Consider the following 115,343-nt stretch of genomic DNA (forward strand, 5'->3'; position numbering starts at 1 on the left):
CACCGGCGGGGGCGAGCTGATGGGCTCGCACAGGAGGGGGACGCCGGCTCAGGCTGTGACTGCTACCGCTACCGCTACCGCTACCGCTACCGCTGTGGGCAATCCACAGCCGGCGGTGCCGGACACCGAAGCGGCCAAGGCCCAGGTGCGGGACCGTTACTTCGACACCCTCCGCGCACTCGCCCTGATCCGAGTCGTCACCTACCACACCTTCGGCTGGCCCTGGGCCGGCATGGTCTTCCCCTCCATGGGCATCATGTTCGCCCTCGCCGGCACCCTCATGGCGAAGTCCCTGGACCGCCCCGCATCCGAGGTCATCAGGAGTCGCTTCCGGCGGCTCCTGCTCCCCTTCTGGTTCTGGGGCCTCTTCGTGGTCGTCGCCATGCTGGTCCACGGCTGGATGCCCGGCCGGCAGATCGTCTTCTGGGTCGTCCCCCTGGGCGACCCTCCGGGCAACGCCTGGGGCGAACAGGCCTGGGAGATCCTCTGGTACCTGCGCACCTACCTCTGGTTCGTCCTGCTCTCCCCGCTCCTGCTGAAGCTGTTCCGGCTGGCCCCGGTCCCGGTCCTCCTGTTGTCCCTGTCGCCGATCCTGGTGTTCCACTTCTTCCGGGAACCCCCGGACGACCGCCTCGGCAGCGCCCTGACCGACCTGGCCACCTTCCTCTTCTGCTGGATGCTGGGCTTCGCCCACCGCGACGGCGTCCTGGCGCGGCTGAAGCCGTTCGCGGTCACGGTCCTCTCCCTCGCCGCCCTCGGCCTCGGCGCCTGGTACGCCTTCACCCACCAGGAGGAGACCGGCTCGTACGACCTCGACGACATCCCCCTCGCCCAGGCGTTCTACTCCGCCGGCTTCGTGACGCTCCTGCTGTACGCGAAGGCGTACTTCAAGGTCGACCTCGCCGGACTGACCTGCTTCCCCCGCCTCGACCGGATCGTCACGATCTTCAACTCCCGCGCGGTGACGATCTACCTGTGGCACGAGATCGCCCTGATCCTCGCCGTCCCGCTGATCGACCGGTTCTGGAACGTCCCCGCGTTCGAGAAGTACCTGCCGCTGGAGAGCCAGTGGTTCATGTTCGGCATCGGTTGGCTGCTGATCGGCGCGTTCGTCCTGCTCTGCGGCTGGGTGGAGGACGTGGCGGCGAGGAAGAAGCCGAAACTGCTGCCGTGACCCGGTGCGGGCCGGGCGCCGCGTGGGCGTCCGGTCCGTACTGCCACAATGGGTCGGTGACCCGCGCATCCCTGGACAAGCAGCCGCACGAAGTCGCTTCGATGTTCGACCGAGTGGCGAAACGGTACGACCTGACCAACGACGTGCTGTCCCTCGGACAGGACCGGCGCTGGCGCAAGGAGGTCGCGCAGGCGGTGGACGCCCGGCCCGCGCAGAAGATCCTCGACCTCGCGGCCGGCACGGGCACCTCGTCGTTGCCCTTCGCGCAGACCGGTGCGTACGTCGTGCCGTGCGACTTCTCCCTCGGCATGCTCCGGGTCGGCAAGGAGCGCACCGCCTGGCTGCCGTTCACCGCGGGCGACGCCACGAAGCTGCCGTTCAAGGACGACACCTTCGACGCGGTGACCATCTCCTTCGGCCTGCGGAACGTGCAGGACACCGACACCGCGCTGCACGAGCTGTACCGGGTGACCAAGCCCGGCGGCCGTGTCGTGATCTGCGAGTTCTCCCACCCGACGTGGACGCCGCTGCGGACCGTCTACACCGAGTACCTGATGCGCGCGCTGCCGCCGGTCGCCCGCGCCCTGTCGTCCAACCCGGACGCGTACGTCTACCTCGCCGAGTCCATCCGTGCCTGGCCCGACCAGGCGGGTCTCGCCGAGCGGCTCCGGAAGGCCGGCTGGGACAAGGTGGCGTGGCGGAACCACTCGGGCGGGATCGTCGCCCTGCACCGGGGGTTCAAGGCCGACTCGTAGCGCTCAAGGCCGCCCGCAGGGCCCTGGGTTCACCCGTACGAGCGATACCCGCGAGGGAATCCGGTTGACGGGAACCGGTCAACAGAAACTACCGTCCGTTGATACGTCGGTACGCGCCGGTGATGTCTCGCGACACACCGGCGCGCATCTGACCACGTCGCATCACGGCACGAGTTCTCTGAATGACGGAGCGTTCCATGACGTCCTACTGCCCCCACTGCGGAACACCCGGCCCCGACGAGGCGCGCTTCTGCATGAAGTGCGGGCGGGAGCGCCTGCCGGTTCCGGCGGCCGAGACCGACACGGGGGCCGGGGCGACTCCGGCCCCACCGACGGCGCCACCGGCGTCCTGGCCCGCCACGTTTCCCGGAACCCCCCTGACGACGCCGCCTCCCGGGGTGCCGGGCATGGCGCCACCAGGTATGGCTCCACCGACCGTGGCCCCGTCGGCCCCGCCGGGTGCACCACCCCTCGGTCCGCCGCCGCCCCCTCCCCAGTACGCCCCCGTCCCCGCCCGCCCCTCACCCGTCGGCGCCTTCTTCGGCCGGGCCTTCCGGGGCGACTGGGGCGGCTCGGCGCTGGCCGCGCTCTGGCCGGTCGGGCTCCTCTTCGCCGCGGCCGTGGCCCTGGCCCTTCCGTCGTACGGCCAGGGCGGCCCGGACGAGGAGGAATTCGTAGGCTTCGGCGACCGTCTGGGCCTCGCCCTCGCCGCCCTCCTCCAGGGCCTCGGCGGCGGCTTCACGGTCTCCGAGAGGGGCGGCGGCGACTACACGGGCGACTTCCGGTCCACCGAGGGCGCCCTCACCGTGACCCTGGTCCCGCTCACGGTGACCGCCCTGTTCGTCGGGGCGCTCCTCATCGGCGTAAGACTGCTCCGTACGCGGCTGGTGATGCGCGGCGCGTACGGGAGCGCGTACGGCGGTGGGCCGGGCGGCGCGTACGGCGGTGGGTACGCCGGTGGGTACGGCGGCTCGTACACCGGTGCCGGCGTCGGCGGGCCCGGGGCGATGCCCGGTGGCAGCCGTACCGCCGGGCTCGAAGCGGCTGTGCGGGTCACGCTGCTGGTGACGGTCGCCGTCCTGGTGCTCGGGCTGTTCGCGCAGCCCGAGATCGCGGTCGCCGAGGTCTCCACGTCCGCCTGGCGCGCGGCACTGGGCGCGCTGCTGCTCACCGCCGCCGTCTCGGCCGGCCTGCTGCAACGCGACGATCTGGCCGCCTGGCTGGCCGTCCGCCCCGGGCCCCGGGCCCTGTTCCGGGCGACCGGTACGGCCGTGCGGGCCATGGCGGGCGTTCTCGCCCTCTGCTCGCTCGTCGCGTTCGTCGTCCTCGCGGCGAACGACGAGTGGCAGGCCGAATGGGACGAGGACCTCAGCCCGCTCCTCCTGGTGCTGCTCGTCCTCCCCAACCTCGCCGTCAACCTCCTCGGTCTCTCCTGGGGCGCGTCCGTCGAGGGCGAGGCGGGCCGTACGGGCTACGGGGACGACTCGTCGTTCCGCAGCGACTCGTCCGGCGACTACGGGCTCGTCGAGTCCGGCCCGTACGGCGGCGGCTACGAGCGTGAGGCGTTCGGGCTCTCCGAACTGGGCGACGCCGTCAACTCCTGGGCGGTCGTGGGCGCGTTGACGCTCGGAGCGGTCTGCGCCCTGATCCTCGGGGTCCTCGCGGCCCGCCGCTCCTCGGGCCGCGGCGAACAACTCCTCGCCGCCGGTGTCTTCTTCGGCCTCTTCCTCCTCCTCGCCGGCATCAGCGGCTTCGGGATGGAGGCCTCCGGCTCCGCCACGAGCGAGTTCAGCAGCGAGTTCTCTGCCGCGGGCCAGGTGGACGCCGGTCTCGACATCCCCGAGGTGCTTCTCTTCGGCCTTCTCTGGATCTTCGGCGCGGCCTTCCTCGCGCCCTACCTGGTCCAGATGACAGGCGCGCGCACGGCGGTCATCGCACCCCCGGTCCCGGCGATGCCGAGCAGCGGCCCGGCGGGCCACGGGGTCCCGCAGCAGCCTTCGGCCCCGGCCCCGTACGAGCCCCCGCTCGTCGAACTGGGCCACCATCACCTGCCACCCGCAGCACCGGCCGGGCCCCGCAACCGAACCCTCATCTGGACCATCACGATCACGGCGGCCTTCGTGATCGGCGGGGGAGGGGCGGCGGCGATCCTGCTCTGGCAGAAGTAGTGGACACGTGACGGGAAGGGGCCGCGCCCCGTCTTCGAGGGGCGCGGGGAACCGCGCGATCGACCACGGACAACCTGCGGCCCGCGATGCACCGAAGCCCCCGCCCTGCAAGCCCCTCCTGAAAGCCTCCGTCCCGAAAGCCCCAGCCCCGAACCCGGAACCCTCCGTGCTCCTACCGGAGAACCGGAAACGGATCCCCGGGCCCCGGCTCGTCCAACGCCCTGCGCAACCCCGGCGGCGGCCCCCCGCTGCGCGGCTCCCGCACACCCCCGCCGTCGTCCCCCACCTCGAACCACACGGTCACGGCGGCCCCACGCGGCACCTTCACCCCGGGCGGCGGGTACTGCCGTACGACGTAGTCCACGACGGCGAGTTGGAAGTCGGGCCGGTCGGGCGCGACGAGGGTCACCCCGTCCGCCTCGGCCGTCTCGCGCGCGTCCACGGCCATCAGACCGACGAACCGTGGCACACGCACTTCGAATGACTTGGGTGTTATGCGCACAGATGTTCACCCCCAGCGGTACCGGCAGGGTAACCGCCGAGCACCTCCGGCCGGAAGCACTGAGTTGCAGTCTGCGCCAAATTGCCACTCTGCGTGACGAGTTGCCGATATCGCGAACGAGTGGCCGCCTCGCCGGAGCACCTGTGCGGGGAGGCGGGGGCCCGCTCCCCGACCGGCGTCAGAGCGTCACAACGTCAGCCGATAGCAGCGCCCCGCCTGCAGAGAGACCGGCGTCGTGTACTCCTCCGCCGGTTCCATGCCCAGCCGCCGGGCGACGGCGATGGACCGTTCGTTGCGGGTGTTGACCATGGCGACGACGCCGGCGACGCCGGCCGCCCGCACCCGCTCCAGGGTCTGCGTCGCGGCAGCGGTCACGTACCCCTTGCCCCAGTGGTCGCGGGCGAGCCGCCAGCCGATCTCGATCTCGCCGGTCGGACCCCACTCCCGGGGCCATGGCTGGGCGCCGGTGAAGCCGATGGCCCGGCCCTCCTCGTCGAGCATGGTCCACAGGCAGAACCCGTGCTCGGCGTCGTGGCGGCGCTGGCGCGCGGTGAGCTCCTCGTAGACGGACAGCTCGGCGGACCGGCCGCCGTGGAACTCCATGACGTCGGGATCGTCGAAGATCCGGTGCCAGGCGAAGGCGTCCTCGTCGGTGGGGACGCGCAGCCGTACGTCGGGCAGAGCTCTGTTCACAGGGGCAGCCCTTCAGCCGATGATCGGTACCGCTGAATAGACTGCCCATGTCCGACGCCCGTCGGCACATGTTTTCTGGCCGTCCGTTCTTCGGACTTCCAGCAGTTTTGCTTCGATCCGTCTACTTCTTGGGGAGAACCCGTCGTGACCGAGCCCCAGCCCCTTACCGAACACACCGCCGATGTGATCGTCGTCGGGGCCGGGCCAGCCGGTTCCACCACCGCGTACTACCTGGCGAAGGCCGGGCTGGACGTGCTGCTCCTGGAGAAGACCAGCTTCCCCAGGGAGAAGGTCTGCGGCGACGGCCTCACACCGCGTGCCACCAAGCAGCTCGTGTCGATGGGCATCGATATCTCCGAGGAGGCCGGCTGGCTCCGCAACAAGGGCCTGCGGATCATCGGCGGCGGCGTCCGCCTCCAGCTCGACTGGCCGGATCTCGCCTCCTACCCGGACTACGGACTCGTCCGGAAACGGGACGACTTCGACGAGCAGCTCGCCCGCCAGGCCCAGAAGGCGGGTGCCCGGCTGCACGAGCGCTGCAACGTGGGCGCGCCGATCATCGACGACCGCACGGGCCGAATCACCGGGGTGCACGCCAAACTCGGCGACGAGAAGCGGGAAGTCACCTTCCACGCGCCGCTGGTGGTGGCGGCCGACGGCAACTCCACCCGCCTCTCCCTCGCGATGGGCCTGCACCGCCGAGAGGACCGCCCGATGGGCGTCGCGGTCCGTACGTACTTCACCTCCCCGCGCCACGACGACGACTACCTGGAGTCCTGGCTGGAACTCTGGGACAAGCGCGGACCGGGCGAGGACCGTCTCCTGCCGGGCTACGGCTGGATCTTCGGCATGGGCGACGGCACGTCCAACGTCGGTCTGGGTGTCCTCAACACCTCCGCCGCCTTCAAGGAGCTGGACTGGCGCGACGTCCTGAAGGCCTGGTGCGCGTCCATGCCCGAGGAGTGGGGCTACACCCCCGAGAACATGACCGGGCCCATCCGCGGCGCCGCCCTTCCGATGGCCTTCAACCGCCAACCCCACTACACCAAGGGCCTGCTGCTGGTCGGCGACGCCGGCGGCATGGTGAACCCCTTCAACGGCGAGGGCATCGCCTACGCCATGGAGTCCGGGCAGATCGCCGCCGACGTCATCGTCCAGGCCCACGCCCGCGCCACCCCCGGGCAGCGCGAACTCGCCCTCCAGCGCTACCCGCAGGTCCTCAAGGACACCTTCGGCGGCTACTACACGATGGGCCGCGCCTTCGTGAAGCTCATCGGCAACCCGAAGATCATGAAGCTCGCCACGCAGCGGGGCCTCACCCACCCGCTGCTGATGAAGTTCACCCTGAAGATGCTGGCCAACCTCACCGACCCGACCGGCGGCGACGCGATGGACCGCATCATCAACGGCCTGAGCAAGGTGGCCCCGAAGGCGTGAGGGGGACGGGGCGCGGTGACCGGGGCGACCCTGGCGTGAGCGGGCGGGGTCGCCGTGTGAGGAACGGGTTGCTCGGGGTGCTCGAGGCGATCGGGTTGACCGGGGTGTGAGGATGCCGCGGACGCCGGGACGCCGGGACGCCGGCTTCCCCGGTGATGGCGGGACGCGGCGTGCTCCTCACCCGCATCCGCGACGGGGCCCGTTCCATGGGCACGCCTTATGCGACGGGGCCCGTCCCATAGGCAGGCTCTACGACCGCCCCGACGGCAACGCGCTGCTCGAAGCGGGCGATTCGGACGCCGAGCGCGGTGGGATCCGCACGCCGTACCGGCCCCCGGCGACGGAACCCCTGAAACGCGCTGACGAGGCCTGTCAGCGGCTGGGCAGGCCTGCATCCCCCGATCCGGGGCGGGAGCGCCCTGTGGGGCCCTTGTGGCCCTTTCTGAGGGCAGCCCGGAGGGCCGCTGTCCCCACCGGGAGAGCGGCCCTCTCGAAAAGCGCCTGGGCGACCGCGAGAGCGCGCGGCCTCAGAGCACGCGCACCGCACCCGTCGCCGGGTAGCCGGAGAGATCCTGGATGACGACACCCTTGGAGGGGTTCGCCGCGTCGAGGTACTGGCCGTTCCCGACGTAGACACCCACGTGGTACGCGGAGCCCTTGGCACCCCAGTACAGGATGTCGCCGACCTGCAGGTTGGACAGCGAGACCTCGGTGCCCTGCATCGACTGGTCCTGCGAGACCCGGGGGAGGTCCACACCGACCTGCTTGAACGCGGCCTGCACGAGCGAGGAGCAGTCCCACGCGTTGGGGCCGGTGGCGCCCATGACGTAGGCGTCGCCCAGCTGGGCCTTGAGGAAGTCGATGACCGTGCCGACGCTGCCGGTGGCGGGCGCCGTCGTGGTGGTCGTGGTGGTCGACGAGTTGGTCGTGAGGGTGGTCCGCTCGCTGTCGCGTGCGGCACGCTCCGCCTCGGCCTTGCGCTCGGCCTCGGCTGCGGCCTTCTTGCGGGCCTCTTCCTTCTTGGCCTTGACCAGGTCCTTCTCGGCCTGCTTGGCAGCCTGTTCGGCGGCCGTGTCACGCTCGGCCTGCAGCTGGTAGTCGGCCGCCATCGCCTGCGTGGCGTCCGCGGACTGCGCGGCCTGCGTGGCCAGGTCGGCCGTGAGGGTGGGCAGTTCGAGCGTCTGCGTCACCGGCTCCGCGGCGAAAGCCGACGTGGACGCGCCGGCCACTGCCACGGTGCTGAGAACGCCACCGGCGACTCCGGCGCGCATCGCGATCGAGGACGCGTTGCGGCGGGGTTTCCGGTGGCTGCGTATGTGAGCGGTGTGGGACATGGGTACAAGCGGTACCAGCGACTCCTCCATACCTTCAAGAAACGTGTGGTGCGCCACAGTTGTTCAACGGAAGCCGTAAATTCCCTGTGCGTCACTCTTTATTGACGCCGTAACGGGCATAGCGGACACGGTCGGTCAAGCCTGTGATCATGCGCTTTCGTGAATACGTCCGAATTGCCCTGTGCTTACCATCGATTGCAGCGAGTGGCCAAGGTCGGCTGATTTGATCTTTCTGTGATGTGACACAGGTCACAGAGTGATCACCCGTCACCATGGCGTCCCGCACGGAGCCGCCCGCCCTCGGCGCTCGTGAACGCGTGCACGCGTTCACATCGGCCGTCGGGCCTCCCTCCGGGGTGTGAACGCCGCGCACTATCAACCGGTCCCGTCCAGCACCAATTTGCATGCAGCGGAATCCTCTTGATATGGAGACGACCCGCGTGACCAGCGGTAACGAGCGAAAATGTCACTTCTGGTGATCAGTCTGGCGCTTCGTGTATGAAGATCAACGCTCATCCGACTTCATGATCCTTCGTCAGGTGGTGGAGATCACAAACTCGGTGCCGTACCCCGTGTCGCAGATCACAGACCGGCAGGCATAGGATGCGGGGCAGTTGGGCTTGTGACCTGCTTCACATGTTCGCGATCTTCGTCGGGACGGGCGGAGTTCGTGAAACGCGTGGGGCGGGGGAGCAGGGCCCACGCCATCCGCCAGCAGTCAGTGCCGACTGAGAGGAGCGAGGAGCGGTGAACGCCTATGCGCCCATCCTCGTACTGGGAGCCCTCGGGGCAGGCTTTGCGATCTTCTCCGTGATCATGGCCTCGCTGATCGGCCCGAAGCGCTACAACCGGGCCAAGCTCGAGGCTTACGAGTGCGGGATCGAGCCCACCCCCACGCCGGCCGGCGGCGGGCGATTCCCCATCAAGTACTACCTGACGGCGATGCTCTTCATCGTCTTCGACATCGAGATCGTCTTCCTCTACCCCTGGGCCGTCACCTTCGACGCCCTGGGTGTTTTCGGGCTCGTGGAGATGCTGCTCTTCGTGCTCACCGTCTTCGTCGCCTACGCGTACGTCTGGCGGCGCGGCGGCCTGGAATGGGACTGAGGGGCCTTTAACCATGGGACTCGAAGAGAAACTGCCGAGCGGTTTCCTGCTGACCACCGTCGAGCAGGCCGCGGGCTGGGTACGCAAGGCATCCGTCTTCCCCGCCACCTTCGGCCTCGCCTGTTGTGCCATCGAGATGATGACCACGGGCGCGGGGCGCTACGACCTGGCGCGCTTCGGCATGGAGGTGTTCCGGGGCTCGCCGCGTCAGGCGGACCTGATGATCGTGGCCGGCCGGGTCAGCCAGAAGATGGCGCCGGTGCTGCGGCAGGTCTACGACCAGATGCCCAATCCCAAGTGGGTGATCTCCATGGGGGTCTGCGCGTCGTCCGGCGGCATGTTCAACAACTACGCGATCGTCCAGGGCGTCGACCACATCGTCCCCGTCGACATCTATCTCCCGGGCTGCCCGCCGCGGCCCGAGATGCTGATGGACGCGATCCTCAAGCTCCACCAGAAGATCCAGACGACCAAGCTCGGCGTGAACGCCGAGGACGCGGCCCGCGAGGCGGAGGAAGCGGCACTCAAGGCGCTCCCCCTCATCGAGATGAAGGGGCTGCTGCGATGAGCGACGCGAACGGCAAGAACGACGCGGACGGATCGAACGGGGTGAACCCCGAGAAGGATCTCGCCGCGTCCAACCTCCCCGGCCAGCGCGGCGACGGCGGTGAGGAGATCCGGGTCCAGCGGGGCATGTTCGGCGCCGACAACGGCGGCGACACCTCCGGCTACGGCGGCCTGGTCCGCTCCATCCGGCTCCCCGGTGCGACCGGCCGCCCCTACGGCGGCTGGTTCGACGAGGTCGCCGACGAGCTGGAGGGCGCCCTGGAGGAACAGGGCCTCGTCCCCGAGAACGTGATCGACAAGACGGTCGTCGACCGGGGCGAGATCACCTTCCACATCGAGCGCGAGCACCTGCCGCGCGTCGCCCGGACCCTCCGCGACGACCCGGCCCTCCGCTTCGAACTGTGCACCGGCGTCTCCGGCGTCCACTACCCCGGTGACAAGGGCCGTGAGCTGCACGCCGTCTACCACCTGCGCTCGATCACCCACAACCGGCTGATCCGCCTGGAGGTGTCCGCCCCGGACGCCGACCCGCACATCCCGTCGCTCGTCCCCGTCTATCCGACCAACGACTGGCACGAGCGCGAGGCGTACGACTTCTTCGGCATCGTCTTCGACGGCCACCCCGCGCTGACGCGGATCATGATGCCGGACGACTGGCAGGGCTTCCCGCAGCGCAAGGACTATCCCCTCGGCGGCATCCCCGTCGAGTACAAGGGCGCCCAGATCCCGGCTCCGGACCAGCGGAGGTCGTACTCATGAGCGCCCGCCCGTCGCCCGACCACCACCCCTCAACGACTCCCTTCGGGAGGCTGTGATGACTGCATCCGCCGAATCCGCCGCCTCGGCGCGCGAGACCACCGAGGGCACCGTCTACACGGTCACCGGCGGGGACTGGGACGAGGTCGCCGAGACCGCCGCCCGGTCCGACGACGAGCGCATCATCGTCAACATGGGCCCCCAGCACCCGTCCACGCACGGTGTGCTCCGGCTCATCCTGGAGATCGACGGCGAGACCGTCACCGAGGCCCGCTGCGGCATCGGCTATCTCCACACCGGCATCGAGAAGAACCTCGAGTACCGCACGTGGACGCAGGGCACCACGTTCGTGACGCGCATGGACTACCTGACGCCGTTCTTCAACGAGACGGCGTACTGCCTCGCCGTGGAGAAGCTCCTCGGCATCGAGGAGCAGATCCCGGACCGCGCCACGATCATCCGCGTGCTCCTGATGGAGCTGAACCGGCTCTCCTCCCACCTGGTGTGCATCGCCACCGGCGGCATGGAGCTGGGCGCCACCACGATCATGATCTACGGCTTCCGTGATCGTGAACTCATTCTCGACATCTACGAGCTGATCACCGGCCTGCGCATGAACCACGCGTACATCCGGCCCGGCGGACTCGCCCAGGACCTGCCGCCCGGAGCGGTGGACCAGATCCGCGAGTTCGTGAAGAAGATGGAGAAGAACCTTCCCGAGTACGACAAGCTCGCCACCGGGAACCCCATCTTCAAGGCCCGTATGCAGGACGTCGGCCACCTCGACCTGTCCGGCTGCATGGCCCTCGGCGCCACCGGCCCGATCCTCCGCTCCGCCGGCCTCCCGCACGACCTGCGCAAGGCGCAGCCGTACTGCGGGTACGAGACGTACGACTTCGACGTCCCGACCGCCGACACCTGCGACTCCTACGGCCGCTTCCTGATCCGCCTCGAAGAGATGCGCCAGTCCCTGCGGATCGTCGAGCAGTGCCTGGACCGGCTGCAGCCCGGCCCGGTCATGGTCACCGACAAGAAGATCGCCTGGCCCGCCCAGCTCGCCCTGGGACCGGACGGACTCGGCAACTCCCTGGACCACATCAAGAAGATCATGGGCACCTCCATGGAGGCCCTGATCCACCACTTCAAGCTGGTGACCGAGGGCTTCCGCGTCCCGCCGGGACAGGCGTACGCGGCGGTCGAGTCGCCCAAGGGCGAACTCGGGGTGCACGTCGTCTCCGACGGAGGCACCCGCCCCTTCCGGGTCCACTTCCGTGACCCGTCCTTCACCAACCTGCAGGCCATGGCGGCGATGTGCGAGGGCGGCCAGGTCGCCGACGTCATCGTCGCCGTCGCGTCCATCGACCCCGTGATGGGAGGCGTCGACCGGTGACCACCACCCCCGAGGGCGTCAGCCTGGGCATGCCCCAACTGCCCGCGCCCGACTACCCGGACGACGTTCGAGCCCGGCTGGAGCGGGACGCCGCCGAGGTCGTCGCCCGCTACCCGGACTCCCGGTCCGCTCTCCTGCCGTTGCTGCATCTCGTGCAGTCGGAGGAGGGCCATGTCACCCGCACCGGCATGCGGTTCTGCGCCGAGGTGCTCGGCCTGACCACGGCCGAGGTCACCGCGGTCGCCACCTTCTACACCATGTACCGGCGCAAGCCCTCCGGTGACTACCAGGTGGGCGTCTGCACCAACACCCTGTGCGCGGTGATGGGCGGTGACGCGATCTTCGAGGCGCTGCAGGACCACCTGAGTGTCGGCAACGGTGAGACCACCGACGACGGCAAGGTCACCCTGGAGCACATCGAGTGCAACGCGGCCTGCGACTTCGCGCCGGTCGTGATGGTCAACTGGGAGTTCTTCGACAACCAGACCGTCGACAGCGCCAAGCGCCTCGTCGACGACCTGCGCGCGGGCACCGAGGTCCGGCCCACGCGCGGGGCACCGCTGTGCACCTTCAAGGACACCGCGCGGATCCTCGCCGGCTTCCCCGACGAGCGGCCGGGGGCCGTCGAGGCGAGCGGCGGAGCGGGACCCGCCTCGCTGGTCGGCCTCCGCCTCGCCAGGGGAGAGGCCGGACCCGCGCGCGTGGTCCATCCGCGGGACGGCGGACCGCACGACGAGCCGCGCGACAAGGTGCACGAGCCGTCACCCACCGAGCACCTCAGCTCGCACGACGCGCCGCAGGACACGTCGGCCTCGGACCCGGCCCACCCGGCGGGGCCCGCAGCCGAGGAGGGGGAGTGATGACGTTGGCACCCGAGATCAAGGGCACCAGCCCGGAGAAACTGCTCGCACCCGTGCTGTCGGCCTTCTGGGACGAGGACCGGGCATGGTCGCTCGACGTCTACCGAAGGCACGACGGGTACGAGGGGCTGCGCAAGGCGCTGGCCATGTCACCGGACGACGTCATCGCGTACGTCAAGGAGTCCGGGCTGCGCGGCCGCGGCGGCGCGGGATTCCCGACCGGAATGAAATGGCAGTTCATTCCGCAGGGCGATGGCAAACCGCATTATCTGGTTGTCAACGCCGACGAGTCGGAGCCCGGAACGTGCAAGGACATTCCGCTCCTCTTCGCGAACCCGCACAGCCTCATCGAGGGCATTGTCATCGCCTGTTATGCCATCAGGTCCTCGCATGCCTTCATCTATCTGCGTGGTGAGGTCGTTCCCGTCCTGCGGCGGTTGCACGAGGCCGTACGCGAGGCCTACGCGGAGGGCTTCCTCGGCGAGAACATCCTGGGCAGCGGACTCGACCTCGAACTCACCGTGCACGCGGGCGCGGGCGCGTACATCTGCGGTGAGGAGACCGCGCTGCTCGACTCGCTCGAAGGCCGCCGTGGTCAACCGCGGCTCCGTCCCCCCTTCCCTGCCGTCGAGGGCCTCTACGCGTGCCCGACTGTCGTGAACAACGTCGAGTCGATCGCGTCGGTTCCCGCGATCATGCACAGGGGCAAGGAATGGTTCAGGTCGATGGGCAGCGAGAAGTCTCCCGGCTTCACGCTCTACTCGCTCAGCGGCCATGTCACGAGCCCCGGCCAGTACGAGGCGCCGCTCGGCATCACGCTCCGTCAGCTCCTGGAGATGAGCGGCGGAATGCGACCCGGGCATCGCCTCAAGTTCTGGACGCCGGGCGGGTCCTCGACCCCGATGTTCACCGACGAGCACCTAGACGTCCCTCTTGACTACGAAGGAGTGGGCGCCGCGGGTTCCATGCTCGGCACGAAAGCACTCCAGTGCTTCGACGAGACGACCTGCGTCGTGCGTGCCGTCACCCGCTGGACCGAGTTCTACGCCCACGAGTCCTGCGGCAAGTGCACCCCCTGCCGCGAAGGCACCTACTGGCTGGTGCAGTTGCTGCGCGACATCGAGGCCGGCAAGGGCGTCATGAGCGACCTCGACAAGCTGAACGACATCGCCGACAACATCAACGGCAAGTCCTTCTGCGCCCTCGGCGACGGCGCCGCCTCGCCGATCTTCTCCTCCCTCAAGTACTTCCGCGCGGAGTACGAGGACCACATCACGGGCCGGGGCTGCCCCTTCGACCCCGCCAAGTCGACCGTCTGGGCCGACAAGGACAAGCACGCGGAGGTGAACGCATGACAGTGACCACCAGCGCTCCCTCCGGAGGGGGAGAGGCGGCGGTCCCGCCGGAAGATCTCGTCTCGCTGACCATCGACGGAGTCGACATCAGCGTGCCCAAGGGCACCCTGGTCATCCGGGCCGCCGAACAGATCGGTGTCGAGATCCCCCGCTTCTGCGACCACCCCCTCCTCGACCCGGTCGGCGCCTGCCGCCAGTGCATCGTCGAGGTCGAGGGCCAGCGCAAGCCCATGGCGTCCTGCACGATCACCTGCACGGACGGGATGGTCGTCAAGACCCACCTCACCTCCCCGGTCGCGGAGAAGGCCCAGAAGGGGGTGATGGAGCTCCTGCTCATCAACCACCCGCTGGACTGCCCCGTCTGCGACAAGGGCGGCGAGTGCCCGCTGCAGAACCAGGCCATGTCGCACGGCCACTCCGAGTCCCGCTTCGAGGGCAGGAAGCGCACCTACGAGAAGCCCGTGCCGATCTCCACGCAGGTGCTGCTCGACCGTGAGCGGTGCGTGCTGTGCGCCCGCTGCACCCGCTTCTCCAACCAGGTCGCCGGCGACCCGATGATCGAGCTGGTCGAGCGGGGCGCACTCCAGCAGGTCGGCACCGGAGAGGGCGACCCCTTCGAGTCGTACTTCTCCGGCAACACCATCCAGATCTGCCCGGTGGGCGCGCTGACCTCGGCGGCGTACCGATTCCGCTCCCGCCCCTTCGACCTCGTCTCCTCGCCGTCCGTCTGCGAGCACTGCTCCGGCGGCTGCGCGACCCGCACCGACCACCGGCGCGGCAAGGTCATGCGGCGCCTCGCGGCCAACGACCCCGAGGTCAACGAGGAGTGGATCTGCGACAAGGGGCGGTTCGCGTTCCGGTACGCGCAGCGCCCGGACCGGCTGACCACCCCCCTCGTCCGCAACGCCGAGGGCGTCCTGGAACCGGCGTCCTGGCCTGAGGCCCTGGAGGCCGCCGCCCGGGGGCTGCTCGCCGCGCGCGGCCGGGCCGGTGTCCTGACCGGCGGCAGGCTCACCGTCGAGGACGCCTACGCGTACAGCAAGTTCGCGCGCGTGGCCCTCGACAGCAACGACATCGACTTCCGCGCACGCGTGCACAGCGGCGAGGAGGCCGACTTCCTGGCGGCCCGGGTCGCCGGACGCGGCCGTGACCTCGACGGTACGGGCGTCACGTACGCCTTCCTGGAGAAGGCGCCCGCGGTCCTGCTGGTCGGGTTCGAGGCGGAGGAGGAGGCGCCCGGTGTCTTCCTGAGGCTGCGCAAGGCCTGGCGCAAGCACAAGCAGCAGGTGTTCTCGCTGGCCACGCACGCCACCCGGGGCCTTGCGAAGGCCGGCGGCACGCTGCTGCCCGCCGCGCCCGGCACCGAGACCGAGTGGCTGGACGCCCTCGCGAGCGGCTTCGGACTGGACGACGACGGCACCAAGGCCGCCGAGGCGCTGCGTACCGAGGGCGCGGTCATCGTCGTCGGGGAGCGGTTCGCGGCCGTGGCGGGCGGGCTCACCGCCGCAGTACGGGCCGCGTCCCTGACCGGCGCGAAGCTGGTGTGGATCCCGCGCCGGGCCGGGGAGCGCGCCGCCGTCGAGGCGGGCGCGCTGCCCTCGGTGCTGCCGGGCGGCCGCCCGGCGACCGACCCGCGCGCCCGCGCGGAGGTCGCCGCCGCCTGGGGCGTCGCCGAACTCCCCTCGCGGTACGGCCGGGACACCGGGCAGATCGTCGAGGCCGCCGCCACCGGAGAGCTCGGGGCCCTGGTGGTGGCGGGTGTGGAACTCGCCGATCTGCCCGATCCGGCACGCGCGCGTGAGGCACTCTCCGCGGTGGGCTTCCTGGTCTCACTGGAGCTGCGGCCCAGCGAGGTCACCGAACGGGCCGACATCGTCCTTCCGGTCGCCGCCGTCGCCGAGAAGGCGGGCACCTTCGTCAACTGGGAGGGCCGCGTGCGGATGTTCGAAGCCGCGCTGAAGCCCGACCAGATGACCCGCCGGGTGGCACCCGCCGACGGCCGTGTCCTGCAGATGCTGGCCGACGCCATGGACGTCCACCTGGGGCTGCCCGATCTGCGCACCACGCGCGCGGAGCTGGACCGCCTCGGGGCGTGGGACGGCGCGAGGGCCAACGAGCCGGTGGAGGTCGCGGCCGGACTGCCGCGCCCGGCCGCCGGGGAGGCCGTACTCGCCGGGCACCGGCTGCTCCTCGACCAGGGCCGCCTCCAGGACGGCGACGACGCGCTCGCCGGCACGCGGCACGCCGCACACGCGCGTGTGTCCGCCGCCACGGCCGCCGAGGCGGGCGTCAAGAACGGCGACGTCCTCGCGGTCAGCGGCCCCGCCGGGGTCGTCGAACTGCCGCTGCTGATCACCGAGATGCCCGACCGCGTCGTCTGGCTCCCGCTGAACTCCACCGGTACGGGCGTCGCCTCCGACACCGGGGCGCTGCCCGGCGCACTGGTCCGTATCGGCCCCGCGACGCTCGCCGCCGAGGCCCCCGAGGAGGTGGAGGCATGAGCTTGTACCTCGCCGCTGAAGACCTCTCGATGTTCGGCCGCGACCCCTGGTGGCTGGTCGTCGTCAAGGCGGTGTTCTGCTTCGCCTTCCTGATGATCACCGTGCTGTTCTCCATCGTGTGGGAGCGCAAGGTCGTCGCCTGGATGCAGCTGCGCATCGGCCCCAACCGGCACGGCCCCTGGGGCATGCTCCAGTCGCTCGCCGACGGCATCAAGCTGATGCTCAAGGAAGACGTCATCGTCAAACGCGCGGACAAGGTCGTCTACGTCCTCGCGCCGATCGTCGCGGCCATCCCGGCCTTCATGGCGATCGCGGTGATCCCCTTCGGCCCGGCCGGCAACGAGATCTCGATCTTCGGCCAGCGCACCACGATGCAGCTCACCGACCTGCCGATCGCGATGCTCTACATCCTCGCGGTCGCCTCCGTCGGCATCTACGGCATCGTGCTGGCGGGCTGGAGCTCCGGCTCCACCTATCCGCTGCTCGGCGGCCTGCGCTCCGCGGCGCAGATGATCTCCTACGAGATCGCCATGGGCGCCGCGTTCGCCTCGGTCTTCCTCTACTCGGGGTCGATGTCGACGTCGGCGATCGTGGAGGCGCAGCAGGACCGCTGGTACATCGTGCTGCTGCCGGTCTCCTTCGTCATCTACATCATCACGATGGTCGGTGAGACCAACCGCGCCCCCTTCGACATGCCGGAGTCCGAGGGCGACCTGGTCGGCGGCTTCAACACCGAGTACTCGTCGATCAAGTTCGCGATGTTCATGCTCGCCGAGTACGTCAACATGGTGACCGTCTCCGCCGTGTCGGTGACGCTCTTCCTCGGCGGCTGGCGGGCCCCCTGGCCCATCAGCACCTTCTGGGAGGGCGCCAACCACGGCTGGTGGCCGATGCTCTGGTTCGTGGTGAAGGTGCAGCTGTTGCTGTTCTTCTTCATCTGGCTGCGCGGCACCCTCCCGCGCGTCCGCTACGACCAGCTGATGAAGCTCGGCTGGAAGGTCCTCCTCCCGGTCTCCGTGGTCTGGCTGATGCTCGTCGCGACGGTACGGACCCTCAGGAACGAGAACTACGACTTCGCCGAGATCGCCCTGTACGTCGCGGGCGCCGTCATCGTGCTGTTCCTGCTCTCCGTCGTCGCCGACATGTTCCGCGACCGGCGCGAGGCACAGGACCAGCCCGCCGAACCGGCCGCCTTCGACCCGATGGCCGGCGGGTTCCCCGTACCGCCCCTGCCCGGACAGACCCTCCCGCCGGTGCCGCGCAGGCGTCCGCGACGGGAGCGGGAGCTGGTTGTCAGTGGTGGGTCCGATACTGACAGTGACGGATCTTCGAATGGGAAGGAGGCGTCCGATGGCTGAGGAGCCGAAGGAGACCAAGCCCGGTTTCCAGAACCCCGTCGCCGGCTTCGGCGTGACCTTCAAGGCCATGTTCAAGAAGCGGCTGACCGAGCAGTATCCCGAGCAGCCCAAGACCACGGCCCCACGGTTCCACGGCCGGCACCAGCTCAACCGCCATCCGGACGGCCTGGAGAAGTGCATCGGCTGCGAGCTGTGCGCCTGGGCGTGTCCCGCCGACGCCATCTACGTGGAGGGCGCCGACAACACGGACGAGGAGCGCTACTCGCCGGGCGAGCGGTACGGCCGCGTCTACCAGATCAACTACGCCCGCTGCATCCTGTGCGGCCTGTGCATCGAGGCGTGCCCCACGCGCGCGCTCACGATGACCAACGAGTTCGAGCTGGCGGACAGCAGCCGCGCCAACCTCATCTACACCAAGGAGCAACTGCTCGCCGGGCTGGAGGAGGGCATGGTCGACTCGCCCCACTCGATCTTCCCGGGCACCGACGAGCAGGACTACTACCGGGGGCTGGTCACCGAGGCCGCGCCCGGCACGGTGCGTCAGGTGGCCACCTCCAAGGGCGAGAAGCCGGAAGAAGAGGAGGCACAGGCATGAGCGCGCAACTCGCCGCCTACACCACCTCCACGGGTGAGGCCTTCCAGTTCTGGGTGCTCGGCACGGTCGCCGTGATCGGCGCCCTGTGCACCGTCTTCATGAAGAGGGCCGTGCACAGCGCGCTCTGCCTCGCCGCCACCATGATCATTTTGGCGGTGTTCTACCTCGCCAACGGCGCCTACTTCCTGGGCATCGTGCAGATCGTCGTCTACACCGGCGCGATCATGATGCTGTTCCTGTTCGTGGTGATGCTCGTCGGCGTCACCGCGGCGGACTCCCTGAAGGAGACCATCAAGGGCCAACGCTGGCTGGCCCTCCTCTGCGGCCTCGGCTTCGGCATCCTGCTGACCGCGGGCATCGGCAACGCCTCACTGACGGAGTTCAACGGCCTCGGCACGGCGAACGCGGGCGGGAACGTGGAGGGCCTCGCGGCCCTGATCTTCACCGACTACGTGTTCGCCTTCGAGCTCACCGGCGCCCTCCTCATCACGGCCGCCGTCGGCGCCATGGTCCTCACCCACCGTGAGCGCACCGAGCGCCCCAAGACCCAGCGGGAACTGGCCGAAGAGCGTGTACGCGAGGGCAAGCACCTCCCGCCGCTGCCGGCCCCGGGCGTCTACGCCCGGCACAACGCGGTCGACATCCCGGGCCTGCTGCCCGACGGCACGCCGTCCGAGCTGACCGTCAGCAAGACGCTGCGGGACCGGGGTCAGGTCCGCGACGTGTCGACGGAGGCCCTCAACGACCTCAAGGCCCTGGAGCAGCGCGCCGAGGACCGCCTGGAGCGCACCCACAGCGGGAACGGCGGCAAGCGCGGGGAGGCATCGAAGTGAATCCCGTCAACTACCTGTATCTCGCCGCCCTGCTGTTCACGATCGGCGCCACCGGCGTCCTGATCAGGCGGAACGCGATCGTGGTGTTCATGTGCGTCGAGCTGATGCTCAACGCCTGCAATCTCACGCTGGTCGCCTTCTCCCGGATGCACGGCAATCTCGACGGCCAGATCATCGCCTTCTTCACGATGGTCGTCGCCGCCGCGGAGGTCGTGGTCGGACTCGCGATCATCGTGTCGCTCTTCCGGTCCCGCCACTCGGCCTCGGTCGACGACGCCAGCCTGATGAAGCTGTAAGGGGTCGGAAGAATCGTGGAGAACCTGATTGCGCTGCTGGTCGCGGCGCCCCTGCTAGGAGCGGCCGTCCTGCTGTGCGGCGGCCGGCGCCTCGACGCCGTCGGCCACTGGATCGGCACGGCCCTGGCCGCCGCCTCCTTCGTCATCGGTGTCGTCCTCTTCGCCGACATGCTCGGCAAGGACGCCGAACACCGGGAGATGGGCCAGTACCTGTTCAGCTGGATCCCCGTCGAGGGCTTCCAGGCGGACGTCGCCTTCCAGCTCGACCAGCTGTCGATGACGTTCGTCCTGCTGATCACCGGAGTCGGCTCGCTCATCCACGTGTACTCCATCGGGTACATGGAGCACGACGAGCGCCGGCGCCGCTTCTTCGGCTATCTGAACCTGTTCCTCGCGGCGATGCTGCTGCTCGTCCTCGCCGACAACTACCTGCTGCTGTACGTCGGCTGGGAGGGCGTGGGCCTCGCCTCGTACCTGCTGATCGGCTTCTGGCAGCACAAGCCCAGCGCCGCCACCGCCGCGAAGAAGGCCTTCCTGGTCAACCGCGTCGGCGACGTGGGCCTGTCCATCGCCATCATGCTGATGTTCACCACCTTCGGGACGTTCGCCTTCGGGCCGGTCCTGGAGGCCACCGGTGAGACCAGCGAGGGCAAGCTGACCGCCATCGCCCTGATGCTGCTGCTTGCCGCCTGCGGCAAGTCCGCCCAGGTGCCGCTGCAGTCCTGGCTCGGGGACGCCATGGAGGGCCCGACCCCCGTCTCGGCCCTCATCCACGCCGCGACCATGGTCACCGCGGGCGTCTACCTGATCGTCCGCTCCGCCAACATCTTCGACGGCGCCCCGGACGCCCAGCTCGTCACCACCGTCGTCGGCGCGGTCACGCTCCTCTTCGGTGCGATCGTCGGTTGTGCGAAGGACGACATCAAGAAGGCCCTCGCAGGCTCGACGATGTCGCAGATCGGCTACATGGTGCTCGCCGCGGGCCTCGGCCCCATCGGCTACGTCTTCGCGATCATGCACCTGGTGACGCACGGCTTCTTCAAGGCCGGGCTGTTCCTCGGCGCCGGCTCGGTCATGCACGGCATGAACGACGAGGTCGACATGCGCAAGTACGGCGGCCTGCGGACGTACATGCCGGTCACCTTCGTCACCTTCGGCCTCGGCTACCTCGCCATCATCGGTTTCCCCGGTCTGTCCGGCTTCTTCTCCAAGGACATGATCATCGAGGCGGCGTTCGCCAAGGGCGGCACCGAGGGCTGGATCCTCGGCAGTGTGGCCCTGCTGGGCGCGGCCATCACCGCGTTCTACATGACGCGCGTGATGCTGATGACGTTCTTCGGCGAGAAGCGCTGGCAGCCCGACGAGCACGGCCACGAACCACACCCGCACGAGTCGCCCAAGGTCATGACGATCCCCATGATCGTGCTGGCCGTCGGATCGGTCTTCGGCGGCGCGTACTTCAGCATCGGCGACCGGTTCGTCCACTGGCTGGAGCCCGTCACCGGCCACAAGCACGGCACCCCCCCGATCAGTGCCCTGACGGTGACGATCTCCACGGTCGCCGTGATGGTCATCGGCGTCGGCCTCGCCTGGCTCCAGTACGGGCGCAAGCCCGTCCCCGTCGTCGCCCCGCGCGGATCGCTCCTCACCCGGGCCGCTCGGCGCGACCTCCTCCAGGACGACTTCAACCACGTCGTCCTCGTACGCGGCGGAGAGCACCTCACACGCTCCCTCGTCTACGTCGACCACACCCTGGTCGACGGCGTCGTCAACGGCACGGCGGCCTCGATGGGCGGCCTCTCCGGGCGGCTGCGCCGGATCCAGAACGGCTATGCCCGGTCGTACGCGGTCTCGATGTTCGGCGGTGCTGCGATCCTCATCGCCGCGACCCTGCTGATGAGGGCGGTCTGATACCGATGTCCTTTCCTCTGCTGACAGCGGCGGCGGCGCTCCCGGCCCTCGGGGCGATCGCCACGGCCGCCGTACCGGCCGCGCGGCGCACCGCCGCGAAATGGCTGGCGCTGATCGTCTCGCTGGCCACGCTCGTACTCGCCGTGATCATCCTGGTCCGCTTCGACCCGGACGGCGACCGCTACCAGCTCACCGAGTCCCACGCCTGGATCGCGGACTTCGGGGTGCGGTACGAACTGGGCGTGGACGGCATCGCGGTGGCGCTCATCGCGCTCACCGCTCTGCTGATCCCGTTCATCATCCTCGCGGGCTGGCACGACGCCGACCCCCTGGAGACCGGCAACACACGGTGGCGGCCCACGCAGGGCTTCTTCGCCCTGATCCTGGCCGTCGAGGCGATGGTGATCATCTCCTTCGAGGCCACCGACGTCTTCCTCTTCTACATCTTCTTCGAAGCCATGCTCATCCCGATGTACTTCCTCATCGGCGGCTTCGGGGACCGGGCCCACGAGCACGGCGAGGAGACGGCGGCCACGCAACGGTCGTACGCCGCCGTGAAGTTCCTCCTCTACAACCTGGTCGGCGGCCTGATCATGCTGGCCGCGGTGATCGGCCTGTACGTGGTCGCCGGGAACTTCTCGCTCCCGGAGATCGCCGAGGCCCGCGCCAACGGCACGCTGGAGATGGCGACCAGCACCGAGCGGTGGCTGTTCCTGGGCTTCTTCTTCGCCTTCGCGGTGAAGGCCCCGCTGTGGCCGCTGCACACCTGGCTGCCCAACGCCATGCAGGAGTCCACCACGCCGGTCGCCGTCCTCATCACGGCGGTCGTCGACAAGGTCGGCACCTTCGCGATGCTCCGCTTCTGCCTCGGACTGTTCCCGGAGGCCAGCGAGTGGGCGACGCCCGCGATCCTCGTCCTGGCGCTGATCAGCATCATCTACGGGGCGTTGCTCGCGGTCGGCCAGCGGGACATCAAGCGGCTGGTGGCGTACGCGTCGATCTCGCACTTCGGGTTCATCATCCTGGGCATCTTCGCGATGACCAGCCAGGGCCAGTCGGGCGCGACGCTCTACATGGTCAACCACGGGATCTCGACCGCCGCCCTCATGCTGGTGGCGGGCTTCCTGATCTCCCGGCGCGGGTCCCGGCTCATCGCCGACTACGGGGGCGTGCAGAAGGTCGCGCCGGTGCTCGCCGGCACCTTCCTGATCGGCGGCCTCGCGACGCTGTCGCTGCCCGGCCTCGCCCCGTTCGTCAGCGAGTTCCTTGTCCTGGTCGGCACGTTCGCGCGCTACCCGGTGATCGGGATCATCGCCACCCTCGGCATCGTCCTCGCCGCGCTCTACGTCCTCGTCCTCTACCAGCGGACGATGACCGGCCCGGTGAAGGCCGAGGTCGAGGGGATGCCCGACCTGAGGGTGCGGGAGCTCGTGGTGGTCACCCCGCTGATCGTCCTGCTGCTCTTCCTCGGCGTCTACCCGAAGCCGCTCACCGACATCGTCAACCCGGCGGTCGAGCACACCATGTCCGACGTCCAGAAGAAGGACCCCCAGCCCGAGGTGGAGGCCGCCAAGTGAGCGCAACCGCCGTCCACAGCCTGTGGACAACCGCGGCCGACCCGATCACGAAGATCGACGCGCCGAAGATCGAATACGGGCAGTTGTCGCCCACCCTGATCGTCCTCGGGGCGGCGATCATCGGGGTCTTGATCGAGGCCTTCGTGCCACGCAAGTCCCGTTACTACACCCAGGTGTTCGTCTCCGTCGTCGCCCTCGCGGCGTCCTTCGCCGCGGTCGTCGCGCTCGCGGCGGGCGGATACGGCACTACGAAGGCCGGCATCGCCGCCATGGGCGCCGTCGCCGTGGACGGACCGGCCCTGTTCCTGCAGGGCACGATCCTCCTGGCCGGCATCCTCGGCGTCTTCACCTTCGCCGAGCGGCGCCTCGACCCCGAGGCGCACGGCAACAAGGTCGACTCCTTCGCCGCGCAGGCCGCCTCCGTGCCCGGCAGCGACAGCGAGAGGGCGGCCGTGAAGGCCGGGTTCACCACCACCGAGGTGTTCCCGCTGCTGCTGTTCGCGATCGCCGGCATGCTGATCTTCCCGGCGGCCAACGACCTGCTGACCCTGTTCATCGCCCTGGAGGTCTTCTCCCTCCCGCTCTACCTGCTGTGCGCCGTGGCCCGCCGCAAGCGGCTCATGTCGCAGGAGGCCTCGGTCAAGTACTTCCTGCTCGGCGCCTTCGCCTCCGCCTTCACCCTCTTCGGCATCGCACTGCTGTACGGCTACGCGGGCTCGGTGAAGTACGCGACGATCGCCCAGGTCGTCGACGGCACGATCGGCGAGATCAACCCCGCCCTCGCCGACACCATGGGCAACGACGCCCTGCTGCTCATCGGCGTCGCCATGATCGTCATGGGCCTGCTGTTCAAGGTCGGCGCGGTGCCGTTCCACATGTGGACGCCCGACGTGTACCAGGGCGCGCCCACACCGGTCACGGGCTTCATGGCGGCGGCGACCAAGGTGGCCGCCTTCGGCGCGCTGCTCAGGCTCCTGTACGTCGTCCTGCCCGGCCTGCGCTGGGACTGGCGGCCGGTGATGTGGGCCGTCGCCATCGTCACCATGCTGGGCGGCGCGATCGTCGCCATCACCCAGACCGACATCAAGAGACTGCTCGCCTACTCGTCGATCGCCCACGCCGGCTTCATCCTCGCCGGTGTCATCGCGGCCTCGCCCGACGGCGTCTCGTCCGTGCTGTTCTATCTGGGCGCCTACTCGTTCGTGACGATCGGCGCGTTCGCCGTGGTGACGCTGGTGCGGGACGCGGGCGGCGAGGCGACCCATCTGTCCAAGTGGGCCGGCCTCGGACGCAGATCGCCCCTGGTGGCGGCCGTGTTCGCGGTTTTCCTGCTGGCCTTCGCGGGCATTCCGCTGACCTCCGGGTTCGCCGGGAAGTTCGCCGTGTTCAAGGCTGCTGCGGAGGGCGGCGCGGGCGCGATCGTCGTGGTCGGTGTGATCTCCTCGGCCATCGCCGCGTTCTTCTACATCCGCGTCATCGTGCTCATGTTCTTCAGCGAGCCGCGCCCCGAGGGGCCGACGGTCGCCGTGCCGTCGCCGCTGACCATGACCGCGATCGCGGTCGGTGTCGCCGTCACGCTGGTGCTGGGCATCGCGCCGCAGTACTTCCTGGACCTGGCGGGACAGGCGGGCGTGTTCGTGCGGTAGCGCTCCGCTCGGTCGTTCGGATGCGGCGGGACCCGGCTCCTTCAGGGGCCGGGTCCCGCCGTCCGTACCGGGCCGGGACCGCCCCGCACGGGTGGAGCCTGTGGATAACTCTGAGGCTGTCGGTGCGGGCGCCTATGGTGGCAGGGCTGGAGGACGTACGGGCGGCGCGGGACGCAAGGGCGCGGGGGACGGGCGATGATCGGGACGGGCGGGACGAGTGTGATGGCGGACGAGGACAGGACGACCGGAGCGGACAGCGAGGCGCTGGCCGTGCTCCACCGGGTCTTCGGGTACGACGCCTTCCGGGGCGAACAGGCAGCCGTCATCGAGCATGTGGTCGCGGGCGGCGACGCCGTCGTACTCATGCCGACCGGCGGCGGCAAGTCCCTCTGCTACCAGATTCCGTCCCTGGTCAGACCCGGTACGGGCATTGTGGTCTCCCCGCTGATCGCGCTGATGCAGGACCAGGTGGACGCGCTGCGGGCGCTGGGCGTACGCGCCGGGTTCATCAACTCCACGCAGGACTTCGGCGAGCGGCGCGTGGTCGAGGCGGAGTTCCTGGCCGGGGAGCTGGATCTTCTCTACCTCGCCCCCGAGCGGCTGCGCCTGGACGCCACGCTGGATCTGCTCGGACGCGGCAAGATCGCGGTGTTCGCGATCGACGAGGCGCACTGCGTCTCCCAGTGGGGACATGACTTCCGGCCCGACTACCTGTCCCTCTCGCTGCTGGGCGAGCGCTGGCCGGACGTGCCGCGCATCGCGCTCACCGCCACCGCCACCCACGCGACGCACCGGGAGATCACCGAGCGGCTGGCCATGCCCCGGGCCCGCCACTTCGAGGCCAGCTTCGACCGGCCCAACATCCAGTACCGGATCGTGCCCAAGGCCGACCCGAAGAAGCAGCTCCTGTCCTTCCTGCGCCAGGAACACGCGGGCGACGCGGGCATCGTCTACTGCCTGTCCAGGAACTCCGTCGAGCGGACGGCGGAGTTCCTGAGCAAGAACGGCGTCGAGGCGGTGCCGTACCACGCAGGGCTCGACGCCGGCACCCGCGCGGCCCACCAGTCGCGGTTCCTGCGCGAGGAAGGGCTCGTGGTCGTCGCCACGATCGCCTTCGGCATGGGCATCGACAAACCCGATGTTCGGTTCGTCGCACACCTGGACCTGCCGAAGTCGGTGGAGGGCTACTACCAGGAGACCGGCCGCGCAGGCCGCGACGGACTGCCGTCCACGGCGTGGATGGCGTACGGCCTCAACGACGTCATACAGCAGCGGAAGATGATCCAGGGCAGTGAGGGCGACGAGGCGTTCCGCCGCAGGGCCGCCGGCCACCTGGACGCGATGCTGGGGCTCTGCGAGACCGCCCGGTGCCGCCGGGGCCAGCTGCTCCAGTACTTCGGCCAGGAACCGCAGGCCGACGGCTGCGGCAACTGCGACACCTGCCTCGTACCGCCGGAGACCTGGGACGGCACGGTCGCCGCGCAGAAGGTGCTTTCTACGGTGGTGCGCCTGCAGCGGGAGCGGGGCCAGAAGTTCGGCGCCGTGCAGATCGTCGACATCCTGCTGGGCCGGCGGACCGCGAAGGTCATCCAGTTCGACCACGACCAGCTCTCCGTCTTCGGTATCGGCGAGGACATGGCCGAGGGCGAATGGCGGGGCGTCGTGCGGCAGTTGCTCGCGCAGGGCATCCTCGCGGTCGAGGGCGAGTACGGCACGCTCGTGCTCACGGAAGAGAGCGGGGCGGTGCTGCGGCGGGAGAGGGACGTGCCGCTGCGCAAGGAACCGAAGAAGCCGGTGACCACGCGGTCGGCGTCGTCCGGCGCGGGCTCCTCCGGCTCCGGCCGGGGCGACCGCAAGCCCAAGGCGGCGGTCGAGCTCTCCGACGACCTGCTCCCCGTCTTCGAGGCCCTGCGCGCCTGGCGCGCCGACCAGGCCCGCGAACAGGGCGTCCCCGCCTACGTCATCTTCCACGACGCCACCCTCCGCGAGATCGCGGCCACGGCCCCCGCGTCCGTCGCCGAACTCGGCACGATCAGCGGAATCGGCGAGAAGAAGCTGGCGACGTACGGGGAGGGGGTGCTGGGGGTGCTCGCTTCGCTGGGCGGGGATTCCGGTGGGGCGTCGGTGACCCCGCCGGCTTCGGGTTCGGCCCCCGTGGGCGAGGAAGAGTCCGGCCCGGCTTCGACGGCGGACGCGGGTGGGGACTTCGACTGGCCCGATGTGGAGCCGGAGCCGGAGCCCGAGCATGACGACTGGGCCTAGCGCTGTGAACGGAATGATCACCACCGAGGACGGACAACTGGAGCTCCTTCACCTTGCCGACGAGGAGAACAGCGTCGTCGTCCGTGTGGTGGGACCGACGACCCCAGGTCTGCCGTGGGACAGCTGTCTCGACGTCGACATCGTGGTGGCCAGCGAGTTCGCGAACGGTCACCTCAAGGAGGTGTGCCTGCTGCCAGAGGACCTGGAGAACTGGGGAGAGGCGCTCGACCTGCTCGCCGAGGGCCGGCCGGTCGAGTGGATGGACGACGGACGCAACCCGGAGGTCCGGATCACACCGAAGGGCCCCTACCACTCCCGGAACAGAGTCCTCGACGCCGTCGAGGTCACGGTGACAGACCCCGTCGTGTCCCTCACCTCGGTCCGCGTCCTGGTACGGCTGCCGGAGGACTGGGTAGACGCCCAGCGTCTGAGACTCGACCAGGTCCGCCGGGTGTGCCGGGTGTGGCAGCGCGGCCCACTGCTCGGCCGTCAGGGCTCGGCGTCCCACGCGAAGATCATCACGGAATGTGATCGCCAAGCTCACCGGCCGGAAACACCGGGTTCCCGTCCGCGCCCGTGAACGGCGGACGGGACGGCAGGTGCCCCAGCGCCCGCCGGACGGCCTGGGCGGTAGTGAACTTCACATCACCTGGGCCGGTGTCCGCCGGGGCCGTGACGATCTCGGTGATCTCCACCAGAAAGCCGCGGGCGTCGTTGGGTAGTTCCCGCAGCGCGTACCAGGCGCCGTCTCGTGCTTCCGTCGAGGCATCGGTGTCCCCGCGCAGTCGACCGCTGCCGAGAGACGCCGGCCGAATGCGTCCGCACACACCACGGCTCCGGCACTCACCGCCGGAGTCAGCCGTACGCCGACCTCGGCGAAACGCGCCCAACGGTTCGTCCGACGCCGCAGCCGGTGGCTCCCGTCCATGGCGCGAGTCTCGCGCACGACGAAGGCATCGACCGACGCTTCCGCGACGGGCACTACAACGGGGCCGACAGCGCACGGGACGCGTAGGCCCTGACGTCGGCGTCGGAGTCCTTGGTGGCTGTGGTGAGGGCTGTGCGGGCTGTCTCGGACGTGGTGTGGCGGGTGAGGGAGAGGACGGCGGCCTTGCGGACGTCGGCGTTGGGGTCGGCGAGGGTGATGGTCAGGGCGGGGACGGCCACGGGGGTGGGTGCGGTGGAGAGGGCGGCGGCGGCACCGGATCGGACCTGCCAGGCGGGGTCGGAGAGGGCGGTGACGGCCTGGGCGGCGAGCGGAGGGGTGCAGCCCACCGTGCCCAACGCGCCGTAGGCGGCGGCGCGGACCAAGGGGTCGGGGTCGTCGGTGAGGGTGGTCAGCGCGGTGAGTGCGGCAGGGATGGGGGTCTGGGGATCCGAGGTGTTCGCCGAGATCGTGGCCAAGGCCTTGGCGATCGTGACGCGGACCTCGCGGGAGGGGTCGGCTGATGCCGCGGCGGCCAGTTCCGTGGCGGCGTCGACCGAGACGAGGGCGCGTACGGCCTCGATGCGGACGGAGATGTCGGCGTCCGTCAGCGAGGCCGCGAACAGGGCGGTGTCCCCGAGACTCAGGGCGCGCAGCACGTCCAGGGCGGCGGCGCGGACGACAGGGTCGGGCTCGGCCAGGGCGGCGGCGAGGCCGCCCCGGAGGGCGGGCTCGGGCGGAAGGGTCTCGACGAGTTCGCGGAGCGATGCCGCGGCGGCGGCGCGCACCTCGGCGGCGCTGTCGCGGAGCGCCTCGGCGAGGGCGGAGCCGGTGCCGGGCGGGAGCGTCTCCGTGAGGACGGCGACCGCCTCGCGCCGGACGGCGGGCGCCGGGTCCGCCAAGTAGGGCTGGAGCGCGCCGAGTTCGGGCTGTTCCTCGGCGAGGGCGACCAGTTCGAGGAGGCGGGCGGAGGAGGTCTGGGGGGTGGGGTGGGAGGGGAGGGGGAGGGGCCCCCTCCCCGAGCCGGACTCCGAGCCGGACTCCGAGGCGGTCACCCCATCCGCTCCCTTCCCTCCCGCAGTCACTTCCGCCGGGGCCCCGGCAACCCCCGCCGCCACCGGTGCCGCATCCCGGGAGCCTGCCGTCGTGACGTTCTCCGCGTGGACCTCGCCCAGGTGTCGGGAAGGGCCGCCGACCGGGGTGAACTCCTCGATGGGGACCAGATAGGGGGCGACGGGGCGGGCCGTGAACTCCATGGTGCCGGCCGGGGACTTGTAGAGGTCGAGGTGGTGGAACCAGGAGGCGTCGTCGCGTTGGGGGTGGTCGAGGCGGTCGTGGTAGAGGCCCCAGCGGGACTCTGTGCGGGCGAGGGAGGCGCGGGCGGCCATCTCGGCGCAGTCGCGGATGAAGGAGACCTCGGCGCAGCGCATGAGTTCGTGGGGGGTGCGGGCGCCCATCTCGGCGATGTCGTCGCGCATGCGCTCGAAGGCGTTGAGGGCGAGGGAGAGCCGGGAGCCGGACTTCGGGGGTGCCACGTAGTCGTTGACGAAGCGGCGGAGCTTGTACTCGACCTGGGGCTGCGGGGGGCCGTCCGGGTTGCGGAGGGGGCGGTAGACCAGGTCGTGCGCCTCGTGGAGCTGGTCGGGGGGCAACTCGCCCTCGTACGGGGTGTACTGGGATGCGTCCGCGCCCGCCAGGTCGCCGAAGACGAAGGCGCCGATCATGTAGTTGTGCGGGACGCAGGCGAGGTCTCCGGCGGCGTACAGGCGGGGGACGGTCGTACGGGCCTGGTCGTCCACCCGTACGCCCGAGGCCGAGTGGCCGCCGCACAGGCCGATCTCCGAGATGTGCATCTCGATGTCGTGGGTGCGGTAGTCGTGGCCGCGGCCGGCGTGGAAGGTCCCGCGGGTGGGGCGTTCCGTCGTGTGCAGGATCGACTCCAGGGCGGAGACGGACTCCTCGGGGAGGTGGCTCAGTTTCAGATAGACCGGGGCACGGTCGGAGGCGATCTCGGCGGCGAACTCGGCCATCATCTGGCCGGACCAGTAGTCGGAGTCGACGAAGCGTTCGCCGTGCCGGTTGACCTGGTAGCCGCCGAAGGGGTTGGCGACGTAGGCGCAGGCGGGGCCGTTGTAGTCCTTGATGAGCGGGTTGATCTGGAAGCACTCGATGCCGGTGAGTTCGGCGCCCGCGTGGTAGGCCATGGCGTAGCCGTCGCCCGCGTTGGTGGGGTTCTCGTAGGTGCCGTAGAGGTAGCCGGAGGCGGGCAGGCCGAGGCGGCCGCAGGCGCCGGTGGCCAGGATGACCGCGCCCGCGCGGACCGTCACGAACTGTCCGGTGCGGGTGTTGAAGCCCGCCGCGCCGACGGCCCGCCGGTCCGCGCCCTCGCCCGCCGTCAGCACACGCACCGGCATCACCCGGTTCTCGATGCGGATCTTCTCCCGCATCTCCCGCCGCCGCAGCTGCCGGTACAGGACCTTCTTGACGTCCTTGCCCTCCGGCATGGGTAGTACGTACGAGCCGGAGCGGTGGACCTGGCGGACCGCGTACTCGTTGTGCTCGTCCTTCTCGAACTTCACCCCGTACGACTCCAGCCGCCGCACCATGTCGAAGCCGCGGGTGGCGGTCTGGCGGACCGTGGACTGGTCGACGATGCCGTCGTTGGCGCGGGTGATCTCGGCGACGTAGTCGTCGGGCTCGGCGCGGCCCGGGATGACGGCGTTGTTCACGCCGTCCATGCCCATGGCGAGGGCACCCGAGTGACGGACGTGCGCCTTCTCCAGGAGCAGGACGTCTCCGCCGTGCTCGGCGGCGGTCAGGGCCGCCATGGTGCCGGCGGTGCCGCCGCCGATGACGAGGACGTCGCAGGTCAGCTCCTCGGCGTCGGCGAGGGCCGGGATCGTGAGGGGGGTCTCCACTGTGTCCACCGTGTCCACCGGGGTGCCTTTCGAGTGCGGTTGCTCAGCTGGTCAGTGGCTCGGGCGCCGAGACACTCAGACGCTGAGAGAGGTCAGGACGTCGCGGCGCAGGGCCACGCGTGCCGGGTCGTCGTGGGCCGAACGGTCGCGGGGGCGGGGCACCTCGCGTACGGCGGTCAGCCGGCCGGAGCCGAGGAGGGCCACGCGGTCGCCGAGGAACAGGGCCTCGTCCACGTCGTGGGTGACGAAGACGACCGTGGCGCCCGTGCCCCGCAACACCTCCACCAGCAGGTCCTGCATACCGGCCCGGGTCTGCGCGTCGAGCGCGCCGAACGGCTCGTCCATCAGGACGGCGCGGGGGCGCCCGGCGAGCGCGCGGGCCAGCTGTGCGCGCTGGCGCTGTCCGCCGGAGACGCGGTGCGGCAGCTGCCGGGTGTACTCGGCGAGCCCGACCCGGGACAGCCACGCCTCGGCCTGCGTACGGCGTTCGGCGCGCGGCAGGCCGCGGATGGCGAGCGGGAGTTCGACGTTGGCGCGCAGGGTGCGCCAGGGCAGGAGGGCGTCCTCCTGGAAGACGAGGGCGCGTTCGGCGGACGGGCCGGTCAGGGGGCTCTCGTCCTGGGTGATCTCTCCGGAGAGCGGCGCCAGCAGGCCCGCCAGGGTGCGCAGGAGGGTCGACTTGCCGCAGCCGGACGGGCCGACGACGGTGAGGATCTCGCCGGGGGCGACGTCCAGGTCGACGTCCGTCAGGGCGACGGCGCCGGGGCGGCCCAGGTCGGCGCCGTGGAGGGCGAGGCGGGTGCCGCGCACGGACTTGGGTGCCCGCTTCTCCTCGGCGGCCTGTGCCGGTGCCTCCGCACGGGCGTGGGCCCGGGTCTCAGACGAGGTGCTCATCACGTGCCTCCTCGGCCTCGGCCTTGGTGGTGGGAGTGGCGGCAGCGGTCGCGGACCGGGCAGCCCGCTGCGGCCGGGGTGACCGGTTTCCGGCGGCGTACGAGGTGCGGGGCAGCCAGTGCGTCAGCCGGCGTCCGACCAGTTCCACGGCGGTCGACGTCAGCCAGCCGAGGACACCGATCGTGGCCATGCCGACGAAGACGCCCGGGTAGTTGACGACCGTGTAGTCCTGCCAGGTGCGGTAGCCGACGCCGTACTGCCCGGAGATCATCTCGGCGGAGATCACACAGATCCATGACACGCCGATGCCGACCGACAGGCCGCCGAAGATGCCCGGCAGCGCGCCCGGCAGGACGACCGACGCGAGCACCCGCCACCGGCCGCCGCCCATCGTGCGGACCGCCTCCTCCCACACCGGGGTCAGCGCCCGTACCGCGTGCCGGGCGGAGACCAGGACCGGGAAGAACGCGGCGGTGAAGGTGATGAAGACGATGCCCTGCTCGTTGGAGGGGAACAGCAGGATCGCCACCGGGACCAGGGCGATCGCCGGGATCGGGCGGATCACCTCCAGGACGGGTCCGAGCAGGTCCTCGGCGAGCCGGGAGCGGGCGATGAGGATGCCCACCGCCACTCCCAGCACCGCCGCCAGCAGGAAGCCGGTCAGGATGCGGGTGAGGCTGTCGGTCAGGTCCGTCCAGTAGTCCGGCCCGGTCACCCGGTCCGCGAAGGCGTGCGCCACGTCCGTGACCGTGGGGAACTGCGAGAAACGCAGCCATACGTCGATGTCCAGGCTGGTCAGCAACTGCCAGAGGGCGAGGGCCGCGACCAGGGACACCACCCGCCGGGCGTAGCGGGTCGCGGGCCGGGAGCCGAGACTCCGTGCGCGCCGGCCGTCGCCTTCGGCGGGGCGGCTCACGACGCCCGCTCCAGGGCGGCGGCATACGTGACGACCTCGGCGCCGTCGTGGCCGGCGACGTACGCCTTCGCCGTGGCCGGCGCGACGAAGGGGAGGAGCTGGTCTCCGTCGGCCACCCACACCGCCTTGTCGGCGAACCACTGGGTACCGGTCGTGGCGTCCGGGACGTACGCGGCGCGGATCCCGTCCTTGTGCCCGGCGACGTGGGCGAGGAGCTCGGCGGGCGTCTTGAACGACCGGGTCTCCGTGGCGTTCTTGGGCCAGACCTCGCTCTCGGCCGGGGCGGGGGCCGCGGCGAGCTGCTTCTCGTACGACGTGCCGAGGGCCTTGCGGACGTACTGGTCGTCGACGAACGCGTCCACGTCCACGTCGCCCGTCAGCTTCGCCGCCTTGAGGATCGGGACGTCCTTCTTCAGGGCGTCGATCAGCGCGGGCTTCAGCGCGGGGTCGAAGGACGCGATGCCGTGCGCCCCGTTGTAGAGGTAGACGACCTCGGCGGGCAGCCCCGTGGCGTCGGCGACCTTCTCCGCGGCCTGCACGGGATGCTCGTTGAGGTAGTCAGTGGCCTTGGCCTGGGCCTTGAGGAAGGCCTCCAGGACGGTCGGCCGCTGCTTCGCGAAGTCCTCGCGGGCCGTCACGCCGTGAAAGGTCGGCAGGTCCAGCTGGGCACCGTCGTACAGGGCCTTCGCCTTGCCCTGGTAGGTGAGCAGCCCAGGCCAGGCCACGAACTGCGACAGCGCGTCCGTGCTGCCCCCGGAGAGGGCGGACGCGCCGACCGCCGGCTGCTGGTTGAGCTTCTCGATGTCCTTGTCGGCGTCGAGACCGGCGTTCTGCAGCGCTCGTACGAGGGTGCCGTCGGCGGCGGAGCCGATGCTCGTGGAGACCTTCTTGCCCTTCAGGTCCTTGAGCGTGCTCAGCTTCGAGTCAGTGGCCGTGACGATGGTGTTGAGCCCGCCCCGGAGGTTGTAGCCGGTGGCCGCGACGAGCCGGGTGGGCTTGCCGAGCTGCTTGCCGCGGGCCGCGTTGAGGAGCAGCGGGAAGTCGCCCATCGAGCCGATGTCCATCTTCCCGGCGGTCATCTGGGCGGTGATGGGGGCGCCGGTCGCGTAGTCCTGCCAGTCGACCTTGTACGTCGTCCCGCCGCCCAGCGCGTTCAGCTCCTCCTCGAAGTAGCCGAGGGAGCGCAGGAGGGTGCCCGCGGTGACGGTGTTGATGGTCTTGGACTGGTAGCCGACGGTGACGGTGACCGTCCCGCCGTCCGCGGCGGTGTCACTGCCGTTGACGGTGACGGTGACCGTCCCGCCGTCCGCGGCGGTGTCACTGCCGTTGCCGCAGGCGGTCAGGGCCAGCGGCAGCAGGAGGGCCGTGGTCAGGGTGACTGCTTTGTAGGTACCGACTGCTTTGTATGTACCGAATGCTTTGGTCTTCATGGGAGTTCGGGCCTCTCACCGGAGCGTTCAGCGGAGCAGGTAGGGCATGTTGACCGTGACGGCACCGGTGGGACAGCGGGCCGCGCACGGGCCGCAGTACCAGCACTCGTCGACGTGCATGTACGCCTTGCCGTTGCTCTCGTCGATGGCCAGGGAGTCCAGCGGGCACATGTCCACGCAGAGGGTGCAGCCGTCGATGCACTTCGACTCGTCGATGGTCACGGGCACGTCGGCCCGCTGCGGCACCAAAGGCATGGCTGTCTCCAGGGAGGGCGGATACGAGGGGTCGCGAGACGCGCGGGGGAGCGCGGGGCGATGAGGGAGGACTACGCGCTGGGGATGCGGGACTAGGAGCGGTGCAGCAGGCCGCTCATCGTGATGCGGTCGCCACGGAAGCGGATGAACTCCAGGTCGACGGGTCGGCCGTCGGCGAGGTGGGTGAGGCGCTCCAGCATCAGGACGGCCGAGCCGCGTGGGGCTTCGAGTACGGCGGCGGAGTGGGTGTCCGCGTTCACCGCCTCCAGGGTGATCTCGGCGTGGCCGAGGCGCCGGCCGGTGATCGTCTCCAGGAGGCGGAAGACGTCGGTGTTCTCCAGGTCGGCGCCGAGGAGTGCCGTGCCGATGTCGAGGGAGCCGAGGGTGAGGGGGATGTAGGTGAGGTCGAGGGAGAGGGGGAGGCCGTTCAGGCGGCGCAGGCGTTCGATGTAGAGGACGTCGGTGCCGGGTGGGAGGTGCAGGCGGTCGGCCACGGGGGTGGGGGCCGGGGCGGGGCCCATGGTGCGGACCTCGTTGGTGACCGTGCCGTGCTCGCGGAGGGTTTCCGCGAGGCCCATCAGGTGGTCGAGGCCGTGGGGGTACTTCCGGGCGACGACGACGGTGCCCACGCCGGGGAACCGTTCCACGAGGCCTTCGGCGCGCAGGAGGTCCAGGGCCTCGCGGACCGTGTTGCGGGTCGCGCGGTAGTCGACGGCGAGGGAGGACTCGTGGGGGAGCGTGCCGTTCTCGAAGCCGCCGGTGAGGAGTTGGCGACGGAGGAGGTCGGCGAGCTGCCGCGCCTGGTCCGCACGCAGCCGGCGGCGCGCGCGGTGGGCGGCGACGGTGGTCGCGCCCTGGCCGGCGTGCTCTCGGATGCGGTCGGTGGGTGGCATGTTCTGAACCATACCGAAATGGTGGGGAAGGGAATGTTGCGGGAGTGTTGCGCCATGTGGCCGGCTGAGCCTGAGGGTGCTGAGCTGGGGTTTTGCGGGAGTGTGAGGAAGATCTGCCACCGGGTTGTCCAAGGGGTGGGAACGGAGGGCCGGTGGCTGGGATGTGCGTTGCGTGGGGCCGGGCGGGCGGGGGTGGGGTTTCGCCGCTCGGCGGTTACGAGGTGCCGCCGCGCGCACCTTCCCCCACTCCCGGCTTCGCTCGATCGAGCGGGAGGTACCCCCATCGCCCCAGCGGCACGATTGCCCGCAGCTATGTCTGGGGTGGGCAGCTCTTCGCGGCCGTGGCCGCGGCCCGAAGGGGCGCGGGGAACTGCGCGAGCACCACAGCGCACGGCACGCCGCCCATGGCACGGCACCCTTACGGCGAATGCGCGCCCCGCCCATGGCACGGCACCCTTACGGCGAATGCGCGCCCCGCCCATGGCACGGCACCCTTACGGCGAATGCGCGCCCCGCCCATGGCACGGCACCCTTACGGCGAATACACGCCCCGCTCCACCGGAAGCGCGCCCCCCTCTACGCAGCGCGCACCCCACTACTCCCGACCGTTCCTGTGGACTGAGCGGGGGTGAGTCCGTTCAGCCGCGCGCCCCGAACGGTCCTGGGCGAGCTGGTCCCCGGCGTACTCGACCCCGGGGCGGCGACACGCATCCTGTACGTGGTCCGGGCCCGGGAGGCCCTCGCGGCCGGAGCCGCTGACGGACACGGCCCTGCGCGACCTGGCCGAACGGGCACAGCCAGAGGCGACGGAGAAGCCCTGGACCATCACACCGGTGGAACAGGGGCCCCGCACGCTGACGCCGTACCCCGCGTCCCAGATCGCACGATCACGCCAACCCGAACGGCTCAGGGCAGCAGCACAAGCCCGGAAGCCGACCATCACACGATCGAGCTAATTCGCCCTCATTCGCCCTCCTTGGCGAGCAGCTACCAACCCCTGACCCTCCCCGTGACCTCGCCCAGTCCCACCCGCGTCCCGCCCGGCCCCGGCGCCCACGCCGTGAGGGTCACCTCGTCTCCGTCGTCCAAGAACGTGCGCTTGCCGGTGGGGAGGTCGAGAGGGTCCTGCCCGTTCCAGGTCAGCTCCAGCAACGAGCCCCGTTCGCCGGAGGCACCTCCGCTGACCGTGCCGGAGCCGTAGAGGTCGCCCGTACGGAGCGAGGCACCGTTGACGGTCATGTGGGCCAGCTGCTGCGCGGCGGTCCAGTACATCGTGGAGAAGGGCGGCTCCGAGACGACGTGCCCGTTGACGGAGACGCTGATACGGAGGTCGTACCCCCCGGGATCGATGTCCGGCGCGGAGTCGTCCAGGTAGGGAAGGAGCGGATATGTGCGCTCCGGCGGGGACACCCGCGCCTCGTCCAGGGCGTCCAACGGCGTGATCCAGGCCGAGACCGACGTGGCGAAGGACTTCCCGAGGAACGGCCCGAGCGGAACGTACTCCCAGGCCTGCAGATCACGCGCCGACCAGTCGTTGAGGAGGCAGAGCCCGAAGACGTGGTCGCGGAAGTCCCCCAGCCCCACCGGCCGCCCCATCTCCGAGGGCACGCCCACCACGAACCCGACCTCCGCCTCGATGTCCAGTCGTACGGACGGACCGAACACGGGCACCGGATCGGCGGGCGCCTTGCGCTGGCCGGACGGCCGTACCACCTCCGTCCCGGACACGACGACCGTGCCGGACCGGCCGTGGTAACCGATCGGCAGATGCTTCCAGTTGGGGGTCAGCGGGTCCGGGGAGTCGGGACGGAAGATCCGGCCCACGTTTCGCGCGTGGTTCTCGGAGGCGTAGAAGTCGACGTAGTCGGCCACCTCGAACGGCAGATGCAGGGTCACGGCGGACAGTGCGTGGAAGTGCGGCGCGATCGTCTCCCGGTGCGAGGGCACCGTGAGCCACGCGGTCAACGCCCGGCGCAGGTCCGACCAGGCCGTGCGCCCCGCCGCCAGCAGGGGGTTGAGCGTGGGGTGGGCCAGGAGCGCGGCGTACGGGGAGCCGAGGGCGCGGGCCGCCGCCGCGGCGTCGAGGACGTGGTCGCCGAGGCGGACCCCGACCGTACGGGCGTCGGAACCGGCGGGTGAGAAGACGCCGTAGGGGAGGTTGTGCGGCCCGAAGGGGTGGCCCTCGGGGACGTCGAAGGGATCGCCTTCGGGGACATCGAAGGGGGGCATCGGGTGCTGCCTCGCTCTCGTGCGTTCCGTCGTACCTCTGGTCGCGCCACACGTTACGGGGCGCTGCGAAGATCGGGGAGTGTCTAAAGAGTTCGTAATGTCCTGATAGGGGAGGGTCGGAGGGAAAGGTTCCGGCTTAGCGTCCTCTGGGGGGCGCGGACGGGGTGGGTCCGGGTCCGGTAGGGGGGACGCGTGGGGGGACCCGTGGCCAGGGGTACTTGGTGTGCGCCGGTACAGGCGGACCGAGACGTTCCAGGGCTCGTCGTGAAACTGGGCGACTATCCGCTGCACCATGGCGGCGTCGGAGCCATCCGCAGCCTGGGGCGGCTCGGCGTGCCGATGTATGCGATCACGGAGGACCGGTACACGCCGGCCGCCGTCTCGCGCCATCTGCGGCGGGCGTTCGTGTGGCCGACCACCGGGACGGAGGAGCCCGAGTGGCTGGTGGACGGGCTGCTGCGCATCGGCCGGCGGATAGGGCGGCCGGCCGTGCTGATTCCCACCGACGAGGAAGCCGCGGTGCTCATCGCCGAGCACCAGGAGGAACTGGCGACCCGGTTCCTCTTCCCCCGTGTCGACGGGAAGCTCCCGCGCCGGCTCGCCAGCAAACAGGGGCTGCACGAACTGTGCGTGGAGCACGGCATCTCCAGCCCCGTGAGCTCGTTCCCGCAGTCGTACGAGGAGGTCGAACGGTTCGCGGAACGGGCCTGTTTTCCCGTGGTGGCCAAGAACCGCGAGGCGTTCGAGCGGCGCAGGCAGCCCGCGGTCAACGGGACGACCCGCATCGCCGACCGGGAGGGCCTGCTGCGGCTGGCCCGCGGATGGGGTGAGCGGCCCGGGGTGATCCTTCAGGAGTACCTGCCCCGGGAGGACGCCGAGGACTGGATCGTGCACGCGTACTTCGACGCGGACTCGACGCCGCTCGCGATGTTCACCGGGGTGAAGGTGCGGTCGTGGCCGCCGCACGCGGGGATGACGGCGAACGCGTACGTCGTCGACAATCCCGAACTCGCGGACATCGCCGCGCGGTTCATCAAGCAGATCGGGTTCAGCGGGGTCATCGACCTCGATCTGCGGTTCGACCGGCGGGACGGGCGGTACAAGCTGCTCGACTTCAACCCCCGGATGGGCGCGCAGTTCCGGCTCTTCGAGAACGAGGCCGGGATCGACGTCGTACGCGCCATGCACCTCGATCTGACCGGGCGGGCGGTGCCGGAGGGGGAACAGCTCGCCGGGCGGCGGTACGTCGTGGAGAACATCGATCTGCCGGCCCTGCTCGCCTACCGGCGCAGCGGGTACACCACGCCGCACGCGCCGGCTCGCGCGAGCGGTACGGAGCTGGCGTGGCTCGCGGGTGACGATCCGCTGCCGTTCCTCACGATGCTCGCGCGCTTCGTACGGCCGGGCGCGAAGCATCTGTATCACCTGTGGCGGACCAGCCGCCTCGGCAATGCCCACGTGCGCCCCTAGCCACCCGAAGCATGTGCGCCGCCCCTGGCCACCCGAAACAGGAACAGAAGGCAGGGGCGGGAAAGGCAGGGGCGGGAAAGGCAGGGGCGGGAAAGGCAGGGGCGGGAAGGCAGAGGCGGGAAGGCAGGGCGGGAAGGGCAGAAGCAGGAGCAGAAGGCACACGAAGAAGGCATGACGTGTCCTGGGGAGGGACTTCGTGATTCAACCGGTAGCAGTCATCGGCGCCGGGCCGTTCGGTCTGTCCACCGCCGCGCATCTGCGCGCGCACGGCATTCCGGTCCGGGTGTTCGGTGAACCCATGGTGAGCTGGCGGGACAGCATGCCCGCCGGGATGCTCCTGAAATCAACCCCGGTGGCGTCGAACATCGACGCCCCGCAGCGCGGCAACACCCTGGCCGACTACTGCGACGCGGCGGGCATCCGGCGGCTGGTGACGGACGAGGACATCATCCCGGTCGAGACCTTCATCGCGTACGGGGAGTGGTTCCAGCAGCGGCTCGTGGCCGAGCTGGAGCAGGTGCGCGTGGTGTCCGTGGACCGGAGCAAGGGGGGTGGCTTCGAACTGAAGCTGGACTCGGGGGAGTCGTTCGCGGCACGGGCCGTGGTGGTGGCGAGCGGACTGTTCGGGCTGGCACATCTGCCGGCCGAGCTGGCGGGTGCGGCCGTGGACGGACCCGCCCCCACGGGGCCCGTCTCGCACAGCTCCCAGCACCCCGGGCTGAGCCGGTTCAGGGACAAGGAGCTGATCGTCGTGGGCGCGGGGCAGTCCGCCCTGGAGACGGCGGTACTGGCGGCCGAGGCCGGCGCGCGGGTGCGTGTGGTGGCGCGCGGCCGGGGCGCGGTGGCCTTCGGCGCGCCCCCGTGGAACCAGCCGCGGCTGCGCCCCGAGTCGCCGTTCGGGCGGGCCTGGTCGCTGTACGCGCTCTCCTATTACCCCCACCCGTACCGGTACCTGCCCGCCACCACCCGGCACTTCCTGGTCCGCCGGGTGCTCGGGCCGCTGGGCGCGTGGTGGCTGCGGGAGCGCTTCGAGGGGCGGGTCGAGGTGCGGGAGGTGGACCGGATCGTGCGGGCCGGTGTCGTCGACGGGCGCCCGCTGCTGGCCCTGCGGGGACACGAGGGCCGTATCGAGGAGGTGGCCGCGGACCATGTCATCGCGGCGACCGGGTACCGCGTCGACCTCGGCGCGATGGGCTTCCTCGGGCACGATATCCGTACGGAGCTGGAGGTGAGCCGGGGGACACCGGTGCTCGGGGCCGGCTTCCGGTCGTCGATACGGGGGCTGTACTTCACGGGGTTGCCGGCGGCGGCGTCGTACGGGCCGGTGATGCGGTTCGTGTGCGGGACCGAGTTCGCCTCGCCCCGGTTGGCCCGGCATCTAGCGGCGGCGCACGGGTGAGCTGAATCCCGGACGCCCCGGGTGGGTTGGTGCGTCTCGGGGGGCGGGGGTGCGGGGGGTTGTTCGCACCCCCGCGGCGGAGCAGCATGTCGATACCGTCCCGCGCCCCTTTCAGGGCCTGCGGCCGTTTCGAGCGGCGCGACCTCCGCCCGGCTCCGTGAACTCGCGTTCGGGCAACGGGCGTTGACATGGCGGCACCCTGTGGCGGTCGGGATGCCGGACGTCGTCCGGTTCGCGTCGAACCGATGGGGCGCCGCATCCGTATTCTCTGATCATGGCCGCACCCACCGCATATTCACTCATCGCCACTGACCTGGACGGAACGCTCCTGCGCAGTGACGACACGCTCTCCGACCGGTCCCTCGCCGCGCTGGCGCGGGCCACGGAGGCCGGTGCTCAGCACCTCGTGGTGACGGGACGGCCGGCACCGAGAGTGCGACCACTGCTGGAGGACCTCGGCAGCAGGGGGCTCGCGGTGTGCGGGCAGGGCGCGCAGTTGTACGACCACGGCGCGGACCGGCTGCTCTGGTCCGTCACCCTGGACCGTGAACTCGCCGAGACCGCGCTCGGCAAGATCGAGGCGGAGGTCGGACAGGTGTACGCCGCCGTCGACCAGGACGGCGTCGACGGCCTCACCCTGATCGAGCCCGGCTACCTCATGCCGCACCCCACGCTGCCCGCCGTGCGGGTGCCGCGCCGGGACGACCTGTGGTGCGAGCCGATCAGCAAGGTGCTGTTGCGCCATCCCTACCTGTCCGACGACGAGTTGGCCTCGGCGGCGCGCATGGCGGTCGGTTCGCTGGCGACGGTCACCATGTCGGGGCCCGGCACCGTCGAACTCCAGCCATGCGGCATCACCAAGGCGACGGGCCTCGCCCTGGCCGCCGAGCATCTCGGACTGACCCCGGACCGGACCATCGCCTTCGGTGACATGCCCAACGACATCCCGATGTTCGACTGGGCCGCGCACGGGGTCGCCATGGCCAACGCCCACCCCGAACTCAAGGCCGTCGCCGACGAGGTGACCCTCTCCAACGAGGACGACGGCATCGCGGTGGTGCTGGAGAAGCTCTTCCCGTGACGGCTCTTGCCGTGACGGCTCTTCCCGTGACGACCCCCCTATGACTGCTCCTCCTGTAACGGCTCCGGCGCGAACCGTCCTTCGGTGAACGGTTCCTCCCACGCATGACTGTTCCCCTGGGCCCGCCGGCCCAGGGGAACAGAACAGCGTGGAGAAGGGGGAGCCGGAGGCTCAGTACGCGCCGAAGACGTTGTCGATCGAGCCGTACCGGTCGGCGGCGTAGTTGCACGCCGCCGTGATGTTCGCGACCGGGTCGTAGGGGTCGTACGGGGTGCCGGACACGTGGTACGCGGCGAACGTCGGGTCGATGACCTGGAGGAGGCCCTTCGACGGGGTGCCCGCGGCGGCGTTGGAGTCCCAGTTGTTGATGGCCTGCGGGTTGCCCGACGACTCGCGGATGATGTTGCGGTAGATCCCGTTGTACGTCCCGGGAATTCCCTTTTGCGCCATGATGTCCAGCGACTCGCGGATCCAGCCGTCGAGGTTGTTCGCGTAGGTCTTGACCGACGCCTGCGTGGCGGTGGAGGCCGTCGAGGACTTCTGCGCCGTGGACGACTTCGTCGCGTTCAGCTTCAGCTTCAGGCCCGGCCGGATCAGCGCGGGGTTGTCGCCGATGGTCGTGCGGTTGTCCTTGTAGAGCCGCTGCCAGCCGCCCTTGGTGTGGTGCTTCCGTGCGATGGAGGAGAGCGTGTCACCGGAGACCACGGTGTACGTCCGGGAGGCGGGCTGCGCCGCGGCGGGCGCGGACTGCGGGGCCGACTGTACGGAGGTGACGGCCTGGGCCGGGGTGGCGGCGTTCGCGGTCGTGGCGACCGTGAGCGGGAGGGCCAGTGCGGCCCCGCCCGCTCCGGCGGCGACGATGCCACGGGTCAGCGCGTTGCTTCTGGGGCGGCGGTGTTTGCCTTGTGCGGGCATGGCGAATTCCTCTCCGTCGCCTACGGGGTGAGCTGTCGGGTTCGGACTGGAGATGCCCGGCCGTGCGTGTCGTCCCGGCGGTCGCTGTGCGTGCGGCGTCCGCTGGGACTGCGCGTGGCTTCACCCCAAGCCGGTCCGAATGGGGAAAATCGGACCGACGGCTTACCTGGGTCCCCCGCTCCTGCCGTGCGTGGATGAGTGGTGATGGGTGGGGAGTCCGGGGCGGCGGCAGGATTCGGCGGTCCGTCCGGACGAGGTGTGAACGTATGCGAGAGCACACGACCGGAACAAGTCCTGATTTGGCGCTTTGATCCAGTTGACCTTGAGTTTGATGCGATTCGGCCCCCGGCTTCGGGTGTCGTTCGCGACTCAACTTGCCTACCGCAAAGGGAAAGTCGCCGACGTGGGGCGAGGGTCCCGCGCGGGGTGCCCGTGACCCAACTCACGGGAGAAGTCCGGAGAAGTGCCGGGTAAGCGGCAAATCGGTCAACTCGGGCCGGGCTGGTGGGGCGCATATGGGTGGAAAACGGCTGGTCTGCGGGCGCGGATACGGCCGGCCGGGGGTGTGTGGGCGTCTCCGGGGGAGGGGCGGGTACCCGTCGCTGGCCGTGGCGGGCGGGTCCGGCATGCGCGTCGGTGGATATCGGCGCGTATCAGTTGATCAAGAATATGGGGAGTGCGGTCCCTTACCACCCGGGGCGAACCCGTGGGCGCTCGTGGTGATCGAAAGGTGACCGGATACGCTGACTCGGGTGATGACAGCGACAGATCGACAAACTTTGTCATCGACTGTGAGAGCGACCTAGACCGACCGTGTGACCGTCATTAGACGTCAGCAGACAGGAGAACCCTCGTGACCGTCGTCGAGCCGTTTGGGCTGAGCGCGCGGGACCAGGCTCTCGAAGCCGATGTCCAGGCCGGAATGGCGGCCGTCGAGGAGGGTCTGCTGGAGGCGACCAAGAGTGCGGTCCCGTTCATCCAGGAGGCCGCCCAGCATCTGCTGCGCGCGGGCGGCAAGCGGTTCCGGCCGCTGCTGGTGATGCTCGCGGCGCAGTTCGGCGACCCGTACGCGCCGGGTGTCGTGCCCTCGGCGGTGGTGGTCGAGCTGACGCATCTCGCCACGCTGTACCACGACGACGTGATGGACGAGGCCGAGGTGCGCCGCGGCGTGCCGAGCGCCAACGCCCGCTGGGACAACTCCCTGGCCGTGCTGACCGGTGACTTCCTCTTCGCCCGCGCCTCGCACGTCCTCGCCGACCTCGGCCCCGACGCCGTCCGCATCCAGGCCGAGGCGTTCGAAAGGCTGGTCACCGGGCAGATCCTGGAGACCGCCGGGCCGCGCGACGGACGCGACCCGATCGACCACTACCTCGACGTGCTGGGCGGCAAGACCGGGTCGCTGGTCGCGGTCGCCGGGCGGCTCGGCGCGCTGATGGCGGGCGCCGACGAGACCGTGGTCGACGTGCTGACCCAGTACGGGGAGCGCCTCGGCGTCGCCTTCCAGCTCGCCGACGACGTCCTCGACATCGCCTCCGACTCGCACGAGTCCGGCAAGACGCCCGGCACGGATCTCCGTGAGGGTGTGCCGACCATGCCGGTGCTGCGACTGCGTGAGCGGGCGGGGCGGCTGGGGCTGCCGGACGACATCGCCCTGTGCGAGCTGCTCGACTCCGACCTCACCGACGACGCCCGCCACGCCGAGGCACTGGCCCGGCTGCGCGTCCACCCCGCGCTGGAGCAGGCCCGTCGCGACACGGTCCGCTACGCCGAGGAGGCGCGGGCCGCCCTGGCGCCGCTGCCGGAGTGCGACGCGAAGGCGGCGCTGGTGGAGCTGTGCGACGCGGTGGTGCACCGCGCCGGTTAGCCCCGCCCGCCTTCCCGGATCCGTCCGGCACCGTGCCGGTTAGCCACTGCCGTCTTCCCGGATCCGTCCGGCACCGTGCCGGTTAGCCACTGCCGTCTTCCCGGATCCGTCCGGCACCGTGCCGGTTAGCCACTGCCGTCTTCCCGGATCCGTCCGGCAGGATCATGGGATCTTCCGTGGCGCACACTCGCGTCGCGAGGGTCTGATCGTCCCCGGCATCGCGGCGGCCGGCGACGTCGGCCGGTGCCGCCACCGTGATCCCGGCGGCCGCGGACAGCGGAAGCCGGGGGACCACCAGGGGATCCCGGTGCGGCACGGCCTGGCCTGGCCCGCCGGCACGTTCGCCTGGTGCCGCGCCGGCTCCGAGCGGTGCGCGGGCGGCTCGACGTGATGCCCCCCGGTCGCCGGAGGACGGTCACCGGGTCGGTCACCAGGCCGGTTTTCGGGAGGGTGGTCGCCGGGAGGGCGGGGCACCGGATCGCTCGTCTCCAAGCTGCCGCACGGCGACCGCGACAGCCCCGAGTCGCACCTCAGATCACACAGCCCGCCAAACACCGCGGGCTGCCGACGAGCATCGCCGGGATCCTCCGGCTTCGCACCGCCGGGATCCTCGGCTTCCGCAGCGCCGACGCCGCCACCCCTGACGACCCCTACGGGGTGCGGGTAGGCGCCGCCTCGCCATGTAGTCCCTCGCAGGTCGCCATGTCATCCCGTAGCAGTACACGGAGTTGAGCCCCGAGTCTGACGATTCCCGTCGGCCGATTTGGTCAGATGGGTATCACCACTCCTCACCGATTCGGGTGAGAATGGCGGCTACGAGTAGACGCCGCCGCCGACGACGGAGGTAAGGCACACATGGCACCGTACGAAACCGACGACAGCGCCCGGTCCGGCGACGCCGCCGCGCTCGCGGCCGAGGCCGAGGAGACGCGTTCGGCACGACGACGCAAGGCCGCGCGGTACGTCGTCCCGGTCACCGTGCTGGGCGTGGCCGCGGCGACGATCGGGCTCGTTCCGGCCTTCGCCGGCTCCGGTGACCCCGATCTGCCGAAGATCAGCGCGCAGGAACTCATCGAGAAGATCGCCGCCTCGGACGTACAGCAGGTGTCCGGCACGGTGAAGATCACCACGGACCTGGGCCTGCCCGACCTGGGTGGTCTCGTGGGCGGCCTCGCCTCGCAGGGGCCCTCCGGGGGTGACGGTGGATCGGCCGCCGACCCCTCCGCCAAGCTCCTCGAACTCGCCACCGGCACCCACACGTTGCGGGTCGCCACCGACGGACCCGACAAGCAGAAGCTGTCGCTGCTGGACGACGCCGCCGAGTACAGCGTCATCCACAACGGCGACGACCTGTGGGCGTACGACAGCGCCTCGAACGAGGTGTACCACGCGACCGAGGCCGGCCCGGAGGGCAAGGGCAAGGGCAAGGGCGGCGATGCGGGCAAGGGCGCCCCGGACAGCGCCGGGGACGTGCCCGCCACGCCTCAGGAGCTGGCCGAGGAGGCCCTGAAGGCCGTCGACGACACCACGTCCGTGACCGTCGACGGGACCGCGCAGGTCGCCGGACGGGACGCCTACAAGCTGGTGATCAAGCCGAAGCAGTCCGGTTCGACGGTCGGGGCGATCTCGATCGCCGTCGACTCGAAGACGGGGCTGCCGCTGAAGTTCACGCTCACCCCGGCGAGCGGCGGCGCGGCCGTCGTGGACGCGGGCTTCACGAAGGTCGACTTCGGCAAGCCGAGCGCCTCGACGTTCGACTTCACCCCGCCGAAGGGCGCGAAGGTCACCGAGGCCGACGAGGCCGAGAAGTCGGGCGACCACGAGTCCGGGTTCGGTGACTCCGTGTTCGAGGAGTCCGGCAAGAACGGCGCGTCCAAGGACGGCAAGGACGCCAAGGGAACCGAGGGACGCAAGGGCCCCGAGGGTTCCGCGGGTTCCGAGGAGGAGTTCGCCAGCGGCCTCGACGGCCTGAAGACCATCGGCAAGGGCTGGAGCACCATCGCCGAGTTCGACAGCGGCGCCGAGGGCGGCATGCCCACCGGCGGCGACTCCTCCGGCGACGCCCGGGTCGACGGGTTCCTGAACTCCCTCGGCGACCAGGTCAAGGGCGAGTTCGGCTCGGGTACGGTCTTCAAGACCCGGCTGATCAACGTCCTCTTCACCGAGGACGGCAAGGTGTACGCGGGTGCCGTCACCAAGGACGCGCTGGTGAAGGCGGCCAACGCGGCGAAGTAGCGACGCCCGGCCGGTGGGCCGGGACGGCGACACCTCCGTCCCGGCCCACCGGCCGTACCCGAGGGGAGCCATGACCGACGCAGCCATCCACACCCAGGGGCTGACCAAGACCTTCCGCGGCGGCCAGGTGGCCGTGGACCACCTGGAACTGACGGTTCCCGGCGGCAGCGTCTTCGGCTTCCTCGGCCCGAACGGTTCGGGCAAGACCACCACCATCCGCATGCTGATGGGCCTGATCGAGCCGACCTCGGGCACGGCCCGGGTCCTCGGCCTGCCCATGCCGCGCTCCACCCGGACCGTCCTCCCGCACGTGGGCGCGCTCATCGAGGGGCCCGCCCTGTACGGGTTCCTCTCCGGCCGCGACAACCTGCTGCGCTACGACTCCGCCGACCCGACCGCCGACCCGCGCACCCGGCGTACGCGGGTCGCTGCCGCGCTCGACCGGGTGGGGCTCGCGGCAGCCGCCGGCAAGAAGGCGAAGGCGTACTCGCTGGGCATGAAGCAGCGGCTGGGCCTCGCCGCGGCGCTGCTCCAGCCGCGCCGCCTTCTCGTCCTCGACGAGCCGACCAACGGGCTCGATCCGCAGGGCATGCGGGAGATCCGGTCCCTGGTACGTGAGTTGGCGTCCGACGGCACCACCGTCTTCCTCTCCTCGCACCTGCTCGACGAGATCGAGCAGGTGTGCACCCATGCCGCCGTCATGGCCCACGGCCGACTCCTCATCCAGGGCCCGGTGGCCGAACTGGCCGCCGGCGCGCGCGGACGCCTCGTCGTCACCACTCCCGACACGGCGGACGCGGCCCGGGTGCTCAAGGAGCAGGGCGTCGGGGATGTGGTCGTGACGGAGGGGGACGGGGCCGCTGGGACTGGGACTGGGACGGGGACTGTGGGGGCTGGGGTCGATGGGGTCGGCGAGGGGGGCAGGGTGACGGCGGAACCGCCACCGCCCGACCGTGACCTCGCCGAACTGAACGCCGCACTGGTCACCGCGGGCGTCCGCGTCCGCGGCTTCGTCCTCGAGCGCGCCTCCCTGGAGGACGCGTTCGTGGCGCTCACGGGGGAGGGCTTCGATGTCGCGGGTTGATACGTCGGGGGAACGGGCGCCGGGGGCCGGCACGTCCGGTGGCGGAGTCACGCCGGAGGAAGCGGCGCCCGAAGCCGCCTCGCCGACCGTCGCCGCCCGTACGCCCAGCCTCCTGTGGACCTTCGGGCTGTTCCGCAGCGAGCTGGTCACGACCTTCCGGCGGTGGCGGACGATCGCGCTGCTGGGTGTGCTCGCGGCGGTGCCGGTCCTCGTCGGGATCGCGGTGCGGATCGAGACGGGTGGCGGGTCGGGCGGCGGACCGGGCGGTGGGGGCGGCGGTGGCGGCGGGCCCGCGTTCATCGCGCAGATCACCAACAACGGGCTGTTCCTGGTGTTCACGGCGCTCGCCGCGACGCTCCCCTTCTTCCTGCCGATGGCGGTCGGCGTGATCGCCGGGGACGCGATCGCGGGCGAGGCGAACGCGGGCACCCTGCGCTATCTGCTGGTCTCACCCGCCGGCCGGACCCGGCTGCTGCTCACCAAGTACGCGGCGACCATGACGTTCTGCCTGGTCGCGACCCTCGTCGTGGCAGCCTCCGCACTGGCGGTCGGAGCATTGCTGTTCCCTCTCGGGGATCTGACGACGATCTCCGGCACGCGGATCAGTTTCGCCGACGGCCTGCTGCGGGCGCTGCTGATCGCGCTGGCGGTGGCCGCGTCACTGATCGGGATCGCGGCCCTGGGCCTGTTCGTCTCCACCCTCACCAACAGCGGCATCGCCGCGATGGCCACCACGGTCGGACTGCTCATCACCGTGCAGATCCTCGACCAGATCCCCCAGCTCGACGCCCTCCATCCGTACTTCTTCTCCCACTACTGGCTCTCCTTCGCCGACCTCATGCGCGAGCCGGTCTACTGGGACGACCTCCAACGCAACCTCGGCCTCCAGGCCCTGTACGCGGCGGTGTTCGGTTCGGCGGCGTGGGCGAGGTTCACGGCGAAGGACATCACGGCCTGACGTCGCTCAGGCGGCAGCCGCGTCCGTGTCGTACGGGAAGCGCGCGAACGGCGGTTCCTCGGTGAGGAACGTCTTCGCGCGGGTCAGTGCCGCGGTGTCGCGGAGTACGTCACCGGGCTTGCTGCCGTTGCCCAGCAGGACTCCGCCGAACCGCATGCCCAGGTACGCGGCGGAGTTGTTGAGCATCCCGATGAGCGGCTCGGCGACCTCCTCCTCGTAGTGGGCGAGCGCGGTGACGCCCCAGAGGGTGCGGCCCGCCATCGTCCCCTTGAAGTCGACACCGGGGGTGCGCAGCCAGCCCGACCAGTGGTCGAGGTACCGCTTGACGTGGGCGGACACGGAATACCAGTACAGCGGCGACACGATCACGATGTCCGTGGCCGCGAGCGTGGCGTCCAGCAGCAACGCCCTGTTGTCGCCCTCCGGCCGCACATGGTCACTGTCATGACGCAGATCCTCGAAGTCCGGCAACGGATGCCGAGCCAGATCGATCCACACCTGTTCGACATCGTCCGGCAACTGCTCCGCGGCCGCCCGGGCCAACATCTCGGTGTTGCCGTCCGGCCGACTGCTACCGAGAACGAACAGGAAACGGCGGGTCATGGGTCCCCCTGGGTACGTGGCGTCGGCGTCCGTCCGTGCACGCGACGCATGGGTGCGCGGCACACGGCGAGTACATGCGTAGACAATATATGCATACGCATCTGAATGGCAGAGGCCCTGCGGACGCCTTGTCGTGCCGTACGGCGACCTCCCTCAACCCTCGGTCGTCGTGGGATCGTCCTTGCGCAGCACGACTCGCCAGTTGCCGCCGGTGCCCAGGCCGTCCACCCGGTCGAGGATCCAGGTCTCGTCCCGGACCGGGAAGGTGTCACCGATACCCAGTTCGAATTCGTGTTCCTCTTCGGCGGCGACGACGAGGAAGACCGTGACGGGTTGGTCGTCGGGGGCGTATACGTGGATCACGGCGAAGCGGGCTTTCTCGGAACGCTCGGGTACGCCGTGGCGAAGCGTGATTTCGCTGATCAATGCGGTCACTCCAGTGTCGTGTAGCGATTCTTGACGTGCTCTCTGAGTTCTTTGACCGTCAGAGGCTTGGGGTTGTTGAAGTTGTATGGGTTGCGCAGGTGTATCAACCCGCGCTCATCCACTTTGGTCACCTCGTACGCATGGCCTCCTATCAGACCCTTGGGGAGGCGTTTCGTCTTCTCGTCGACACTCACCGTGCCTACCAGTACAGGGCAGCGGTCCGAGAGCTTCTCCCGGAATATGCTCAGCAGCTGGCTGTCCGGACTGCGTCCTTGCGTGTCGTACCGACTCGGGAAGTCATCGGAGTATGCGTGTGCACCGGTGAGTTGCGTCAGTAACTCCGCACGCTGGCGGGGGAAGGTTCCCAGATCGAGCCGGTCGTATCCCGAGACCCCCTTGGATCGGTTCTCGTCCCAGGTCTGGTCCACTCCGGCAAGCGCCTTTTCCAGAATCGGTGCCCACGCGGTCTCGCTGGCGCCCCCGGAGCCGTACAAGGGTTGTTCCGGATTCAGTCTGCTTACGGGTAGTTCGGGAGTCACCGTGAGGACGGCGACTTCCCCTGTCGCATCGAAATGGTGCCAGTCTCCGTCAAAGGAGCGCTTTGTCTGGTGGAGCGTGACTTCATAGGTGCCGTCATCATTTTCCCGTATCAGTTCGGAGATCACCTCCGGGCGGTGCGCGGCCACGGCGCCCATCGTGGCGATAACTCCACAGTCGTTCAGTCTGCCCTGTTCGGTCTGTTCACGGGTGGGTGGGCCGTCGAAGAGGGGAATGCGCCTACCGTCGGGACCGTCTAGAGGGGTACCGTAATAGCACAGATCAATGCCTTCGTCCGGCAATTCGAACCGTTCGAAATTCGGTTGGTCGATCGTTGCGTGGACAGGGGCGGGCTGCTCGACGGTCGATTCACCTCGACTGCCCAGCGCTTCACGCAATTGCCCGAAGAAACCACCCTCCGGCGCTTGGCCAGAGTCCTCCGCCTTGAACGGATCCGGAACTTCCGGGGCGTCCTGCACCCGCTCCATGTCGGTGACGGCAGTTGATGCTTCCGGCCTCCGGCCATCGGCGGTTCCTGCTTCGAAGGTGCCGTCGTCGGCCAACGGCTCTTCCAACACCGGATCGTCGGCGGGGTGAGGCTCAGGAGCCTCATGTGCCGCCGAGACCTCGAAGAGCGTCGGGGGATCGGAGGCTCCCCGGGGCTCCGGGGACCTGAAGGGGGCCGGAGCCCCGTCCGTTTCCGCAGGCTCCTCCGGATTCGGCGCATCCCCGGGAGCGGGGGCTTCCAGCGCGTCCGGAGTGGCGAGCTGTCTCAGGTTTTCCGGAGCCTCGATCGGGTCCGGTGCGTCTGTGGAGCCCACCGGGGCAGGCGCGTCCACGTCCTCCGCAGGCGGCTCGTGTTCCGCGGGCTTTTCGGGCTCCGCCGCCTCCATGGGCCGGGCGGGCGCCTCGTGCTCGGTCGGCTGCATGGCTTCGGTGGGCTCTGCTGACTCCGTGGGCTCCGTCAGCGCAGTGGGTTCCGTCGGCTCGATCGGTTCCATCGGCGCAGAGGTGTCCCAGGCCTCGGCAGGGGCAAGGGCCTCCATAGGGGGCGGCGCGTCCGCGTCGGCCGAGGTCAGCGCCTCCGCCGGTTGTGGTGGCTCCAGTGGTTCTGGGGCTTCGGCCGGTTGTGGTGGCTCCAGTGGTTCTGGGGCTTCGGCCGGTTGTGGTGGCTCCAGCGGTTCGGGGGCTTCCGGCGGTTCTGGTGCCTCCGACGGTTCCGGGGCTTCCGTTGCGTCCGGGGCCTCTGTCGGTTCCCCTGTCGGGTCCGGCGCTTCCGTCGGGGGCGGGGTTGTCTCCGGGGGTGGTGGCTGTTCTGTGGGGCGGTCGGTCATGAGGATGGCCCGGGGTTGGTGTGGGTGCGGTAGAGGCGGACCCACGCGAGGGTCTTGCGTTGCCAGGCGGCGCGGGCCAGGTGGATGAAGACGCAGGCTCGGTAGTCGCGCAGGGCGTCCGGAGCGGGGTCCCGGAGGGGGACCGTGTCCGCCAGCTCGGCGACCCACTCCGCCGTGCCGCTCCACCAGGCCGACTGCTCAGGCTTGGACTTGGGGTACCGGGCGACCCGCTCCTTGAGATCCTTCGCGTGCTCGGGCCAGACCGCGGTACTCGCGCGGGAGCGGAACGCACAGCGGTGGGCACAGCCGTCGCAGTCGGGAAAGGGGGACAGAGCGTCGGACACCGGCGTCACCTCCGCCGCGAAATCGCGAAAGCGGGAGGCCAGTTGAGGGGAGGTGGCCAAGGGGGCCCGGTCCACGCCCGCCTCCCGGGCCGCCGCCGCGCGGACGTCGGGCACCGTGATCAGAGCCGGGCGGTCGAGGCGGTCGTGGTGGGCGAAGGCGTGGAAGGGCTCCAGGGTGGCCGCGTAGCGCTCCTGGTCCGGGGAGAAGCGCATGGTGCCGCCGATCAGCTCACGATCGGCGGCGGCGGGCAGCCGGTGCATGACCTTGAGGTTGGTGTTCTTGTACGCGTCCTCGACGAGCTTGCCGGGAACCTGCTCGACGATGACGACACCCTCGCCGTACTTGCGGTTCTCGGCGAGGGTGTTGGCGAAGGCCTGAGCCGCCCGGGCCTGGGCGTTGCCCTCCTTCGCGTCACCGGACTGGGCGACCGGCCGGCCGAGCAGGCGGTGTGCCTCCTCGATCACGGTGACGTGGGAGAGCGAGCCGCCCGGGCGGTTCGCCTTGTAGTGCTCGGTCATCGTCTGGAGGATCAGGGCGGTCACGAGCGACTGTTCCTTCTCGTTGTCGCCGATCGCCGCCAGTTCCAGGACCAGCGGGCGGCGCAGCAGTTCCGCCACCGGGTATGAACGCGTCACGTCCAGCGTGCTGCCGCAGGCGCCCTCGGCCAGCGACTCGGCCCGCAGCCGGGACGCGGCCACGATGTTGTCCCGCACCTCGCCGGAGTAGTCCAGCCGCTCGCACTCCCGGCGCATCTCGGCGATGAAATCACGCAGCGTGGGCCACTCGTGGTCGGGGCCCGCGATGTCCGTCGGCACTACGCCCTTGCGCGCATATGTGGCCCGCAGCGCCCGGTTGTAGATGTTCGGCAGCGGGTCCCACAGGCCGAACGCCGCGTCGAAGCAGGCCAGCAGCCCGGCCACATGGGTGCTGATGCGCACCCCGGCCGGAACCTCGAAGGGGTTCAGGCGCAGTGGAGCCGTGGTCTCGTCGCCCACGGTGAGCACCACGAGGTCCTCGAACCCGGGCCGGGTGGCCAGCCAGCGGTAGTCGTCCAGCTCGGAGTTGACCGGCTCGATGACGAGGAACGGTACCCGGTGGTCGCGCCACAACTGCTCGCAGAACGCCAGCGTCGTGTTCGTCTTGCCCGAACCGGTGGTCCCGACGAACAGGGCGTGCCGGGTGAGATCGTCCAGCCCGATGCCCAGAGGTCCGGCCGGGCTGTCGTGGACGAGCTGGCGGCCCAAGGAGATCGCGGGACCGTCCGCGCGGTACGCGGTCTCGCCCGCCAACCCGGGACGCCGAACCGGGAAACCGGTCATGTGGCCGTTCACCGCCAGTGGCAGCCGGAACGCCGCCCCCGCCTCGCGGGCGTCCACCAGTTCCGCGACCAGCCGCAGCTGTGGCGAGAGCGGCTCGGGCAGCCGCCAGCAGTGGTCGCCGCCCCAGCGTCCGTGTTCCAGGGTGGTCAACCCCTGCCAGGCGGCAGGAAGTTCACCGGGGCCGGGCCAGGCCACGCTGTGCGCCGGACCGCTGAACGTCTCCGTCAGCACTCCCTCCTCACGTGCCCGTTCCTGCGGGGACAACGTCGCTCCGGCCAGCTCGGCCAGCGACTCGGGCAGCCTCGCGGGCGAGGCCAGGGCGATCCGGATGCGGAAGGCGCGGCCGGTGTAGCGGCGCGCGGCGTCGGCGTACACCCGGGAGGCGTCCACCGCGAAGGCGTCCGGGGCGAGCTGGGCGCCCGGCGACCACAGGCCGTCCGGCACCTGGCCCGGGGTGCCGAGCCGGCCGTACTGCGTGGCGACGCGGTGCAGCAGCGGTCCGAGGTCGTCCGGTACGACGTACGGCTCCAGGCCGATCGTCAGCATCACCGGGTACGGGTGCTCGGCCAGCGCTCGCCACAGCGCGTCCCACGGCGGCGCCGACGCGGTGAACGGCTGGGGCGACAGGTAGTACCGCACTCCCGCGTCGGGACGGTTGGGCACCCCGGTGCGGTACCGCTTGCGGATCTCGGCCACACCCGCGACGGGCTCGGGCGTGAACGGGGTCAGCAGCCGTGCCACCTCGGCCGGGTCCTCGACCGGGGTCGCGTGCACATGACGGGGCAGCGCGGCCAGCCGGGCGCGCAGCACGAGCGCGGCCGCCTCCGCCCGGTCGGGTGTGGTCGCCGAGACGCGGCCGAGCAGGGCGCAGGTGATGCCTCGCTCCGCCGGATCGCTGAGGTAGCGCAGCTCGACGCGCTCACCGTGTGCCGTGCCCCACTGGCCGGTCAGCCAGGCAGTCTCGGCGGCGACCGCCTTGATCCGGCGGTCGTCCTCCGCGAGATCCGCGTACTCCCGGGTCTCGGTGAGATCGGCCGCGGCGTTGACGCGTACCGCCGTCCAGGCCCAGACGGTCGTCCCGTCGGACACGGTCAGCACGCCGGTCGCCGCCCGGTCGGTGGCGCTCAACTCCCGTTCCAGCGCTGCCCGTTCGGGTCCAGCGGGGCGTGCGGGGCGACGGGCGGTGCCGGCGGTGCCGTGGGTATGTGACCCGTCGGACCCGCCGGCGGATACCCGGGCGTGGGCTGCGCCGACGCCGGGTACACCGGCGGGGCAGGAGGCCCGGGCGGGGCTGCCGGGACCGGGGCCGACTGGACCGGGGGCTCCTGGCCGAAGGTCGAGGCCAGGGGCACCTCGATGCCCTGGATCGCGATCTCCACACCTTCACGGGCGGCCGAGTGCACCGCTTCCCGCATGGCGCGCGGTCGGTCGGTGCGCAGCATCTGGTTGAGGCTGCCCGTGCGGTTCAGCATCGAGCCGACGACATCCTTCACGAAGTGCCCGATCACCACGGCGCCGGAGCGGCTGCGCCACATCGTCCAGCCGACGTAGAGGCTGGTGCCGTAGGCGAAGACGGTCACGTAGGCCACGTACCGGCCGCTGGTGACGACCAGTCGGTTGTGCACGACCTCCGGCGCGATGTCGCTGCGGATCCGGGCGGGAACGGCGCTGACGGGGATCCGGCGGCTGGTCAACGCGCCGTAGATCGTCGCGTACGCGGAGGAGGAGGCCGCGGCCTTGTCCTCCAGGAGCGTCTTCCACTCCGAGATCGGCTCGTTCTGCCGGACCAGCAGGAAGACCAGCCAGAAGGCGATGATCGACAAGATCAGGCCGGGGCTGACGGCGTCGACGTCGCCGGCCAGGAGGGCCGGCAGCAGGCCGAGGACGAAGAAGACCAGGAAGGACGCCACGGCCGCCTGGAACCACAGCTGTCTGACGGTCCTGAACTCCACGGACTCGTCGAAGCTCAGCTCGACGTCCCGGTACTGCAGTGTCTGATTGCGGTACGCCACGTTCGGGCCCACCGCGCCGGAGGCGGCCCAGTCGACGGGGCTTCCTCTCCCTGTCGTGTCCATCATCCCCGTTCCCCGTGCCACGTTCTCCGCGCGCACGTTCCCCGTACACAAGTAGCCCGTAATCCCTGGCGATTGATCACCCTAGACCAGGGGTCTGACACCCGGTCACCGACCCGGTACGGATGTCCCGGCGGAGCTGTCCAGCAGCAGGGCCATGACGCCGACGAGGGTGGCGCTGCTGACGATCTCCCGGCGGCTGATCAGGCCGGGCACGTCGGTCAGGGGGATCCACTCCAGGCGGTCCGACTCGTTCTGTTCCGTGGGCTCGCCGATACGCCGGGCGTCGTCCGTGCGGAACACGAAGTGCTGGGTGTCGGTGATCCCGGCCGCAGGCTGGGCGTAGAGCAGTTCCCGCAGCGACCCCGGCCGCCACCCCGTCTCCTCCTCCAGCTCCCGCGCCGCCGCCTCCTCCGGCCGCTCCCCGTCCTCGACCAGACCCATGGGCAGCTCCCAGGCCCAGGTGTCCGTGACGAAGCGGTGGCGCCACATCATCAGGACCCGTCGGCGGTCGTCCACGGCCGCGGTGACGGCGAGGTCCCGCAGCCGGACCACGTGGTACTCGCCACGGGTGCCGTCGGGCCGCTCGACGTCCAGTGAGTGCAGCCGGACCCATGGGGTGTCGTGGAGGGTGCGTTCGCCGTGGACGGTCCATCTCATGCCGGGGTCTCCGTTTCTGGGGCGGGATACTTCCGGACGGTTTCGGCGGCCTCCGCCACACGCAGCAACAGGGCCTCGTCGCCGTGCCGCGCCACCAGCTGCAGACCGACCGGGCAGCCGTCGGAGTCGAAGCCGGCCGGGATGCTCATGGCGGGATGCCCGCTGAGGTTGAACGCCCAGGTCAGAGCCGTGGAGTAGCGGTCACCTGGGCCGTCGTGACCGTGGGGCGCGTTGGGTGTGGAGGGGGTGAGAATCAGGTCCACCCCGGCGAAGACGGCGGCGAGCCGCCGGTCGTTCTCGGCGCGGAGTTCCTGAGCGGCCCGGAGGGGGGCCGGGTGGACCCCGGGTGCCGGGCGGGCGTCGGGGGTCGGTGCGGCGCGGAGGGCGAGCCAGGCCGGCGCGGGGTCCTCCAGGCGGAGCGGATGCGGATGCGGAAGCGGATGCGGCGCGGGCGGACCCGGCTGCGCGTCGGGCGGGCTCGCCGCCTGCGAGGGAGGGGTGCCCCGGTGGACGGGCGGGTGCGCCTGGCGCACCGGCGGCCGCACGAGCCCTGTAAGCCCTGTAAGCCCCGTAAGCCGTACGAGACCGGCGTCCATGAGGCGGAGTGCGGCGCCGTGGGCGATCGCGGCGGGCTCGGGGTCCGTGTCGGCGAAGCCGAGGTCGGCCGACCAGACGGCGACGGGGGGAGACACACCGTCGGCCGCTTGTGTCACTTCAGCCGCCCCAACTGCTCGCGTCGTGCCTGCCGTCCCCGCCTTCCCTGCCGAGCACGGCTGCTCCGCTGCGTACGGCTGCTCCGACCCGTCGTGCTTCGTGCCGCCGCCTCCCCTGTCTCCTGAGCTCTGCGCGTCTCCCGCCTCCGTCACACAGCGCCAGTACGCTGCCGCGTCCGACGCGTAGCGGGTGAGGACACCGGCCGCCGCGAGGCCGGTGCGGTCGGGGGAGGGCAGGCGTCCGTTCGTGGTCTTCAGGCCGACGACGCCGCACCAGGCGGCCGGGATCCGTACCGACCCGGCACCGTCCGTGCCGGTCGCCATCGGCACCAGACCTGCGGCGACCGCCGCCGCGGACCCGGCGGAGGAGCCGCCCGGTGTCCGGTCGGCCCGCCAGGGGTTGACGGTGCGGCCGCCGGCCCCGAGGCCCCAGGTCTGCCAGGGGGTGCCGGGGCCGGGCACGGAGGTCGCCCCCACGGGGACGCACCCGGCCGCGACCAGCGCTCGCGCCGCCGCCGCCCGCAGCCCGGCCCGCCCCTTCACTCCGATCGGCACCCCGGCCAACGGCAGCCGTACGCCTGCGGCGACCTGCGCGTCGACCTCCGCCGCCCGCCGCAACGCCTCCTCCGCCCACACCTCGACGAACGCGTGGAGCGTGGGCTCGGCCTGCTCGATCCTGGCGAGGGCCGCCGCGACGACGTCGACGGCCGTCGTCTCACCCGCTTGGACGGCTGCGGCGATCTGCTCGGCCGAGAGGCGCGGCAGACCGCCAGGTGGATGGAAGGCGGGAGGAAGGGAGCCGGGGGTGAGGAGGCAGGGCGGCGGAGAGCCGGGAGGGAGGGGAGCGGGAGAGGGGCACTCGGGTGACGGGGTGTCGGGCGGTGGTGAGGCGTGCGGCTGCATGGCTTTCTTGGGGTCGGCGGGCCTATTCGGCCTATTCGGATCATCCGACCCATGTGACCCATCCGACCCATGTGACTCATGTGACTCATGGGACTTATGGGGTGTGTCGAACTTCTCGGGCTTGTCGGACTTCCAGGAAGGCTCGGACTTCTCCACGGTGCGTCAGCGGCCCGGTCCGCCCGGCGTGGGCGGTTTCGGCGGGTAGGGGATCTGTGCGCGGGCCGGTGCGGACGGCCCGGCAGTGGGCCCGGCCGCAGTGGGACCGACCCCGCCGGCCCCGCTGCCACCGCCGCCGGTACGGCGCCGGGCGGCGTCCGCGACCGGATTGCCGGAGGCAGGGGTGTGCTGCCCTGCCGCCGTCCGGCCGGTCGTGGGCTGCTGTCCCGCCCCTCCCGGGCCGGTTGTGGACCGCTGCCCGGCAGCTCCCCGAAGACTCGTCGGCCCTCGCCCGGGCTCTGACCCCTGCCCTCGCCCGGGCCCCTGCCGCTCGTCGGCTGTCGACGTCGGTGCCGCCGTCCGGGCCGCCGCCATCGGCGCTCGTGTCGTCTCCGGGGACGGCTGGGTCAGTTGCTCCCTGGTCAGGTAGGGGCGGGGCTCGACCTTCCAGGAAGGGGCGTCGGGGTCCACCTCGCGGCGGACGACGCGTTCCATGAGCGTGGCCATCTCGACCGGGCCGATGCCGCCGGGGACGGGGGTGAGGTGCTGTGGGATGTCATAGGCCGCCCGCTGGACGTCACCTTTCACGGTGCCGTCCGCCTGCGGTACGAACCCGGAGTCGACGACGAGCCGGTGATGGGGACGGAGATGGTCGGGGCCGAGGATGCCGGGGTTGCCGGTGACGGAGACGACGATGTCGGCGTCGCGTACCCGCCGGAGGTCGTCTCCGGCGTCGAGTTCCATGAGCCGATGGCCCTGTTCGCGCAGGGTTGTGACGACGCCCTGCCCGACGAACCCCTTGCCGCCCACGACCGCGATCAGCGGGTCGTCCTGGGCGAACGGTTCCACGACCCGGCAGATGCCCTCGGCCGTGGCGCACGCGGTGTACGGGGAGCGGCCCTTGGTGAGCGCGTCGATGTCCTTGGCGGGGTCCATCCGCTGTACGAGTGGCTGGAGATGGGCCGGCGGCGGGAACTGCACGATGATCGCCCGGGTCGCGGGGTCCCGGTTGGCGCGCTCCAGTGCTTCGGCGAACTGTGCACGCGTGGTGCCCGGCGGCATCACCACATGGTCCGCCCGGAAGCCCAGGTGCTCGAAGCTCTTCACCTTCTGCTCGGCGGAGACCTTCGACGCCTCCAGTTTCACCTTCCACTCCGCCGGATCGTTCTCCGCGGGCCGGAAGCGGATGATCGCCACCCGCTGTCCCGTCGGGGCCACGGCGTCCCGGTAGGGGGCGTACAACTCCTTGGCCCGGCGCAGTACGTCACGCCCCGACACATGCTCGGTCATCCGCGGCTCACCCCCGTGTCGCTTCGTGGTCGATCCGGGCGAGCACCCGGCCGACCGGTTCGAGCTCGCGGCCGAGGAGTTCCTCCACGTCCCGGGCGGTGAACGTCCGGTCGCCCGACAGGTCGTCGGTGTGCCCGTCCGGGCCCGGCGTGAGGGTGATCAGGGTGAAGGACTCCGGTCCGGTCGGGTCGTGGTACGAGAACGCGCCGAAGTGGGCGATCCACAGGACCTCGGCGGGCTCCGTGCCGAACGCCCGGCGCAGGGCGGGCAGTACGGCGTCGGCGACGCTGCCGAAGTCGTCGGTGATGCCCCGGTCGTCGGGGTTGCTCGCCAGCTCGGACACGACCGCGACCGCCCGCCCGGTGACGGTCGAGTGCACCGCCCGCACCAGGGTGTGCGCCCGGCCCGCCCGGCGGTGGCGCCAGTCGACGACGTCCTCGAAGTACCGGAGGGTCGAGTTGTCCATGGTTGTCTCTCTCCTGTCGGCCGCGGACGACGACTTTTCGATCCGTTTCCGCTGGTGGCCGCCTTGTGATCGGCTGCGCGTCGGTCAAGGGTAGGGGGCCACCCGGCCGGGGCTCCGTCCGCCGACGTACCCGTCGGCTCAGGTCCCCGTCGGCTCAGGTCCCCGTCGGCTCAGGTCCCCGTCGGCCCACGTACCCGTCGGCCCACGTACCCGTCGGCTCAGGTCCCCGCCCCGTACGGCTCCACGGCCGGCGGTTGCTTCGCGCGGTGGGCGCCCGCCTTGCAGCCCGCGAACGGGCCGGCGGGGGAGCGGAGTTCGGCCAGGACGGGGCCGAGGTGGTCGCGGTGCCACACCGCCGGGCCCGACGTGCCAGCCGTGGGGTCGGTGAGTTCCTGCCAGGCCAGCCACAGGGCGTGCAGACGCGCCACCGCCTCCAGGTGCTCCCACCAGCGCGGGCACCAGGGCTGCTGCGAGGTGACCTCGCGGCCGTAGACCGGCAGGAGCAGGTCCCCGACCCACACGGCCAGAGCGTGCATCTCCTCGGCGTACTCGGCGCCGTCGAGGTAGAGGATGAACGGCGGGGCGGCGGGGAGCGGCTGTGCCGGGCCGTGCTGTTCGAAGATGGTGGTCATCGGGTGCTCTCTTCGTAGGGCCTCTCCATCACCTGCGGGGACACGCGCGGCCTCATCGGACGATCCCCTCCGCCGCCCTCGCCGTGATGGCCTTGACCTCGGCACGGGCGGCGAGGGCGATGCGGTCGGCGCCGGGTTCGGCGTACCAGGGGCGCAGGCGGACCAGGGCGGGCCTGACGCCGGTGGCGAGGAGGAGGGCGGTGCCCTTGGGGAGGGCGCGGATGCGGTCGGCGGGGAGGATGCGTTCGAGGCGGTACGAGGTGGAGCGGGAACGCCCGTCCCTGCCGCGGGAGTAGCTCACCGTCGACACGTCGTGCTCGCCGACCAGTCGTGAGACCTTCTCGACGAAGTCCGCGTCGTCGAGGCCCGCGCCGAGCAGCTTGATGGTGGCGGCGCTCCACAGCGCGTCCATCCCGGCCTCGCCCCACACCCGCGTGCCCTGGCGGTAACTCTGCAGCAGGGTCACGACGTTGATGCCGCGCGAGCCGAAGTGGGAGTAGAGGTCGGGCAGGTCGGAGATTCGGCAGACGTTGGCCGCCTCGTCCAGCACGGCCGTCATCGGCGGGTCCAGGCGCCCGCCCGTCCGCTCGGCCGCCACGACTCCGGCGCGCAGAACGGAGTCCGCGCACGCGGCGATGACACCGGCCGCCGAGCCGCCGCCGTCCTTGGAGAGCAGATAGAGCGTGTCGGACGACAGCGCGTGCCGCTCGGGCAGGAACTGCGGCAGGTCAGGGTCCCGGCTCACCCAGGCCGCGATCGCCGGATCGAGCAGGCACGCCACGCACTGGCGGGCCGTCTCGTAGATGCCGTCCCGGGTCTCGACCGCGCCCTGGACGGTGCCCTGGAGCTGGTCGGCGAGGGCCGCCATGCCCGCGTCGCGGAGCAGGTCGACCGGCGTACGGTCGGCCGGGTCCGCCAGCCAGGCCAGCACCTCGTCCACCTGCCGCTCGCCCCGGTTGGCCGCGTGGAACAGGGCGGTGAGCGTGTTCTGGGCCGCCGAGATCCAGAAGTCGCGCTTCGACGCGTCGTCGTTGACCGCACCGACGAAGTGGCCGGCGAGGCGGCGGGCGCCCTCGATGGTGGCCGCGTCGGCGAGCATGTCCCACCACAGGCCGCGCGCCGTGTGCGCGATGCCCTGCGGGTCGAACGTCCAGACGGTGCCCGCCCGTTCGCGCTCCGCGCGGGTCACGCTGTACACGTCCGCCTTGTTCGAGGTCAGCAGCACACTCCCGCGGGCCCGCAGGACTCGCGGGACGGCGATGCCGGTGGACTTGCCGGCCCGCGGTGCCATCAGGTCCAGCTCCACGTCCTCGTAGCTGCTGCGGAGTTCGGGGCCGCCGGGTTCCAGGTCGCCGAGGAGGTTGCCCGTGTCGTCCGGCGAGAGCCTGCCCGACTTCGCCAGGGACGGGCGGAGTCGGCGGGCCCTGGCGGTGGCGCCCTTCGGGAGGAGGCCGGAGAGTTCGCGGCGGCCGGCCAGACCGGTGGGCCTGCGGCCCCGGCGGCGGATGAGTACGACGGGGGTGACGAGCAGGGTGAGGGTGGCGCCGAAGACCGTGCCCGTGCCGGTGGCGACCGCGCCGGGTGACGTCGTCGGCCAGACGGCTGTCGGGCCGTCCGTGACGAGGGTCTTCATCGTGGCCAGGGTGAAGGGGGGTGGGTCCCAGCCGGCGCCGGTGAGGGCTGCGGCCAGGGTGCCGCCGAGCCAGGCGCCGAGGAAGAGGGTGCCGATGAGCAGGGCGGCGCCGGGGATGATCCAGGGCAGCAGGTCGTCGCCGGTGGTGTGCTGTTGCTTGCGTGCGGCCATTCGATGTCCCCCGTCAGCTGATGGATGTTTTCTCGCCCCCGCCGCCCCTGCCCGTCCCATCCCCCAAGGGCGGTGCCCCTTCGACCCCCTTGGACGGCGCCTCATGGTTCGGGGGTGCGGGTGCGTCGGCGGGTGCGGGTGGTGTGTGGTTGCTCGCGCAGTTCCCCGCGCCCCTCGAAAAGCAGGGGCTGCGCCCCGTGCTTTTCGTCTTCGGGGGCGCGGGGAACTGCGCGAGAAGCCCCACCGACCCGCACCCGCCGACGCACCTGCACCCGCACCTGCACCTGCACCCGCACCCGCACCCCCGAGCTCACGGGCGCCCGGTCTTCGAAAGCGTCGGCTTCGGCGTCCACCTCGTGTTCGTGTTGTGCAACTCCCTCTCCGTGTCCGTGATCGACACCTTGATCGGGATCCCCGGCCGTCCGCCCACCTTGATCAGGAAGCGCCCACGGCCCGGCGGTTCCTCGTTGCCGCCCGTGCTGGCCCAGCCGGGCGGGGACGACCAGGACGACACAAGGTCGATCTCGCGCTCCGACAGGCCGACGATCTCGCCGAGTTCCTTCATCTCCGTACGGGGGAGGCCGGCGCACACGACCATCCCGGCCCGCTCCACGAAGCCGCGCGCCTTCGCCCGGTCGGCCGCGCTGCCCAGCGCCTCCGCGTCCTTCAGGGTGTGCGTGATCTTCGCGTCGCCGAGGCCGAGGGAGCGGTTGAGGCGGGTGAGCGCGTCGATGCGTTCGACGATGCCGGAGGCGGCGCGCAGGGGGCGCCAGAGTTCGTCGAGGACCGTGAAGAACCAGCGCTGCGGAGCCAGGCCCGCGTCCGCGAGGGCGTGGGCCGCCGCGACCGTGCCGAGGCCGTCCGACCACGCCGCCAGCATCGCCGCGGCCGTGAGCTGCGTGTCCGCCTCACCGATGCGGGAGATGTCGACGCAGACGGCGGGCGCGGCCGGGTTGATGCGGGTGGAGGTCTCGGAGGCGAAGGTGCCGCCCAGCGGGCCGTCCAGGACGCCCAGCAGCGAACGGTGGAGCGGGTCCACCGCCTCCTGGTAGCGCGCCACATCGCCGCGGTCCAGGGTGACCGCGCGGACCCGGTCCGGGCCCTCGTCCAGCACCTTCAGCAGGTCGGGCAGCAGCGGGGCACGCCCCGGCTTCGCACGTTCCGTCAGATGGTGCAGGCACGCGGACAGCACCGACTGCTCGTGGTCGTCCATCGGGCGGCCCCGGACGATGGTGATGAGCGCCGCGACCATGTTCAGCACCCGGCCGTGCGCCTCCGCCGCCAGGATCCGGCCCCGCTCGCCGCCGATCCGGAGCGCCGCCTCGCCCATCGCACCGGGGTCGAGGACGTTGATGCCGCCCACCCCGCGCCCGATGGAGATCACCTGGCCGCCGAGCGCCCGTACGGTGTCGGCGTAGTCCGGCTTGAGGTCGCCGAGGACCAGCGGGGTGACACCGGTCGCGCACATGCCGATCAGCATCCGGTTGACCAGCGTGGACTTGCCGAGGCCGGGCATGCCGAGCATGAAGAGGGACGGGTTGGAGATGTAACGGGCGCGGGTGAACCAGGAGATGGGGTCGCCGCAGACGGTGGCACCCGTGTGCAGGTGCTGGCCAAGCGGCACCCCGGTCATGGGGGCGCCGGAGCCCGCCGCGAAGGGCCACAGACCGCACGCCTGGACCGTCGTCGCCCGCCACAGGGCGGGCGGGTCGACATGACCGACCTGGCCGCCGCCGGGGCCGAACCACCCACGCGGGGGCGCGGTCTGAGGACGTACGGCAGCGCGCTTGCTCACAGCGCCTCCCTGATCTGGTACGGAACGAGGGTGTGCTCCCACGGCAGCAGGCCGACGGGGAGCGTGCAGGTGAACGCCGAGGCCTGCATACGGTCGGCGGGGCGCATCAGGACACGGGAGGACGCCTGGAGGTTGCGTACGGTGATCGCCGCGTCCGGCAGCTGCTCCTCGCTGTCCACGGTGACCGTCATCATCAGTGAGAACTCCACGAGCCCGGCGCCCGCCGCCTCCTCGGCCGCGGTCTGCTCCGCCGCCTGCATCTCGGAACTGGCCCGCGCCTGGACCAGCCCCCGCTTCGAGCCCGCCATGAAGTGCGCGGTGCGCCGGTCGGCCTCGACGATGCGGGCGGAGGTCGCCGGGTCGATCGGGCGGTAGACCAGCGAGACCCGCTTGCGGCGCGTGCCCGACGCCGGCTCCAGCAGGCCCCGCAGCACGCTGGACCGGACCGTGCCGCGCGGCGCCAGCGTCAGCATCCACGTCCGCGAGACACCCGAGTCGTGCTTGTACGCCTGCACCGACTCCACGGCGGCCGCCGGGCCCGCGTCCGCCCAGTCCAGGCCGGTCGTGGAGTGCTCGGCCCGCGCGCTCAGCACATCGGGGGCGACTGCGGGGTCGTACGCCACCCGTACGACCTCGGCGAGCCGCTCGGCGGACAGTGGATAGGCGGAGCCGCCGCCCGCCGCGACCAGGCCCGACAGCAGGCCGGGCAGCCGCATCGACAGGTCGGTGATGACGTCCTGGACGTCCCGCTTGGGGCCGCCGGTGGGGCCGTAGGTGAGGGCGATGTACGTGTGCATCTCGGAGGAGGCGGAGGGGTAGCGCGCGACGACCTCCTCCATGACCGCGCGGGCCGCGGCCGGGGCGTCCGGCGCGATGCGCGGCAGGACCTCGGCGGCCAGCCGGGTCCCGGTGTCCGGCGCGGTCTCCACGACGACCTGGGCGCCGCGCAGGCCCGGCTCGTGCGAGAGCCGGGCGAGCCAGTCGCCCCACGACGCCACCCAGATGTCGACCTGCTCGGGGTCGACCAGCGAACCGCCGTCCGGCTCGCAGGCCAGGACCACCGTGGAGAGGTTGCGGCCGGGGTGGTGGAGGACGCCGAAGGCGCGGTTGTAGGCGTCGCGGCCCTCGTACATCCTGGTGCGGGCGAGCAGGCCCGGTGGGTGGTAGCGGCCGCCGGGACGCTTGGAGAGCGGGCCGGAGACGTATGTGGTCGAGCCGTTCGCCTTGCGCCTGAGCCAACCGATACGCACCGCGGCCACCTGGTAGATGTTGCGGCCGTCCACCGTGCGCAGCGCGAGCGGGGCGAGGAAGAGGCCGAGGGGGATGAGGACGAGGATCGCGGCCGTCAGCGAGACCAGCGAGGCGAGCAGTGCGACCAGGAGTCCGCCGAAGGCTACGACGGTGCCGAGCAGGCCCAGCGGGCCGAGGCCGGGACGGCGGGGTCTGCGCCAGTTTCCGTAGGTGGGACGCGTGAGGGCGTCGGTGGACATGGGGTTCCTTCTTCCGGCTGAGGTCGCTGGTTCTGAGTGCCTACGAGCTCGGTGGTTCTGTGTCGGATGGCAGCCGCGGGTGAGTGGGGGCTGATCCCGCCCACGCGGCGGAGCCGCAGATGGATACAGCCCCGCGCCCCTGGAAAGAGGGCCTGCGGCCCCTTTCCAGGGGCTTGGGGGCTACTGGTTGTGGCCCTTCATCCCGTCGTTGTCGTCGAGGGAGCCGGCGACCTCGGACGCCGCCTGCATGCCCGTCTGCACGACGACCGCGGCGGCCTGGACCGCGACGGCCGCGCCCGCCGTGGCCGCACCCGCGGCGGCTGTACCGGCCGCCGCGCCGGCGCCACCGGCCCCGCCCGCGGAGGAACCCGCGCCGGCGGAGGGCGAGCCCTGCGGACCCGCGGAGCCACCGCCTCCGCCACCGCCTCCGCCCCCGCCGGCGGCGCCGCCCGCGATGCTGACCGCGCCGGAGGCCATGTTGTTGGCGGCGCCCAGCGCGACCGTGCCGCCGGAGGTGCCGCCCAGGGCGGCCGTGGCGGGGACGATCAGCTTGAGCAGGGCGGGCAGGGCGAACACAGCCATGATCAGCATGCCCATGCCCGCGATGACCTGGTTCAGGTCCTTGGTGTCCTTGGTCATCGAGGTGGCCGAGTAGATGATCAGGGCCGCCGCCGGCTTGTACAGCAGCCAGGCCGCGAGCCAGCCGATGTGCTTCTTCCACCAGCCCTCGCCCCACCCGGTCATCGAGGAGACAGCGGCCAGCGGCAGCGTGCCGACCAGCATGATCAGGACACCGATGCGGATGTACATCAGCACGATCTGCACGAAGCTCGACAGCATCACCAGCAGACCGAAGATCAGCACCAGGCCCGGCTGGTTGAGCGTCAGCACGCCCAGCATCTCGGCGGCCTTGTCACCGAGGTCGGCTCTCGCGTACACGTCCTTGGCGTAGGCGTCCGACGCCGTCATGAGGGCCGTGACCACGGGGACGGAGGCGGCACCGACGAGGATGACCTTCCACATCCCCATGAACGCCTGTTTCATCGGCTGGCCCTTGCGGTCCACGGCCATCCGGATGGCGGCGAGCAGCAACGAGGCCACCGCCACGTAGGCGACGATCCAGTTGATCTCCGCGGTGATCTGCCCGATGGGACTGGCCGAGGTGGCCTGCCCGTGGCCGCCGCCGTTTCCCGACGGGTCCTTCACGTCGATGTTCAGCCAGACGCCGTTCAGCGCCTTGAGCACCTCCGCCGCGCCGTCGCCGATCGCCTTGGCGAAGACGACCACGGCACCCTCGGTGAACTGTTTTCCGCCCTCTTCGATGAGACAGTCGTAGATCTTCCAGGAGCAGGCCATCTCACGCCTCCCAGGTGACGAAGCCGTCGGTGCCGCTCACCTGCGACACACCGCTGTACACCGTGCCGTCCGGGTCGGGGGAGAGCTTCCAGTCGCCGTCCTGCCAGCGCACGGTCACCGAGGCGGAGCCGAAGCCGCCGTCGCCCATGCCGCGCACCAGGACCATCACGGTCGCCTGCGTCTCGTCGTACGACAGGACCGTGAAGCCGGCGTAGCCACCGGCGTCCGGCGAGCCAGTGGTGGACTTGTCGGCCTCCTGGGAGCGGCTGGCGATCAGTGCGTCGCGGCCCGCGCCCGGCACGACCTGCCGGTCGACGACCTTGCGCCAGCCGTCGTAGCTGAGGTGGTCGGTGATGGAGTGGGCGGCCATGACGGCCCCCAGCGGGGTGTGCGCGAAGCAGGACCAGACCGGTCCGTCGTACTTCAGCGGGCCCGCCGCCTTCGAGACCGGGACCAGACCGGTGCCGTTGGCCTTCCAGTGGAAGTCGCGCGGCGCCCCGGTGGGCTTGGCCTGGTCACGGTCGTCGGTGCGGCAGCCGGCGGGCCGGGCGTCCGAAGTCCCCTTGCCGTCCGACGACTTCGACGCCGAGGTCGAGGTCGGCTCCGGGTTCGGATCGCCGGAAGAACCGGCCGACCCCTCGCCGCCGTCGCCCGTCACCGCGAAGAGGACCGCGAGGACGAGCAGCACCACCAGGAACCCGGCCGACAGGATCCAGCCCCGCTGCTGCCAGAACGGCTGCTCCCATTCTCCGCTGCCCCCTTGGGGCCGGCCGGAGTTCAGCATCGTCGCTCCCCCTTTCGACGTGCTCGGTCGGCTAGAAGACGAAGTTCACGAGCGGGCCGGCGGTGGCGACCAGGACGCAGCCGCCGAGGACCATGCCGAGTCGGCCCATGTGCTCCGAGCCCTCGCCCCGGCGCATGGAGATCGCCATCATCGCGCCGGTGATCAGCACACCGGCGACGCCCGCGGCGGTGCCGGCCCAGGCGACGATGCCGAGCACGGTGTCGACCTTGCCGGTGAGTTCGGCGGGGGCGTCGCGGTTGGGGTTGGGGACCGTGCCGTCGGCCAGGTAGAGGGACTGATGCGCCTTGGCGGCCATCGCGTGCAGCATGTGGTTTCTCCCCGTTGTCTCGATCGGTCCGCCGTGGGCGGCGGTCCGACGTCAACTGATGTGAGCGGATGGGACATTGGGATGCTTTCGGGGCCGGTGTGAGGTCCCCGGGTTCCCGGTCGCCCTGTGAGCTTGGCGACTCCTGTGAGCCGAAACCAAGCGATGTAGTGATCCAGCACCTGTCGGTGACGTGCTCGTGACAGACGGGAAGCTCTCGTCATGTCCGGGACAGTGATGTGCCGTCAGGAAGGCCGGGACCTGCGGTGAGGGGGTATGGAGTTGCTTGCCAAGGAGTGCGTACGAGGTCGAATTGGCTCGGTCGTGTGATGGCCGGTTTCCGGGCTTGCGGTGTCCTGGGCCGTTCGGGTTGGCGTGGCTGTGCGACCCGGGACGCCGGGTGCAGCGTCAGCGTGCGGGGCCCCTGTTTCCACCGGTGTGATGGTTCGGGGCCTCTCCGTCGCCTCTGGCCGCACCCTCCTTCTGGCTTCTGGCCAGGTCGCGCAGGACCGTGTCCATCGGCGGCCTCCGGCCGCGGGGGCCTCCCGGGCCAGGACCACGCACAGGATGCGTGTCGCCACCACCCGGGGTCGAGTACGCCGGGGTCGAGTACACCGGCGTCGAGTACACCGGGGACCCGTTCGCCCAGGACCGTTCGGGGTGCGCGGCTGAACGGGCTCACTCCCGCTCGGTCCACAGGAAGGGTGGGGCTCGTAAGGGTGTTCGTCATCGGTGTTCGCGATCACCCTTCGTCCCGAGGCGGTTCAGGGCGGTTCAGGGCGGTTCAGGTACGACAGCGGCCCGTCGGTTCCGAGGAACCGACGGGCCGCTGTCCTGTCCTGCCCACCCTCTCCCTACAGCACGAATCCGACGATCGGCCCCGCCGTCGCGCCGATGATGCAGGCGCCCATGACCATGGCGAACTGGGTGAGATGCTCGTCGCCCTCCCCGGACCGCAGCGAGACGGCCATCCGCGAGCCGACGATCAGCAGCCCGCACACACCGGCCGCGGTGACCAGCCAGGCGAGGATGTTCAGCACGTAGTTCAGCTCGTTGGTGACCACCGCCGGAGGTGCGGCCAGCGTTGTGGCGGCGGCGTACAGGGTGCTGCTCATGGGGTCCTCCCGGTCAGACGGGCCAGCGCCGCGCTCTCCCGCGGCGGCGGTCCGGTGAGATCGCCGGTGCGCCAGGCGGGCACCCAGGGCACGCGGTAGACGTCTATGACGGAACCGATCACCTTCACGCGCTGGACGAGCTGCCGGGGCAGCCGGCCGGGCGCGTCCGCGACCAGCACGATCGCGTCGAGGTCGAGCCCCGGCGGCGCGTCGCCCCGGCGGAAGATGTCCAGGGTGTGCGAGACCGCGTCGAGCCCGGCGGCGTGCGTGCGCCCCACCAGGAGCACCGATGCCGGTTCGCCGTGTTCGGGGCGCGGCCAGTTGCGGCCCGTGTCATGGCCGCCGAAGACCGTCGCGAGGGTGGTGGACCCGGCGCCTCCGTGCGTGGCGACCCAGGAGAACCGCCGCGCGCTCGCGGCCGCCCGGGGCGGCGGGTCCTGCGGCCGTGCCTCCGGTTCCACGACCGGCCCACGCACCCAGATCTCCGGCCCGGCCGCCGCCTGTCCTGTGCCCGGCTGCATCACCGCATCACCGCTCTCCACCACTCCCCGTTTCCACCGCTGATCACAGCAATCCGCTCACAGCAGTCTTCCTGAGTCCGGCGTGCCCGTCGCACTCCGGCGCGGTGCTCGCCGCCGGATCCGCGTCCGGCGAGGCCGCCCACCCCCGATCTTCACGGCGTGCGGGCGGCTTGGGAATCGGGACGTGAGTTCCTGCGACGAGCCTGTGACGCGCTGGTGACGCACGGAACGAGGGTGAGCGGCGAGACTCGTCCGACTGGACTCAAGTGGCAGGAACATGACTGAACTTCGCCGCTTCGACGCTGAGGGGAGCAGATGTCCAACGGGGGAGGGTCCGTCACGACCTGGGTCGTCGGCGGCTGCGTGGCGGCGGTGATGATGCCGGTGGTGATGATGGTCGCGGTGAGCGGGGGCAGCGAGGCCGAGGCCGAGGAGCAGGGGGTCGGCGGTGGCCTCAAGTCGGGCCAGGTCCCGGCGGAGTACGTGCCCTGGGTGCTCAAGGCGGGCGCCATGTGCGACGTCATCAAGCCGGCCGTGATCGCCGCGCAGATCGAGGCCGAGTCGGGCTGGAACCCGAACGCCAAGTCCCCGGTCGGCGCCGAGGGGTTGAGCCAGTTCATGCCCGGGACCTGGCCGAGCTGGAGCAAGGACGACGACGGCAACGGCCGCATATCCCCGTACGACCCCGGCGACGCGATCATGGCTCAGGGCCGCTACGACTGCGCCCTCGCCAAGCAGGTCCAGGGCTACAAGGACCGGGGCCAGGCGACCGGCGAGACCCTCGACCTGGCGCTCGCCGCGTACAACGCCGGCCCGGGCGCCGTGCGGCAGTACGGCGGCATCCCGCCCTACACCGAGACCCAGAACTACGTCGTCCGCATCAAGTCCCTCATCGCCAAGTACGAGTCGGTGGACGACCCACCGGGCAAGCTCCCGGACGGCAGGGAGATGGCGCTGCCGCTCTCCGGCAACCCGCCCGTGACCTCCCCCTACGGCTGGCGCATGCACCCCATACTCGGGGTCCGCAAACTGCACACCGGCACCGACTTCGGCGTGGCCGAGGGCAAGCCGGTCCTCGCCGCCCGCGACGGCGAGGTCACCTTCGCGGGCTGGACCAACGGCTACGGCAACCGCGTCGTCATCTCCCACGGCACCATCAACGGCGACCGTGTCTCCACGACCTACAACCACATGCTGCGCGGCCTCAGTGTTCAGGCCGGCGACAAGGTGAAGGTCGGCCAACGGGTCGGCCTGGTCGGCTCGACGGGTTACTCGACGGGCGCACACCTCCACTTCGAGGTGATGCAGAACGGCGCGTACGTGAACCCGGCGCCGTGGTTGGGGCTGTAGCGATGACGAGGGTGATGGGGACGCGGCGCTCCGCGTGGACGACGCGGCCCGCGTGGACGACGCGATGGGCGAGGAAGGACACTGAGGTGAGGAGGGGGACGAGGGTGAACGTGATGCGCGATGCGCGCGGCGGGCGCGGGGGGCGTGACGAGCGCCCCGGGCTGTACGCGACCGCGACCGGGACCGGGGTACTCGGCAGGGCTCGCAGGGCGGGCGCGGTCGCGCTCGCGACGGTGACCGGCGTGGCGGTTCTCGCCGCATGCGGCCTGGAGGATCACCGCGAGACGGCGGCCGGCACCACGGCCTCGTCCGAACCGCCCTTCACGCCCAAGGCGCCCCTGCCGTCCGGTAAACGCCTCGGCCCGGACGCGCACGTCCCGAGTCCCAGCGGTGTCGACGACACGGACGCGACCGCCGTCGCCGAGGCCTGGGTCGAGGTCGCGTACGGCCACGACACGAAGTACGACACCGGCCCGCACGACGCCGTACTGCGCTCCGCCCGCTGGTTCACCGCCGCCAAGGCGAAGGCCGAGCGCTCGTACCGCCCCGCGAGCGGCGCGGGCGACCAGTGGAACTCCTGGGCCGCGCACGAGGCGTGGACCACCGTCGAGGTGGAACAGGACGACGACGGCGACGCACCGTCCGACTCCTCGCGGGACGCCTACCGCGCCCTCTTCGTCGACGGCACGGCACACGGCCGCGACGGCTGGACCGGGACCGGCCCCCAGGCCACGGTCTACGTGAAGCTGGCTCGTTCGGGCAAGGACGAGCCATGGCGGGTGGACGAGGTGCGTACGGTGGAGGCAGAGGTGTCGGCACCGGACCCGTCCGGCCCGGACTCCGCCGCCTCGTCCACGACTTCTCCTTCTCCTTCTGCCCGACCCGAGTGAGGGAACGATGACTCGACTCAGCCGCGAACAGAAGCGGGAACTCAAGCGCGCGGGGCGTGCGTCGGCCGGGCTGACCCCGATCGACGTGCGCGTCTCCGCCGAGGCCGGTGCGAGTGTCGGCGGCATGTCGGTGCCCCCGGCCGCCGGGGAGTCCCTCCAGGCCGCCGCCCTCGACTACCTCCACCGCCTCGCCCTCGCCACCGGCCACCCCGTCCTCGCCACCGTCCACGACGAGCGCATCGGTTACGTCGTCCCCCTCCAGATCCACGTCGACGGCTCCAGCCAGTACGCCGGGGAACCCGTGCGGGTGAGCGAGCCGAAGGGGTTCGCGGGAGCGCCGGGAAGTGGGGGAGGCCTCAGGGCCGGGGCCGCGCACGAGAGTGCCGCCGTGCCGGCCCACCTCGGCGAGGAGGCGGCCCGATGGGCGGCACCGGAGCCGTCGGCGCCCGTGCAAGGGCCCCGCCGTGACCGGTCGACCCACGTACTGCGCGCGGTGCCGGAGTCGGCAGCCGTCGAGCCGGAACTTCCGGAAGAGCAGAGCCAGTTGGGCCGCCCCACCGGTACGGCACCCCACACACCGTCACCACCGCAGGCCCACCCGCATCACCAGGTCCGGCCGGAGCCGCAGTGGCAGGCCCAGGCCCAGGCTGAGCATGCATCGCAGCCGGACGTACGGCCGCAGGTTCAGGGCGAGCGTCAGCCGCGGGCCGAGTGGCAGCCGCAGTCGGACGGACAGTCCCAGCCGCACGGGCAGCCGCAGGCCCAGGCCCAGGCGCGGCCGCAGTGGCAGGCTCAGGGAGACCGGGAGCCGTCGGCACACCCCGAGCCGCAGGCTCAGCCGGATGTGAACCCGCAGGCCCACGCACGGCCGGAGCCTCAGTCGCCCTCCCACCCGCAGCCGAAGCGGGAGCCCAGGACGCTCCCGCTGTCGGCGGCGAAGCCCGCGCCCGCACCGGAGCCCCCCGCACCCGCACCCGCACCCGCGCACGCGCCGGAGCCGGCCGCTGCCGAGGTGACGTCGGACCAGCCCCCGGTGGAGCCCATGGCGGAACCCGTGGCCGCGGTGGCCCCGGAGGCGAAGCGTGAGCCCCGGACGATGCCGCTCACGGCGGCGAAGGAGAAGCCGGGACAGCTGGTGGAGCCGGTGTCGGGCGGGGTTCCGCCGTCGACGTTCGTGCTGCGCGCGGTGCCGGAACCGACGGAGGGGCCCTTGGCGAAGCCGCAGCCGCCCCGCACGCCGGGCCTCCAGTTGACCCTGGCGGGCATTCCCACGGATCCGGACAACACCCCCCCGACACCCGAGCCCACCCGCGAGGCCGCCCCGGCCGCCGGCACCGTCTCACCCCCGACGGGCGAGTTCGGCCCGGCGCCGGACCAGGAGCTGCCTGCGCCCCAGGCCCGGACGACCCCCCGGGCCTGGCACCCGGACCAGGCCGACATCCCGCCCGTGACCCCGCCGGACACTCCACGGCCGACCCCGGCCTCCCTGGAGCCGCAGCAGCGGCCCCCGAGCCGGACCTCGGCGCCCGTAGGGGACTTCGCGCACGCACCGGATGCCGAACCGTCTCCGGAGGCGCAGTCCTGGACTCCGGGCGGGACGGCCCCGGTGCGGCCCCCCGCCCCCACGCCGGACGCCGTGGCCTCCCCGGAGTCGAGCAACGCGTCGCTGAATCCGCAGCCCTGGCCCCCGGCCCCGGCCGACGACCCCTCTCCGGAGACGACGGACGAGCCGACACCGTCCTCGGACTCGGGTCCCGCCTCGCTGGAGCCCCAGCCCTGGCCGCCGACACCGCCCCCGATGCCGCCCCACACGACGGCCCCGGTTCCCGCTCCTGAACCCGTACCCTTCGCGCCGGCCCCTCCGGAGGAGTCCGCGACGGACGCCTACTCGGCTCCCGAGTGGAAGGTGCTGGAGGAGGAGGACAGCGCGCCGAAGCCCGCACCAGTACGGGAGTTCGACGCGGTGGCCGAGTCGGTGCTGGACATGCCGACGGAGGACGGCGGTACGGCGTCACCGTTCGCGGAGTCCGTGTCGCACATCAACGAGGCGGTGAAACTGGGCCGCATCCAGGAGGCCGCGGAGATGGCCGAGCAGACGGTCGCCCAGGCGACGGCGGCGCTGGGCCCGCAGCACCAAGAGGTGTTGAAGCTCCGCGAACTCACCGCCTACATCGCCTACTTGGCCGGAGACGCCCTCCGCTCCTTCCACCTCTCCCTCGACCTGGCCGTCCTCCGCCACCGTCTGCGCGACCAGCGTGCCGCGTACGGCAACGTCCAGAGCGCGGCGGCTGCCTGGCGCGCGGTCCGCGACCCGCTCCAGGGCCTGCACCTGGGCCGCGACCTGATCGCCGTCTGGGCCGACCTCGCCGCCGACGCCGGCCCCGCCGCCGACGACCTGGAACAACTCGAAAAGGCCCGCACCCGCATGACCCGCCTCACCGAGCGGGCCCGCGCCCTCGACGGCGCCCCCTACGCCCATGGCCAGTGACCCCGGCCGAAACCACCGCGGCAGCCGAGCCGGCCGGCCCGGCGGGCAGACATGGGGTGGCGTCGGCAGTCGGGCCGACGGGACGGTCCGCCGGACCGGTGGGCGCGGTGAGGAGCTCCCGGGCGGCTCGGGCAGCAGTCGTCGGGACCCCGCCCGCCACCTCGCCCCTGCTCCCCTCCCCGACGCGGCCCGCCGCCGCTCCCCGTACCCGTCTTCCGAAAGCCCCCGCCCCCGAGTCGAGGTCACGTTCAACGAGTTGACCGGCACGATGAGTTGGCGAGCCCTCGACCGATCGGCGCGCGTGTCCGGGGCCCAGGACGGCGACCCCCGCACCCCTCACCGCCGTACGTCCGAAGCGGCCCCCTGGAACGCCCGCGCCGCAGCCCTGCGTTCCGCCGGTCTGGACCCCTCCCGTGCCCCCGCGCAGGGCGCCGCCCCGATTCCGACGCACCCCGCGGCCGTACGGGCCGCTCTGGGTGTCGACATCGCCTCGCTCAGCCCGGAACAGCGGCAGAGCCACCTGGCCCGGCTCGCCGCCCTCCGCTCCGCAGCGGCCGCCGACCTCGCCCACGGCACCCGCATGCCCACCTCGGCCGCGTCCCGTCTCCGGTCGACGAGTGCGACCCCGGCCCACACCCACGCCCTCGCGGCGGAACGCACCTCGGCGGTCACCCGCACGCGAACACCCGCCGTACCGCAGGGGCAGGGGCAGCGTCCTCCGGGTCCGGGGCCGGGTCCGGGAGCGGCCGCGGGTCCACGCCGCTGACCGATCCCGGAACCGCATCACCCGAAGCACTGCCTACGAGAGGCGCCGCCTCTACTCCGACAGCTCCCACACCGCGTACGCCAGCGCATCACTGTTCCGGTCGAGCGCCGTGTCGTTGATGTTGGACGTGTTGTCGCAGGACGAGTGGTAGCAGCGGTCGAAGGCCTGGCCGGACGTACCGCCCCACTTGGTGACCTGCGCGGCCGTCTTTGCGTGGCTCGCGCCCGTGAAGAGGCCGCCGACGGGGACGCCGGCGCTCTTGAAGGGCGCGTGGTCGGAGCGGCCGTCCCCCTCGGTCTCGATCTCGGTCGGGACACCGATCCCCGTGAAGTAGTCCTTGAAGGTCTGCTCGATGACCGGGTCGTCGTCGTAGACGAAGTACCCGGGGTTCGGCGAACCGATCATGTCGAAGTTGAGGTACCCGCTGATGCGGGCCCGGTTCGCGGTGGACAGGTTGTTGACGTAGAAGCGGGAGCCGACGAGGCCCAGCTCCTCCGCGCCCCACCAGGCGAACCGCAGGTGCTTCGTGGGCTGGTAGTTCGTGCGGGACACGGTCAGAGCCGCCTCCAGCACCGCGGCCGAGCCCGAGCCGTTGTCGTTGATGCCGGCACCTGTGGTGACACTGTCCAGGTGTGAACCGGCCATGACAACCTGGTTGGTGTCGCCGCCGGGCCAGTCCGCGATCAGGTTGTAGCCGGTGCGGCCGCCGGACGTGAAGGACTGCGTGGTGGTGACGAAGCCGGCCGCGTCGAGCTTGCCCTTCACGTAGTTCAGTGACGCGAGGTAGCCGGCGCGGCCGTGGGCTCTGTTGCCGCCGTTGGCCGCGGCGATGGACTGGAACTGGGTCAGGTGGGCCTTGACGTTGGCCACGGGGAGGTCGGGCGCGGCGGCGATCGCCATGTCGGGGGCGGGGGCCGCCCCGGCTATGGACCCGGTGGTGAGCAGCGTGGCCACCGCGACGGCGGCGGCGAGGGCGGTGCGTCCCGTGGCTGGAACAGAGAGCTTCATAGTGGGGGGCTCCGAATTCCATGGGGCCGCCGTGGACGACACTGTTGATGTGTCCATGGCTAACCCGGTGAATGAGGTGCCTGGATGGTGCGGGCGGGACTGACTCTCCGTCAAGGGTGCTATTTGGCCAGCGGGGTTCGCGCCTCAGTGGCTTCGGCGGCGATGGTCAGCTCCTCCAGCCGCCTGCGCGCGCCCCGTGCCGTCCGCAGCGCGTCCCAGGTCAGCAGCGACAGCGCCAGCCACACCAGCGCGAAGCCCGCCCACCGCTCGGGCGGCATGGCCTCGCCGAAGTACCAGACACCCAGCAGGAACTGGAACACCGGCGCCAGGTACTGCAGCAGTCCCAGCGTGGACAGCGGCACCCGGATCGCGGCCGCCCCGAAGCAGACCAGCGGCAGCGCGGTCACCAGTCCGGTCGCGGCGAGGAGCAGGGCGTGCACCGTCCCCTCCGGGCCGAAGGTGGCGTCCCCCCGTGACCCCAGCCACAGCAGATAGGCCAGCGCGGGCAGGAACTGGATCGCGGTCTCCGCGGCGAGCGACTCGACGCCGCCCAGGTTGACCTTCTTCTTCACGAGCCCGTACGTGGCGAAGGAGAAGGCGAGGCAGAGAGAGATCCACGGCGGCCGCCCGTAACCGATCGTGAGGACGAGGACGGCCGCGAAGCCGATGCCGACCGCCGTCCACTGGACGGGTCGCAGCCGTTCCTTCAGCAGCAGGACGCCGATGGCGATGGTGACGAGCGGGTTGATGAAGTACCCGAGGGAGGCCTCGACCACCTGGTGGGCGTTGACGGCCCAGATGTACACGCCCCAGTTGACGGTGATCACCGTCGCCGCGACCGCGACCAGGGCGAGCCTGCGCGGCTGCCGCAGCAGTTCGCCGGCCCAGGACCAGCGCCGCAGCACCAGCAGCGCGACGCCGACGACCGCGAGGGACCACACCATGCGGTGGGCGAGTATCTCCAGTGCCCCGGAGGGCTTCAGCAGCGGCCAGAAGAGCGGGACGATCCCCCACATCCCGTACGCGGCGAAGCCGTTCAGCAGCCCTGTCCGGTGTTCGCCCCTCGACTGCGCCGCCACGGCCCCTCCTTCTCACCGGCCGCGCCGTCGCGACCCCCAGCCCTCAGGCCCTCACGAGCGCCGTCACGAACGCTCTGTCGAAGGTAACGCCGGGCACCCCCGGCTGTCATGCCCGTATCGGCATACGGTCATGACAGTCGGGGGTGGCTGCCCCTAGGGGGAGTTCGGTGCTCGTGTCCGGGGCGCGTGACCCCCGGGTTCCGGGATGTCCGGCGACGGCCGCGGCCGTCGCCGGACAGGTGACGACTGTGGCGGATCAGCCCTTCAGTGCCACCGCGATCGAGTCCGCGATCGGCGTGGTCGGGCGGCCGATGAGGCGGGAGAGGTCGCCGGAGGAGACGACCAGCTCGCCCTTCTCGATGGACGCGTCGACGCCCGCGAGGATCGCCGGCAGCGGCTCGGGAAGTCCGACGCCGGCCAGGATGCCGGTGAGGACATCGACGGAGACGGCGTTGTTCGCTATCTCCTTGCCGGTCTGCCCGCTCAGCTCGGCCGCGTACTCGGCGAAGCTCCAGGCGACGTCGCCGCCGAGCTCGTACGTCTGGTTCTCGTGGCCCTCACCGGTGAGCACGGCGACCGCGGCGGCCGCGTAGTCCGCGCGGGTCGCGGAGGAGACGCGGCCCTCGCCGGCGGCGTGCGTGACGGCGCTGTACTCCAGCACCGGCGCGAGCTGCTCGGTGTAGTTCTCGTTGTACCAGCCGTTGCGCAGCAGGACGTACGGCAGACCGGAGGCGAGCAGCGCCTCCTCGGTGCCCCGGTGGTCGTTCGCGAGCGCGGCCTTCAGGCTGCCCGGCGCGCTGGTGTACGCGAGGAGCGCGACCCCGGCCGCCTTGGCGGCGTCGATCACGACCTTGTGCTGGCCCACCCGGTCGGCGCCGATCTCGCTGCCGGAGATCAGCAGCACCTTGTCACCGGCGGCGAGGACGCCGTCGAAGGTCTCGGGGGCGCTGTAGTCGGCGACGACGACCTTCACGCCGCGCGCGGCGAACCCGGCGGCCTTCTCCGCGCTGCGGACGACGGCCGTGATCTGCTCGGCCGGGACATTCTCCAGCAGCCCCTCGACGACGAACTTGCCGAGGTGTCCGGTCGCTCCGGTGACAACGATGCTCATGGTGAAACTCCTCCAGGGGGCGGGATGCGCCACTAACCCTAGGGGGTGCGCTAACTCTACGAAAGTACCCACTTTGAAGTAAGGTACTGGCATGGCCGTAAGTAGGGTGTCGACCCAGCCCGCGAGCAAGCACGACATGAACGGCGAGGGTCTGTGCCCCTACCGCCTGGTTCTGGAGCATGTCACCAGTCGCTGGGGCGTCCTCGTCCTGATCGAGCTGCTGGAGCGGCCGTACCGCTTCAGCGAGCTGCGCCGGGCCATCGGCCGCGTCAGCGAGAAGATGCTCACCCAGACCCTCCAGACCCTGGAGCGCGACGGCCTCGTCCACCGCGATGCCAAGCCCGTCATCCCGCCCCGCGTCGACTACTCCCTCACCGACCTCGGCCGCGAGGCCGCCGAACAGGTACGCGCCCTGGCGACCTGGACCAAGGACCGCATGGGCGACGTCCAGGAGGCCCGGCAGGCCTACGACGAGGCCCGGGCCTGAGCCGCCCCGGGCCCGGAGGCGGCCGCCATCAGCCGGCCGCCGCCGGCCGCCGCCGGACCGTCCGTCCTCAGCCGACGACCGTCCACGTGTCCCCGCCCGCCAGCAGTGCCGACAGGTCACCCTTGCCGAACTGCTCGATGGCGGAGTCGAGTTGGTCGGCCATCTGGGTGTCGTACACGGGTCGTCGGACGGACCGCAGGACACCGATCGGGGTGTGGTGGAGGGTGTCCGGGTCGGCGAGCCGTGACAGCGCGAACGCGGTGGTCGGGGACGCGGCATGCGCGTCGTGGACCAGGACCCGCGACTCGTTCTCGGGTGTGACGGTGACGACCGACAGATCACCGGTCGCGTCGTCCCGTACGACCCCCCGCGCGCGGTCCGCCCCGAACCGGATCTGCTCGCCGTGCTCCAGCCGGATCACGGCTTCCTCCGCCTGCTGTCGGTCCTTGAGGACCTCGAAGGCGTTGTCGTTGAAGATGTTGCAGTTCTGGTAGATCTCCACCAGGGCCGTACCGGGGTGGGCCGCGGCCTGCCGCAGCACCTCCGTCAGGTGCTTGCGGTCGGAGTCGACGGTCCGCGCCACGAACGACGCCTCCGCCCCGATCGCCAGCGACACCGGGTTGAAGGGCGCGTCCAGCGACCCCATCGGCGTCGACTTGGTGATCTTCCCGACCTCGGAGGTGGGGGAGTACTGGCCCTTCGTCAGGCCGTAGATGCGGTTGTTGAAGAGCAGGATCTTCAGGTTCACATTGCGGCGCAGGGCGTGGATCAGGTGATTGCCGCCGATGGACAGCGCGTCGCCGTCACCGGTCACCACCCAGACGGACAGGTCCCGCCGCGAGGTGGCGAGCCCGGTCGCGATCGCCGGCGCCCGCCCGTGGATCGAGTGCATCCCGTAGGTGTCCATGTAGTACGGGAAGCGGGACGAGCAGCCGATGCCCGAGACGAAGACGATGTTCTCCCGGGCCAGGCCGAGTTCGGGCATGAAGCCCTGGACGGCGGCGAGGATCGCGTAGTCACCGCAGCCGGGGCACCAGCGCACTTCCTGGTCGGACTTGAAGTCCTTCATGGACTGCCGGGCCGTGGCCTTGGGCACGAGGGAGAGCGCCTCGATCACGCCGCCCGTACCCGCGCCTTCCGTGGACCTCTCAGCCATCGATGGCCTCCTTGAGAGCCGTGGCGAGCTGCTCCGCCTTGAACGGCATACCGTTCACCTGGTTGTACGACTGGGCGTCGACCAGGTACTTCGCCCGGACGAGCATGGCGAGCTGCCCGAGGTTCATCTCGGGGACCACCACCTTGTCGTAGCGCCTCAGCACCGCACCCAGATTCCGCGGGAAGGGGTTGAGGTGCCGCAGATGGGCCTGCGCGATGGACTCGCCGGCCGTACGCAGCCGCCGTACCGCCGCCGTGATCGGCCCGTACGTCGACCCCCAGCCCAGCACCAGGGTCCGGGCCTCGTGCGGATCGTCGACCTCGACGTCGGGCACGTCGATCCCGTCGATCTTCGCCTGCCGGGTCCGCACCATGAAGTCGTGGTTGGCCGGGTCGTACGAGATGTTGCCCGTGCCGTCCTGCTTCTCGATGCCGCCGATCCGGTGTTCGAGCCCCGGCGTGCCCGGGATCGCCCAGGGGCGGGCGAGCGTCTGCGGGTCGCGCTTGTAGGGCCAGAAGACCTCGGTGCCGTCGTCGAGGGTGTGGTTGGGCCCCTGGGTGAACTGCACGGTCAGATCCGGCAGTTCGTCGGTCTCGGGGATGCGCCACGGCTCGCTGCCGTTGGCGAGGTAGCCGTCGGACAGCAGGAAGACGGGCGTGCGGTATTTCAGCGCGATGCGGGCGGCCTCGATGGCCGCGTCGAAACAGTCGGCCGGAGTGCGCGGCGCGACGACCGGTACCGGCGCCTCCCCGTTCCTGCCGTACATCGCCTGGAGCAGATCCGCCTGCTCGGTCTTGGTCGGCAGCCCGGTGGACGGCCCGCCGCGCTGGATGTCGATGACGAGCAGCGGCAGTTCGAGCGAGACGGCGAGCCCGATGGTCTCCGACTTGAGTGCCACGCCCGGACCACTCGTGGTGGTCACGGCCAGCGACCCCCCGAACGCGGCCCCCAGCGCGGCCCCGATCCCCGCGATCTCGTCCTCGGCCTGGAAGGTCCGCACACCGAAGTTCTTGTGCCGGCTCAGCTCGTGCAGGATGTCCGAGGCCGGCGTGATCGGGTAGGAGCCCAGGTACAGCGGCAGATCCGCCTGCCGGGACGCCGCGATCAGCCCGTACGACAGTGCCAGGTTCCCGGAGATGTTCCGGTACGTGCCCACGGGGAAGGCGGTGGCGGCCGGCGCGACCTCGTAGCTGACCGCGAAGTCCTCGGTCGTCTCGCCGAAGTTCCACCCGGCGCGGAAGGCGGCGAGGTTGGCGGCCGCGATCTCGGGCTTCTTGGCGAACTTGGCCGCCAGGAACTTCTCGGTGCCCTCGGTCGGCCGGTGGTACATCCACGACAGCAGGCCTAGCGCGAACATGTTCTTGCTGCGCTCGGCCTCCTTGCGGCTGAGGTCGAATTCCTTGAGCGCCTCGACGGTGAGGGTGGTCAGCGGCACCGGATGGACGCTGTATCCGTCCAGCGACCCGTCCTCCAGCGGGCTGGTCGCGTAACCGACCTTCTGCATCGCCCGTTTGGTGAACTCGTCCGTGTTGACGATGATCTCCGCGCCGCGCGGCACGTCACCGATGTTCGCCTTCAGGGCGGCCGGGTTCATGGCGACGAGCACGTTGGGCGCGTCACCCGGGGTGAGGATGTCGTGGTCGGCGAAGTGCAGCTGGAAGCTGGACACACCCGGCAGGGTGCCGGCGGGGGCGCGGATCTCGGCGGGGAAGTTCGGCAGGGTGGAGAGGTCGTTGCCGAAGGACGCGGTCTCGGAGGTGAAGCGGTCGCCGGTGAGCTGCATCCCGTCACCGGAGTCCCCGGCGAACCGAATGATCACCCGATCGAGTCGGCGGACGTCCTTCGTCCCCGCCGGTTTGCGCTGTTCCCTCAGTTCTCCCAGAGCGGCCTCGTCGGCCTGCTCCGCTGGGCTGCTGACCTGGCTGGTCACTGAACTGGACCTCCCTCGGGGCGGCTGTCCGGGAACGGCCGTCCCGCCGGCCCTCCCAAGACCAACCCTACGTCGGCAAGGGTGGCGATCCCCTTAGCTTTTGCCTGCTGGACGCTGTTTCGAGACTGCCGAACGCCCTGACTTGTCACGATTTACCCGTCACTGTCGCTTCCATTGAGGACGCGCACCGCCGGCCGGCGGTTCTCGGGCCGGGCGGCGGGTTGCGAGGGCGGGTGCGGAAGTCGAAGGACCGGTCGACCGCTTACTGACACAGTGTCAGATGGTCATGAATTGAGGTAGGTGAGCACCGCCAGAACACGCCGGTGGTCCCCGTCGCTCGGGGACAGCCCGAGCTTCAGGAAGATGTTGCTGACGTGCTTCTCGACGGCCCCGTCGCTGACGACGAGCTGCCGGGCGATCGCCGAGTTGGTCCGCCCCTCCGCCATCAGCCCCAGCACCTCACGCTCCCGCGGGGTGAGCCCCGCGACCACGTCCTGCTTCCGGCTCCGCCCGAGCAGCTGCGCGACCACCTCCGGGTCCAGCGCCGTACCGCCCCGTGCCACCCGCACCACAGCGTCCACGAACTCCCGCACCTCGGCCACCCGGTCCTTCAACAGGTACCCGACGCCGCGGCTGGACCCCGCGAGCAGTTCGGTGGCGTAGCGCTCCTCCACGTACTGCGACAACACGAGCACCCCCAGTTCCGGATACTGCTTCCGCAGCTGTACGGCAGCCCGCACGCCTTCGTCGGTGTGCGTCGGCGGCATCCGCACATCCGCCACGACCACGTCCGGGAGATCGCCCTGCGCCGCGAACTCCGTGATCGTCTTGATCAGGGCGTTGCCGTCCCCGACCCCCGCCACGACGTCGTGCCCCCGGTCGGTCAGCAGTCGCGTCAGTCCCTCCCGCAACAGCACCGAATCCTCGGCGATGACCACCCGCACCCTGTCCTCCACGCCTTGTCCCCCCACGACACCCACATCCACCCCGGTCGGCCCGTGCTCCGGGCCCGCCCCGTACGACAGCCCCAGCATTCCAGCATCGGAACGCCCGAGCGCTGCGCCGACCGGAGAACAGGGGCAGGAACACCCCACGAACTGGCCGAATGCCGCCCTCGCCCCACCGGACAGGGGATTCAGCGCCGGGCGCTCCGCCTGGAGGGGTGAGGGTTGGGGTGGGGGCGGCTTGGAGGGGCCGGGGGCCGGGGCCATGGAAGCCCGGGTTGGGCCGAGGGCCGAGGGCCGAGGGCCGAGAAGACGTGAACCGGGCGAGTCCGGAAGAGAACACGGAAGCGCGCCCGAGGGTGGTAAGCCCTGGACGCGCTCGCCGGGACATCCTTGACGCAACGTGGGCACGGGCCGCCACGGTCAGGCCCGCTGCCGCTGCTGCCGCTGCTGCCGCCGCTGCCGCCTCTGGCGTCGAGCCGCCCCCCGGCTGCCGTTCGCAGGCCCGCCCTTACCCCAGCTAATTCCCGCCCGGCTGCCGCGCGCCCCCGCGACCGCTGCCGGGCCGCTCTCAGCCGATCACTGTCGGGTCGTGATGCCGGGCGCGCGCCGCCAGGGTCAGGCTGCCGCTGCTGCTGCCGCCTCTGGCGTCGAGCCGCCCCCGGCTGCCGCTCGTAGGCCGCCCTTACCCCAGCTAATTCCCGCCCGGCTGCCGCGCGCCCCCGCGACCGCTGTCGGGCCGCTTTCAGCCGATCACTGTCGGGTCGTGATGCCGGGCGCGCGCCGCCACGGTCAGGCCGCTGCCGCTGCCGCTGCTGCCGCCGCCTCTGGCGTCGAGCCGCCCCCCGGCTGCCGCTCGTAGGCCCGCCCTCATCCAGGGCCCTGGGACCCGGCTCCCGCCCTCGGCCTCGGAGGCCGATGTCTGCTCACGGCCTTCGCCCGCGGGCCCCGGTTCCTGCCCTCGCCGTGGCCCTCAAGCAAGCCCTGGCCCTGCCGTCACCTCAGCTTTCGCCGTCACGCCGCCCGCCACGGCAGCTCTGCCGTCACCCGGGTCGGCCCCCCGGCCGGCGAGTCGACGACGAGGATGCCGTCGACCGCCCCGATCCGCTCGGCGAGCCCCGCCAGGCCGGAGCCGCGCCCGGTGTCGGCGCCGCCCACGCCGTCGTCGGTGACCTGCAGCATCAGGCGGTTCTCGACCTTCCACACATCCACGGTCGCCTGCGAGGCCCCCGCGTGCTTGCTGACGTTCTGCAGCAGCTCGGAGACGGTGAAGTACGCGATGCCCTCGATCGCCGGCACCGGCCGTGCCGGCAGGTCCACGTCCACCACCACCGTCACCGCACACCGCGAGGCGATCGACGACAGCGCCGCGTCGAGCCCCCGGTCGGTCAGCACGGCCGGATGGATGCCCCGCGCGAGATCCCGCAGCTCCTGCAGCGCCGTCTTCACCTCACCGTGCGCCGAGTCCACCATCACCGCCGCCGCCCGCGGGTCCTCCGCCAGCTTCTCCTTCGCCAGCCCCAGATCCATGGCCAACGCCACCAGCCGTGCCTGCGCCCCGTCGTGCAGATCCCGCTCGATCCGCCGCAGATCAGCCGCGGCGGTGTCGATCACGACCCCCCGGTCCGACTCCAGCTCGACCACCCGCGCGCCCAGCCGCGACGGCCCGAGCAGCGCGCTCACCATCCCCCGGTCGACCATCGTCAGCCCCCGCACGATCCACGGCGTGGCCATCGTGAAGAGCAGCCCCACCAGCGCGGTCACGGTCACCTCGAACGGGTTGTTCAGGTACACGGAGTGCGTCTCGTCCCCGTACAACTGCAACCCGTCCTGTCCGGCCCACACGGGGAAGACCCAGAACCACAGCGGATAGGTCAGCATCGCCCACCCGTACGTCCAGAAGGTCACCGCCACCACGAACGAGAACACCGACCACGGGAACTGCACGACCGCGTACAGCAGCTGCCGCCACGACGACCCGCTGCGCAGCACGGCGCCCATCCACGCCATCGCCCCGCGCCCCTTCGGCCGCAACGGCTCCGGCGCGGACACCTCCACCCCGAGCAACGCCCGCGCCCGCGCCCGCTCCAGCGCGCCGAACCCCCGGCACCCGGCCAGCCCCGCCGCCAGCACCGGCACCCCGAGGAACGTGACCAGCAGCCCCGCGCCGACCGACACCATCGTCACGGCGTACGTGAACAACAGGATCCCCACCGGCAGCCCCAGCAGCACATACCCGAGCTCCCGCCGGCTGCGCGCCTCGAACGGCGCCCGCAACCCGGCCGGCATCCGGCGCCGCCGCTCCTCGTCCCAACTCCCGTACCCGTGCCCGTACTCCGTGGCCATCACCGTCGCCCGCCTTCCCTGGTCCCGCACTCCCGATGTCGTACTCCCACCCTGCTCGCCCCGGCCCTGGCGGACCATGGAGCAAGTCGGCGTCTCGACACGGGGGTTTTCCCCACCCCACGCAACCAGAGCCGCGCCCCGAAAGGGGCCCGGGGAACCGCGCGAGCAACAACCACCACGAACCAGCTCCCGCCCACGACGCGACACCCCCACGGAGAAAAGGCGAACGGGCGCCCACAGCGAAGAACCCCTCGCCCCAAGGCACCCGACCGCGAACACACCCCGGTCAACCGCCGGAGGTACCCGCACCCCGTCCACGCCAGGGCAACTCCGCCGTGACAGTCGTGGGCCCACCCACCGGAGAGTCGATGACGAACAGCCCGTCGACCGCGTCGAGCCGCTCCGCGAGCCCGGCGATACCGGTGCCCCCGTCGAGCCGCGCACCCCCACGCCCGTCGTCCCACACCTGAATCAGCAGCCGGTCGTCGGAACGCCAGACATCCACCGAGGCGGCCTTCGCCCCACTGTGCTTGCTGATGTTCTGCAGCAGCTCGGACACGGTGAAGTACGCGATGCCCTCGATGGCGGCGGCAGGCCGCGCCGCGAGATCGACGCTCACCCTCACCGGCGCGACGCACCGCGCCGCGACCGACGACAACGCCGCGTCGAGCCCCCGATCCGTCAGCACCGCCGGATGGATCCCCCGCGCCAGATCCCGCAGCTCCTGCAACGCCAGCTTCACCTCACCGTGGGCCTCGTCCACCATCGAGGCAGCCGCGTCGGGATCCTCCAGCAGCTTCTCCTTGGCGAGCCCGAGCCCCATCGCCAGATTCACCAGCCGCGCCTGCGCCCCGTCGTGCAGATCCCGCTCGATCCGCCGCAGATCGGCCGCGGCCGTGTCGACGACGACCCCCCGGTCGGACTCCAGCTCCGCGATCCGCCGCTCCAGCTCGTCGGAGGGCGACAACAGGGACCGCACCATCACCCGGTCCACGTTCGTCAGCCCCCGCACGATGTACGGCAGCACCGGCCACGCCACGAACAGCCCCGTGAGGGTGATCACGAACGTCGTGACGGCCCACGGCATCCGGATCAGCTCGTACAGCATCGAACGCCAGCCGACCGGATCCTTCACGCTCATCCACACCTGCGCGAAGAACCCCTCGTCCGCCCGCCGTCCGATGCCACGGAACGGCAGCGGACTCGGCTCGTCCACCCGCACCCGCAGCAGCGCCCGCGCCCGTATCCGCTCCAGCCGCCCCAACTGCCGGGCCCCCATCAACGCGGCGGCGAGCAGCGGAAAACCGATCACCGTCAACGTCAGGAAGGCACTGGTGAACAGCACCGTCGTCACGTACACGAACCCGAACAGCGCGAGCGGCAGGTTCGCCAGCAGATGCGCGATCTCCCGCCACGTCTGCCCCCCGAACGCGAACTGTGCGGGCGGCAGCGGATCGGAGGGCGTCTGGCTGGAGGGCAGCGGACGACCGTACGGCCGCCCGGAGCCGGCCGGGGAAGAGAGGGATTCGGTCATGCCACCACCCTGCCCGCCCGCCCCCGCCCCGCGCCATGAGGCGGACCTCCCCGGCCACCCTGGGGAAAACCCCACCCCACCTGGTCCTGCCCCGTCCCGACCCCGCTCCCCTCACCCGTCCCGGCCCGGACACGACGGCACTCCGGAGTGCCGACCTGTGACGGGCTGCTTACGGTCTCTTTAGCAGGGCCTAGACTCCCGTGCGTACAGATCGTCGAACAGCGAAGCACGTACGGCGTCCGCATCACGTACGTACGAATCGCCAGGCCAGGGAGCGAGGGACGGACGTGCCGGAACCGACCGTCGCCGTAGCGGCGGAACCGACCGTCGGCGCAGCCACGGAACCGACCGTCGCCGTAGCGGCGGACTACTTCCAGTCCTACTCGGTGGTCGGACTGCTCGCCGCCGTGGGCGTGCTCTTCGTCGCCGTCGCCTTCGGCGCGGGACGCCTCCTGCGGCCCGAGGTCCCCACCCGGGAGAAGCTCCTGACGTACGAGTGCGGCGTCGACCCCGTCGGCGAGGGCTGGGCCCACACCCAGGTCCGCTACTACGTCTACGCCTTCCTCTACGTCATCTTCGCCATCGACTCGATCTTCCTCTTCCCCTGGGCGACGGTCTTCGCCGACCCCGGCTACGGCGCGACGACCCTCGTCGAGATGTTCGTCTTCCTCGGGTTCCTCGCCGTGGGCCTGCTCTACGCATACAAGAAGGGCGTCCTGGCATGGACGTGACGCCAGAAACGAATCCGCCGGAGGCGGGCGCCCCGCAGCCCGTTCTCCTCCCGGAGCCGAAACGGCTGGGTGCCCTCGCCCGCCTCGCGCCCGAGCCGATGAAGGTGATCCTCAACTGGGGCCGCCGGTACTCCCTCTGGGTCTTCAACTTCGGCCTCGCCTGCTGCGCGATCGAGTTCATCGCCGCGTCCATGGCCCGCCACGACTTCATCCGCCTCGGCGTCATCCCGTTCGCGCCCGGCCCGCGCCAGGCCGACCTGATGGTGGTGTCGGGCACGGTCACGGACAAGATGGCCCCGGCGGTGAAGCGCCTCTACGAACAGATGCCTGAGCCGAAGTACGTCATCTCCTTCGGCGCGTGCAGCAACTGCGGCGGCCCCTACTGGGACTCCTACTCGGTCACCAAGGGCGTCGACCAGATCATCCCCGTCGACGTCTACGTCCCCGGCTGCCCGCCCCGCCCGGAGGCCCTCCTCCAGGGCATCCTGAAACTCCAGGAGAAGATCGCCCGGGAGTCCCTGGGGGAGCGCTACGCCAACGACCCCGGCACGACAGGCCGCGCTGCGGCAGGCCCCCGCCCGTCCGCGGCGGCCCTGCAGAGCGGCTTGGTGAAGCCACCGGCGGCCGATTCCGATGCCGCCGAAACGGCCGCCGGTGGTGGCGCTGAAGTGGGGGACAAGTGACCGGCTGGCTGCCCGCCCCCGCCGAGGAGCTCTTCGGCCCGGAGGCCACGGCCGAGGAGTCGTACGGCGTCCTCACCGTGGACGTCCCGTCCGCATCCTGGACCGAGGCGCTGCGCACGGCCCGCTCCACCCTGGGCTGCACCTATTTCGACTGGCTGAGCGCGGTCGACGAACCGGGCACGGGCTTCCGTGTGGCGGCCCATGTGGTGGCCCTGGCCCCGGTCCGCCGCCTCCTCCTGCGTACGACGGTTCCCCACGAGGCCCCGGTCCTGCCGACCGCCGTCGACATCTACGCCGGCGCGGCCTGGCACGAACGCGAGACCCACGAAATGTTCGGCGTCCGCTTCGAGGGCCACCCCGCCCTGGACCACCTCCTCCTCCCCGAGACCTTCGAGGGCCACCCCCTCCGCAAGGACTTCGTCCTCGCGGCCCGCGTGGCCAAGGCCTGGCCGGGCGCCAAGGAACCGGGCGAGTCTGCGGGGCACGGCGCCCCCAAGCGCCGCCAGATGCTCCCGCCCGGCGTCCCCGACCCCAACGAGTGGGGCCCCCTCAAGGGCCAACTCCCCCCGGCCCCCGCCCGCCCGGCCCGAGGCGCAGCCGCCCGCCCGGCCGGAGACCGCTCGGCCCGCCGAACGCGCACAGCCGCCGAAGGCTCGGCCGGCCAGACGACGCCCAGCCCACCCACCGACACCCCGGCCTCCCCGCGCCGCACCCGCACAACAGCCGAAGGCTCAGCGAGCCTGCCGACGACTGCCCCGGCACCGGACGCATCGGGCCCTTCGGCCTCCCCGCGCCGCGCGCGCTCGGCGGCCGAGGGTTCGGCAAGCCTGCCGACGGCCGGCCCGGCACCCGAGGCGAGCGGCAGCCCTACGGCCCCGCGCCGCGCCCGCAGCGCTTCGGGAGGCTCGGCGAGCCGACGCGTGACCCCCGCCGAGGCTCCCGGCACCGGCGAGCCCCCGGCTCAGCCGAGCCCCACCCGCCCCGCCGCCCGCAGCACGGACGCGCCCTGGCACCAAGCCCGCCCGGCCTTCGACGAGCCCGAGGCCGAGGCCGAGCCTGCGGCCGTGCGTGAGCCTCAGCCGAACGCCGAGCCCGCGACGCAGCCCGAGCCAGAGGCCTCCACCAGCTCCGCAACCCCCCAGCCGGATGCCGCACGTGGTGCAAAAGCGGAACCCGATCCGGCCGAATCCGCGGGAGAAGCCGAAGCCGAAACTGCGGCCGAAGTCGAAGCCGTAGCCGCGGGAGAAGCGGAAGCCGAAACTGCGGCCGAAGCCGACACACAGTCCGCCTCTGCCCCGGCAACCGCTGACGAGCGCACCCCGGCCCCGCACACCCCGCCGCGGCGACCCGAGCCGCCCGGCACGCCCCCGGACAAGGCCCCTCCGAGTCAGCCCCCAGGCGTCGGAGCACCCGACGGCAACGGCGGCCACGTGGACGTCACGCCCGACGTCAAGCCCGACGCCACCCCCGATGACGTTCCTGACCCCAACCCCCCCACGGGAGGCTCGCAGTGAACGACGCTCTGGACGTCGCCCTGCGACTCCTCATCGTCTTCGTCGTCTTCCTGACCTTCCCCCTGATCATCGGGCAGACCGAACACAAGGTCATGGCCCACATGCAGGGCCGCCTCGGCCCCATGTACGCCGGCGGCTTCCACGGCTGGGCCCAACTCGTCGCGGACGGCGTGAAGTTCGCCCAGAAGGAAGACATCGTCCCGGCCGGAGCCGACCGCCGTATCTTCCAGCTCGCCCCGGCCGTGGCCCTCCTCCCGTACCTCCTCGTCCTCCTCGCCATCCCGATCGGCCCCGGTGAGGGCGCCGTCGGCGAGGTCATCGACGCGGGCATCTTCTTCGTCCTCGCGGTGATGGGCGTGGGCGTCCTCGGCTCCCTCATGGCCGGCTGGGCCTCCGCCAACAAGTTCTCCCTCCTCGGCGGCCTCCGCACCGCTGCCCAGCTCCTCGCCTACGAACTCCCGATGCTGCTCACCGCCGCCTCCGTGGCGATGGCGGCCGGCACGGTCTCCCTGGTCGGCATCCTCGACGCCTTCGAGTGGTGGTGGCTGCCCTGGCAGATCGTCGGCGCGATCGTCTTCTTCGTCGCCGGCCTCGCCGAACTCCAGCGCCCGCCCTTCGACATGCCCGTCGCCGACTCGGAGATCATCTTCGGCGCCTACACCGAGTACACCGGCCTCCGCTTCGCCCTCTTCCTCCTCGCCGAGTACGCCGGAATCGTCGTCCTGTGCGGCCTGACCACCGTCCTCTTCCTCGGCGGCTGGCACGGCCCGTGGGGTGCCGACGGCCTCGGCTGGGTCTGGACCCTCCTGAAGACCGCCGTCCTCGCCTTCATCGTCATCTGGCTCCGCGTGACGTACCCCCGCCTGCGCGAGGACCAGCTCCAGAAGCTCTCCTGGACCCTCCTCGTCCCCCTCTCCCTCGCCCAGATCGCCCTCACCGGCGTCGTGAAGGTGGTGATCCGGTAACCATGGCCCCCATCCCCGGCAGCGGCCTCGCCAAGGGCCTGGCCGTCACCCTCCGCACGATGACGAGGAAGACCGTCACCGAGCAGTACCCGGACGTCCAGCCCGACCTCCCGCCCCGCACCCGTGGCGTCATCGGGCTCTTCGAGGAGAACTGCACGGTCTGCATGCTGTGCGCCCGAGAGTGCCCGGACTGGTGCATCTACATCGACTCCCACAAGGAGACGGTCCCGCCCGCCGCCCCCGGCGGCCGCGAACGCAGCCGCAACGTCCTCGACCGCTTCGCCATCGATTTCTCCCTCTGCATGTACTGCGGTATCTGCATCGAGGTCTGCCCCTTCGACGCCCTCTTCTGGTCCCCGGAGTTCGAGTACGCCGAGACCGACATCCACGAACTCACCCACGAGCGCGACAAGCTCCGCGAGTGGATGTGGACCGTCCCCTCCCCGCCGGCCCTCGACCCCTCGGCCGAGGAACCCAAGGAACTGGCCGCCGCCCGCAAGACCGCCGAAAAACTAGCGACGGCCCAGGCGGCCGAGGCCGCCGAGGCGAAACAAGCCGCGCAGGCCGAGAACACCGAGCCGGCCGAACCGTCCAAGCCACCGACCGAACCGTCCAAGCCACCGACCGAACCGGCCGAGCCACCGGAGGGAGACGCGTGAGCCTCGCCGCAGCCGCAGCCGCCGCCGTCGCCACGACGCACCCCGCCCTGGCCCCCGCCCTGGCCGCCGTCGAGACCCGGGGCTTTCTCTCCCCGACCGGCGTCGAGATCGCCTTCGTCCTCGTCGGTCTGGTCACCTTCGGCGCCGCGATCGTCACCGTCACCACCCGGCAGCTCGTGCACGCCGCCCTGTGGCTGGTGGTGGCGCTCGGCGGGCTCGCCGTCGAGTACCTCCTGCTGACCGCCGAGTTCATCGCCTGGGTGCAGGTCCTCATCTACGTCGGTTCCGTCGTCGTCCTCCTCCTCTTCGGTCTGATGCTCACCAAGGCCCCCATCGGCCGCTCCCCGGACGCCGACTCCGGCAACCGCTGGGCCGCCCTCACCGTCGCCGTCGCCTCGGCGGCCGCCCTGGTCTGGGTCGTCGTCGACGCCTTCCGCACCATCTGGATCGACCTCGACGGTCCCGCCGCCGGCTCCACCGAGGCCACCGGCGAGAGCCTCTTCCAGAACTGGGTCCTCCCCTTCGAGGCCCTCTCCGTCCTCCTTCTCGCCGCCCTGGTCGGCGCGATCGTCCTCTCCCGCAAGGCGAAGCCGGACGCACCGACCCCCGCGACCACCCCCCGCCCCCGCAACGGCACCCCACCCCAGCCGCCGACCGGACCCCGAACCGCAGCCGAAACTCGAACCGGAGCCGATACCGGAGCCCGCTCCGAAGCCGCAGCCAAGTCCGAGTCCGGCACCGACAAGGGAGGCGTCCGCTGATGCACCTCGCCTACCCCGTCGTGCTCTCCGCCCTCCTCTTCTGCACGGGCCTCTACGGCGTCCTCGCCCGCCGCAACGCGATCCTCGTCCTGATGTCCGTAGAGCTGATGCTCAACGCCGTCAACCTCAACCTCGTCGCCTTCGACGTCTGGCTCAGCAAGGCCGCCGAGGAGACCCTGCACTCCGGCCAGGCCCTGACGCTGTTCACGATCACCATCGCCGCCGCCGAGATCGGCATCGGCCTGGCGATCGTCCTCGCCGTCCACCGCAACCGTGGCACCGCGGACATCGACAAGCTCCGCGACACCGCCGAGGGCCACGAGACCGACGACCCCGACGGCTCCGACGAGGCCACCGGCACGACCGACCCCTCCGGCCGGACCGAGAAGGCTGAGGCCACCGCGTGACCACGACCACCCTCGCCGTACTCGTCCCCCTCCTCCCGTTCCTCGGCGCCGCGACCGGCCTGCTCCTCGGCCGCACCGCCCCCGGCTTCGTCCGCCCCCTCGCCGTACTGCCCACCGTCACGGCCTTCGCCCTGGCCGTACTCGTCGCCGTACGCCAGGGCGGTGACAAGGCCGTCGACGCGGCCACCCAGCTGACCCCCACCGGCTCGGTCCCGATCGAACTCGCCCTGCACATCGACGGCTTCGCCGCCCTGGTCGCCGTCCTGGTCGGCCTGGTCGCCACCTGTGTGCAGATCTACTCGACGGGCTATCTGCGCGACGACCCGCGCTACCCCTCGTACGCCGCTCTCGTCTCCCTCTTCACCTCCGCGATGCTCCTCGTCGTCTACTCCGGCGACCTGATGGTGCTCCTGGTCGGCTGGGAGATCATGGGCATCTGTTCGTACTTCCTGGTCGGCCACTACTGGGAGACCCCTGAGGCCCGGGCCGCCTCCCTCAAGGCCTTCCTGGTCACCAAGCTCGGTGACGTCCCCTTCCTGATCGGTCTGTTCGCCCTCGCCACGGACGCCGGGTCGTTCCGCATCACCCGGATCCTGGCCACCGTCGCCGAAGGCGGCCTGGACCATCCGACGCTGATCGCCCTGCTGCTCCTCGCCGGTGTCGCGGGCAAGTCCGCCCAGTTCCCCCTCCACACCTGGCTCCCCGACGCGATGGCGGGCCCCACACCCGTCTCGGCGCTGATCCACGCCGCGACGATGGTCGCCGCCGGTGTCTACTTCGTCGCGCGCCTCCTCCCGGTCTTCGCCGCCTCCTCGGCGGCCCTGCTCGTCATGGCCGTCATGGCGGCGGTCACGATGACCGGCTCGGCCCTCGCCGCGCTCGCCCAGGACGACATCAAGCGCGTCCTCGCCTACTCGACGATGAGCCAGCTCGGTTACATGACCGGCGCCCTCGCCGTCGGCGACCGCGGTGCCGCCGTCTTCCACCTCATCTCCCACGGCGCCTTCAAGGCGCTGCTGTTCCTCGCGGCCGGCGTGATCATCCACGCCGCCGGCACCAACTCCCTGGCCGCCATGTCCCGCATGAGCCACCTGCGCGCACGCGTCCCCGACGCCTTCTGGACGATGACCGTGGCGCTGCTCGCCCTCGCCGCGATCCCGCCGTTCAGCGGGTTCTTCTCCAAGGAGTCCGTCCTCGGAGCCGCCGAGCACGCCGCCACCGGCCACGCCGACCCCGTCCCCGGCGCCGCGGGCTGGACCGTCCTCGTCGCCGGTGTCCTCACGGCCCTGCTCACCGCCGCGTACGTCACCCGCCTGTGGCTGCTCGCCTTCCACGGCAAGGGCGCCGAAGCCCCCGACCACGGCCGCCAGCCCCGCACGATGACCGTCGTGCTGTGGGTGCTGGCCGTCCCGTCCCTCGCCCTCGGCGGGTTCGCCTACGGCAGGCTCCCCGACTGGTTCGACGGCGAGGACCTGGCCCCCACTCTCACCACGTCCGTCCTCGGCACGGGCGCCGCCCTGATCGGAGCCCTGGTGACCTACGCGGCCTGGCGCTCCGTCACGGCCAGGGCGGCCCGCGTCCCGCTGGGCGCGGTCGCGGCCCACCCCGACGCGGACGCCGCCACCGTCGAGGCGGAGGCCATCGCCAGCCACACCCCGGCCTACGGGAACGTGGCCTCGGCACCCGACCCGGCGGACCCGGGCCGTCTCCTGCTCGGCCCACTGCACCGCCACGCCGCCGCCGGCTTCCACCTCGACGCCGTGTACTCGGCCCTGTTCGTCCGCCCGGTCCAGGCCGGCGCGAGTCTCGTCCGGTTCCTCGACCGCGAGGTCGTCGACACCTACGTCCACGGCGCGGGCGCCCTGCCCCGCCTGCTGGGCACGGCCGTACGCCGCGCCCAGACCGGCAACATCCAGACCTATGTGAGCGCGCTGCTCGCCGGCACCGTCGTCCTGGTGGTCGCCGCCCTCGTCGTCGCCACGGGAGCGTGAGCAGGCGTGATCGATATCAACGAGTCCGTGATGCAGGTCCTTCTGGCGTTGATCGTCGTCGGCCCGCTCATCGGCGCCGCCGCCGCTCTCCTGCCGGCCCCGCCCGGACTGAAGGGGAAGTCGCCCGAGCAGGCCGTGCTCCGACACGGCATGACCGTGACCGGCGCGGTCCTCATCGCAGCGATCGTCCTCGCGCTCGGCTTCGACCACGACCAGCCGTCGAAGATGCAGGCCAGTACGGACATCAGCTGGATCCCCGCACTCGACGTGCGCATCCACCTCGGCATCGACGGCATCTCCCTCCCCCTTCTGGTCCTGACCGCGCTGCTGACCTTCCTCTGCGCGCTCTACTCCTACTTCAAGATGCCCAAGGGCCCGTCCCCGAAGGCCTTCGTCGCCCTGCTGCTCGTCCTCGAAGCCGGCACCCTCGCGACCTTCGCCGTCCTCGATCTGCTGCTGTTCTTCCTCGCGTTCGAGATGGTGCTCATCCCGATGTACTTCCTCATCGCCCGCTGGGGCGGTGAGCAACGCACGCAGGCCGCCTGGAAGTTCATCCTCTACACCCTGCTCGGTTCCGTGGTCATGCTGCTGGGCCTGCTCCTCGTCGGACTCAGGGCGGGCACATTCGACATGGTGGCACTCGCCACTGACAATCACCCCGAACTGACCACGTCCGTGCAGGTCATCGCCGCTCTGTCGATCGGGATCGGGCTCGCGGTGAAGACCCCGATGTGGCCGCTGCACAGCTGGCTGCCGGACGCCCACACCGCCGCGCCGACCGTCGGCTCGGTCCTGCTGGCCGGCGTCCTGCTGAAGATGGGCACCTACGGGTTCGTCCGCATCCTGCTGCCGATCACACCCGACGGGTTCCGTACCTTCGCGCCGTACCTCGCCGCCTTCGCGGTCGTCGGCATCATCTACGGATCCCTCGCCTGCCTCGCCCTCGCCCGACAGGGCGCGCAGGGCGACCTCAAGCGCCTCATCGCGTACTCCTCCGTCGGCCACATGGGCTTCGTGCTCCTAGGCATCGCCACGATGACCCCGACCGGCGTGAACGGCGCGCTGTTCGCCAACATCGCCCACGGCCTCATCACCGGCCTGCTGTTCTTCCTGGTCGGCGCCCTCAAGGACCGCACCGGCACCACCGACCTGGACACCCTCGCGCGGGAGACCGGCGCCGCCCTCTACGGCAGGGCCCCGCGTCTCGGCGGCCTGCTCGCCTTCGCCGCCGTCGCCTCTCTCGGCCTGCCCGGCCTCGCCGGGTTCTGGGGCGAGATGCTGGCGCTGTTCGGCGCGTTCGAGCCCGCCGAGGGCCTCAGCCGCCCGGCCTTCCTCACCTTCATGACGATCGCCGCGTTCGGCACGCTCCTCACCGCCGCGTACCTGCTGATCGTGGTCCGCCGCGTCTGCATGGGTGCCGCACCGCAGGAACCGCAGGACGGGCCGCGGCTCGCGGACGTACAGACGTACGAGTTCGCGGCCTGGACCCCGCTCGTCGCCCTCACCGTCCTCGCCGGCCTCTGGCCCGCGGCCCTCCTCGGCCTGTCCGATCCGGCCGTGCAGCAGCTCCTCGCAGGAGGCAACCGTTGAGCCCCTTGGCCCAGCCGCCGGTTCAGGCCCAGGCCCAGACCCTGGCCGAATCAGTCGTCCAGTCCGTCGACTGGCTCGCGATCGCGCCGCCCACGATCGCCGCGGTCGTCGGACTCGCCGTGCTCGTCTCCGACCTCTTCCTGGGTGACGCGAAGAAGGCGCTGCTCGGCTGGGCCTCCGTGGCGGGCCTCACGGTCTCCCTGCTGGCCCTCCTGCCTCTCCTGGACGGCGACCGCGCCACCTTCTGCCTGACCGGCGACCCGGACGTCTGCAGCTACACCGCGGACCGCTTCACCCTCGTCGTCCAGTTCCTCGTCCTCGGCGGTGCCCTCCTCACCGCCCTGCTGTCGATGACGGCCCTGAACGACGAGAAGAAGGAACTCCCCGCAGGGGAGTTCTGGTTCCTGCTGCTGTCGTCCGCCGCGGGCGCCGCCCTCCTGCCCGCCTCCCGCGACCTCGCGACCCTCGTCGTCGCCCTGGAGGTCGCCTCCCTGCCCGCCTTCGCCCTCGTCGGCATCCGGCTCGGCGACAGGCGGTCCTCCGAGGCAGCCCTGAAGTTCTTCCTGTCGTCCGTCACCGCCACCGCCGTCAGCCTGCTCGGCATCAGCTTCATCTACGCCACGACAGGCACCCTGTACCTCACCGAGATCGCCGACCGGATCCAGAACGTCGACGGCCAGCTCCACACCGTCACCCAGGCCGGCGTCGTCCTCACCCTCATCGGCTTCGCCTTCAAGACGGCGGCCGTACCGTTCCACTTCTGGGTCCCCGACACCTACGTCGGCGCCCCCCTGCCCGTGGCGGCCTACCTGTCGGTCGTCGGCAAGGCGGTCGGCTTCTCCGGGCTGATCCTCATCACCGTCGTCGCCCTCCCGTCGTACGCCGAGGTCTGGGGCCCCGCCCTCGCCGCCCTGGCCGCCCTCACCATGACCGTCGGCAACCTCGGCGCCCTCAAACAGCGGTCCACGCGCGCGTACAGCGCGGTCCGGCTGCTCGCCTGGTCCTCCGTCGGCCAGGCCGGCTACCTCCTCGTACCGATCGCGGCGGCCGCGTACGCCGACAACACCGACGACGCCGAGAAGGCCATCGGCTCCACCGTCGCCTACGCCCTGATGTACGCCGCCGTGAATCTCGGCGCCTTCGCCGTGGCCGCACTCGTCGGCCGTACGAAGACCCTGAACCGCGTCAGCGACTACCGGGGCCTCTACGCCTCGAACCCCCTCTCCGCCCTGCTCCTGGCCTTCTTCCTGCTCTGCCTCGCCGGGCTGCCGCCGGGCATCATCGGCCTGTTCGCCAAGGTCACCGTCTTCTCGGCGGCCGTCGACGCGGGACTCGGCTGGCTGTCCGTCGTCATGGCCGTCAACGTGGTGATCGCCCTCTTCTACTACCTCCAGTGGACGGCCCTGCTGTTCCGCGCGCGTGAGGATGAAGGCGAAACCGTGGGCGATCCGGGACAACACCGCGTCCCGGCCCCCCTGACCGTCGCCCTCACCCTCACCGGAATCGTCGGCATCGCCCTGTCCGGCGCACCCCAGCTCGTCCTGCGCTTCGCCGGCATCGGCCTCTTCTAGCGAGCCGCCTTCACCCGGACGGCCCACCGGCCGGGCCGCGCGCACAAGGGAACTAGTACCCCCCGCCTGGCGTTGACCAGTACGGGAGGGTCCACTGAGAAGTGGAGTCAACAGCAGCAGCAAGCAAAGGGTTCCCCTGCCGCACGACTTGGAGGGCGTACCGTGCACCGCCGGCACAACGGGCTCAGGACCGCCGTACTCCTCGGGGGACTGTCCGCACTCATCATCGTCATCGGAAGCCTCTTCGGCCGTACGGGCCTCATCATCGCGGTCGTCGTCGCTCTCGGCACGAACGCGTACGCGTACTGGAACAGCGACAAGCTGGCTCTACGCGCGATGCGCGCCCGCCCGGTCAGCGAGTTCGAGGCACCGGCGCTGTACCGCATGGTCCGCGAGCTCTCCATGCAGGCCCGCCAGCCCATGCCACGCCTGTACATCTCCCCGACGGACGCCCCGAACGCCTTCGCGACCGGCCGGAACCCGCGCAACGCGGCGGTGTGCTGCACCGACGGCATCCTCCGCCTGCTCGACGAGCGCGAGCTGCGCGGCGTCATCGGCCACGAACTGAGCCATGTCTACAACCGGGACATCCTCATCTCGTCGGTCGCCGGCGCCCTCGCCTCCGTGATCATGTTCCTGGTGAACTTCGCCTGGCTGATCCCCATCGGCCGCTCGGACGACGACGACGGCCCCGGCCTCCTCGGCATGCTGCTGATCATGATCCTCGGCCCGCTGGCCGCGTCCGTCATCCAGCTCGCGATCAGCCGCTCCCGGGAGTACGAGGCGGACGCCTCCGGCGCCCAGCTCACCGGTGATCCACTTGCCCTCGCCAGTGCCCTTCGCAAACTGGAAACAGGCACCAAGCAGCTGCCGCTGCCCCCGGAGCCCCGGATCGAGACCGCGAGCCACATGATGATCGCGAACCCCTTCCGGCCGGGCCGGGGATTCTCCAAAATGTTCTCGACACATCCGCCGATGGCGGAACGCATCGCCCGACTCGAGAAGATGGCAGGTCGCCCCCAGTGAAGACCATTCTGAACATCATCTGGCTGATCCTCAGCGGCTTCTGGCTCTTCCTCGGCTACCTGTTCGCAGGCTTGCTTCTGTGCATCACGATCATCGGTATCCCGTTCGGCATCGCCTCGTTCCGCATCGGCGTCTACGCCCTGTGGCCCTTCGGGTACAGCGCCGTCGAGCGCCGTGACGCGGGCGCCCCCTCCTGCCTCGGCAACATCCTGTGGTTGGTCCTGGCGGGCTGGTGGCTGGCTCTGACGCACATCTTCACGGGCCTCGTGCTCTGCGTCACGATCATCGGTATCCCCTTCGGCATCGCCAACTTCAAGCTCGTCCCGGTCTCGCTGATGCCCCTGGGCCGCGAGATCGTCCGCTCGGACCAGCCGTTCGCCCAGCAGCGCCGGTAGCAGCGCCGGTAGCCGCGGCACGCCCCGGGGGGCGGGGGGATACAGAGCGGCCGAAGTGCGTCCTGCTGCACCGACAACCTCCTCGGCGACCCGCCCCCACCCGGCCACCGAGCGATACGTACGAACTCCTCGGCTGCGCCCCCGAGTACGAGCCTGGAAGCGGCCCTCACGCGCGCGTGCCGACGGCTCCGCGCCCCGCGGGCCTCCCTGGTCCCGGGGATCCTCGGTGTGCGGGGCGAGCCGGTCCACGCGTGGCACCTGCAGGACGTACTCGTCCTCGACGACCACCACGTCACCGATGGCGGGGCCGCCTTCCGTGCCTTCGGCGAGGCCATGCGCGGCGGCTCCGGCGCCACTTCGCCCCCTGGCCCGGCACGACGCCCACAACACGACACGACCTTCTTCGGCGAGCGCCGCATCGCCGACCGAACGCCCTCGTTCAACCGCTCCGGCCCGCCCACCACCGCCGTACGCCGTACGCCGCCGCCCCCACGCCCAGCACAGCGGCGCCCACGCCCAACGACAGCACGGGCAGCGCGAACGCCAGGACAGCGCACCCGACGAGCCCGACCACCGGCACCACTCGGGACACGGGCGCGGAACTCAGCGTCCAGGCGGACGCGTTGGCGACCGCGTAGTACGCGAGGACCCCGAAGGAGGAGAACCCGATCGCGCCCCGGACGTCGACGGTGGCGGCCAGCACGGCGACCACGGCACCTACAGCCAGCTCCGCCCGGTGCGGCACCCGGAAGCGAGGGTGCACGGCGGCCAGAGCGCCGGGGAGATGCCGGTCCCGGGCCATGGCGAGCGTGGTGCGGGAGACGCCCAGGATGAGCGCCAGGAGTGACCCGAGCGCGGCCACGGCGGCCCCCACCCGCACCACGGGCACCAGCCCCGGCACCCCGGCCGCCCGCACCGCGTCGGCCAGCGGAGCCGGGGCCCGCCCCAGCCCCCCGGAGCCCAGCACCGAGAGAACCGCGACGGCGACGGCCGCGTACACGACCAGCGCGATACCCAGCGCGAGCGGGATCGCGCGCGGGATGGTGCGCGCCGGATCCCGTACCTCCTCGCCCAGGGTGGCGATCCGCGCGTACCCCGCGAACGCGAAGAACAGCAGCCCGGCCGCCTGCAGCACCCCGCCCGCGCCCCCCGACGCCCCGCCGCCCAGCCGCCCGGCGTCCGCCTCCCCGGACCCCAGGCACACGACCACCACGGCGGCGAGGACCGCCAGCACCACGGCCACGATCGCCCGCGTCAGCCACGCCGACTTCTGGACGCCGCCGTAGTTCACGGCGGTCAGCGCCACCACGGCCGCCACCGCCACGGCGTGCGCCTGCCCCGGCCACACGTACGCCCCCACGGTGAGCGCCATCGCCGCGCACGAGGCGGTCTTGCCGACGACGAACGACCAGCCGGCCAGATACCCCCAGAAGTCGCCGAGCCGCTCACGCCCGTAGACATAGGTGCCGCCCGAGGCCGGATACACGGCCGCCAGACGCGCCGACGACATCGCGTTGCAGTACGCCACCACGGCGGCGACCGCGAGCCCGAGCAGCAGTCCCGACCCGGCCGCGCGCGCGGCCGGGCCCAGCGCGGCGAAGATCCCCGCGCCGAGCATCGACCCGAGCCCGACGACCACCGCGTCCCCGACCCCGAGCGTGCGGCGCAACCGGGCCTCCGATCCGGCCTGTGTCATGTGCCGCACCCTACTGACCGCGCCGCAACCGCCGGACCTCACCCGGACGTCCTCCCCGACAACAACGCATGACAACAACGCATGACGACAGGGCAGGACGACAGGACACCTGGCCTCTGTGGGGGGAAACACAGCGCAGGTACAGCACACGTACGGCACGAAAGGGCAGGTTCACGGCATGAGCATCATCGGCTGGATCTTTCTGGGGCTGTTGGCCGGAGCCATCGCCAAATTCCTGCTGCCGGGCCGGGATCCGGGCGGCTTCATCGGCACGACCCTCATCGGCGTCGCAGGCGCCTTCATCGGCGGCTGGATCTCCGCCCGCTGGCTGGACCACCCGATCTCCGAGAACTTCTACGACGGCGCCACCTGGGCGGCCGCGATCGGCGGCTCCCTGGTCCTGCTGATCGCCTACCGCCTCCTGTTCGGCCACTCCCGCCGCTGAGCGCGTACGCAGGCACCACCCCGAACCCGCGGCCGACAGGCGAGAAGGGTGGGCACCCTGGTAGAAACCGGCGTGCCCACCCTTCTCCGTCCTCTCCGTACGACCTCAACCACAGGTCCGGCTACGGGTTCAGCTACAGGTCCGACTACGGATGATCACCGGTAGTTGACGAACTGCACCGCGAAGTCGAAGTCCTGCCCCTTGAGCAGGGCGATCACGGTCTGCAGGTCGTCGCGGCTCTTGGAGCTGACGCGCAGCTCGTCGCCCTGGACCTGGGCCTTGATCCCCTTGGGGCCCTCGTCACGAATGATCTTCGCCACCTTCTTGGCGTTCTCCTGGGAGATGCCCTCCTCGATCGACGCGAAGAGCTTGTACTCCTTGCCGGACAGCTGGGGCTCACCCGCGTCCAGCGACTTCAGGGAGATCCCGCGCTTGATCAGCTTGGACTGGAAGACGTCGAGGACGGCCTTCACCCGGTCCTCGGAGTTCGCCTCCATCAGGATCTTCTCGCCGGACCACGAGATCGAGGCGCCGACGCCCTTGAAGTCGTAGCGCTGCGAGATCTCCTTGGCGGTCTGGTTGAGGGCGTTGTCGACCTCCTGCCGCTCGACCTTCGAGACGATGTCGAAACTGGAGTCGGCCATGTCCTGTGGCTCCTTGCATCGGGGTATCGGGGGGCGACAAGCCTAGCCACCCCGGCCCCTCCGAGTACTGATCAATCAGGTGGCGGAGCACCCCCGGGCATCAGGTATCGTTTACGTCGTTGCCACGGAGCACCGCCGAAAAGCGGTTCGAAGGGCAGCAATCCCAGGCGGTGTGCCCGAGTGGCCAATGGGAACGGACTGTAAATCCGTCGGCTTAGCCTACCCAGGTTCGAATCCTGGCGCCGCCACGTGGAGGGAAGCCCCTTCCGGACTGTGAGAACAGTCCGGAAGGGGCTTCTTCGTGTGTGCACGGCGCCCGAGTTCGACGGACCTGGGCAGCGCTGCGTCGCGAGGCACACTGACTGCATGTCATCACGTCGTAGGAACTGCCCCGAGTGCCGTCGTGAGATCGCCGTCGTGGCGGGGCGGTTCGCGCGGCACGATCCGCCGGGGGCGAGCGGGGAACTGGTGTCCTGTCCCGGGTCGCGCAGGCAGGCCCGGATCGGGGCGGCCCAGCCCGCGCTCGACGGCTTCGTCGTGCCCGAGTTCCCCGGTCAGCTGCAGCTCTTCTGAGTCCCCGGCCGACCGCCGCGGTTTTGAAGCGAGGCACCGCCGTTCAGCGGCGAGGCTCCCCGGCGTACCACGCTCAGTTGCCCGCCACCGACTTCACGGCCACTGAGACGGGCGTCGAGCCGCTGATGAGCTCCAGGGTCAGACCGGCGGTGGCCGGGGTCTCCAGGAGTTCGGCGAGCGTCGCGGCCACGTCGTCGCGGGGGATCGGACCGCGGCCCGTGGACGCCTCCAGACGTACGAGGCCGGTGCCGGCGTCGTCGGTCAGCATGCCGGGGCGCAGGATCGTCCAGTCCAGCGCGTCCAGGCCACGCACATACGCGTCCGCCTCGCCCTTCGCCCGCTGGTAGGCGTCGAAGATCTCGTCGCCCTGGTGCGCGGGGTCCGCGCCCATGGACGAGACGACGATGTGGCGGCGCACACCCGTCCGCACCGCGGCGTCGGCGAACAGGACCGCGGCCGCGCGGTCGACCGTGTCCTTGCGGGCCGCCCCGCTGCCCGGCCCGGCGCCCGCCGCGAACACGGCGGCGTCCGCGCCCCGCAGATGCGCGGCGACCTCCTCGACCGACGCCGACTCCAGATCGCACAGCACCGGTTCGGCGCCGGCCGCGCGCAGATCGTCCGTCTGTTCGGCGCGGCGGATGATCCCCGCGGCCTCGTGACCGCGCGCGGCGAGCAGTCGCTCCAGCCGCAGCGCGATCTGACCATGACCTCCAGCAATGACAATGCGCATGGTTCCGACCGTACGCCCGAACGGATGCGTTTGCTGCGCAACCATCCCGCCGTCCCGTGTGTCTCAACAGTGTTCGCCGTGCCGGCGAACGCCGGAATCACGGGGGGAACACCATCACCGCCATGCGTACAGCCACGCGCAGGACCGTCGTACGTACTTCCATGGAGCGCGTGTCCGCCGCCGGGGCGCCTGCAGTCCGCCGCGCCTTCACCGGCGTCGGCTGCGCCGCGGCCGTGCTCGTCACGGTCGCCGCGTGCGGGACCGTCGAGAACCTCACCGCGGGCCAGAAGGTCGACAGTGCCGTGGAGCGGCTGGGCGAGCAGAAGTCGCTGGCCTTCGGTATGCGGCTCGACGCCGACCCGGACGACCTCCTCGCGCTGATGGGCGAGGACAGTGAGGAAATGCCGCCGGAGATGACGGAGTTCCTCACCGGGCTTCGCGTCGACGTGTCGGTCAAGTCGAAGAAGCCGCTGGCCGAGTCCGGCGAGAAGGACATCGCCGGGATGGGCATGAAGGTCTCGGGCGGCGAGGGCGTGCTTGTCGAGTACCGGGTAGTCGGCGACTACACGTACTACCGCGCCGACATGGAGGCCATGGGCGACGCCATGGGCATGCCGTTCCCGACGGCCGACGAACTCCCCGAGAGCGAGCAGCACTTGCGGCCGGTCCTCGAGGGCGACTGGGTCAAGGTGAACACCGGCGACCTGCAGAAGGCCGCCGAGGAGGCGGGGGCCGGTGCGGGCTCGGGCGGCTCCGACGAGATCGACGCCAAGACCCAGAAGAAGATCCTCGACGCCCTCCGCGGTGTCGTGGCCCGTGAGGTCGGTTTCAAGACCAAGGACGGCAAGGACGGCACCGAGGTCATCACGGCCAAGGCCAACTTCCGCGACCTCCTCACCGGCCTGGTCGACAAGCTTCAGCCCCTCAAGGGTGACCTGCCGCCGGGTGCCGAACTCCCCACGGCCAAGGACATGAAGGACGCCCCGAACAAGAACGTCGCGGTCGACTTCACCCTGAAGAACGGTGACTTGACCCGGATCGAGACCGACCTCGCGGTCCTCGCCGACGACCCGAAGGGTGCCAAGGCGCCCCTCGTCCTCACCTTCGGCAAGGCCGGCGACGTCAGCGCGCCCAAGGGTGCCACCGAACTTCCGGACGACGAGTTCGGCGGCCCGCTGGGCAGCGGACTGTTCGGCGTCTGACCGCACCGGCGGGCGGAGCGTTCGGCACCGGGCGGGACCTCTTTCGTCGGGGTCGCGGCGCCTGTTCGCCTCGGGCATGCGCGCGTGGAGCACGTGAATTCCCACGCGCGCGTGCCCGCACGCCCATGGCGGCTCTCGCATCACACGCAGATGCCCCTCCCGCCCGCCGTACACCCTTCAGGACGGCTCACCCCGCCCTTGCCGGGGCAGATCCAGCGCCGCGCCGGTCGCCTGACCGCAGTACTCGCGCACCGCGCTGGTGCGTGCCACCACGCGCCCCTGGTGCACGACGATCCGGCTGTACGCGAGGGACAGCACCCCCGCGAGCCGGGCGCCGCGAACGGCGAGAAGTTCGGCGGGGAAGCCGGCCTCGACCCGCACCTCGGGCAGGCCGAGCCCGGCGCGCGCCGCCCCGCTGACGGTGTCGTACGCCTCCTCGGGCCGCAGCCCGTACCGGGAGGCCAGCAGGAAGGCCGCCTCCAGGGGGTCCCCGCGCCCGACCGGGTTCGACACGTCCCGCAGTGCTCCACTGCCCGCCGCGACGCGCACGCCTGCCGCTCGCAGGAGACGTACGGGGGCGGTACCCCGGCGGTCCACGGTGCCGCAGCCGCCCTGGGGGAGGCAGACGACGCTCACGCCCGCCGCCGCGAGCTGGTCGGCGGCGCGGGAGGCGGCCTGGGAGGGAAGGCGGGCGAGACCGCCGCACGGGCCGAGGGTGACGCCGGGCCGCAGGCCGCCCGCCATGGCCGCGAGCCGGGCGAGGCGGGCCGGGTCGTCGCCGTCGGTGTGCAGGTCGACCGGGCAGCCGTGCTCGGAGGCGATCTCCAGGACCGCCTCCACGTACCCGGTGGGATCGGGGTCCAGATCCGGGCAGCCGCCGACCACCGAGGCACCCATCTTCACCGCGTCCCGCAGGATCGCGAGCCCGTCCGCCCCGGCCACCCCGGTCAGCACCCGGGGCATCGCCACCGATGTCAGCTCGACGAGCCCGCGCAGCGCCCGCCGCGCCTGGAGCACCGCCGCCAGCGCCTCCAGGCCCTGTACGTCGCCCACGTGGACATGCGAGCGCACCGCCGTGGCGCCGTGCCCGAGTTGCAGCAGTGCGGCCTCGGTGGCCCGCCGCTGGACGTCCTGGCCGTCGTACGGGACCGGGCCCTCGAAGTCGGCCGACAGGGCCGTGTCGCCGTGGGCGTGCGGCTCCGCGGGGGCCGGCAGGAGCAGATGGCCGCCGAGGTCCAGCCGGGTGGCGGGCGCGGCGGGCCCCACGCCCAGGCTGCCCGCCGTGCCGACCGCCTCGATACGTCCGCCGCCCAGCCGTACGTCCACCACCCGGCCGTCGGTCAGTCGTGCCCCGCACAGCAGCAGGGCGCCTGCCTCGTCCGGGCCCGAGGGCGGGCCGGACGAGGAGCGGGACGGCTGCGGCTGGCTGTCGGGCATCTCACTCCCGGGGGCTCGACGACGGCTGCACGGTGACGCACGTGTGACGCACGTGTGGGGACACAGCGGGGGACACAAGGTCACGCAGAGTGAGTCGAGCCTAGGCGGGCCGCCCGTCCTCGTCGCGGAGGAGCGCAATAGTCGTACCGGCGTGGTTCACCTGCCGGGGGACCGCCGGGAGAGCCGGGAACGGTGGTGCGCGTGGGACCCGCGCGGCCTGGGAAAACGGGCCGGACGACGGTTCACGGCGCCCCCGTGCCGATCCCCGGACGACCCGTGGACGACCCATGGGCGGGGGCGGGGAAACGGATTTGGGCGATCGGCGGTGGGGCGTGTAATGTCTTCATCGCTCGCCCCAATAGCTCAGTCGGTAGAGCGTCTCCATGGTAAGGAGAAGGTCTACGGTTCGATTCCGTATTGGGGCTCTGGTGTGAAAGGTTCCCGCCGCGAGGCGGGAACCGATCGCATCACAGCGGTGTAGCTCAGTCGGTAGAGCAAGCGGCTCATAATCGCTGTGTCACCGGTTCAAGTCCGGTCACCGCTACTGACAGTAGCCGATTGCGGGGTCGGTCCTTCGATCGGCTACTCTTCTATGCGTTAGACCCTGTCCCATCCGTTCGTCAAGGAGCACTCACGTGGCTGCCACCGACGTCCGCCCGAAGATCACGCTGGCCTGCGTGGAGTGCAAGGAGCGGAACTACATCACCAAGAAGAACCGGCGTAACAACCCGGACCGACTGGAGATGAAGAAGCACTGCCCGCGTTGCAACGCGCACACCGCGCACCGCGAAACGCGATAAATAAGGCTCGTACACGAGGCCGTCCCCGAGAGATCGGGGGCGGCCTCGCGTCGTTGAGGGGCCCGTACCGGCCAGTACCGCCGTATCCGCCGATCAACCAGGAGGTGCCGAGCCCATGGCGCTCGACCAGTCCTTCGTGGGGCGTTCCTACCCGCCCACCGACCCCTACGAGGTCGGCCGGGAGAAGATCCGCGAGTTCGCGGAGGCCGTGGGGGACACCAACCCCGCGTACACCGACCCGGAGGCCGCCAAGGCGCTCGGCCACGCCGATGTGATCGCCCCGCCGACCTTCGTGTTCTCGATCACCTTCAAGGCGGCCGGTGAGGTCGTCCAGGACCCCCAACTGGGCCTCGACTACAGCCGGGTCGTGCACGGCGACCAGAAGTTCGCCCACCGGCGCCCGGTGCGCGCCGGTGACCGGCTCACGGTCACCTCGACCATCGAGGCGATCAAGTCCCTCGCGGGCAACGACATCCTGGACATCCGCGGCGAGGTCCACGACGAGTCCGGCGAGCACGTCGTGACCGCATGGACCAAGCTCGTGGCCCGCGCGGCCGAGAAGGCGTGAGGATCCGATGACCGCGAAGATCTCCTACGACGACGTCGAGGTCGGCACCGAACTGCCCGCGCAGACCTTCGGTGTGACCCGCGCCACCCTCGTCCAGTACGCGGGTGCCTCCGGCGACTTCAACCCGATCCACTGGAACGAGAGGTTCGCCAAGGAGGTGGGCCTCCCGGACGTCATCGCGCACGGCATGTTCACCATGGCCGAGGCGATCCGTGTCGTCACCGACTGGACCGGCGACCCGGGCGCGGTCGTCGAGTACGGCGTCCGCTTCACCAAGCCCGTCGTCGTCCCCGACGACGACCAGGGCGCCACCATCGAGGTCAGCGCCAAGGTCGGCGCCAAGCTCGACGACAACACCGTCCGCGTGGACCTCACGGCGACGAGCGCCGGCCAGAAGGTCCTGGGCATGTCCCGGGCGGTCGTACGACTGGCCTGAGAGCCCACGCGGCAGTGCGCACATGGCACGGTCCCCCGCCCCTTCCGGGTGCGGGGGGTCTCGTACTCTTGAGCCCGTGCAGGAACTCCACGACGCCCCCCTCGCCCCGCTGACCACCTTCCGGCTGGGCGGGCCCGCGCACCGGCTGATCACCGCGACCACCGACGACGAGGTGATCGCCGCCGTCCGCGAGGCCGACGACGCCGGTACGCCGCTGCTGCTCATCGGGGGCGGGTCCAACCTGGTCATCGGTGACAAGGGGTTCGCCGGGACCGCCCTGGTCATCGCGACGAAGGGTTACGCGCTCGACGGGACACGGCTGGAGCTGGCCGCCGGTGAGGTGTGGACCGACGCGGTCGCCCGGACCGTCGAGGCCGGGCTCGCCGGAATCGAGTGCCTGGCCGGCATCCCCGGCTCCGCGGGCGCCACGCCGATCCAGAACGTCGGCGCGTACGGCCAGGAGGTCGCCTCCACCATCACCGAGGTCGTCGCCTACGACCGCCTCACCCGCGAGACGGTCACCGTCCCGAACGCCGAGTGCGCCTTCTCGTACCGCCACAGCCGCTTCAAGGACGAACCCGAGCGGTATGTCGTGCTGCGCGTCCGGTTCGAACTGGAGGACGCGGACGGCCTGTCGGGCCCGGTCAAGTACGCCGAGACGGCCCGCACGCTCGGCGTCGGACCCGGCGACCGCGTCCCCCTCGCCGACGCCCGCGAGACCGTGCTGAAGCTGCGGGCGGGCAAGGGCATGGTGCTCGACCCCGAGGACCACGACACCTGGTCCGCGGGCTCGTTCTTCACCAACCCGATCCTCACGGACGAGGAGTTCGCCGCGTTCCACGCGCGCGTGCGGGAGCGGCTCGGGGACGACGCCACCCCGCCCGCGTACCCTGCGGGCGACGGCCACACCAAGACCTCCGCGGCCTGGCTGATCGACAAGGCGGGCTTCACCAAGGGGTACGGCACCGGCCCCGCCCGGATCTCCACCAAGCACACCCTGGCGCTCACCAACCGGGGTACTGCCACCACCGAGGACCTGCTCACGCTGGCCCGCGAGGTCGTGACCGGAGTCCGGGACGCCTTCGGCATCACTTTGGTCAACGAGCCGGTGACGGTGGGCGTCACCCTTTAGGGCGCTCTAGTCGGCTAGGGCGCCCTAGTCGGCCGGACCGGCTAGCCAGTCGTCCACCCCGGCCAGCAGCTTCGTCCGCTCCTGCTCCGGCGCAGCCGACGCCCGGATCGACTGCCGGGCCAGCTCCGCCAGTTCCTGGTCGGTGAACCCGTGGTGGTGGCGGGCGATCTCGTACTGGGCCGCCAGGCGGGAGCCGAACAGCAGCGGGTCGTCGGCTCCCAGAGCCATGGGCACGCCGGCCTCGAACAGCGTCCTCAGGGGGACGTCCTGCGGCTTCTCGTAGACACCGAGCGCCACGTTCGAGGCCGGGCAGACCTCGCACGTCACACCCCGGTCCGCGAGCCGTTTCAGCAGACGCGGGTCCTCCGCCGCGCGCACCCCGTGCCCGATCCGCGAGGCGTCCAGATCGTCCAGGCAGTCACGCACCGACGACGGGCCGGTCAGCTCGCCGCCGTGCGGCGCCGACAGCAGGCCCCCCTCGCGTGCGATCGCGAAGGCCCGGTCGAAGTCCCTCGCCATGCCCCGGCGTTCGTCGTTGGAGAGCCCGAAGCCCACCACGCCCCGGTCCGCGTACCGCACCGCCAGCCGGGCCAGCGTGCGCGCGTCCAGCGGATGCTTCATCCGGTTCGCGGCCACCACCACCCGCATCCCGAGCCCGGTCTCCCGCACGGACGTGTCCACCGCGTCCAGGATGACCTCCAGCGCCGGGATCAGCCCGCCCAGCCGGGGCGCGTACGACGTCGGGTCCACCTGGATCTCCAGCCATCCCGAGCCGTCCCGCACATCCTCCTCCGCGGCCTCCCGCACCAGCCGCTGGATGTCCTCGGGCGCTCTGACACACGAGCGCGCCGCGTCGTACAGCCGCTGGAACCGGAACCACCCTCGCTCGTCCGTGGCCCGCAGCTTCGGCGGCTCCCCGCTGGTCAGCGCATCGGCGAGCGTTTCGGGCAGCCGCACCCCGTACTTGTCGGCCAGCTCCAGCACGGTCGTGGGCCGCATCGACCCGGTGAAGTGCAGATGCAGATGGGCCTTGGGCAGTTCAGAGAGATCACGTACACGCTCCATCGCCCGATCCTGCCGTACGTCTCCGCCGTACCGGTAGCGGAATCCTCGAACGTGGCCTTGCTCGCACAGACGAAGGGGCGGGACCCATACGAAAATCCGTACGGGGTCCCGCCCCTCGGGGCGATGCCTCAGGACGTCAGTCCGTCGCCTCCGCCAGCAGCTTCTGGAGGCGGGAGACACCCTCGACGAGATCCTCGTCACCCAGGGCGTACGACAGACGCAGATAGCCGGGGGTGCCGAAGGCCTCGCCAGGGACGACCGCGACCTCGGCCTCCTCCAGGATCAGCGCGGCCAGCTCGACCGTGTTCTGCGGGCGCCTGCCGCGGATCTCCTTGCCGACCAGGTCCTTCACCGAGGGGTAGGCGTAGAACGCGCCCTCGGGCTCCGGGCAGAGGACGCCGTCGATCTCGTTGAGCATCCGCACGATCGTCTTGCGGCGCCGGTCGAAGGCCGTCTTCATCTCCTCGACGGCCGCCAGGTCGCCCGAGACGGCGGCCAGCGCGGCCACCTGGGCCACATTGGAGACGTTCGACGTGGCGTGCGACTGGAGGTTGGTCGCGGCCTTCACGACGTCCTTGGGGCCGATGACCCAGCCCACGCGCCAGCCCGTCATCGCGTACGTCTTCGCGACACCGTTGACCACGATCGTCCTGTCGGCCAGCTCGGGCACGACCACCGGCAGGGAGTGGAACTCCGCGTCGCCGTAGACCAGGTGCTCGTAGATCTCGTCGGTCAGGACCCACAGGCCCTTCTCGGCGGCCCAGCGGCCGATCTCCTCGATCTGCGCGCGTGTGTAGACCGCGCCGGTCGGGTTGGAGGGGGAGACGAAGAGCAGCACCTTCGTGTTCTCCGTGCGGGCCGCCTCCAACTGCTCGACGGAGACCCGGTAGCCCGTGGTCTCGTCGGCGACGACGTCGACCGGGACACCGCCGGCGAGACGGATCGACTCCGGGTAGGTCGTCCAGTACGGCGCGGGGACGATCACCTCGTCGCCCGGGTCGAGGATCGCGGCGAAGGCCTCGTAGATGGCCTGCTTGCCGCCGTTGGTCACGAGGACCTGCGACGGGTCGACCTCGTAGCCGGAGTCGCGCAGGGTCTTCGCGGCGATCGCGGCCTTCAGCTCGGGCAGACCGCCGGCCGGCGTGTAGCGGTGGTACTTCGGGTTCTTGCAGGCCTCGACGGCCGCCTCGACGATGTAGTCGGGGGTCGGGAAGTCGGGCTCACCGGCGCCGAAGCCGATCACCGGACGTCCCGCGGCCTTGAGGGCCTTGGCCTTGGCGTCCACGGCGAGGGTGGCGGACTCGGAGATCGCGCCGATACGCGCGGAGACCCGGCGCTCGGTGGGAGGGGTTGCAGCGCTCATGGACCCCATCGTTTCAGACAGGAAACGCGCCGGGCACGCGGGTTTCACAGACTGAACAGCGACAGAACAACCGTCCGTATCCGCGACCGGAAGCGGTCGATCTTCGACGAGCAACGCCCCTACGGCCGCTTTCTGTTCGACGACAGGCCTCGGACCACGTATGCTCTCTCCTCGTTGGCCTTCACCGGCCGCGCCCCTCAGGTGCACACCGAGCACCCGGTCGGATGCGGTACGTTGGGGGAGAACCGCAAAGGGTCGTAGCTCAATTGGTAGAGCACTGGTCTCCAAAACCAGCGGTTGGGGGTTCAAGTCCCTCCGGCCCTGCTACACACTCCTCACCCCAGGATGTGTGCGCATGTACGTACAGCAATGTTCCGCCGTGCGGCTCATACCGGGCGCGGCACGGCCACGACCCGGACCGGAATCAGGTGAGGATGAATGACGGACGCCGTGGGCTCCATCGACACGCCTGATGCCCAGGACGAGGTACCCGAGGACAAGAAGAAGACCCGCAAGGGTGGCAAGCGCGCCAAGAAGGGCCCGCTGAAGCGCCTCGCGATCTTCTACCGCCAGATCGTCGCGGAGCTGCGGAAGGTCGTCTGGCCGACCCGCTCCCAGCTGACGACCTACACCACGGTGGTCATCGTCTTCGTCGTGATCATGATCGGTCTTGTTACTGTGATTGACTTCGGCCTCGACAAGGCCGCCAAGTACGTCTTCGGCTGAGCCGAAAGCGAAGGGCGCCGTAACCTGGCGCCCCTTTCGCGTGTTCCACCCCCATGTATCCAGGAAGAAGCAGCCACGTGTCTGACCCGAACCTGAACGACGCCATCGAGCCGGACAAGTCCGAGGATGATGAGCTCGACATCGTCGAGGGAGCGGACGAGGTCGACGAGTTCGAGGCTGCCGAAGCCGAGGCGGGGGAGCCGGCCGAGGAAGAGGCCGTGCACGTCGAGGACTCCGACGACGAGGACGCCGACGACTCCGAGAACGCGGCCGAAGAGGCCGTCGAGGAGGAGGCCGAGCCGGTCGACCCCGTCGAGGCCCTGCGTGAGGAACTGCGGACCCTGCCCGGCGAGTGGTACGTCATCCACACGTACGCCGGTTACGAGAACCGCGTGAAGACCAACCTCGAGCAGCGTGCCGTCTCGCTGAACGTCGAGGACTTCATCTTCCAGGCCGAGGTGCCGCAGGAAGAGGTCGCGCAGATCAAGAACGGCGAGCGCAAGACGATCCGCCAGAACAAGCTTCCCGGATACGTCCTCGTCCGCATGGACCTGACGAACGAGTCCTGGGGCGTCGTCCGCAACACCCCCGGCGTCACCGGCTTCGTGGGCAACGCCTACGACCCGTACCCGCTGACCCTGGACGAGATCGTCAAGATGCTCGCGCCGGAGGCCGAAGAGAAGGCGGCCCGCGAGGCGGCCGAGGCCGAGGGCAAGCCGGCTCCCGCCCGCAAGCTCGAGGTCCAGGTGCTGGACTTCGAGGTCGGCGACTCGGTCACCGTCACGGACGGCCCGTTCGCCACGCTGCAGGCGACCATCAACGAGATCAACGCGGACTCGAAGAAGGTCAAGGGTCTCGTCGAGATCTTCGGCCGCGAGACGCCGGTCGAGCTGTCGTTCGACCAGATCCAGAAGAACTAGCCAGCTCGGGCTCCTTCTGGACCCGCCGCTTCCGACCAGGTCAGACGGGCTGTCAAAAGCTTGTCTGACCTGCTCGGTTTTTGGCCGCGCATCTATACCCGTTATCGTTGTGCGGTATGCCTTCATCCTGGACGCGACCTGGGTGGGGGCGCACTCGAATCGAAAGGACCCGGAGAGCAATGCCTCCCAAGAAGAAGAAGGTCACGGGGCTCATCAAGCTCCAGATCAACGCCGGTGCGGCGAACCCCGCCCCGCCGGTCGGCCCCGCGCTCGGTCAGCACGGCGTCAACATCATGGAGTTCTGCAAGGCCTACAACGCCGCGACCGAGTCGCAGCGTGGCTGGGTGATCCCGGTGGAGATCACGGTCTATGAGGACCGCTCCTTCACCTTCATCACCAAGACGCCGCCGGCCGCGAAGATGATCCTCAAGGCCGCGGGTGTCGAGAAGGGCTCCGGCGAGCCGCACAAGACCAAGGTCGCCAAGATCACCGAGGCGCAGGTCCGCGAGATCGCCACGACCAAGCTTCCCGACCTCAACGCCAACGACCTGGACGCCGCGTCGAAGATCATCGCCGGCACCGCCCGTTCCATGGGCATCACGGTCGAGGGCTGATCCCCACCTTCGTGACCATGCGGCTGCCGTAAAGAGCGGCCGCGCGTGGCAGGGCCCGCTCGGCCCGTACCACGACTCCTTTCAGAACACACAGGAGCAGTTGTGAGCAAGCGCAGCAAGGCTCTCCGCGCTGCGGACGCCAAGGTCGACCGGGACAAGCTCTACGCCCCGCTCGAGGCCGTCCGTCTCGCCAAGGAGACCTCCACGTCCAAGTTCGACGGCACCGTCGAGGTCGCCTTCCGTCTGGGTGTCGACCCGCGCAAGGCCGACCAGATGGTCCGTGGCACCGTGAACCTCCCGCACGGCACCGGTAAGACCGCCCGGGTCCTGGTCTTCGCGACCGGTGACCGTGCCGAGGCCGCGACCGCCGCCGGCGCCGACATCGTCGGCTCCGACGAACTGATCGACGAGGTGGCGAAGGGCCGTCTGGACTTCGACGCCGTCGTCGCCACCCCGGACCTCATGGGCAAGGTCGGCCGCCTCGGCCGCGTGCTCGGTCCCCGTGGTCTCATGCCGAACCCCAAGACCGGCACCGTGACCCCCGATGTCGTCAAGGCTGTCAACGACATCAAGGGCGGCAAGATCGAGTTCCGCGTCGACAAGCACTCGAACCTGCACTTCATCATCGGCAAGACGTCGTTCGACGACACCAAGCTGGTGGAGAACTACGCCGCGGCGCTGGAGGAGATCCTCCGTCTGAAGCCGTCGGCCGCCAAGGGCCGCTACATCAAGAAGGCCGCGATCAGCACCACGATCGGCCCCGGCATTCCGCTCGACTCGAACCGCACCCGCAACCTCCTCGTCGAGGAGGACCCGGCCGCCGTCTGAGCCCCGAGCTCACCGGCAGCCGCGTCGCGGCAGCACAGCCCGAGGACGAGCCCCGCAACCTTTCGAGGTGCGGGGCTCGTCCCTTTTCGGCATACGGGCCGTTCTGGCATACGGCTGGGCATACGCGCGCGAGTGTGCTGCCCTGGTGTGCGGGGCACGGCAACTCCCTGGGGGTGGGAACGGATGACCAGCACGACCAGGCGCCGCCGTACGGTCCTGTCGTTCGTGGTGGCGGCCGCGATGACCGGGGTGGCGGCCTGCGGATCCCCGGAGCCGGGCGAGGGCGGCGAAGACGATCCCTTCGCGGCACTGAAGCTCGCGGACAGGTCCACCGGCGACGCCGACTCGTCGCGGATCGAGTCCACCGGGGACATGGGCGACCTGATGTCCATCGAGGCGGACGGAGAGGTCGACTGGGCCGACGGCCTCGACGGCACCATGACCATCACGTACACCGGGGGCCAGGCGGCCGACCAGATGCGCCGGCTCGGCATCACCTCGACGGAGGCCCGCTATCTGCCCGACGCCTACTACGCGGACATGGGCGACCTCTTCGCCGGACAGTACGGCGGCAAACGGTGGATCAGGTACGCGTACGAGGACCTGGACGAGATGATCGGCGGGGCCTCCGGCGCCTACGCGCGGGAGCACTTCAAGAGCGTCACGCCGAACCAGTCCGTACGGCTCCTGCTGGCCTCCGGAGACGTGGAGAAGGTCGGTGAGGAGGACGTGCGGGGGGAGAGGACCACGCACTACGCGGGCACGGTGGACGTCGCCGACATCCAGGAGCGGAACGCGCACCTCGGCGAGGGGGCACGGGCCGAGCTGGAGGAACAGCTGAAGGCGTCCGGCATCACGACCGCGGACATCGACCTCTGGATCAACGACGACGACCTGCTGGTCAAGAAGGTGGAGAAGGCCGACACCGCGAACGGAGTGGTGAACTCCACGGTCCACTACAGCGACTACGGCACAGCCGTCTCCACCGAGGAGCCGCCGGCCGACCGGACCGTCGACTACAAGGACCTGATGAGCTCCCTGCCGGCGAACTGAAATCGCACGACAACCGCGCACGGCGGCGCTAGTCTCCCTGCCGTCCCACAGGGGTGGGGCGTGAGGTTCCAGGGGGACACATGAGGTTGGCCGCACACGGCTCCGTACGTCGTCGCAGAGCCGTCGGCATCGCCGTCGTGGCCGCGCTGCTGGGCGGTGCCACCGCCTGCGGCACGGAGGCGGAGGAGGCGCCCGGGACGAAGCCGAACGCGACGCCCGCCGAGGCTGTGGCCCGGGCGGCGCTGAGGACGGCGGACATCACCTCGCTGCGGTACCGGGTGACCGGGACCCTGCCCGAGGAAGGGAAGGTGCGGGCCGAGGCCTCCATGGAGGTGAAGCCGTCGGTCATGGGGATGGAGCTCACCGGGCTCGGCGACGGCGAGGACAAGCCCGTGAAGATCCGGTTCGTGGACGGGGCCATGTACACCGAGGGGGACACGACGGTCCTCGGAGACACGGACGGGAAGCGCTGGATCAAGGCGGAGCCGGCGTCCTGGGGCGGCCTCTCCGTGGACAACCGGTCCTATGGCGTGCTGCCCC

101 protein-coding genes, 4 tRNA genes and 1 riboswitch (2 of these 106 running past the window's edge) are annotated in these 115,343 nt (G+C 70.9%); of the genes, 62 read left to right on the forward strand and 43 right to left on the reverse strand.

Features of this window, described 5'->3' with window-relative positions; translation table 11 throughout:
• The 4 genes from OG858_RS27395 to OG858_RS27410 all read left to right on the forward strand — a co-directional run.
• A protein-coding gene (locus OG858_RS27395) for a bifunctional polysaccharide deacetylase/glycosyltransferase family 2 protein (RefSeq protein ID WP_328544326.1) crosses the window boundary here: on the forward strand, positions 1-20 show its 3' end. 2,320 nt of this gene lie to the left of the window's left edge; the window shows 20 of its 2,340 coding nt (coding positions 2,321-2,340); the start codon falls outside the window, past its left edge; it ends in the stop codon at positions 18-20.
• Positions 20-1,174 carry an acyltransferase family protein gene (locus OG858_RS27400; protein WP_373420925.1) on the forward strand — a complete coding sequence of 385 codons (1,155 nt, stop codon included), beginning with the start codon at positions 20-22 and terminating at the stop codon, positions 1,172-1,174. Before OG858_RS27395 ends, OG858_RS27400 begins: the two co-directional genes overlap by 1 nt.
• A 56-nt stretch (positions 1,175-1,230) precedes the next feature.
• Complete coding sequence (locus tag OG858_RS27405) at positions 1,231-1,929, forward strand: demethylmenaquinone methyltransferase (protein WP_328544325.1); 699 nt, start codon at positions 1,231-1,233, stop codon at positions 1,927-1,929.
• Between the two features lie 197 nt (positions 1,930-2,126).
• Positions 2,127-4,097, forward strand: a complete 1,971-nt coding sequence (locus OG858_RS27410) for a zinc ribbon domain-containing protein (protein WP_330346572.1) — start codon at positions 2,127-2,129, stop codon at positions 4,095-4,097.
• A 172-nt stretch (positions 4,098-4,269) separates the two neighbouring features.
• Here OG858_RS27410 and OG858_RS27415 read toward each other — a convergent pair whose 3' ends face one another.
• Positions 4,270-4,599 carry a PASTA domain-containing protein gene (locus tag OG858_RS27415; RefSeq protein WP_037693703.1) on the reverse strand — a complete coding sequence of 110 codons (330 nt, stop codon included), beginning with the start codon at positions 4,597-4,599 and terminating at the stop codon, positions 4,270-4,272.
• Positions 4,600-4,785: 186 nt separating this feature from the next.
• Entirely contained in the window at positions 4,786-5,292 is a 507-nt protein-coding gene (locus OG858_RS27420) for a GNAT family N-acetyltransferase (protein WP_319066355.1), read from the reverse strand.
• Between the two features lie 144 nt (positions 5,293-5,436).
• Between OG858_RS27420 and OG858_RS27425 the strand changes: the two genes are divergently transcribed.
• Positions 5,437-6,729, forward strand: coding sequence for a geranylgeranyl reductase family protein (locus OG858_RS27425; protein WP_037693716.1), 1,293 nt, complete (start codon positions 5,437-5,439; stop codon positions 6,727-6,729).
• 527 nt (positions 6,730-7,256) lie between these two features.
• On the opposite strand, the gene OG858_RS27430 is transcribed toward OG858_RS27425, so the two are convergent.
• Positions 7,257-8,093: a C40 family peptidase gene (locus OG858_RS27430; protein WP_037693719.1), complete on the reverse strand. Its 837-nt coding sequence runs from the start codon at positions 8,091-8,093 to the stop codon at positions 7,257-7,259.
• 717 nt (positions 8,094-8,810) lie between these two features.
• On the opposite strand from OG858_RS27430, the gene OG858_RS27435 reads away from it, so the two are divergent.
• The 16 genes from OG858_RS27435 (at position 8,811) to OG858_RS27510 (ending at position 27,657) form a co-directional block, all read left to right on the forward strand.
• Positions 8,811-9,170: an NADH-quinone oxidoreductase subunit A gene (locus OG858_RS27435; protein ID WP_005476348.1), complete on the forward strand. Its 360-nt coding sequence runs from the start codon at positions 8,811-8,813 to the stop codon at positions 9,168-9,170.
• Between the two features lie 13 nt (positions 9,171-9,183).
• Positions 9,184-9,738, forward strand: a complete 555-nt coding sequence (locus OG858_RS27440; RefSeq protein ID WP_086748379.1) for a NuoB/complex I 20 kDa subunit family protein — start codon at positions 9,184-9,186, stop codon at positions 9,736-9,738.
• Positions 9,735-10,496, forward strand: a complete 762-nt coding sequence (locus OG858_RS27445) for an NADH-quinone oxidoreductase subunit C (RefSeq protein WP_086748380.1) — start codon at positions 9,735-9,737, stop codon at positions 10,494-10,496. Before OG858_RS27440 ends, OG858_RS27445 begins: the two co-directional genes overlap by 4 nt.
• 55 nt (positions 10,497-10,551) lie before the next feature.
• Positions 10,552-11,883, forward strand: coding sequence for an NADH-quinone oxidoreductase subunit D (locus tag OG858_RS27450; protein ID WP_086748381.1), 1,332 nt, complete (start codon positions 10,552-10,554; stop codon positions 11,881-11,883).
• Between the two features lie 29 nt (positions 11,884-11,912).
• Complete coding sequence (gene nuoE, locus OG858_RS27455; RefSeq protein ID WP_086748390.1) at positions 11,913-12,743, forward strand: NADH-quinone oxidoreductase subunit NuoE; 831 nt, start codon at positions 11,913-11,915, stop codon at positions 12,741-12,743.
• Positions 12,743-14,098, forward strand: coding sequence for an NADH-quinone oxidoreductase subunit NuoF (gene nuoF / locus OG858_RS27460; protein WP_319066354.1), 1,356 nt, complete (start codon positions 12,743-12,745; stop codon positions 14,096-14,098). The genes nuoE and nuoF overlap by 1 nt, the downstream gene beginning before the upstream one ends.
• Complete coding sequence (locus OG858_RS27465; protein WP_086748383.1) at positions 14,095-16,599, forward strand: NADH-quinone oxidoreductase subunit G; 2,505 nt, start codon at positions 14,095-14,097, stop codon at positions 16,597-16,599. The genes nuoF and OG858_RS27465 overlap by 4 nt, the downstream gene beginning before the upstream one ends.
• The gene (gene nuoH, locus OG858_RS27470; protein ID WP_086748384.1) at positions 16,596-17,957 is read left to right on the forward strand and encodes an NADH-quinone oxidoreductase subunit NuoH; all 1,362 of its coding nucleotides are present in this window, start codon (positions 16,596-16,598) and stop codon (positions 17,955-17,957) included. Before OG858_RS27465 ends, nuoH begins: the two co-directional genes overlap by 4 nt.
• Complete coding sequence (gene nuoI, locus OG858_RS27475) at positions 17,950-18,552, forward strand: NADH-quinone oxidoreductase subunit NuoI (RefSeq protein WP_086748385.1); 603 nt, start codon at positions 17,950-17,952, stop codon at positions 18,550-18,552. Before nuoH ends, nuoI begins: the two co-directional genes overlap by 8 nt.
• On the forward strand, positions 18,549-19,385 hold the full coding sequence (locus tag OG858_RS27480; RefSeq protein ID WP_086748386.1) for an NADH-quinone oxidoreductase subunit J: 837 nt from the start codon (positions 18,549-18,551) through the stop codon (positions 19,383-19,385). Before nuoI ends, OG858_RS27480 begins: the two co-directional genes overlap by 4 nt.
• Positions 19,382-19,681, forward strand: a complete 300-nt coding sequence (gene nuoK, locus OG858_RS27485) for an NADH-quinone oxidoreductase subunit NuoK (protein ID WP_005481399.1) — start codon at positions 19,382-19,384, stop codon at positions 19,679-19,681. Before OG858_RS27480 ends, nuoK (OG858_RS27485) begins: the two co-directional genes overlap by 4 nt.
• Positions 19,682-19,696: 15 nt before the next feature.
• Positions 19,697-21,592, forward strand: a complete 1,896-nt coding sequence (gene nuoL / locus OG858_RS27490) for an NADH-quinone oxidoreductase subunit L (protein ID WP_328544323.1) — start codon at positions 19,697-19,699, stop codon at positions 21,590-21,592.
• 5 nt (positions 21,593-21,597) lie between these two features.
• Entirely contained in the window at positions 21,598-23,169 is a 1,572-nt protein-coding gene (locus tag OG858_RS27495) for an NADH-quinone oxidoreductase subunit M (protein ID WP_086748388.1), read from the forward strand.
• A complete protein-coding gene (gene nuoN, locus OG858_RS27500; protein ID WP_328544322.1) occupies positions 23,166-24,815 on the forward strand; it encodes an NADH-quinone oxidoreductase subunit NuoN in 1,650 nt (549 codons plus the stop codon). The genes OG858_RS27495 and nuoN overlap by 4 nt, the downstream gene beginning before the upstream one ends.
• Before the next feature lie 195 nt (positions 24,816-25,010).
• A complete protein-coding gene (gene recQ, locus OG858_RS27505; protein WP_319066353.1) occupies positions 25,011-27,077 on the forward strand; it encodes a DNA helicase RecQ in 2,067 nt (688 codons plus the stop codon).
• Positions 27,061-27,657, forward strand: coding sequence for a DUF5959 family protein (locus OG858_RS27510; protein WP_319322312.1), 597 nt, complete (start codon positions 27,061-27,063; stop codon positions 27,655-27,657). Before recQ ends, OG858_RS27510 begins: the two co-directional genes overlap by 17 nt.
• A gap of 401 nt (positions 27,658-28,058) precedes the next feature.
• On the opposite strand, the gene OG858_RS27515 is transcribed toward OG858_RS27510, so the two are convergent.
• The 7 genes from OG858_RS27515 to fahA all read right to left on the reverse strand — a co-directional run bounded on the left by OG858_RS27515 (position 28,059) and on the right by fahA (position 37,537).
• On the reverse strand, positions 28,059-30,929 hold the full coding sequence (locus OG858_RS27515; protein ID WP_408059493.1) for a fumarate reductase/succinate dehydrogenase flavoprotein subunit: 2,871 nt from the start codon (positions 30,927-30,929) through the stop codon (positions 28,059-28,061).
• A 66-nt stretch (positions 30,930-30,995) separates the two neighbouring features.
• On the reverse strand, positions 30,996-31,814 hold the full coding sequence (locus OG858_RS27520; protein WP_256960899.1) for an ABC transporter ATP-binding protein: 819 nt from the start codon (positions 31,812-31,814) through the stop codon (positions 30,996-30,998).
• A complete protein-coding gene (locus tag OG858_RS27525) occupies positions 31,798-32,730 on the reverse strand; it encodes an ABC transporter permease (RefSeq protein WP_328544321.1) in 933 nt (310 codons plus the stop codon). The genes OG858_RS27520 and OG858_RS27525 overlap by 17 nt, the downstream gene beginning before the upstream one ends.
• Positions 32,727-34,160: an ABC transporter substrate-binding protein gene (locus OG858_RS27530; protein ID WP_328544320.1), complete on the reverse strand. Its 1,434-nt coding sequence runs from the start codon at positions 34,158-34,160 to the stop codon at positions 32,727-32,729. The genes OG858_RS27525 and OG858_RS27530 overlap by 4 nt, the downstream gene beginning before the upstream one ends.
• Before the next feature lie 27 nt (positions 34,161-34,187).
• The gene (locus tag OG858_RS27535) at positions 34,188-34,415 is read right to left on the reverse strand and encodes a 4Fe-4S dicluster domain-containing protein (RefSeq protein WP_030790138.1); all 228 of its coding nucleotides are present in this window, start codon (positions 34,413-34,415) and stop codon (positions 34,188-34,190) included.
• Positions 34,416-34,507: 92 nt separating this feature from the next.
• Positions 34,508-35,308 carry a GntR family transcriptional regulator gene (locus tag OG858_RS27540; RefSeq protein WP_319066349.1) on the reverse strand — a complete coding sequence of 267 codons (801 nt, stop codon included), beginning with the start codon at positions 35,306-35,308 and terminating at the stop codon, positions 34,508-34,510.
• A 987-nt stretch (positions 35,309-36,295) separates the two neighbouring features.
• Positions 36,296-37,537: a fumarylacetoacetase gene (gene fahA, locus OG858_RS27545; RefSeq protein WP_319268073.1), complete on the reverse strand. Its 1,242-nt coding sequence runs from the start codon at positions 37,535-37,537 to the stop codon at positions 36,296-36,298.
• A 192-nt stretch (positions 37,538-37,729) separates the two neighbouring features.
• On the opposite strand from fahA, the gene OG858_RS27550 reads away from it, so the two are divergent.
• The 3 genes from OG858_RS27550 to OG858_RS27560 all read left to right on the forward strand — a co-directional run bounded on the left by OG858_RS27550 (position 37,730) and on the right by OG858_RS27560 (position 41,487).
• Positions 37,730-39,007, forward strand: coding sequence for a carboxylate--amine ligase (locus OG858_RS27550; RefSeq protein WP_408059431.1), 1,278 nt, complete (start codon positions 37,730-37,732; stop codon positions 39,005-39,007).
• A gap of 196 nt (positions 39,008-39,203) precedes the next feature.
• On the forward strand, positions 39,204-40,406 hold the full coding sequence (locus tag OG858_RS27555) for an NAD(P)-binding domain-containing protein (RefSeq protein ID WP_319322333.1): 1,203 nt from the start codon (positions 39,204-39,206) through the stop codon (positions 40,404-40,406).
• A gap of 274 nt (positions 40,407-40,680) precedes the next feature.
• Complete coding sequence (locus OG858_RS27560; protein WP_086746375.1) at positions 40,681-41,487, forward strand: Cof-type HAD-IIB family hydrolase; 807 nt, start codon at positions 40,681-40,683, stop codon at positions 41,485-41,487.
• A 171-nt stretch (positions 41,488-41,658) separates the two neighbouring features.
• On the opposite strand, the gene OG858_RS27565 is transcribed toward OG858_RS27560, so the two are convergent.
• Entirely contained in the window at positions 41,659-42,402 is a 744-nt protein-coding gene (locus OG858_RS27565) for a LysM peptidoglycan-binding domain-containing protein (RefSeq protein ID WP_086746376.1), read from the reverse strand.
• 4 nt (positions 42,403-42,406) lie between these two features.
• A riboswitch (cyclic di-AMP (ydaO/yuaA leader) is annotated at positions 42,407-42,613 on the reverse strand.
• Between the two features lie 642 nt (positions 42,614-43,255).
• Here OG858_RS27565 and OG858_RS27570 point away from each other — a divergent pair.
• The 4 genes from OG858_RS27570 (at position 43,256) to OG858_RS27585 (ending at position 48,543) form a co-directional block, all read left to right on the forward strand.
• Positions 43,256-44,266 (forward strand): polyprenyl synthetase family protein, encoded by a 1,011-nt coding sequence (locus tag OG858_RS27570; RefSeq protein ID WP_046707246.1) that lies wholly within the window; start codon positions 43,256-43,258, stop codon positions 44,264-44,266.
• A gap of 855 nt (positions 44,267-45,121) precedes the next feature.
• A complete protein-coding gene (locus OG858_RS27575; RefSeq protein ID WP_319321145.1) occupies positions 45,122-46,501 on the forward strand; it encodes a LolA family protein in 1,380 nt (459 codons plus the stop codon).
• A gap of 70 nt (positions 46,502-46,571) precedes the next feature.
• Entirely contained in the window at positions 46,572-47,585 is a 1,014-nt protein-coding gene (locus tag OG858_RS27580) for an ABC transporter ATP-binding protein (protein WP_327724697.1), read from the forward strand.
• Positions 47,572-48,543, forward strand: a complete 972-nt coding sequence (locus OG858_RS27585; RefSeq protein ID WP_327744814.1) for an ABC transporter permease — start codon at positions 47,572-47,574, stop codon at positions 48,541-48,543. Before OG858_RS27580 ends, OG858_RS27585 begins: the two co-directional genes overlap by 14 nt.
• A gap of 6 nt (positions 48,544-48,549) precedes the next feature.
• On the opposite strand, the gene OG858_RS27590 is transcribed toward OG858_RS27585, so the two are convergent.
• From OG858_RS27590 to OG858_RS27675, 18 genes are all read right to left on the reverse strand, one after another.
• Positions 48,550-49,146, reverse strand: coding sequence for a flavodoxin family protein (locus OG858_RS27590; protein ID WP_328544319.1), 597 nt, complete (start codon positions 49,144-49,146; stop codon positions 48,550-48,552).
• Positions 49,147-49,299: 153 nt separating this feature from the next.
• Positions 49,300-49,581: a DUF6406 domain-containing protein gene (locus OG858_RS27595; RefSeq protein ID WP_328544318.1), complete on the reverse strand. Its 282-nt coding sequence runs from the start codon at positions 49,579-49,581 to the stop codon at positions 49,300-49,302.
• Entirely contained in the window at positions 49,578-51,110 is a 1,533-nt protein-coding gene (locus OG858_RS27600; RefSeq protein ID WP_328544317.1) for a C2 family cysteine protease, read from the reverse strand. The genes OG858_RS27595 and OG858_RS27600 overlap by 4 nt, the downstream gene beginning before the upstream one ends.
• 329 nt (positions 51,111-51,439) lie before the next feature.
• Positions 51,440-54,235 carry an ATP-binding protein gene (locus OG858_RS27605; protein WP_328544316.1) on the reverse strand — a complete coding sequence of 932 codons (2,796 nt, stop codon included), beginning with the start codon at positions 54,233-54,235 and terminating at the stop codon, positions 51,440-51,442.
• Complete coding sequence (locus OG858_RS27610) at positions 54,232-55,185, reverse strand: hypothetical protein (protein WP_086753660.1); 954 nt, start codon at positions 55,183-55,185, stop codon at positions 54,232-54,234. Before OG858_RS27610 ends, OG858_RS27605 begins: the two co-directional genes overlap by 4 nt.
• 102 nt (positions 55,186-55,287) lie before the next feature.
• The gene (locus tag OG858_RS27615) at positions 55,288-55,839 is read right to left on the reverse strand and encodes an NUDIX domain-containing protein (RefSeq protein WP_328544315.1); all 552 of its coding nucleotides are present in this window, start codon (positions 55,837-55,839) and stop codon (positions 55,288-55,290) included.
• Entirely contained in the window at positions 55,836-57,455 is a 1,620-nt protein-coding gene (locus OG858_RS27620; RefSeq protein ID WP_328544314.1) for an amidase, read from the reverse strand. Before OG858_RS27620 ends, OG858_RS27615 begins: the two co-directional genes overlap by 4 nt.
• A 162-nt stretch (positions 57,456-57,617) precedes the next feature.
• Entirely contained in the window at positions 57,618-58,901 is a 1,284-nt protein-coding gene (locus OG858_RS27625; protein WP_319321668.1) for a tetrahydrofolate dehydrogenase/cyclohydrolase catalytic domain-containing protein, read from the reverse strand.
• Between the two features lie 7 nt (positions 58,902-58,908).
• Positions 58,909-59,367 (reverse strand): hypothetical protein, encoded by a 459-nt coding sequence (locus OG858_RS27630; protein ID WP_319321671.1) that lies wholly within the window; start codon positions 59,365-59,367, stop codon positions 58,909-58,911.
• Positions 59,368-59,585: 218 nt separating this feature from the next.
• Entirely contained in the window at positions 59,586-59,999 is a 414-nt protein-coding gene (locus OG858_RS27635) for a DUF4913 domain-containing protein (RefSeq protein WP_319268043.1), read from the reverse strand.
• A gap of 52 nt (positions 60,000-60,051) precedes the next feature.
• Complete coding sequence (locus tag OG858_RS27640) at positions 60,052-61,803, reverse strand: TraM recognition domain-containing protein (protein ID WP_319066325.1); 1,752 nt, start codon at positions 61,801-61,803, stop codon at positions 60,052-60,054.
• A 310-nt stretch (positions 61,804-62,113) separates the two neighbouring features.
• Positions 62,114-63,598 (reverse strand): ATP/GTP-binding protein, encoded by a 1,485-nt coding sequence (locus OG858_RS27645; RefSeq protein ID WP_319066323.1) that lies wholly within the window; start codon positions 63,596-63,598, stop codon positions 62,114-62,116.
• Entirely contained in the window at positions 63,595-65,088 is a 1,494-nt protein-coding gene (locus OG858_RS27650) for an SCO6880 family protein (RefSeq protein WP_319066321.1), read from the reverse strand. The genes OG858_RS27645 and OG858_RS27650 overlap by 4 nt, the downstream gene beginning before the upstream one ends.
• Positions 65,089-65,268: 180 nt before the next feature.
• The gene (locus OG858_RS27655) at positions 65,269-66,444 is read right to left on the reverse strand and encodes a hypothetical protein (RefSeq protein WP_086749889.1); all 1,176 of its coding nucleotides are present in this window, start codon (positions 66,442-66,444) and stop codon (positions 65,269-65,271) included.
• A 1-nt stretch (position 66,445) separates the two neighbouring features.
• The gene (locus OG858_RS27660; RefSeq protein ID WP_086749890.1) at positions 66,446-67,228 is read right to left on the reverse strand and encodes a hypothetical protein; all 783 of its coding nucleotides are present in this window, start codon (positions 67,226-67,228) and stop codon (positions 66,446-66,448) included.
• Positions 67,229-67,259: 31 nt separating this feature from the next.
• Positions 67,260-67,556 carry a hypothetical protein gene (locus OG858_RS27665; protein ID WP_037693804.1) on the reverse strand — a complete coding sequence of 99 codons (297 nt, stop codon included), beginning with the start codon at positions 67,554-67,556 and terminating at the stop codon, positions 67,260-67,262.
• Between the two features lie 851 nt (positions 67,557-68,407).
• Positions 68,408-68,668 (reverse strand): hypothetical protein, encoded by a 261-nt coding sequence (locus tag OG858_RS27670; protein WP_086749891.1) that lies wholly within the window; start codon positions 68,666-68,668, stop codon positions 68,408-68,410.
• Positions 68,665-69,213, reverse strand: coding sequence for a DUF6668 family protein (locus OG858_RS27675; RefSeq protein ID WP_086749892.1), 549 nt, complete (start codon positions 69,211-69,213; stop codon positions 68,665-68,667). Before OG858_RS27675 ends, OG858_RS27670 begins: the two co-directional genes overlap by 4 nt.
• A gap of 291 nt (positions 69,214-69,504) precedes the next feature.
• Here OG858_RS27675 and OG858_RS27680 point away from each other — a divergent pair, with 291 nt between their 5' ends.
• From OG858_RS27680 to OG858_RS27695, 4 genes are all read left to right on the forward strand, one after another.
• Positions 69,505-70,539 carry a peptidoglycan DD-metalloendopeptidase family protein gene (locus OG858_RS27680; protein ID WP_086749893.1) on the forward strand — a complete coding sequence of 345 codons (1,035 nt, stop codon included), beginning with the start codon at positions 69,505-69,507 and terminating at the stop codon, positions 70,537-70,539.
• Between the two features lie 113 nt (positions 70,540-70,652).
• Positions 70,653-71,429 (forward strand): hypothetical protein, encoded by a 777-nt coding sequence (locus OG858_RS27685; protein ID WP_256960624.1) that lies wholly within the window; start codon positions 70,653-70,655, stop codon positions 71,427-71,429.
• Positions 71,430-71,436: 7 nt separating this feature from the next.
• Entirely contained in the window at positions 71,437-73,917 is a 2,481-nt protein-coding gene (locus tag OG858_RS27690; protein ID WP_328544313.1) for a hypothetical protein, read from the forward strand.
• Positions 73,907-74,683, forward strand: a complete 777-nt coding sequence (locus OG858_RS27695) for a hypothetical protein (RefSeq protein ID WP_328544312.1) — start codon at positions 73,907-73,909, stop codon at positions 74,681-74,683. Before OG858_RS27690 ends, OG858_RS27695 begins: the two co-directional genes overlap by 11 nt.
• Before the next feature lie 51 nt (positions 74,684-74,734).
• Here OG858_RS27695 and OG858_RS27700 read toward each other — a convergent pair whose 3' ends face one another.
• The 3 genes from OG858_RS27700 to OG858_RS27710 all read right to left on the reverse strand — a co-directional run bounded on the left by OG858_RS27700 (position 74,735) and on the right by OG858_RS27710 (position 77,881).
• Positions 74,735-75,691 (reverse strand): M28 family metallopeptidase, encoded by a 957-nt coding sequence (locus OG858_RS27700; RefSeq protein ID WP_328544311.1) that lies wholly within the window; start codon positions 75,689-75,691, stop codon positions 74,735-74,737.
• 119 nt (positions 75,692-75,810) lie between these two features.
• The gene (gene rarD / locus OG858_RS27705; protein WP_328544310.1) at positions 75,811-76,770 is read right to left on the reverse strand and encodes an EamA family transporter RarD; all 960 of its coding nucleotides are present in this window, start codon (positions 76,768-76,770) and stop codon (positions 75,811-75,813) included.
• Between the two features lie 256 nt (positions 76,771-77,026).
• Positions 77,027-77,881, reverse strand: a complete 855-nt coding sequence (locus tag OG858_RS27710) for an SDR family oxidoreductase (RefSeq protein ID WP_086748553.1) — start codon at positions 77,879-77,881, stop codon at positions 77,027-77,029.
• A 91-nt stretch (positions 77,882-77,972) separates the two neighbouring features.
• Between OG858_RS27710 and OG858_RS27715 the strand changes: the two genes are divergently transcribed.
• A complete protein-coding gene (locus tag OG858_RS27715; RefSeq protein WP_179200989.1) occupies positions 77,973-78,368 on the forward strand; it encodes a winged helix-turn-helix transcriptional regulator in 396 nt (131 codons plus the stop codon).
• A gap of 67 nt (positions 78,369-78,435) precedes the next feature.
• Here the strand turns inward: OG858_RS27715 and OG858_RS27720 are convergent, their stop codons facing one another.
• The 5 genes from OG858_RS27720 to OG858_RS27740 all read right to left on the reverse strand — a co-directional run bounded on the left by OG858_RS27720 (position 78,436) and on the right by OG858_RS27740 (position 86,278).
• Positions 78,436-79,524, reverse strand: coding sequence for a 2-oxoacid:ferredoxin oxidoreductase subunit beta (locus OG858_RS27720; protein ID WP_086748555.1), 1,089 nt, complete (start codon positions 79,522-79,524; stop codon positions 78,436-78,438).
• Positions 79,517-81,454 (reverse strand): 2-oxoacid:acceptor oxidoreductase subunit alpha, encoded by a 1,938-nt coding sequence (locus OG858_RS27725; protein ID WP_086748556.1) that lies wholly within the window; start codon positions 81,452-81,454, stop codon positions 79,517-79,519. The genes OG858_RS27720 and OG858_RS27725 overlap by 8 nt, the downstream gene beginning before the upstream one ends.
• 284 nt (positions 81,455-81,738) lie before the next feature.
• The gene (locus OG858_RS27730) at positions 81,739-82,398 is read right to left on the reverse strand and encodes a response regulator transcription factor (protein ID WP_319066409.1); all 660 of its coding nucleotides are present in this window, start codon (positions 82,396-82,398) and stop codon (positions 81,739-81,741) included.
• 1,014 nt (positions 82,399-83,412) lie between these two features.
• Entirely contained in the window at positions 83,413-84,744 is a 1,332-nt protein-coding gene (locus OG858_RS27735) for a sensor histidine kinase (protein ID WP_086749959.1), read from the reverse strand.
• A 286-nt stretch (positions 84,745-85,030) separates the two neighbouring features.
• Positions 85,031-86,278 carry a sensor histidine kinase gene (locus OG858_RS27740; RefSeq protein ID WP_319266871.1) on the reverse strand — a complete coding sequence of 416 codons (1,248 nt, stop codon included), beginning with the start codon at positions 86,276-86,278 and terminating at the stop codon, positions 85,031-85,033.
• 287 nt (positions 86,279-86,565) lie between these two features.
• Here OG858_RS27740 and OG858_RS27745 point away from each other — a divergent pair, with 287 nt between their 5' ends.
• The 12 genes from OG858_RS27745 (at position 86,566) to OG858_RS27800 (ending at position 98,571) form a co-directional block, all read left to right on the forward strand.
• Complete coding sequence (locus tag OG858_RS27745) at positions 86,566-87,009, forward strand: NADH-quinone oxidoreductase subunit A (protein ID WP_086754361.1); 444 nt, start codon at positions 86,566-86,568, stop codon at positions 87,007-87,009.
• Entirely contained in the window at positions 87,000-87,692 is a 693-nt protein-coding gene (locus OG858_RS27750) for an NADH-quinone oxidoreductase subunit B (RefSeq protein ID WP_319322206.1), read from the forward strand. The genes OG858_RS27745 and OG858_RS27750 overlap by 10 nt, the downstream gene beginning before the upstream one ends.
• Complete coding sequence (locus OG858_RS27755) at positions 87,689-89,206, forward strand: NADH-quinone oxidoreductase subunit C (RefSeq protein WP_327744831.1); 1,518 nt, start codon at positions 87,689-87,691, stop codon at positions 89,204-89,206. Before OG858_RS27750 ends, OG858_RS27755 begins: the two co-directional genes overlap by 4 nt.
• Entirely contained in the window at positions 89,203-90,171 is a 969-nt protein-coding gene (locus tag OG858_RS27760; protein ID WP_319066311.1) for a complex I subunit 1/NuoH family protein, read from the forward strand. Before OG858_RS27755 ends, OG858_RS27760 begins: the two co-directional genes overlap by 4 nt.
• A 2-nt stretch (positions 90,172-90,173) precedes the next feature.
• On the forward strand, positions 90,174-90,830 hold the full coding sequence (locus OG858_RS27765) for a NuoI/complex I 23 kDa subunit family protein (RefSeq protein ID WP_328544309.1): 657 nt from the start codon (positions 90,174-90,176) through the stop codon (positions 90,828-90,830).
• Positions 90,827-91,591: an NADH-quinone oxidoreductase subunit J family protein gene (locus tag OG858_RS27770; protein ID WP_408059432.1), complete on the forward strand. Its 765-nt coding sequence runs from the start codon at positions 90,827-90,829 to the stop codon at positions 91,589-91,591. The genes OG858_RS27765 and OG858_RS27770 overlap by 4 nt, the downstream gene beginning before the upstream one ends.
• Complete coding sequence (gene nuoK, locus OG858_RS27775; RefSeq protein ID WP_086750904.1) at positions 91,591-91,998, forward strand: NADH-quinone oxidoreductase subunit NuoK; 408 nt, start codon at positions 91,591-91,593, stop codon at positions 91,996-91,998. Before OG858_RS27770 ends, nuoK (OG858_RS27775) begins: the two co-directional genes overlap by 1 nt.
• Positions 91,995-93,989 carry an NADH-quinone oxidoreductase subunit 5 family protein gene (locus tag OG858_RS27780; protein WP_086750905.1) on the forward strand — a complete coding sequence of 665 codons (1,995 nt, stop codon included), beginning with the start codon at positions 91,995-91,997 and terminating at the stop codon, positions 93,987-93,989. Before nuoK (OG858_RS27775) ends, OG858_RS27780 begins: the two co-directional genes overlap by 4 nt.
• Before the next feature lie 6 nt (positions 93,990-93,995).
• Positions 93,996-95,579 carry a complex I subunit 4 family protein gene (locus OG858_RS27785; RefSeq protein ID WP_086750906.1) on the forward strand — a complete coding sequence of 528 codons (1,584 nt, stop codon included), beginning with the start codon at positions 93,996-93,998 and terminating at the stop codon, positions 95,577-95,579.
• Positions 95,576-97,150, forward strand: coding sequence for an NADH-quinone oxidoreductase subunit N (locus tag OG858_RS27790; RefSeq protein WP_319266879.1), 1,575 nt, complete (start codon positions 95,576-95,578; stop codon positions 97,148-97,150). The genes OG858_RS27785 and OG858_RS27790 overlap by 4 nt, the downstream gene beginning before the upstream one ends.
• A gap of 162 nt (positions 97,151-97,312) precedes the next feature.
• Positions 97,313-98,176 carry a zinc metalloprotease HtpX gene (gene htpX, locus OG858_RS27795; protein ID WP_046707051.1) on the forward strand — a complete coding sequence of 288 codons (864 nt, stop codon included), beginning with the start codon at positions 97,313-97,315 and terminating at the stop codon, positions 98,174-98,176.
• Positions 98,173-98,571: a YccF domain-containing protein gene (locus tag OG858_RS27800; protein WP_086750908.1), complete on the forward strand. Its 399-nt coding sequence runs from the start codon at positions 98,173-98,175 to the stop codon at positions 98,569-98,571. Before htpX ends, OG858_RS27800 begins: the two co-directional genes overlap by 4 nt.
• Before the next feature lie 439 nt (positions 98,572-99,010).
• On the opposite strand, the gene OG858_RS27805 is transcribed toward OG858_RS27800, so the two are convergent.
• The gene (locus OG858_RS27805) at positions 99,011-100,267 is read right to left on the reverse strand and encodes an APC family permease (protein ID WP_328544308.1); all 1,257 of its coding nucleotides are present in this window, start codon (positions 100,265-100,267) and stop codon (positions 99,011-99,013) included.
• 178 nt (positions 100,268-100,445) lie between these two features.
• On the opposite strand from OG858_RS27805, the gene OG858_RS27810 reads away from it, so the two are divergent.
• Positions 100,446-100,712, forward strand: a complete 267-nt coding sequence (locus tag OG858_RS27810; RefSeq protein ID WP_086752686.1) for a GlsB/YeaQ/YmgE family stress response membrane protein — start codon at positions 100,446-100,448, stop codon at positions 100,710-100,712.
• A 155-nt stretch (positions 100,713-100,867) separates the two neighbouring features.
• Here the strand turns inward: OG858_RS27810 and OG858_RS27815 are convergent, their stop codons facing one another.
• Positions 100,868-101,356: a YajQ family cyclic di-GMP-binding protein gene (locus OG858_RS27815; protein ID WP_037693859.1), complete on the reverse strand. Its 489-nt coding sequence runs from the start codon at positions 101,354-101,356 to the stop codon at positions 100,868-100,870.
• 166 nt (positions 101,357-101,522) lie between these two features.
• Between OG858_RS27815 and OG858_RS27820 the strand changes: the two genes are divergently transcribed.
• Together OG858_RS27820 and OG858_RS27825 are read left to right on the forward strand one after the other, a co-directional pair.
• Positions 101,523-101,604, forward strand: a tRNA-Tyr gene (locus OG858_RS27820).
• Between the two features lie 118 nt (positions 101,605-101,722).
• Positions 101,723-101,929, forward strand: a complete 207-nt coding sequence (locus OG858_RS27825; protein WP_046708747.1) for a hypothetical protein — start codon at positions 101,723-101,725, stop codon at positions 101,927-101,929.
• A 73-nt stretch (positions 101,930-102,002) separates the two neighbouring features.
• Here OG858_RS27825 and OG858_RS27830 read toward each other — a convergent pair whose 3' ends face one another.
• The gene (locus OG858_RS27830) at positions 102,003-102,659 is read right to left on the reverse strand and encodes an NAD(P)H-binding protein (protein WP_086752684.1); all 657 of its coding nucleotides are present in this window, start codon (positions 102,657-102,659) and stop codon (positions 102,003-102,005) included.
• 122 nt (positions 102,660-102,781) lie between these two features.
• Here OG858_RS27830 and OG858_RS27835 point away from each other — a divergent pair, with 122 nt between their 5' ends.
• On the forward strand, positions 102,782-103,861 hold the full coding sequence (locus OG858_RS27835) for a hypothetical protein (protein ID WP_256960945.1): 1,080 nt from the start codon (positions 102,782-102,784) through the stop codon (positions 103,859-103,861).
• A gap of 177 nt (positions 103,862-104,038) precedes the next feature.
• Here OG858_RS27835 and OG858_RS27840 read toward each other — a convergent pair whose 3' ends face one another.
• Entirely contained in the window at positions 104,039-105,298 is a 1,260-nt protein-coding gene (locus OG858_RS27840) for an amidohydrolase family protein (RefSeq protein WP_319066293.1), read from the reverse strand.
• A gap of 352 nt (positions 105,299-105,650) precedes the next feature.
• Here OG858_RS27840 and OG858_RS27845 point away from each other — a divergent pair.
• The 6 genes from OG858_RS27845 (at position 105,651) to OG858_RS27870 (ending at position 108,234) form a co-directional block, all read left to right on the forward strand.
• A tRNA-Thr gene (locus tag OG858_RS27845) sits at positions 105,651-105,723 on the forward strand.
• 46 nt (positions 105,724-105,769) lie between these two features.
• Positions 105,770-105,842, forward strand: a tRNA-Met gene (locus OG858_RS27850).
• A 91-nt stretch (positions 105,843-105,933) separates the two neighbouring features.
• Positions 105,934-106,098, forward strand: a complete 165-nt coding sequence (gene rpmG, locus OG858_RS27855) for a 50S ribosomal protein L33 (RefSeq protein WP_003948671.1) — start codon at positions 105,934-105,936, stop codon at positions 106,096-106,098.
• Positions 106,099-106,213: 115 nt separating this feature from the next.
• The gene (locus OG858_RS27860; protein ID WP_086748448.1) at positions 106,214-106,666 is read left to right on the forward strand and encodes a MaoC family dehydratase N-terminal domain-containing protein; all 453 of its coding nucleotides are present in this window, start codon (positions 106,214-106,216) and stop codon (positions 106,664-106,666) included.
• A gap of 7 nt (positions 106,667-106,673) precedes the next feature.
• Positions 106,674-107,102 carry a MaoC family dehydratase gene (locus OG858_RS27865; protein ID WP_086748449.1) on the forward strand — a complete coding sequence of 143 codons (429 nt, stop codon included), beginning with the start codon at positions 106,674-106,676 and terminating at the stop codon, positions 107,100-107,102.
• A 76-nt stretch (positions 107,103-107,178) separates the two neighbouring features.
• A complete protein-coding gene (locus OG858_RS27870) occupies positions 107,179-108,234 on the forward strand; it encodes a UDP-N-acetylmuramate dehydrogenase (protein ID WP_327744850.1) in 1,056 nt (351 codons plus the stop codon).
• Between the two features lie 24 nt (positions 108,235-108,258).
• Here the strand turns inward: OG858_RS27870 and OG858_RS27875 are convergent, their stop codons facing one another.
• Both OG858_RS27875 and OG858_RS27880 read right to left on the reverse strand, forming a co-directional pair.
• Entirely contained in the window at positions 108,259-109,299 is a 1,041-nt protein-coding gene (locus OG858_RS27875; protein ID WP_319266886.1) for an adenosine deaminase, read from the reverse strand.
• A gap of 136 nt (positions 109,300-109,435) precedes the next feature.
• Positions 109,436-110,662, reverse strand: coding sequence for a pyridoxal phosphate-dependent aminotransferase (locus tag OG858_RS27880; RefSeq protein WP_179200873.1), 1,227 nt, complete (start codon positions 110,660-110,662; stop codon positions 109,436-109,438).
• 251 nt (positions 110,663-110,913) lie between these two features.
• Here OG858_RS27880 and OG858_RS27885 point away from each other — a divergent pair.
• The 7 genes from OG858_RS27885 to OG858_RS27915 all read left to right on the forward strand — a co-directional run.
• Positions 110,914-110,986, forward strand: a tRNA-Trp gene (locus OG858_RS27885).
• 114 nt (positions 110,987-111,100) lie between these two features.
• Positions 111,101-111,388, forward strand: coding sequence for a preprotein translocase subunit SecE (secE, locus tag OG858_RS27890; RefSeq protein ID WP_037694038.1), 288 nt, complete (start codon positions 111,101-111,103; stop codon positions 111,386-111,388).
• Positions 111,389-111,465: 77 nt separating this feature from the next.
• On the forward strand, positions 111,466-112,308 hold the full coding sequence (gene nusG, locus OG858_RS27895; RefSeq protein ID WP_328544307.1) for a transcription termination/antitermination protein NusG: 843 nt from the start codon (positions 111,466-111,468) through the stop codon (positions 112,306-112,308).
• Positions 112,309-112,487: 179 nt separating this feature from the next.
• Positions 112,488-112,922, forward strand: a complete 435-nt coding sequence (gene rplK, locus OG858_RS27900; protein ID WP_020132675.1) for a 50S ribosomal protein L11 — start codon at positions 112,488-112,490, stop codon at positions 112,920-112,922.
• Positions 112,923-113,024: 102 nt separating this feature from the next.
• Complete coding sequence (rplA, locus tag OG858_RS27905; RefSeq protein WP_086747321.1) at positions 113,025-113,750, forward strand: 50S ribosomal protein L1; 726 nt, start codon at positions 113,025-113,027, stop codon at positions 113,748-113,750.
• Between the two features lie 183 nt (positions 113,751-113,933).
• A complete protein-coding gene (locus OG858_RS27910; protein WP_086747320.1) occupies positions 113,934-114,803 on the forward strand; it encodes a hypothetical protein in 870 nt (289 codons plus the stop codon).
• A gap of 80 nt (positions 114,804-114,883) precedes the next feature.
• Positions 114,884-115,343, forward strand: the 5' portion of a protein-coding gene (locus OG858_RS27915; protein ID WP_179200872.1) for a LolA-like protein. The gene runs 455 nt beyond the window's last position; the window shows 460 of its 915 coding nt (coding positions 1-460); the start codon lies at positions 114,884-114,886; its stop codon lies off the right edge, out of view.

Origin of the sequence: Streptomyces europaeiscabiei, assembly GCF_036346855.1 — a bacterium.
GTDB classification, from domain to species: Bacteria; Actinomycetota; Actinomycetes; order Streptomycetales; family Streptomycetaceae; genus Streptomyces; species Streptomyces europaeiscabiei.

Bases quoted from the DNA above. Each gene is read 5' to 3' on its own strand.
- OG858_RS27400 (WP_373420925.1), top strand. From the start codon at position 20: ATGGGCTCGCACAGGAGGGGGACGCCGGCTCAGGCTGTGACTGCTACC.
- OG858_RS27410 (WP_330346572.1), top strand. From the start codon at position 2,127: ATGACGTCCTACTGCCCCCACTGCGGAACACCCGGCCCCGACGAGGCG.
- OG858_RS27430 (WP_037693719.1), bottom strand. From the start codon at position 8,093: ATGGAGGAGTCGCTGGTACCGCTTGTACCCATGTCCCACACCGCTCAC.
- OG858_RS27440 (WP_086748379.1), top strand. From the start codon at position 9,184: ATGGGACTCGAAGAGAAACTGCCGAGCGGTTTCCTGCTGACCACCGTC.
- OG858_RS27445 (WP_086748380.1), top strand. From the start codon at position 9,735: ATGAGCGACGCGAACGGCAAGAACGACGCGGACGGATCGAACGGGGTG.
- OG858_RS27450 (WP_086748381.1), top strand. From the start codon at position 10,552: ATGACTGCATCCGCCGAATCCGCCGCCTCGGCGCGCGAGACCACCGAG.
- nuoE (WP_086748390.1), top strand. From the start codon at position 11,913: ATGCCCCAACTGCCCGCGCCCGACTACCCGGACGACGTTCGAGCCCGG.
- nuoF (WP_319066354.1), top strand. From the start codon at position 12,743: ATGACGTTGGCACCCGAGATCAAGGGCACCAGCCCGGAGAAACTGCTC.
- OG858_RS27465 (WP_086748383.1), top strand. From the start codon at position 14,095: ATGACAGTGACCACCAGCGCTCCCTCCGGAGGGGGAGAGGCGGCGGTC.
- nuoH (WP_086748384.1), top strand. From the start codon at position 16,596: ATGAGCTTGTACCTCGCCGCTGAAGACCTCTCGATGTTCGGCCGCGAC.
- nuoI (WP_086748385.1), top strand. From the start codon at position 17,950: ATGGCTGAGGAGCCGAAGGAGACCAAGCCCGGTTTCCAGAACCCCGTC.
- OG858_RS27480 (WP_086748386.1), top strand. From the start codon at position 18,549: ATGAGCGCGCAACTCGCCGCCTACACCACCTCCACGGGTGAGGCCTTC.
- OG858_RS27495 (WP_086748388.1), top strand. From the start codon at position 21,598: ATGTCCTTTCCTCTGCTGACAGCGGCGGCGGCGCTCCCGGCCCTCGGG.
- recQ (WP_319066353.1), top strand. From the start codon at position 25,011: ATGATCGGGACGGGCGGGACGAGTGTGATGGCGGACGAGGACAGGACG.
- OG858_RS27510 (WP_319322312.1), top strand. From the start codon at position 27,061: ATGACGACTGGGCCTAGCGCTGTGAACGGAATGATCACCACCGAGGAC.
- OG858_RS27520 (WP_256960899.1), bottom strand. From the start codon at position 31,814: ATGAGCACCTCGTCTGAGACCCGGGCCCACGCCCGTGCGGAGGCACCG.
- OG858_RS27530 (WP_328544320.1), bottom strand. From the start codon at position 34,160: ATGAAGACCAAAGCATTCGGTACATACAAAGCAGTCGGTACCTACAAA.
- OG858_RS27535 (WP_030790138.1), bottom strand. From the start codon at position 34,415: ATGCCTTTGGTGCCGCAGCGGGCCGACGTGCCCGTGACCATCGACGAG.
- OG858_RS27540 (WP_319066349.1), bottom strand. From the start codon at position 35,308: ATGCCACCCACCGACCGCATCCGAGAGCACGCCGGCCAGGGCGCGACC.
- fahA (WP_319268073.1), bottom strand. From the start codon at position 37,537: ATGCCCCCCTTCGATGTCCCCGAAGGCGATCCCTTCGACGTCCCCGAG.
- OG858_RS27560 (WP_086746375.1), top strand. From the start codon at position 40,681: ATGGCCGCACCCACCGCATATTCACTCATCGCCACTGACCTGGACGGA.
- OG858_RS27565 (WP_086746376.1), bottom strand. From the start codon at position 42,402: ATGCCCGCACAAGGCAAACACCGCCGCCCCAGAAGCAACGCGCTGACC.
- OG858_RS27575 (WP_319321145.1), top strand. From the start codon at position 45,122: ATGGCACCGTACGAAACCGACGACAGCGCCCGGTCCGGCGACGCCGCC.
- OG858_RS27580 (WP_327724697.1), top strand. From the start codon at position 46,572: ATGACCGACGCAGCCATCCACACCCAGGGGCTGACCAAGACCTTCCGC.
- OG858_RS27585 (WP_327744814.1), top strand. From the start codon at position 47,572: ATGTCGCGGGTTGATACGTCGGGGGAACGGGCGCCGGGGGCCGGCACG.
- OG858_RS27590 (WP_328544319.1), bottom strand. From the start codon at position 49,146: ATGACCCGCCGTTTCCTGTTCGTTCTCGGTAGCAGTCGGCCGGACGGC.
- OG858_RS27600 (WP_328544317.1), bottom strand. From the start codon at position 51,110: ATGGAACCGATCGAGCCGACGGAACCCACTGCGCTGACGGAGCCCACG.
- OG858_RS27610 (WP_086753660.1), bottom strand. From the start codon at position 55,185: ATGATGGACACGACAGGGAGAGGAAGCCCCGTCGACTGGGCCGCCTCC.
- OG858_RS27615 (WP_328544315.1), bottom strand. From the start codon at position 55,839: ATGAGATGGACCGTCCACGGCGAACGCACCCTCCACGACACCCCATGG.
- OG858_RS27620 (WP_328544314.1), bottom strand. From the start codon at position 57,455: ATGCAGCCGCACGCCTCACCACCGCCCGACACCCCGTCACCCGAGTGC.
- OG858_RS27625 (WP_319321668.1), bottom strand. From the start codon at position 58,901: ATGACCGAGCATGTGTCGGGGCGTGACGTACTGCGCCGGGCCAAGGAG.
- OG858_RS27630 (WP_319321671.1), bottom strand. From the start codon at position 59,367: ATGGACAACTCGACCCTCCGGTACTTCGAGGACGTCGTCGACTGGCGC.
- OG858_RS27635 (WP_319268043.1), bottom strand. From the start codon at position 59,999: ATGACCACCATCTTCGAACAGCACGGCCCGGCACAGCCGCTCCCCGCC.
- OG858_RS27640 (WP_319066325.1), bottom strand. From the start codon at position 61,803: ATGGCCGCACGCAAGCAACAGCACACCACCGGCGACGACCTGCTGCCC.
- OG858_RS27650 (WP_319066321.1), bottom strand. From the start codon at position 65,088: ATGTCCACCGACGCCCTCACGCGTCCCACCTACGGAAACTGGCGCAGA.
- OG858_RS27655 (WP_086749889.1), bottom strand. From the start codon at position 66,444: ATGGCCTGCTCCTGGAAGATCTACGACTGTCTCATCGAAGAGGGCGGA.
- OG858_RS27660 (WP_086749890.1), bottom strand. From the start codon at position 67,228: ATGCTGAACTCCGGCCGGCCCCAAGGGGGCAGCGGAGAATGGGAGCAG.
- OG858_RS27665 (WP_037693804.1), bottom strand. From the start codon at position 67,556: ATGCTGCACGCGATGGCCGCCAAGGCGCATCAGTCCCTCTACCTGGCC.
- OG858_RS27670 (WP_086749891.1), bottom strand. From the start codon at position 68,668: ATGAGCAGCACCCTGTACGCCGCCGCCACAACGCTGGCCGCACCTCCG.
- OG858_RS27680 (WP_086749893.1), top strand. From the start codon at position 69,505: ATGTCCAACGGGGGAGGGTCCGTCACGACCTGGGTCGTCGGCGGCTGC.
- OG858_RS27685 (WP_256960624.1), top strand. From the start codon at position 70,653: ATGCGCGATGCGCGCGGCGGGCGCGGGGGGCGTGACGAGCGCCCCGGG.
- OG858_RS27690 (WP_328544313.1), top strand. From the start codon at position 71,437: ATGACTCGACTCAGCCGCGAACAGAAGCGGGAACTCAAGCGCGCGGGG.
- OG858_RS27695 (WP_328544312.1), top strand. From the start codon at position 73,907: ATGGCCAGTGACCCCGGCCGAAACCACCGCGGCAGCCGAGCCGGCCGG.
- OG858_RS27700 (WP_328544311.1), bottom strand. From the start codon at position 75,691: ATGAAGCTCTCTGTTCCAGCCACGGGACGCACCGCCCTCGCCGCCGCC.
- OG858_RS27710 (WP_086748553.1), bottom strand. From the start codon at position 77,881: ATGAGCATCGTTGTCACCGGAGCGACCGGACACCTCGGCAAGTTCGTC.
- OG858_RS27715 (WP_179200989.1), top strand. From the start codon at position 77,973: ATGGCCGTAAGTAGGGTGTCGACCCAGCCCGCGAGCAAGCACGACATG.
- OG858_RS27720 (WP_086748555.1), bottom strand. From the start codon at position 79,524: ATGGCTGAGAGGTCCACGGAAGGCGCGGGTACGGGCGGCGTGATCGAG.
- OG858_RS27735 (WP_086749959.1), bottom strand. From the start codon at position 84,744: ATGGCCACGGAGTACGGGCACGGGTACGGGAGTTGGGACGAGGAGCGG.
- OG858_RS27740 (WP_319266871.1), bottom strand. From the start codon at position 86,278: ATGACCGAATCCCTCTCTTCCCCGGCCGGCTCCGGGCGGCCGTACGGT.
- OG858_RS27750 (WP_319322206.1), top strand. From the start codon at position 87,000: ATGGACGTGACGCCAGAAACGAATCCGCCGGAGGCGGGCGCCCCGCAG.
- OG858_RS27765 (WP_328544309.1), top strand. From the start codon at position 90,174: ATGGCCCCCATCCCCGGCAGCGGCCTCGCCAAGGGCCTGGCCGTCACC.
- nuoK (WP_086750904.1), top strand. From the start codon at position 91,591: ATGCACCTCGCCTACCCCGTCGTGCTCTCCGCCCTCCTCTTCTGCACG.
- OG858_RS27805 (WP_328544308.1), bottom strand. From the start codon at position 100,267: ATGACACAGGCCGGATCGGAGGCCCGGTTGCGCCGCACGCTCGGGGTC.
- OG858_RS27810 (WP_086752686.1), top strand. From the start codon at position 100,446: ATGAGCATCATCGGCTGGATCTTTCTGGGGCTGTTGGCCGGAGCCATC.
- OG858_RS27815 (WP_037693859.1), bottom strand. From the start codon at position 101,356: ATGGCCGACTCCAGTTTCGACATCGTCTCGAAGGTCGAGCGGCAGGAG.
- OG858_RS27825 (WP_046708747.1), top strand. From the start codon at position 101,723: ATGTCATCACGTCGTAGGAACTGCCCCGAGTGCCGTCGTGAGATCGCC.
- OG858_RS27830 (WP_086752684.1), bottom strand. From the start codon at position 102,659: ATGCGCATTGTCATTGCTGGAGGTCATGGTCAGATCGCGCTGCGGCTG.
- OG858_RS27835 (WP_256960945.1), top strand. From the start codon at position 102,782: ATGCGTACAGCCACGCGCAGGACCGTCGTACGTACTTCCATGGAGCGC.
- OG858_RS27840 (WP_319066293.1), bottom strand. From the start codon at position 105,298: ATGCCCGACAGCCAGCCGCAGCCGTCCCGCTCCTCGTCCGGCCCGCCC.
- OG858_RS27860 (WP_086748448.1), top strand. From the start codon at position 106,214: ATGGCGCTCGACCAGTCCTTCGTGGGGCGTTCCTACCCGCCCACCGAC.
- OG858_RS27865 (WP_086748449.1), top strand. From the start codon at position 106,674: ATGACCGCGAAGATCTCCTACGACGACGTCGAGGTCGGCACCGAACTG.
- OG858_RS27875 (WP_319266886.1), bottom strand. From the start codon at position 109,299: ATGGAGCGTGTACGTGATCTCTCTGAACTGCCCAAGGCCCATCTGCAT.
- OG858_RS27880 (WP_179200873.1), bottom strand. From the start codon at position 110,662: ATGAGCGCTGCAACCCCTCCCACCGAGCGCCGGGTCTCCGCGCGTATC.
- secE (WP_037694038.1), top strand. From the start codon at position 111,101: ATGACGGACGCCGTGGGCTCCATCGACACGCCTGATGCCCAGGACGAG.
- rplK (WP_020132675.1), top strand. From the start codon at position 112,488: ATGCCTCCCAAGAAGAAGAAGGTCACGGGGCTCATCAAGCTCCAGATC.
- OG858_RS27910 (WP_086747320.1), top strand. From the start codon at position 113,934: ATGACCAGCACGACCAGGCGCCGCCGTACGGTCCTGTCGTTCGTGGTG.